The sequence below is a fragment of the Thioprofundum lithotrophicum genome (genome assembly GCF_055387065.1).
Window position 1 is genome coordinate 285424 of the sequence record NZ_AP042379.1, and the last position, 115343, is coordinate 400766.

Here is a 115343-nt window from a genome sequence, read left to right on the forward strand (position 1 = left end):
CCGAGATCGTGATTCCGCCCGGCTCCAAGCTGATCGGCAAGAGCGCCCGGGACGTGTGGATGCGCAAGACCTACGGGATCTCCATGCTGGCCCTGCACCGGGGCGGCAAGACCTACCGGGAGGGCGACGGCATCCGCGACATGCCCCTGCAGGCCGGTGACACGCTCATCGTGCACACCCCGTGGGATGCCCTGGCGCGGCTGGAGAAGGATCGCAACTTCGTGGTGGTGACCACCGACTACCCCCACGAGGAACTGCGCCCGCACAAGGTGGGCTGGGCCGGAATCTTCTTCGGCATCGCCCTGTCGCTGGTGCTGTTCACCGATCTGCGCCTCTCGGTGGCCCTGCTCACCGGCGCCATCGGCATGATTCTGTCCGGCGTGCTCAAGATCGAGGAGGCCTACGAGGCCGTGAGCTGGAAGACCGTGTTCCTGCTCGCCAGCCTGATCCCCCTGGGCATGGCGGTGGAGAACTCGGGCACCGCCAAGTGGATCGCCGAGCAGACCCTGTCGGTGGTGGGCGACATGCCCGTGTGGGTCATCCAGGCGGCGGTGGCGGTGCTGGCCACCTTCTTCACCCTGGTGATGTCCAACGTGGGCGCCACGGTGCTGCTGGTGCCCCTGGCGGTGAACATCGCCATCGGTGCCGGGGCCAACCCGGCGGTGTTCGCCCTGACCGTGGCGATTGCCACCTCCAACTCCTTCCTCATCCCCACCCACCAGGTGAACGCCCTGATCATGGGGCCCGGTGGCTATCGGGTGCCCGACTTCATGCGCGCCGGTGGCATCATGACCGTGCTGTTCATCGTGGTCATGATGATCATGATGAACCTCGTCTTCTGATTCCCCGTCCCGTGTTCACGGCCCGGCGGTGGCCGCCGGGCCCCCAGCTCTGCGGAATACCGAAGTGAAAAGACTGCTCCCCCTGCTCTTCCTCATCCTCGTCCCCGCCGCCGCCTGGGCCGGCGAAGGGGCAACGACCCGGCTGGATCTCACCGCCCATCCGGTGGGCTACGCGGCCCTGGCCATCTTCGTGGTGGCCTATCTGCTGGTCATGTCGGAAGAATTCACCCACCTGCGCAAGTCCAAGCCGGTGATCCTGGCCGCGGGGATCATCTGGGCGATGATCGCGGTGGTCTATGCCCGGCACGGGCTGGATCACGCGGCCGAGCAAGCCGTGCGCCACAACCTGCTGGAATACAGCGAGCTGATGCTCTTCCTGCTGGTGGCCATGACCTACATCAACGCCATGGAGGAACGGCAGGTCTTCGATGCCCTGCGGGCCTGGCTGATCCGCAAGGGCTTCGGCTTCCGCAAGCTGTTCTGGCTGACCGGCATCCTGGCCTTCTGGATCTCGCCGGTGGCCGACAACCTGACCACGGCCCTGCTGATGTGCGCCGTGCTGCTGGCCGTGGGCGGCGACAACCGCCGCTTCATCACCCTCGGCTGCATCAACATCGTGGTGGCCGCCAACGCCGGGGGCGCCTTCAGTCCCTTCGGCGACATCACCACCCTGATGGTCTGGCAGAAAGGCATCGTGGACTTCGGCACCTTCTTCGCCCTGCTGGTGCCGGCGATGGTGAACTTCCTGGTACCGGCCGCCATCATGCATTTCGCCGTGCCCGCGGAACAGCCGCCGGCCAGCGACGAGGTGGTGCCCATGCGCCGCGGCGCGAAGCGGATCATCCTGCTGTTCCTGCTGACCATCGTCACCGCGGTGTCCTTCCACAACTTCCTGCACCTGCCGCCGGTGATTGGCATGCTCACCGGCCTGGCCTACCTGCAGTTCTTCGGCTACTACCTGCGCAAGACCCACAACCGCGATCCCCACGTGCAGGCCGACCAGCTCGGCGACGTGGTGCCCTTCGACGTGTTCAACAAGATCGCCCGGGCCGAATGGGACACCCTGCTGTTCTTCTACGGCGTGGTGCTGTGCGTGGGCGGACTGGGCTTCCTGGGCTACCTGGCCGTGGCCTCGGAGGTGATGTATACCCAGTGGGGCGCCACGGCCGCCAACGTGGCCGTGGGCGTGTTGTCGGCCATCGTGGACAACATTCCGGTGATGTTCGCGGTACTGACCATGAACCCCGACATGCCCACCGGCCAGTGGCTGCTGGTGACCCTCACCGCCGGGGTCGGCGGCAGCCTGCTGTCCATCGGCTCGGCGGCCGGCGTGGCCCTGATGGGCCAGGCCCGCGGCCGCTATACCTTCTTCGGCCACCTCAAGTGGACCCCGGTGATCGCCCTGGGCTATGCGGCGAGCATCTGGGTGCACATGTGGATCAACGCAAGGCTGTTCTGATCGCCCCCTGCGACCTGCAATTATTAAATATCTCAAAATTGTGCTGACACAAACCGGGCCGGTGTGGGGCGGGTGTAGGGCGGGCGGTAAAACCATTTTGAGACGATTAATATTCGCAAAATCGTATTGACACGATCCTTTGGTGGGAGCGGCGCGAGCCGCGATGAGGTGTGTTTTCGCGGCTCGCGCCGCTCCTACAGTGCGCAGGCCGGATCAGAGCCGGCCTACGGTTTCTTCTTCGCCACCAGGCCGCTTCGTTCGAGGCTCGCGAGGAAGCGGCTGGCCAGTTCGTCGAAGACCTTGCGCAGATCCTCCGCGCGGGGATCGTAGAGATCCGAGGCCGCCGACCAGATGAGCCTGTTGCTGCCGGCATCGTAGAGATTGCTCTCCAGCCGGACGGTTTCCACCTTGACCGAATAGCCGGGCGTGGTGGAATAGCTGTCGGACACGCGGGGATAGTAGGCCCACATGTCCCGGTACATGGGCGGCGGGGAATAGGTATAGGTGCTCGTGGGCGGGTAGTAGTAGGACTGCTCGTCCACGGCCACCACCCGGGTGATCAGAACCGCATCGAAGCCGTGCCGGCGAACCGCATCGACGATCATCCTGCGGGTCGGCTCCCTGCTCGGCGGCAGGATCCGGGCGGCCGATGCGGCTGCCACGCCGTCCCGTTCCAGCGCCCGCACCAGGGCATCCTCGAACAGCCGTCGATCCCGTTCGTTCTCGGCCACGCCCAGCACCAGCACCTTGCGCACCGGCGGGTGAGGGTTCTCCCGGTCGTACCAGACATTGGTGATCCTGCTCGTGGCACAGGCACCAAGCAGCGCGGCCAGAAGGAGGCCCGGAATGAAAGCGATGCGCATGGCGATTCCCCGAAGCAGTCCGAGAGGACGTGGGGCTATGGTGGCAGAGCGTCAGGGAGAGATCAAACGGGACACTCAGAGCTGGAACGGTGGCGGCGCTTTTCCCTCGGCCCGCGGCCCTCGCCACTCGTCCCTAAAGTTGGTGGGGCGTGTAGGATTCGAACCTACGACCAATTGGTTAAAAGCCAACTGCTCTACCGACTGAGCTAACGCCCCGCGAGAAAGGCCGGCATTTTACCCGACTTGGCCGGAAAGGCAAAGTGCCGGGGGAGACATTTTCGGGTGGGTGGAAGGGAACACGGCGGGCGTTGCCGTGCCCGCCGTGTTCCCTTGCAGCAGACTGCGAAAAAGACTCAGATCGCCTCGAGCTGGCGCAGGCCGCCGGGAAGCAGACGGAAGTCCACCAGGGCGGTGACGAGGGCCTTGCCGAAGCTGGCCTCGTCTTCGTAGACCAGCTTGTAGTACTGAATCTTCATGGTCAGGGCCGAGCCGAGCACGATGCCGCCAAAGGCCAGGAAGGAGCCGAGCGCCAGGGTGGAGGCGCCGGTGATGCCCTGGCCGATGGTGCAGCCGAGGGCCAGCACCCCGCCCACGCCCATCAGGATCGCGCCGATGACGTGGGTGACGAAATCGCGCACGTTCACGAACCATTCGATGCGGAAGCTCTTCGACACCAGCGCCCAGGCGAAGGAGCCCAGGATCACGCCCAGCACCGCGGCGATGCCGAAGGTCACGAAGGAGAAGTCGAAGTTCTCGAGGAAGAGCCGCAGGGTCTGGCCGATGGGGTTGATAAAGGTGAAGGACTGCACGCCCACGTCCCGGGGCCGGGCGTCGGCATCGTCCTCGAGCATGTCCCAGTTCTCGGCGCTGGCGTAGTCGGCCCAGCTCAGCAGATCGCCGTCGGCGTCGATCTGCACCAGGCTGCCGGTGGCATACCAGGCCGCGAGCACGGCCAGGCCCACGGTCAGACCGCCAAGCACATTGTCGAAGTTGCCCCGGAAATCCCGCGAGCGGAAGACGAAGAACAGCAGTCCGGCGGCCAGCAGCAGGCCGAACACCAGCCGCAGCATGTCCACTTCGCCGCCGGCGAGGCGGGAGACCACGCTGCCCAGATCCTGGGGACCGGCCATGGACACGGTGGTCGGGTTGGTCCAGGGATAGAACAGCAGGGAGTAGATGGTGGCGTCGGTGCCGGGGAAGGGGTTGATCATGAAATAGGCGAACACGGCGATGATGGCGAAGACCACGATGGACTTGAGGTTGCCGCCGCCGATCCGCACCAGGGTCTTGTTGCCGCAGCCGGAGCCGAGGGTCATGCCGATGCCGAAGAGGATGCCGCCGAACACGTACTCCAGCCAGGCGAAGTTGCTGCCCCGGTAGGGCGGCAGGGTCTTCTCGACGCTGAGAACGTCACCCGCCTCGAGCAGGGTCACGCCGAGAATGGCCGTGGCCATGGCCAGGATCCAGGCCCGGAAGCGGCCGGTGTCGCCCATGTTGACCCAGTCGGACACGGCGCCCATGGTGCAGAAATTGGTCTTGTTGACGATGGCGCCCATGACGAAGGCGATGGCGAAGACCGCCAGCAGGACCTCCATGTGGGCAGAAAGGAAAGTCTCGGACATGACAACCTCACCCCAGTGTGATGCGGAAAAAGGGAAATGCGAACCGCGCCGTCCGGTCTCGTGGCAAGCCACCGACGGCGGAAGTCGGGAATTCTAGGGGGTTAGCCGCCCGGGCGCCAAGCTGGAGGGGATTCAGGGGTGGTGGATATTGCGATTTGCAATGTTTTTGGCTGAATCGGCACTGTAGGAGCGGCGCGAGCCGCGAACCCTGCAGGGACGAGTGGCGAGGGACGAGGGCCGAGGAAAAACTGGTTGGTTGGCTTCGACAACCTCGGCCCTCGCCACTCGTCCCTCGGCCCTGTTCATCGCGGCTTGCGCCGCTCCTACAGGTGTTTTCCCGACCACCGCCGCCGTCATTGATAAAGGGTGGGATCGGACACGCCGGCTTCGGCGAAGCCGGCGGCGCGCAGGCGGCAGGCGTCGCAGCGGCCGCAGGCCCGGCATTCCGCGTCGGGGTTGTAGCAGGAGACGGTGAGCGCGTAGTCCACGCCGAGGCGGCTGCCTTCGCGGATGATCTCGGCCTTGCCCATGTGGATGAGTGGGGCCTCGATGCGGATCGGGCGGCCCTCCACGCCCCGTTTGGTGGCCACCGCCGAGAGGCGGTTGAAGGCCTCGATGAAGGCCGGGCGGCAGTCGGGATAGCCGGAATAGTCGACCGCGTTGACGCCGACGAAGATGACCTCGGCATCCAGCACCTCGGCCCAGCCCAGGCCCAGGGACAGGAATACCGTGTTGCGGGCCGGCACGTAGGTGACCGGAATCCCCTCCCCCGGCTGCTCGGGCACGGCAATGGCCGGATCGGTGAGGGCCGAACCGCCGATCTCGTCCAGATTCAGGGTGATCCGCTTGTGCGCCACCACCCCGGCCGCCCGCGCCACCTGCCGCGCCGCCTCCAGCTCGCAGCGGTGGCGCTGGCCGTAATCGAAACTGAGGGCATGACAGGCATACCCCCGCTCCTTCGCAATGGCCAGCACCGTGGCCGAATCGAGCCCGCCGGAAACGAGGACGACGGCCTTGGGTTGTCTTGACTCGTCAGTCATGGAGATCTTTCCTGGCATACTGCAAAAAACGCAGAGGCCGCAGAGGCGCAGAGTTCGCCGAGAGGTGAAATAAGGTAAAGCCGAAAATCATTTTTTCGTCACATTCGGAATGACAACAATACAACAAACAACGTATCTCTGCGTCCTCTGCGCCTCTGCGGCCTCCGCGTTTTTTCCACCAACGTAAATCGAGACTAGCGCCCCGGTTCGTCGCCCCAGAGGAGTTTGTGGAGCTGGATCTGGAAGCGGACCGGCAGGCGGTCGTGGACGATCCAGTCGGCGAGGTCGCGGGCTTGGAGCTGGCCGAAGGCCGGGGAGAAGAGGACTTCGCAGCGTTCGGGGAGGCGGTATTCGTCGAGCCGGGCCACGGCCCAGTCGTAGTCGGCGCGATCGGTGAGCACGAACTTGACCTGGTCCAGGGGCTTGAGATGTTCGAGGTTGTCGGCGCAGAAACGTTCGACCTCGCCGGAGCCGGGGGTCTTGATGTCCATGACGATGACGGTGCGGGGATCCACCGGGGCGATGTCCAGGGCGCCGGAGGTTTCCAGGGAGACTTCGTAGCCGGCCTCGTTGAGGCCGTTGAGCAGCACCAGGACGGCTTTCTGGGCCAGCGGTTCGCCGCCGGTGACGGTGACGTGGCGCACCCCGTAGTCGGCCACACGATCCAGGATCGCCGGGATGGTCTGCCATTCGCCGCCCTGGAAGGCGTAGGCGGTGTCACAGTAGCCGCAGCGCAGGGGGCAGCCGGTGAGGCGCACGAACACCGTGGGCCAGCCGACGCTGCGGCTCTCGCCCTGCAGGGAGAGGAAAATCTCGCTGATCCGCAGACGATCGGATCCGCTCACGTCATGCTCCTTGGATAACCGTTGCGAATCCCCCGACACTCTGAGACACGCACGAAACCCTCAAGGCAGGCAGGTCGTTTCGTGACCTACGGCCGCAGGGACGTAGGGTGGCTCAAGCGCAGCGGAGCCGCCATATCGGGATGATATGCCTTTTGCCGGCTCCGCTGCACTTGAGCCGGCCTACAGCCTGCGCAGAGGATCGGACCCGATCATGCGACGAATCCTACTTGCCGCTCTTGAGCCGGATCTTGCGCAGCAGGTTGCGGGCCTGGCCGGCTTCGGTGGTGCCGGGGTAGTTGGCGATCAGGCGCTCCAGGGCTTCGCGGGCCGCCGCGTAGTTCTTCAGCTCGTACTGGCTGTAACCGATCTTGAGCAGGGCTTCGGCCAGCTTGGGGCTGTCGGGGTACTTGTCGATGAGCGCCTGATAGTCGGCGATGGCCTGCCTGAACTTGCGCTGGGCATAGCCGGTCTCGGCCAGCCAGTACTGGGCGATGTGGGCGTAGCGGCCGTCCGGATAGGTCTTCAGGAACCGGCGGAAGGCTTCGCTGGCCTTGTCGTACTTGAGTTCGCGCAGGAGGTTGAAGGCCTGCTGGTAGGCCTGCTGTTCGGTTTCGCTGGCCGCCGCCACCACCGGGCCCCGAGGCGCGGGCGCCGGGGTGCGGCGGGTGGCGGTGGTGGGCTTGCCTCCGCTGACCACGGCCGGGGGGGCCACGGCGGCCGGCGTTTCGTCCACCACCGGCTCGGCGGGGGTGGCCGCCGGGGTTTCGCTGCCGGCCGCCGGCGCGGCGGCCACGCCGCGGCGCTCGAGCTGCACCAGGCGGCGGTCCAGATCGAGGTACAGATCCCGCTGGCGTTTCTTCATCTCTTCCAGCTTGTGGGCCAGCACCTCGTTCTCGCCACGCAGTTGCTGCACGGTGTTCTGCAGCGTCTCCAGCTTGAGCAGGATGTCCACCAGCCCGCGGTTGTCGAGCTGGCGTTCGAGACGGGCGACCCGCGCCTCGAGCGAGGTGGCAGTGCCGGCCGCCTCGGCGGCCAACCCGGTCAGCGGTGCACAGGCGAGCAGCAGCGGCAGCGCGCGGATGACGGTTCCCGGCATGGATCAGTACCCCGAATAGAGAATCTCGACCCGGCGGTTGAGCCGCCAGGCCGCTTCGTTGTGGTCCAGCGCCACCGGGCGTTCCTCGCCGAAACTGATCACCTGGATCTGCTTCGGATCGACGCCCTGCAGCACCATCAACTGCCGGACCGCCTTGGCCCGGCGCTCGCCGAGGGCGAGGTTGTATTCCCGCGTGCCCCGCTCGTCGGCATGGCCTTCGAGCACGATGGACAGCTCGGGATGGGCGGCCAGGAATCGGGCATGGCGGCCGATGATGTCGCGGCCCTCCTCGTCCACCTGGCTGCTGTCGAGTTCGAAATAGATGACCCGTTTGGCCAGCGGGCTGGCCGGATCGGCGAGCGCGCTGACGTCCAGCGAGGCTTCTTCACCGATCACGTAGCGTTTTTCCTGCGGCGCTTCGGGGGCCGGCTGCTCGGCTACCGGCGGAGGCGGCTCGATGTCCTTGCCGGACTTCTTCACCGGGGCGAACTTGCAACCGCCGGCCAGCGCCAGCAGGCCGGCGACGAGGATAATGCGCGTGAGGGTTCCCATGAAGTGGCTCCTTGGCATTGCGTGCGATGGATTCGAATCAGCGCTTGTACGGTGACCAGCACGGTTCGCGGACGTCGCCCGTCTGCAGGCGGAACCGCTGCCGGGCCCGGCCATCGACCGACACGGCAGCCAGCACGCCCCGGTAATTGTCCTCGGTTGCGTAGATGATCATACTACCATTGGGGGCGAAGCTGGGCGATTCGTCGAGGCGATTGTCGGTGAGGATCCGCAGCCGCCCGGTCTTGCGATCCAGCACGGCGATGCGGAAGCGGCCCTCCTCGCGGTGGACCATGGCGATGTGGCGGCCGTCGGGCGAGACGGCGGCCCGGGCGTTGTAGTTGCCGTCGAAGGTGAGACGCTGCGGCCGGCCGGCAGGCCCGCGGCGGCCCACCGCCACCTGGTAGAGCTGGGGCGAGCCGCCCCGGTCGGAGGTGAAGACCAGGGCCTTGCCGTCGGGCGTCCAGGCCGGCTCGGTGTCGATGGCGAAGTTGCGGGTGATTCGGATCAGGCGCCGGGTCTGCAGCTCCATCACGTAGATTTCGGGATTGCCGTCCTTCGACAGGGTCAGGGCCAGGCGCTGGCCGTCCGGGGCGAAGGCCGGGGCGCTGTTGAGGCCGGGAAAGCCGGCGACCCGCTCCGCCTGGCCGGTGAGCAGGTTCTGGATGTAGATCTCGGAGCGGCCGTTGCGGAACGAGACGTAGGCAAGCCGCTTGCCGTCCGGCGCCCAGTCGGGCGACATCAGCGGCTGGGACGATTCGTAGACGATGCGCTCGTTGTGCCCGTCGGCGTCGGCCACGGCCAGGCGGTAGGTCTTCTGCTGCTTGCGATCGCCGGTGACCGTCACGTAGGCGATGCGGGTATCGAAGGCCCCGGGGCGGCCGGTGATGGCCTTGTAGACGATGTCGCTGATCTGGTGGGCGGTGCGGCGCAGATCGGGCAGGCGGCTGCGGATGCTGTAGCCGGCCAGTTGCGTGCCCTTGAGCACGTCGAGCAGCTGGAACTGCACCTGGAAGGTGCCGTCGGGCAGGGCCGCCATGCGCCCCACCAGCAGGTGATCCACGTTCAGGGCCCGCCAGTTGGCGAAGTTCACCTGACGGGGATCCACCGGCCGGGCGATCAGATCCGCTTCGGGCAGGGGCGCGAAGAAGCCGCTGCGCTGCAGATCGGCGGCGACGATTTCGTGCATGGCTTCCGGCGGCGCGCCCTGCCCCTGCCAACCGAAGGGCACGATGGCGATGGGCGAGGCCCCTTCGACACCCTGGGTGATCTCGATGGTCAACACCGCCCGCGCCGGGCCGGCGAGCAGCAGGCCGAGGGCCAGCAGGGGGATCAGGAATCGGCGTTTCATGTTGCGTCTTTCCACCTCGTGTTCGGTTTTGGGCGTGCCATCATTCGGATTAAATGCGGGGACGAGGGCCAGGGGAAAGCCCTGTCGCTCCGGCTTCGATTCTTCTCGTCACTCGGCTTTGGCTTCCTGCGTCGCTCTGCCGGTTGCATCCATGCAGTCGTCGGTCCTGTTCCTGTCGCGGCTTGCACGGCTCCTGCGGGTTTGTGCTGTCTGCGACCGCGTTTTCGCGGCTTGCGCCGCTCCTACGGGTTTGTGCCGTTTGGTCAGGGTCGTGGATTCCACGGTGTTCCCCGCGACCCGCCACCCGGCCCCCGCTACCGCCTGTCGCGGCGAGGGCGCCGCTCCTGCGGGTTGTGCTGTCTGCGACCGCGTTTTCGCGGCTTGCGCCGCTCCTACGGGTTGTGCCATTTGGTCAGGGTCGTGGATTCCACGTTGTTCCCTGCTACCCGCTACCGCATGTTCAGAGGCGTGAAGGCGAAGATCACTTCGCGGAATTCGTCGAACAGGCCCGAGTCGGGGGAAGGCACCGGGAGGGGCGAGGCCCGGTAGACGGCGGCTTCCACCGATTTGTCGAAGGCCGGGTCGCCGCTGGCGCGCAGGATCTGCACGTCCAGCACCTCGCCGCTGGGCAGCAGGCGCACCCGGATTTCGGTGCGCAGATCCGCCGTGGCCCCGGCGGGAATGTGCCAGCGGTTGGTGACCGCCTGGCGGATCGCGGCGCGGTAGCGGTCGATTTCCTTCTGGCGGGCCGCCTGGCGGGCGGCGGCCTGGCGCTGGGCTTCGAGCCGGCGCTGCAGTTCCGCTTCCTGGCGGGCGATTTCGGCCTGGCGGGCCTTTTCCTCCGCCTGACGCTTGAGTTCGGCCAGGCGCTTTTCCTCTTCGCGGCGCTGGCGTTCGGCTTCCTTGCGCTTCCGTTCTTCGAGCCGGCGCTGGCGGGCAAGTTCCGCCAGACGCTTCTTCTCGGCCGCTTCCTTCGCCTTGCGCTTGCGCTCGGCTTCCTGGCGGCGTTTTTCCTCCAGCCGGCGCTGGCGCTTCAGTTCGGCCAGGCGCCGCTCCTCGCGCTTGCGGGCCTCGGCGGCGCGGCGGGCGGCTTCCTGCTTGCGCCGCTCGGCAGCCCTGATCTTTTCCAGTTCGCGCTCTACCTGGCGCTCGTCGATGGCGGTGACGCTGACCGCCTCGGGCGGCGCCTTGGCAGTCTGCCCGGCCGGTTCCAGGGCGGGCCGGGTGAAACTGACCACCAGGATGGCGAGGATCGCCAGATGCGCGAGCACCGCCAGCACGGCGGCCCAGGGGTGTTGCCGGATGGCCTGCCACATGGGGATTCAGGGCCTTTTCGAGGGCGTTCCGCCTGGCGGCGTTTGGCTGCGCACGGCTTTCGGCCTCACGCCTCGTCCGGCAGGCGGGTCACCAGCCCGACCTTCTCCACCCCGCCCTGCTTGAGCAGGGCCATCACCTTGACCACGTCCCCGTAGGGCACGTGGCGGTCGCCCTTGACGTAGACGGTAGCCTGCCGGCGATGGCGCAGCAGTGCCTTGATCCGGGTCAGGAGCGTGGCATCGTCGAGCGGCCTGTCGGGGGCCTCGCCCAGATTGAGGAAGACCCGGCCGGCGGCATCCACCGAGACCACGATGGGCTCCTGGCCTTCCGTTTCCACCACGTCGCCGCGGGTTTCGGGCAGTTCCACCTTGACGCCCTGGGTGAGCATGGGCGCGGTGACCATGAAGATCACCAGCAGCACCAGCATCACGTCGATGTAGGGCACCACGTTGATCTCGGACATGCGCTTGCGCCTGGGGCGCCCGGAGAAGCCGTGCCCGATCATGCGGCGGCTCCCGCCTGGCGGTCGGTGTGGGCCTGGCGCTGGAGGATGGTGGAGAACTCCTCGGCGAAGATGTCATAACGGCTGATCAGGCGCTCCACGTCGTTGGAATAGCGGTTGTAGGCGATCACCGCGGGAATGGCGGCGAACAGGCCCATGGCGGTGGCGACGAGGGCTTCGGCGATGCCCGGCGCCACCGAGGCGATGGTGGCCTGTTTCACGGCGCCCAGGCCGATGAAGGCGTTCATGATCCCCCACACGGTGCCGAACAGGCCCACGTAGGGGCTGGTGGAGCCGACGGTGGCCAGGAACGACAGGTGCATCTCCAGGTTGTCGATCTCCCGGTTGAGGGCCACGCGCATGGCCCGCTGCACGCCCTGCACCAGGGCCAGGGGCTCCACCGCGCTCTTGCGCAGGTGCAGGAATTCACGGAAGCCGGCCTCGAAGATCGACTCCATGCCGGTGAGCTTGCCGCGCCGCGCCGAGACGCGCTTGTACAGATCGCCCAGATCGGCCCCGGACCAGAAGCGCCGCTCGAAGCGGTCCGCCTCCTGGCGGGCCTGCTTGATCACCGACCACTTGAGGAAGATCACGGTCCAGGAGAGCAAGGAGGCCACGAGCAGCAGGGCCATGACCAGCTGCACCACGAGGCTGGCGTCGAGTACGAGCTGGGTGATGGACAGATCGGCGCTCACCGGCGTGGACTCCCCTCGATGATGGTCTGCATGGCGTCCGGGATGGCCCGGGCGCGGAAGGTTTCGCTGTCGAGGCAGGCCACCTTGACCTCGCCCCGGCACAACAGGCGGCCATCGGCCTCGCGCAGCACGTCCTGGCCGAAGGTGAGACTGGCGCGCCCGGCCTGCAGGATTTCGGTGCGCACCTGCAAAAGGTCGTTGAAGCGGGCCGGGGCGAGATAGTCCACCTGAACCGAACGCACGGCGAAGATCACCTTTTCCCGCGCGCGCAATTCGTCCTGTTCGAACCCGTGATGGCGCAACAGTTCCGTGCGCGCGCGCTCCATGAACTTGAGATAGTTGGCGTAATACACGACGCCGCCGGAGTCGGTATCCTCGTAGTAAACCCGCACCGGCCAAAGGAACCCGGTCACGCTTCGGGCGGTGGATTCGGCCTCAGTCGGTCTGGCCATCGTCGAACAGATCCGGAATCGGGGCCGTGCCGGCCGGGGCCGGCAGGCCGAAATGGCGCCAGGCGTTGGGCGTGGCCATGCGGCCGCGGGGCGTGCGCATCAGAAAGCCCTGCTGGATCAGGAACGGTTCGAGCACGTCTTCGATGGTACCCCGTTCCTCGCCGATGGCGGCGGCCAGGTTGTCCACGCCCACCGGCCCGCCGCCGAACTTTTCCATGATGGCCAGCAGCAGCTTGCGGTCCATCATGTCGAAGCCCTGCTCGTCCACGTCGAGCAGATCCAGCGCCATGCGGGCGATGTCGGCGGTGATGGCGCCATCGGCCTTGACCTCGGCATAGTCGCGCACCCGGCGCAGCAGGCGGTTGGCGATGCGCGGGGTGCCCCGGGAACGGCGGGCGATCTCGCGGGCGCCGTCGGCGTCGATGGCCACCTCGAGGATCCCTGCCGAGCGGGTCACGATGCGGGTGAGATCCTCGGTGCTGTAGAACTCCAGGCGCTGCACGATGCCGAAGCGGTCCCGCAGCGGCGAGGTGAGCAGGCCGGCACGGGTGGTGGCGCCCACCAGGGTGAAGGGCGGCAGATCCAGCTTGATGGAGCGGGCCGCGGGGCCCTCGCCAATCATGATGTCGATCTGGTAGTCCTCCATGGCCGGATAGAGGATCTCCTCCACCACCGGGCTCAGGCGGTGGATCTCGTCCACGAACAGCACGTCGTGGGGCTCGAGGTTGGTGAGCAATGCGGCCAGATCGCCGGCCCGCTCCAGCACCGGGCCGGAGGTGTGGCGCATGTTCACGCCCAGTTCGTTGGCGATGATGTGCGAGAGGGTGGTCTTGCCCAGGCCGGGCGGGCCGAAGATGAGCACGTGGTCGAGCGCCTCGCTCCGCGAGCGGGCCGCCTCGATGAACACCTGCATCTGTTCGCGCACCGCCGGCTGGCCCACGTAGTCGGCCAGGCGCGCCGGACGGATGGCCCGGTCGAGGGCGTCTTCGGCGCCGTGGGCGGTGGTGGCGATCAGGCGGTCGTCTTCGATCATGCGCGGGCGCGGCCCTGTCAGCGGCTGATGGAGGCCTTCAGGGCCTCGCGGATGATATCTTCACTGCCCAGGCCCGTGCTGTCCACCTTTTCCACCATCCGGCTGGCCTCGGCCGGGCGGTAGCCCAGGGCCACCAGGGCGGTGAGCGCCTCCTTGACCGGATCGCCGGCCGCCACCGGCGCCGGTTCGCCGGCGGGCGCCGCCGCCGGCGCGGCCTGCCAGTCGGCCAGGCGGTCGCGCATCTCCACGATCAGGCGCTCGGCGGTCTTCTTGCCCACGCCGGGCAGGCGGGTGAGGCGGGCGGTGTCCTCGTCCTGCACCGCAGCGGCGAACTCGTCGGCGCTCATGCCCGAGAGGATCGCCAGGGCCAGCTTGGCGCCCACGCCGTTGACGCGGATCAGGCTGCGGAACAGCCGCCGCTCGCTCTCACTGGCGAAGCCGCACAGGAGCTGGGCGTCCTCACGCACGATCAGGTGGGTGTAGAGCATCACCTCCTCGCCCTGGGCCGGGAGCTGATAGAAGGTGGACATGGGCGCCTCGACCTCGTAGCCGACGCCCTGCACCTCGAGCAGCAGGAAGGGCGGGGTCTTCTCCAGCAGGATGCCGCGCAGGCGACCGATCATGTCTCCTCCTTCAACGCAGCCGGCCCCGGCGCGAACGCCGGGCGGCATGCAACAGGCCCCGGGCGGGGCGCATGCGGGTCAGGGTCTGGCTCAGGTGGGCGTGGCACAGGGCCACGGCCAGGGCATCGGCCGCATCTTCCTGGGGAGCGCGGTCGAGCCCGAGCATGGCGCAGATCATGTGCTGCACCTGGGCCTTGGCGGCGTTGCCGCGGCCGACGATGGTCTTCTTGATCTGGGCCGGCGTGTACTCGTACACCGGCAGGCCGCGCCGGGCCACCAGCCCCACCGCCGCGCCCCGTGCCTGGCCCAGCTTGAGGGCCGAATCGGCGTTGCGGTGCATGAACACCTGTTCCACCGCCACCACGTCCGGGGCGTGGGTCTCGAGCACCTGTTCCAGCCCTTCCAGCAGGCTGCACAGCCGCTCGGCCAGCGCCGCCCCCTGCAGGCGGATGCAGCCGGAGGCGATCCAGCGGCTGCGCCCCTCGCGCATCTCCACCACGCCGTAACCGGTGGTGCGGGAGCCGGGATCGATGCCGAGGATCAGCACGGGGACGAGGGAGGGCAGGCGCGAAACGGATGTCCGCAAGGCGATTGGATAGCCGAATTGGTCATGATACCGCTCCCTGCAGGTTGTGGTTCGAAATACACCGCTTCGCGTTGTCGGGCTGAAGCCCGACCCACGGGGTTGTGGCGTTCGCCGCCCGGACAGAGCGAAGCGGAATCCGGGAGCGTTTTTTTTCAGCTATTCGTTACTGTCATATCGCGGCTTGCGCCGCTCCTACATCCTCGCCACACGTCCCTCGGCCCTCGTCACTGCAACTGTTCCATGACTTCCTGGGAGAAGTCGGCGTTGGTGTAGACGTTCTGGACGTCGTCCAGATCCTCCAGGGTGTCCACCAGGCGCATGACCTTCTGGGCGTCCTCGAGGCCGAGATCCACGGTGGTGGAGGGCTGCATGGTCACTTCGGCCATCGCCGGCTCCAGGCCGGCGTCGAGCATGGCCTGCTTGACGTCGAGGAAGGCTTCGGGCGTGGTGATCACGTCGATGCTGCCGTCCTCGTTGGTGACCACGTCGTCGGCGCCCGCCTCCAGGGCCACTTCCATGATCCGATCTTCGTCGGACCCGGCCGGGAAGGTCAGGGTGCCGACCTTGGTGAACAGGTAGGCCACGGAGCCGTCGGTGCCCAGGTTGCCGCCGGCCTTGGTGAAGGCGTGGCGCACCTCGGAGACGGTGCGATTGCGGTTGTCGGTGAGGCAGTCGACCATCACCGCCACGCCGGAAGGGCCGTAACCCTCGTAGCGGATCTCCTCGTAGGCATCCCCTTCGGCGGCGCCGGAGCCGCGCTTGACGGCCCGCTCGATGGTGTCCTTGGTCATGTTGGCGCCCAGCGCCTTGTCGATGGCGGCGCGCAGGCGCGGGTTGGCGTCCGGATCCCCGCCGCCCATGCGCGCGGCCACGGTGATCTCGCGGATCAGCTTGGTGAAGAGCTTGCCCCGCTTGGCGTCCTGCGCCTTCTTGCGGTGCTGGATGTTGGCCCATTTGGAATGACCGGCCATGGGATACCTCGTCGAAAACCGGGAAAATTGACAAGGGGGGATTTTATCAGATTGGGGGCCGGGTGGTGGCGGGTAGCGTGGGTTGTCCGGTTTTCCAGCGACCGGCTACTGCCGTATCGCGGCTGGCGCCGCTCCAACCGGCTTCGAGCGGCTGGAGTGTCGGGCTGAAGCCCGACCTACCGAGTCGCGGCGAGGCGCCGCTCCTACCATCAGGGTTGCCGCCCTCCCTCGTCCCTCGGCCCCGCCTGCCGGACGACGTCAGTCGTCCGGCAGGTAGATGGCGGTGGTTTCGTGGTCGACGATCTGGCCGCTGTCGAAGACGAAGCGGTGGGCGCCGATCTGGATGACGTCGTCGTGCTTGAGCAAGGCCTTGCCGATCCGGTTGCCGTTGAGTTTGGTGCCGTTGGTGCTGTCCAGATCCTCGAGATGGTAGTCGTAGTGGCCGTCGAGGTAGGGGTTGGGCACCCGCAAGATGCGGGCATGGCGGCTGCTGACGGCGGCATCGTCGAGCTGGATGTGATTGTCGCCGAGGCGGCCGATGGTGGTCTCGTCCCGGTCGAGGGCATAGCGGTTGAGGGTGATGCCCTCGTGCTTGAGCAACAGGCGCGCCATGCCGGCCCTATTCGGCGGCCACGAACTGGAGCTTGCTGCCGGCGACCTCGATGGTGTCGCCCACTTCGAGCTTGCGGCTGCCGGCCCCCAGCGGTTCGCCGTTGACGGTGGGATGCCCGCTGTCGCCGGCGCCGCCCATGGGCATCAGGTAGTAGTCCTTGCCCCGGCGGGCCACCACGGCCACCTGCACGCCGGGCGAGCCGAGGGTGGTGTAGGGTTTGACCAGATCGATGGCCTCCCCCGCCTTGGGGCCGGAGAGGATGCGGATCTGGTAGCGCTCGGCGGCGGCCTCGTCGCGGGCCGCCGGCTTGTCCGGCGTGAGGATCACGGTGCTTTCGAAGTCCTGCACCTTTTCGTCCATGAACTTCAGTTCGTGACGGCCGATGCGGATGATGTCGCCGTGCTGCAACTGGCGCCGGGTGATCTTCTTGCCGTTGAGGATCACGCCGTTGGTGCTGTCGAGATCCTCGATGTAGACGTTCTGCAACAGCAGGACCGCCGCGTGCTGGCCGCTGACGGTGGGATCGTCGAGCTGGATGTCGTTGTGCGGTTTGCGACCGATGGTGGTGCGTTCCTTGGTCAGGGGATACTCACGCAGCACGGCACCTTCATGTATCAGTGTCAGTCTTGCCATGATGTTCTCGATTCGATCGTTCGTGTTGCCTGAAAACGGTACACCTGTCCGGCGGGAAGTTCCAGAACCGGGATCACGCCCGGCGGGACTATCCGCCGCCGATACTGTTCTCTTCCTCGTCGGCCTCCAGCCCCACCGTGTCGGAATAGGCCTCCTGCAGCTTGACCAGGATGATGGAGACGTTGTCCTTGCCGCCCTTTTCGTTGGCCAGGGCCACCAGCTCCCGGCTCGCCAGATCCAGATCGTCGGCATACAGCAGCAGCAGTTGCAGGATCTCGTCGTCGGAGACGAGATCCGTCAGGCCGTCGGAACACAGCAGATAGACGTCGCCATTCTGGACAGTTTCCTCCAGCACGTCCACCTCCACCGTGTCGGCGATGCCGAGGGCGCGGGTGATGAGGTTGCGGCTGGCCGAGAGCTGGGCCTCTTCTTCGCTGATGTAGCCATTGTCGAGCATCTCCTGCACCAGCGAGTGATCGGTGGTGAGGCGGGTCAGTTCGCGGTCGCGCAGGCGGTAGATCCGCGAGTCGCCCACGCTGGCCATGATCACCCGGTCGCCGTGGTAGAGCTGGACCACGATGGTGGTGCCCATCCCGGCGCATTCCAGGCGGGTATTGGCCATGCGGATGATTTCGTCGTTGGCGTAGACCACCGCCTCGCGCAGGGCATCGGCGAAGTTGATCACGTTGGAGGCCAGCATGTTGGGCGTGAGCACGTCGAGCAGGGCCTCGCGGATGCAGTTGACCGCCAGTTCCGAGGCCACCTCGCCGGCATTGTGGCCGCCCATGCCGTCGGCCAGCAGGATCAGCCCCATCTGGGGATCCCAGGCGATGTAGTCCTCGTTGTGATCGCGGACCATGCCCACGTCGGTGATGCCGTAAACGGCCAGTTTGGTGCCTTCCTGTATCACGCTGACGCCTTGCTCTTCTTGCGGGTGGTTTTCTTCTTGCCGGTCATGCGATCCCGGCAGCGGCGCAGGGCCCTGGCCATCTGCATGCCGCTCTGGAACCGGTCCTCGGCCTGCTTCTGCAGGGCCTTGTTGATGATCTGGCTGAGACAGGCCGGCAGTTCCGGCCGGAACATCCGGATGTCCGGATGTTTCTCGTTGGCGATCTTGTACATGAGGCTGGCCAGCGAATCGGCGATGAAGGGCAGCTCGCCGCTCAGCATCTGGTACAGGGTAATGCCCAGCGAGAACAGATCCGAACGGCCGTCCACCTTGTGCCCGGCCAGTTGCTCCGGCGACATGTAGGACGGGCTGCCGAGAATGGTTCCGGTCCGGGTCTTGCTGGTATCGGTGAGACAGGCCACGCCGAAGTCGGTGACCTTCAGCGTGCCGTTGTCCCGGTCGTAGATTATATTGGCTGGCTTGATGTCCCGATGTACGACTTTCTGACTATGGGCGTAGTCCAGCGCCTCGGCCACCTGGATGATCACGTCCACCACTTCCAGCGGCGGCAGCAGCGATTCGGGCGTGCACCAGGCCATGAGGTTCTCGCCCTTGAGATAGTCCATGGCGATGTAGGACAGATCCTGATCCTCGCCCACGTCGTAGATGGTGACGATGTTGGGATGGTTGAGGCGGCCGGCGGTCTCGGCCTCGCGGAAGAAGCGGGCCTTCACGTCGGCCAGCTTGTCGCCCTCGAATTCCTGGGCCAGGCTCATGGTCTTGATGGCCACGGTGCGGCCGATCTTGGGATCGTGCCCCAGATAGACCATGCCCATGGCGCCGCGGCCCAGCTCCCGATCGATCTGGTAGCGGCCGATCATCGGCTTCTGCAGACCGGTGGTGCTGATCACCAGGGTGCCGTTGGGGGCCTGCCCGCCGCTGCCGCTGCTGCCGAGCACGAGGGCGTCGGAGACCTGCTGGGTGCGGCGGATGCGCTCCTGCACGTCGGCATGGTGGGGATCGTGTTCGGCGATGGTCTTGAACACGGTCACGGCCTTGTTGAACTGGCGCTTGCGCTCGTAGTCGAGCCCCAGGTTGTAGAGCAGATCCAGCAATCCCTTGTCCACCTGGCAGCGGCGGTATTTTTCGAAGGCCTGATCGAGCTGGCCCTGGGCCTGAAAGGACTGGCCCAGGGCCCGGTTGGCCTCGGAGAGTTCGCCATGGATGGCCTGCACCCGATCCTGGATGATGCGCTTGCCACCGAGCAGCACGTGCCCCACCACCAGGGCCGCCAGCGGCCCCATCAGCTTGAGCCAGATGGACTCGGAAATCATGAAGTAGAAGTGCACGTTGAGCAGGCCGATGATCAGCAGCGCGGTGAGCGCCAGGGCGGTGCCGAAGCGCACCCTCGGCAGCAGGAACATCAGGTACAGGGCCACCAGCACGAAGGCCCCGAGGGTGGCCAGGCGGGTCCAGGACGGCACGGCGTAGAGCTCGTCGTTGAGCAGGCTGGAGACCGTGTTGGCCGCCACCAGCACCGGCGGCATCACCTGGCCGATGGGGGTGACCATGGGGTTGAAGTGCTGGCGGGCGGTCAGGCCGATGAGCACCGTCTTGTCGCGGAAGGCGCTGGCCGGCGTGGTGCGGTTGAGCACGTCGACCATGGAATAGACCGGAAACGGGGTTTCCCCCTTCTTGTTGCGGTAGAAATGGGGATAGATCCGCAGCTCGGGATCGCCGGGGATCCGGTAATCCCCCACCTGCACATAACGCCCCAGCCGGACCTTGATGCTGCGGGTGGCCAGGTGGCGGTTGCGGGCCACCATCATCAGCGAGAACGAGGGCAGGTAGGCATCGCCGTAGCGCATCACCAGGGGTTCGGTGCGGGCGTAGCGCTGGCCGCCGTAGCCCAGGTTGAGCAGGCCGGCGCCGCCGGCATGTTTCGCCAGCGGTTCGATGGGCGGATAGACCACCTCGGCCACCGGCACCGGATGGCCGAGGAAGCGGGCCAGCAGCGGGGACGGCAGGGTTTCGGGCTCCACGTCCCGCAGGGTGTATTTGTTCAGGTACTCGGGCAGCATCGCTTCGCTGCCCGGATGGTGCTCCCGGCCCGCCAGGTAGGGCATGGCCAGCACGACCCGGCCGGCACCGGCCAGGCTGCGGGCGAAGATCCGGTCGGTGTCCATGCGCGACTCGGCACTGCGCAGCAGGCGCTGGATGGTCTTGCTGCGCAGTTTCGGCGTGGATTCGATCACGGCCTTCAGTTCCTGGATGTACTCCAGGCCGTAGGGCGTCTGGGCCGAGTCGAGGGGAAAGGCGAAGCCGATCACCGCCGGCCGCTGGCGACTGAGGATCCGCGTGGCCTCGGCCAGGATGTCGCGCGGCCACGGCCAGGCGCCAAGGGCCTCGACCGCCTCATCGTCGATGGTCACCACCACCACGTCGCTGTTGGCCGGATCGGTGGAGGAGAAGCGCACGCCCAGATCGTAGGCGAGCCATTCCAGATCGTGCAGCGGCCCCTTGCCGGCGGCCAGCAACACGGCCAGCACCACGGCCAGGCCGATGAACCAGTCTGTTTTCCAGTACCGTTTGCTCACTCCAACTCCAGCAACCCTTCCTGGGCATGGCGCGGTGCGCGCGCCGGGGCGCGTCGCATTCCCGGATCCCTCTTGCGCCGGGCTCCGACCCGGCTATTGCAGCAAGGCGGCCGACCTGAATGGGCGACATGGCAATCCTTGCTGCAACAGCCGGGCTGGCCCGGTCAATTCTTCTTGCAATTCACTGAGTTATCGGCAGTCCGCCGGAAATCCTGAGTATTCAGGAAATCCCCGCCCGGTGCAAATCGGCAGGCCGGGCCTCTCGGGCCCGGCAGGAAGAAAATTCAGGATTTTCCGGCACTTGGCTTCTTGCGGACGGCGATGTGCAGCTCCCTGAGCTGGGCATCGGAGACCGGCGCGGGGGCCTGGGTGAGCAGACAGTTGCCGGACTGGGTCTTGGGGAAGGCCATCACTTCGCGGATCGAGCGCTCGCCGGCCATCAGCATCACCAGCCGGTCGAGGCCGAAGGCGATGCCGCCGTGGGGCGGGCAGCCGTACTTCAGGGCATCGAGCAGGAAGCCGAACTTCTCGCTGGCCTCCTCGTCGGCGATGCCGAGCAGGCGGAACACGGCGGCCTGGATGTCGGCGCGGTGGATACGGATGGAGCCGCCGCCCACTTCGGTGCCGTTGATGACCATGTCATAGGCCCGCGACAGGACGTGGTGGGGATCGGCCTCCAGGGCGGCCACGTCGTCCACCTGGGGCGCGGTGAAGGGGTGATGCAGGGCCGCAAAGCCACCGCCCTCCTCGTCCGGCTCGAACATGGGGAAGTCCACCACCCACAGGGGCTTCCACTCGCCCTCGAGCAGGCCCCGGTCGTGGCCGAGCCTGACCCGCAGGGCGCCGAGGGATTCGTTGACCACGGCCTTCTTGTCGGCACCGAAGAAGATCAGATCCCCGTCCTCGGCGCCGGTGCGCTCGAGAATGGCGCTGATGGCTTCGTCCGGCAGGAACTTGAGGATCGGCGACTGCAGGCCCTCGCGGCCCTCGGCCACCGCGTTGACCTTGATGTAGGCCAGGCCCTTGGCGCCGTAGATGCCGACGAAGTCGGTGTACTCGTCGATCTCCTTGCGGGTCAGGGCACCGCCGCCCGGCAGGCGCAGGGCCGCCACCCGGCCGTGGGGATCGTTGGCCGGGCCGCTGAAGACCTTGAACTCCACGCCGGCCATCACGTCGCCCACGTCGACGAGCTCCAGCGGCACGCGCAGATCGGGCCGATCGGAGCCGTAGCGGTGCATGGCCTCGGCGTGGGTCATGCGCGGGAAGGGATCGGGCAGTTCCACGTCCAGCACGGCCCTGAACAGGCGCCGGATCATTTCCTCCATCATGGTCATGATGGCCTCCTCGTCCATGAAGGAGGTCTCGATGTCGAGCTGGGTAAACTCGGGCTGGCGATCGGCGCGCAGATCCTCGTCACGGAAGCAGCGGACCAGTTGATAGTAGCGATCCATGCCCGAGACCATCAGCAACTGCTTGAACAGTTGCGGCGACTGGGGCAGGGCATAGAAGGCGCCCGGGTGCAGGCGGCTCGGCACCAGGAAGTCGCGCGCCCCCTCCGGGGTGGCCCGGGTGAGCATGGGGGTCTCCATGTCGAGGAAACCGTTGTCGTCCAGATAGCGGCGCAGCTCGCTGGTCACCCGGGAGCGCAGTTTCATGTTCTCGAGCATGCGCGGCCGGCGCAGGTCGATGTAGCGGTAGCGCAGGCGGTGCTCTTCGGAGACCTGTTCGTCGTCGAGCTGGAACGGTGGCGTCTCCGAGGCGTTGAGGATCTCGAGCTCGAGGCCGAGCACCTCGATCTGGCCGGTGGCCATCTTCGGGTTCTCGGTGCCCTCGGGACGGCGGCGCACCCGGCCGGTGACCCGCAGCACGTATTCGCTGCGCACCTTCTCGGCGGTGGCGAACACGTCGGGGCGATCCGGATCGTAGACCACCTGCAGCAGGCCTTCGCGATCGCGCAGATCGATGAAGATCACGCCGCCGTGATCCCGGCGCCGGTGGACCCAGCCACAGACCGTGACTTGCTGATCGATGTGGTCTTCGTTGAGTTCGCCGCAGTAATGGGTACGCATGCCGTGGAGTATCCTGATGGTTTGAGGGGTCTTGAGGGCGCCAAAAGCGGGAATGATACGGACTGGGGGGCGCAAGCTCAACCGGGCAAAAACCCGTACCGGTCGAATCTCCGGCTGAGGAATCGAGCGTTTTGCGCCGAATCCGATTCCGCCCGAAGGGACGGAGAGCCGTTTCGTGACACGCCGTGAATACATCCCTGTAGGCTCGACGGCCACGAAACGGCTCTCCGTCCCTTCGGGCTCCGTGCCTGTCTCAAGCAACCGGTACCGTAAACCGCGCCAGACGACAGAACGGTCCGGGAGTCGGAATGGCTATTTGAAAATCAAGGCCTTGTCACCCGGAGCCGGTCTTCTTCTCCGCTTTCTTCTGGCTGCCCGAGTCGGCCTTGCCCTTGTCCCCGGCCAGGTTCTTCTTGTTGCCGGTCTTGAAATCGGTCTCGTACCAGCCGCCGCCCTTGAGGCGGAATCCGGCCGCGGAGATCAGCTTCTTCAGGGCCGGCTTGCCACATTCCGGGCACTCCTTGAGGGGATCGTCGGAAATCTTCTGCAGGGCCTCGAGCTTGTGGCCACAGGCTTCGCATTCGTACTCGTAGATGGGCATCGTCGGTTCCTGAACTGCAAGGGTTGGGACACAGGGCCGCGGATTATACCGGTTTACAGGCCCAGCGGTGGCGGTTCCTGACGGGCGGCGCGCCGTTCGGCCGCGCGCACCCGCTCCACGGCCTTCTCCAGGCGGGCATGCTCCCGCTCGGCCATGCCGCTGCGCAGATAGGCCTCGGCGGCGGTCAGCACCTCCTCGAGCAGGCCGTTCAGATAGTGGCAATGCAACAGGGCCTTGCCGAGGAACAAGGGATCCTGGCCGGTTTCGCGCATGCGCGCGGCCGCCTTCAGGGCAGTCTGCAATTCGGCTTCGGTGGGTTGCGGCATCGGCAAGGCTCCAGACGACTGGCAGGAAATGTTTCTGCCGGGGGTTTTTGCCCCCGGCGGGTCTTGTGTCAGAATGGGTCCAGCTCTCCATGGATTCAAGCCTGCATGCCCCGACACCGCAAACCGGCCCAACGCTCCCCGGCAAACGGCCATCCGGATCAACTGCGCCTGCGGCGGGTGGCCATCGACACCTATCACGAGAACGTCGCCTTCCTGCACCGTGACTGCGCCCTGTACCGGGCCGAAGGCTTCCAGGCCCTGAGCAAGGTGGAGATCCAGGCCAACGGCACGCGGATCTACGCGGTGCTCAACATCGTCGACGACGCCAGCATCGTCACTCCGGACGAGCTGGGCCTTTCCGAACAGGCCTTCGAGCAGCTCGGCCAGCAGGCCGGCCACAAGGTGCGCATCGCCCATACCGAGCCGCCCCACTCCATGGAAGCGGTACGCCGCAAGATCGGCGGCGAGCGGCTGGATCTGAAGGACTTCCGCGCCATCACCCGCGACATCGTCGCCAACCGCTATTCCAAGATGGAAATGGCCGCCTTTCTGGTGGCCGCCGCCCAGGGCGGGCTGGACCGCGAGGAGATTCTCTCCCTCACCCGGGCCATGACCGAAACCGGCGAACGCCTGCGCTGGGACGAGACCCTGGTGGCCGACAAGCACTGCATCGGCGGCATCCCCGGCAACCGCACCACCATGCTGGTGGTGCCCATCGTCGCCGCCCACGGCCTGCTGATTCCCAAGACCTCGAGCCGCGCCATCACCTCCCCCGCCGGCACCGCCGACACCATGAGCGTGCTGGCCCGGGTGGATCTCACCCCCGAGGAAATGCACGAGGTGGTGAAGAAGACCCACGCCTGCCTGGCCTGGGGCGGCAACGCGCGCCTGGCGCCGGCCGACGACATCCTGATCTCGGTGGAGCGGCCCCTGGGCATCGATTCCGAAGGCCAGATGATCGCCTCCATCCTCTCCAAAAAACTGGCCGCCGGCTCCACCCATCTGCTGCTGGACATTCCCGTGGGCCCCACCGCCAAGGTGCGGCACATGAACCACGCCCTGCGCCTGCGCAAGCTGTTCGAATTCACCGGCGACCGGCTCGGCATCCATCTGGAGGTGGTGATCTCCGACGGCAGCCAGCCCATCGGCCGCGGCATCGGCCCGGCCCTGGAGGCCCGCGACGTGATGCAGGTGCTGGAAAACGACCGCAACGCGCCGGACGATCTGCGCCAGAAGGCCCTGTATCTCGCCGGGCGCGTTCTCGAGTTCGACCCGGACGTGCGCGGCGGCCAGGGCTATCACCTGGCCCGCGACATCCTCGAAAGCGGCCGCGCCCTGCGCAAGATGCAGCAGATCATCGAAGCCCAGGGCCCGGCCCGGCCGATCCCGGCCGAGGCCCCATTGAACATGGAAATCACGGCCGACGCCGACGGTTACGTGACCGCCATCGACAACTACCAGATGGCCCGCATCGCCCGCCTGGCCGGCGCGCCCATGGATCTCAACGCCGGCGTGGATCTCTACAAAAAGCTCGGCGACCGGGTGGAAAAGGGCGAACCCCTGTACCGCATTCAGGCCGAGTTCCCGGCCGACTTCCGCTTCGCCCGCAACCTGGCCGAGCGGGACAAGGGCTTTCGCATCGGCCCCGAAGGTGAAATCACCCGGAGCTACCTGGAGATATGAGCGTCCTCGTCACCGCCCTGCCCGCCTACCGGGCTGCGGCCGAACGGCTCGCGGCGGCCCTCGGCCTGCCCTTCCAGGCCTGCGACGTGCACCGCTTTCCCGACGGCGAGAGCAAGGTCACCGTGCCCGCCTCGCCGCCGCAGACCGTGATCCTCTGCCAGAGCCTCGACCGGCCCAACGACAAGCTGGTGGAGCTGATGCTGGCCAGCGCCACCCTGCGCGAGCTCGGCGCCCGCCGCCTGCTGCTGGTGGCCCCCTACCTGTGCTACATGCGCCAGGACACCGCCTTCCATCCGGGCGAGGCGGTCAGCCAGCGCATCGTCGGACGCCATCTGGCAAGCCTGGTCGATGGCCTCGTGACCGTGGACGCCCACCTGCACCGCGTTCATGATCTGCACGAGGCCGTGCCGCTGGACATCGCCATCAACCTCAGCGCCGCGCAGCAGCTGGGCGAGTTCCTCGCCGGACAGGATCTCGAGCCCCTGCTGCTCGGGCCCGACGCCGAATCGGCCCAGTGGGTGGCGCAGGTGGCCCGGGCCGGCGACTTCGAATACGCCGTGGCGACCAAGGACCGCCTCGGCGACCGCGAGGTCCGGATCCACCTGCCCGAGGTGGACTTTCGCGGACGCTGCGTGGTGCTGGTGGACGACGTGCTCAGCTCCGGCCTGACCATCGCCATGGCCGCCCGCGCGGCGCAGGCCGCCGGCGCTGCCGCCGTGCATGCCCTGGTCACCCATGCCCTGTTCGCAGAGGGCGCCGAGGCCGCCCTGCGCGAGGCCGGCGTGGAGCACATCTGGAGCACGGACGCCATTCCCCACCCCAGCAACGCCGTGCCGCTGGCGGGGCTGCTGGCCGACGCCGTGCGCCCGCTGCTGTGAGGAAACCGCCATGCCCGTGAAACCCCTGCACTTCGTCGTTCTGGCCTTCCTGCTGGTGTTCCTGTTCGTACTCCTGCAGTTGCAGGTGCTGGGCCTGGTGCTGGACAAGCTGGGCCTCTCGCCGGAAGGCGCCGCCAGCCTGCTGCTGGCCACCCTGATCGGCAGCCTGATCAACCTGCCGCTGTTCCGCATCCACGGCGATCCCCGGGAGGCGGAGCCGCCGCCGGAACTGCCCCCCTGGATCCTCGCCCACGTGCGCCCCTACACCGGCGAGACGGTGATCGCCGTCAACGTGGGCGGCGCCGTGGTGCCGGTGGCCTTCAGCCTCTACCTGCTGGCGACCCAGTCGCTGCCGCTGGGCGACGTGCTCCTGGCCATCGCCGTGGTCGCGGCCGTCAGCTATGCCTTCAGCCAGCCCATCAAGGGCATGGGGATCGGCATGCCCCTGCTGCTGGCGCCCCTGGTGACCGCCTTCACCGCCCTGCTGCTGACGCCGGACAATCCGGCGCCCCTGGCCTACGTGAGCGGCACCCTGGGCGTGCTGATCGGCGCCGATCTGCTGCACCTGAAGGACATTCCCCGCCTGGCCACCCCCATCGCCTCCATCGGCGGCGCCGGCACCTTCGACGGCATCTTCTTCACCGGCATTCTCGCGGTGCTGCTCACATGAACGAACGCCCGGCGCGCAGCGTGCTCATCACCGGCTGTTCCAGCGGAATCGGCCGCTGCGCGGCCGACGGGCTGCGCCAGCGCGGTTACCGGGTCTTCGCCACCGCGCGCCGGGCCGAAGACGTGGCCGCGCTCGCCGCGGACGGCTTCGAGGCCCTGCGCCTGGATCTGGACGACAGCGATTCGATTCGCGAAGCGGTGGACGAGATCCTGCTGCGCACCACCGGCACCCTCTACGGCCTGTTCAACAATGCCGGCTGGGGCCAGCCCGGCGCGGTGGAGGATCTGAAACGCCATGTGCTGCGCGCCCAGTTCGAGACCAACCTGTTCGGCACCCTGGAGCTGACCAACCGCATCATTCCGGTGATGCGCCGCCAGAGATTCGGCCGGATCATCATGAACAGCTCGGTGCTGGGCTTCGCCGCCATGCCCATGCGCGGGGCCTACAATGCCAGCAAGTTCGCCCTGGAAGGGATCACCGACACCCTGCGCCAGGAACTGCACGGCACCGGCATCCACGTCTGCCTGGTGGAACCGGGACCCATCGAAAGCCGCTTTCGCGCCAACAGCCTGCAGAAGTTCATCGAAAACATCGACATCGACGCCAGCGTCTACCGCGAAGCGTACCTGCGCACCCTCAAGCGCCTGAAGACCGAAGGCCCCGCCGTGCCCTTCACCCTGGGACCGGAAGCGGTGCTCAAGAAGGTGCTCCACGCGCTCGAGAGCCGGCGCCCGAACCCCCGCTATTACGTCACCGTGCCCACGTATCTTTTCGGCACCCTGAAGCGCATCCTCTCCACCCGCGCCCTGGATGCCATCCTGCGGCGGGTGTGAGCTTTCGCCCCGACACCGGCTGTGCTAAAAACGGAAAAGCCCCCGATGCCAATGCCATGACTGCCGAAACCACGCAGGAACTCGAACAGAAAGGCCTGTTCGCCGGCGAACGCCGGTTCGTGCTGAAGAACGATCGCTATCTCTTCATCGACGAGACAGCCGTCGGTCGTCAGCGATCCTACGAACTCGACGTGCTCGCCCTCGACTGCAAGCCCCGTTTCCGGCTGATCGTGGCCTGGCGCTGGCTGCTGGCCGCAGTCATCACCCTGGCCATCGAGTACCCGGTTCTCCGCTACCTGCTGCCGCGGCTCGACCCCGCGGGCAACTATGCCCTGCCCGTCATCATCGTCTTCGCCCTCACCGCCTTCATCTTCATCCTGCTGGCCTTCGCCTCCTCCTACCGGGAGACGGTATTCCGCAGCCGGCACGGCCACTGGCCGCTGGTCCGCCTGCTCCACAACCGACCCGACGCCACCCGCTTCCGGGCCTTCGTGCAGGCCGTCGCCGACGCCTGCCAGGCAGCGGCCGACCGGGCCGGCCTGTCACGCCAGCAACTGCTCGCCGGCGAGATCAAGACCCTGCGCCGCCTGAGCCGCAAGGGCGTGCTCTCGAACGACGACTATGAACGCCTGCGCGGGCGGCTGATGAAGATGACCGATGAGGGTTGAGGTCTGCTGACGACAATACAACCTGACGGTTGCATATTAATCGTCTCAAAACAGTTTTACCTCCCTTCGGTAGGGCGATGAGATGGTCTCCTCCCCCCCTTAAAAACGGCGTCACGATGCGCCAAGATGGAAGCACTTCACCATCCATCGAAGAAGGAGGAGGAGACCATGAGCAAGATTACGACGGTTGGACTGGATTTGGCAAAGCACGTGTTTCACGTGGTGTGCTGCGACGAGCGGGGCAAGGTGGTGCGCAAGCGGATGCTGAGGCGAGGGCAGGTGCTGGCGTATTTTGCGAACCTGGAGCCGGTCCTGGTGGGGATGGAAGCCTGCGCGAGCGCCCACTACTGGGCGCGGGAGCTGCAGGCACTGGGCCACGAGGTGAAGCTGATTCCGCCGCAGTACGTGAAGCCGTTTGTGCGGGGGAACAAGCACGATTACAACGACGCGCTGGCGATAGCCGAAGCGGTGGTGCGGCCGGAAATGCGGTTTGTGTCGGTGAAGACACCGGAGCAGCAGGACATCCAGGCGCTGCACCGTCTGCGCGAGCGCTGTCTTGCGGACCGCACGGCGCTGGTCAACCAGATACGGGGTCTGCTGGGGGAATACGGGATTGTTCTGCCCAAGGGGGTGAATACGCTGCGGCGTCGCCTGCCGGAGGTGCTGTCGGAGGCGGAGAATGGCCTGAGCGAGTGGTTTCGGCAGCTGTTGTGGGAGAGTTACCGGCGGTTTCAGGAGCTGGACGCGCACATTGCGTTTTACACCCGGGAACTGGAAGGCTACAGCCGCCGGAACGAGGCGGTGAAGCGGCTGCGGGCGATCCCGGGTTACGGGCCGGTGGTGGCGCCGGTTTTCTACAGCCAGATCGGCGACGGCCGGGCCTGGCGGCGGGGACGGGATGTGTCCGCATCCCTGGGTCTGGTGCCCCGCCAACACAGTAGCGGAGGGAAGGAACGGCTGCAGGGGATCAGCAAGCGGGGAGACGGCTATCTGCGCAGTCTGCTGGTGCATGGAGCGCGGTCGGTGGTGAAGGCGGCGGCGGGGAAGGATGACCGGCTCAGCCGCTGGATCAACCGGATCCGGGCGGAGCGCGGCTACAACAAGGCGGTGGTGGCGCTGGCCAACAAGATGGCCCGGATGGGGTGGGCGGTATTGAGGAACAAGACGGAATACCGGGCGGATTACCGCCCGGTCTGAAGGCGGGCAGGGCCCGCGAGGAACGATTTGGAGAGTTAGCCTGCCGACGATTGCGAAGACGCTGTGGCGAGCGATGACAAACAGGTCAGACCGGCGTATCGAAAACCTGCTTGAGCCGTAGGCTGGGACAAGCCGCTAGGGCGATTAGGACGATACGCGCAGATCTCATCGAGGCCAGAGGCGCAAAAAGCCTCACAAACAGGCCGGATATACGAGCGCAATCCTGTCCCTGTCGAAGTTTGGTACAACGTCTTGCAAAACGGGAGGAGACCATATACGGCTCAAGCGTAGCGGAGCCGCCATGTCGGGATGACACGATTTTTGCCGGCTCCGCTGCGCTTGAGCCGGCCTACACCTGCCCCACACCGGTGCCGTTTGTGTCAGCACAATTTCGAGACGTTTAATAACGTTGAAGCACGGAATCGCGTTTTTTCCGGCAATGATCTTGTGGCTGGAACATTCCTGACTGTCTTCTGGAACGCCCCAAAAGTGAAATCCAGTCGCGCCCTTGCAGGTCGGCCTTCAGGCCGACATGTCGGGCCAACACGGATATTCCGCCATGGACGCCAGAAGATCTCACGTCGTAGGTCGGCCTTCAGGCCGACAAGGGTTTTGCCCGATCGCATGTCGGGCTGAAGCCCGACCTACCTGATGCGCCCCGACTTGGTGCAATATTCGGGCTAAGGCGACGGTTTCGAGTAGCGCCTGGGCCCGTGGCGTCGTGCGGGCTTGTGGCGCCGTTGTGGCGTGGCGCGGGTCTTGCCCGGCTGCCAGCGGGGCACGAGGTGGCGTTTGCCGTTGCCAATGAGGTCGGCGCGGCCCATGCGCTTGAGGGCGTCACGCAGGAGGGGCCAGTTTTCCGGATCGTGGTAGCGCAGGAAGGCCTTGTGCAGGCGGCGCTGGCGGGCGCCGCGCACCACGGCGACCTTCTCTGAGCGCCGGCTGACCTTGCGCAGCGGATTGCGGCCGGTGTGGTACATGGCCGAGGCGATGGCCAGGGGGGTGGGCAAAAAGGCCTGGACCTGGTCGGGCCGGAAGCCGTTGCGCTTGAGCCACAGGGCGAGGTTGAGCATGTCCTCGTCGGTGGTGCCGGGGTGGGCGGAGATGAAATAGGGGATCAGGTACTGCTCCTTGCCGGCTTCCTTCGAGAAGCGGTCGAACATTTCCCTGAAGGTGTCGTAGGTGCCGATGCCGGGCTTCATCATCTTCGACAACGGGCCCGCTTCGGTGTGCTCGGGCGCGATTTTGAGATAGCCGCCCACGTGGTGGGTGACCAGTTCCTTGACGTATTCGGGCGAGCGCACGGCCAGGTCGTAGCGCAGGCCGGAGGCGATGCTGATCTTCTTGATCCCCGGCAGGGCGCGGGCCCGTCGGTAGAGACGGATCAGCGGCGCGTGATCGGTGTTCAGGTTCTTGCAGATCCCGGGATAGACACAGGACAGGCGCCGGCAGGCGCTTTCGATCTCGCGGCTCTTGCAGGCCAGGCGGTACATGTTGGCGGTGGGGCCGCCGAGATCGGAGATCTGGCCGGTGAAGTCGGGCTGGGTGTCGCGGATGGTTTCGATCTCGCGGATCACCGAGTCCTCGGAGCGGCTCTGGATGATCCGGCCTTCGTGCTCGGTGATGGAGCAGAAGGTGCAGCCGCCGAAACAGCCGCGCATGATGTTGATGGAGAAGCGGATCATCTCCCAGGCCGGGATGCGGGCGTCGCCGTAGGCCGGATGGGGCCGGCGGGTATAGGGCAGCTCGTAGAGCCGATCCAGTTCCTTGGTGCGCAGGGGTAGCGGCGGCGGGTTGAGCCACACCAGCCGATCGCCGTGGGCCTGCACCAGGGCGCGGGCGTTGCCGGGATTGGTCTCCAGGTGGAAGACGCGGGAGGCGTGGGCGTAGAGCACCGGGTCGGCCTTCACCTGCTCGTAGGAGGGCAGGCGCAGCACGGTTTTCTCCCGCGGCGGGCGGCGTTTCGGTTCGAAGCGCACCACGGTCTCTCCCCCCTCCGACGATCCTTTCGCGCAGGGTTCGGCGGCATAGGGATCGAGCTTCGGCTCCAGGCGGCCGGGGGTGTCCACGTCGCTGGAATCGATCACGTGCCAATCCCCGGGGATGGCGCGGGTCATGAAGGCGGTACCGCGCACGTCGCGGATCGTGTCGATGGCCTCGCCCCGGCCGAGGCGGTGGGCGATCTCGACGATGGCCCGCTCGGCGTTGCCGTAAACCAGCAGATCGGCCTTGCTGTCGGGGAGGATGGCGCGGCGCACCTTGTCGGACCAGTAGTCGTAATGGGCGATGCGCCGCAGGCTGGCCTCGATGCCCCCGATCACGATGGGCACGCCCTTGAAGGCCTCGCGCACCCGCTGGCTGTAGACCACGACCGAGCGATCGGGCCGCCGCCCGCCCTCGCCGTTCGGGGTGTAGGCATCGTCCCGCCGGATGCGCCGGTCGGAAGTGTAGCGGTTGACCATGGAATCCATGTTCCCGGCCGTGATGCCGAAGAACAGGTTGGGCCGGCCCAGCGCCTCGAAGTCGGCCGTCGAGCGCCAGTCGGGCTGGGCGATGATCCCCACCCGGAAGCCCTGCGCCTCCAGCAGCCGCCCGATCAGGGCCATGCCGAAGCTGGGGTGATCCACGTAGGCGTCGCCCGTGACCAGGATGATGTCGCAACTGTCCCAGCCCAGCTCGTCCATCTCCGCCCGCGACATGGGCAACACCGGCGCCGTGCCGAAACGGTGGGCCCAGTAGGGGCGGTAGGAGAAGAGATCGGGGACGTTGCGAGACATGACAGATTACCGGGCGGGGTCGACGGATATTCTACCGCAGGCGGCTTCGATCAGGTGGCTGCAAAGAACACGGAGGACACGGAGGCACGGAGGCCACAGAGATAGCATGGCTATAGTTTGGGGTTCTCGATGAGACAGTGGTTTTGTCGCGCCATTGGTTCGGTCTGCCGCAACACAACACCCTCCGTGCGCTCCGTGCCTCCGTGTCCTCCGTGTTCCCTTCCACCGAACCCAATCGAAACCTCAGTGACGCAGCCCCACCCCCTTGCGCAGCAGGTGGAGGCTGAAGGCGGAGAGGACGATGACGAAGCCGATGATGATGGCGAAGGCCAGGCGCACGTCGATGTCGGAGACGCCGAGCATGGCGTAGCGCATGGCGTTGATCATGTAGAGGATGGGGTTGGCCAGGGAGACCTTCTGCCAGAACTCGGGCAGCATGTCGATGGAGTAGAAGATCCCGCCCAGGTAGATGAGCGGGGTGAGGACGAAGGTGGGGATGATCGAGATGTCGTCGAAGGTCTTGGCGTAGATGGCGTTGATGAAGCCGCCCAGGGAGAAGAGCATGGCGGTGAGGAACACCACCAGGAACAGGGCCACGGGGTGATGCACATGGAAGGGGGCGAAGAACATGGCCACCAGGCTGACCACGATGCCCACCACCAGCCCGCGGGCGATGCCGCCGGCCACGTAGCCGGCCAGGATCAGGATGTTGGGCATGGGCGAAACCAGCAATTCCTCGATGAAATGGGCGAACTTGGACATGAAGAACGACGACACCACGTTGGCGTAGGCGTTATTGATGATGGCCATGAGAATGATCCCCGGCACGATGTAGTCCATGTAGCTCACGCCGTGGATGTCGGAGAGCTGGGCGCCGATCAAGCGCCCGAAGATGATGAAGTACAGGCCCATGGTGACCGCCGCGGGCACCACGGTCTGCACCCAGATGCGCATGAAGCGCAGAATCTCGCGGATCAGGATGGTGCGGAAGGCCACCCATTGCTGTTTCGGCGTCATGCGGCGTCGTCCTCCCGCACCAGGCGCATGAACAGCTCCTCGAGCCGGTTGGTCTTGTTGCGCAGGCTCATCACTTCGATGCCGTGGCGGGACAGTTCGGCGAACAGGTCGTTGAGATTGCGATCGCGATGGATGTCCACGCACAGGGTCACCGGGTCGATCCGGCAAATGTGGTAACCCTCGATGGCCGGCAGGCTTTCCAGTGGCTTGCGCAGGTTGAGAATGAAGCTCTCCACGTGCAGCTTGGTGAGCAGTTCCTGCATGTTGGTGTGCTCGATGAGCAGCCCCTCGTTGATGATGGCAATGTGCCGGCAGAGGTTCTCGGCTTCCTCAAGGTAATGGGTGGTGAGGATGATGGTGGTGCCCGCGTCGTTGATCCGCTCGAGGAATTCCCACATGGAACGGCGGATTTCGATGTCCACGCCGGCGGTGGGCTCGTCGAGAATCAGCAGCTTCGGTTCGTGCACCAGGGCCCGGGCGATCATCAGCCGCCGCTTCATGCCGCCCGAGAGGTTGCGGGCCATGCCCCGGCGCTTGTCCCACAGGCCGAGCTGCTGCACGTAGTGCTCGGCCCGCTCCACCGCCTCGCGCCGGGGAATGCCATAGAACCCGGCCTGGTTGATGACGATTTCGATCACCGGCTCGAACTGGTTGAAGTTGAACTCCTGGGGCACCAGCCCGATGCAGCTCTTGGCGGCGTTCTTGTCGGTGTCGATGTCGTGGCCGAACACCTTCACCGTGCCGGCGGTCTTGTTGATCAGCGAACTGATGATGCCGATGGCCGTGGACTTGCCCGCGCCGTTGGGGCCCAGCAGGGCGAAAAAGTCCCCCGCCGCCACGTGCAGATCGATCCCCTTGAGCGCCTCGGCGCCATTGGGATAGGTCTTGCGCAGGTTACGGATTTCCAGGGCGTGGGTCACGGCAGACGATCCGGCGGAAAAGAGCCGTATCTTAGCAAATTCCGGGATCCGGCATCGCGGAGTTCAGGCAGTCGCGGGGTACAACCACAGAAACAGCGCACCCAGTACCAGCATCAGCAATACCCCCAGCATGATACCCAACTGATAGAGAAACAGTTGGACAGCCACCAGTCCGGTGCCCATCGAACGGCCATCGCCACGGCTGTCAGCCGTGGCGGCCAGCAGTCCGAGCACCAGAACCAGCGCCGCGCCCGCCAGGACCAGCAGCGATGCCCAGATCCCGTCGAAGGCCAGTGCAGCCAGGGCGGCCAACCACAGCCCAAGGTAGGGGCTCAGCAACAACAATCGTGTACGGGTATCCAGCCTTTCGAAGAAGGCCGATTGCAGTGCGGCGAAGACCGGCACGAGAAAAAGGACAAGAGGACGGATGAGTTCCATGTGCACCTCCCTGTGTTCAAATGATCGATGTCTGCCCTCGCCACGCGGCCCTCGTCACCCGTCCCTGTCGCTGCGCGCTGGCGCAGCGACTATCCCACCCACACCCGGGCGTTGCGGAACAGGCGAATCCAGGGGGCGTCCTCGCCCCAGTCGTCGGGGTGCCAGGAATGCTGGACGGTGCGGAAGACCCGTTCGGGGTGGGGCATCATGATGGTCACGCGGCCGTCTTCGGTGGTCAGGCCGGTGATGCCGCCGGGGGAACCGTTGGGATTGAAGGGATAGGTTTCGGTGGGCCGGCCGTGGTGGTCCACGTAGCGCAGGGCCACCTGCGCCCCGTTCTGGGGTCCGTCGAAGTGGACGCGGCCCTCGCCGTGGGCCACGGCGATGGGCAGGCGCGAGCCGGCCATGCCGGCGAGCAGGATGGAGGGCGATTCGGCAATCTCCACCAGCGAGAAGCGGGCCTCGAACTGTTCCGAGCGGTTGCGCAGGAAGCGCGGCCAGGCCGCGGCGCCGGGGATGAGATCGCGCAACTGGGAGAGCATCTGGCAGCCGTTGCACACGCCCAGGCCGAAGGTGTCGGGGCGGTGGAAGAAGGCCTCGAACTGATCCCGGGCCCGCTGGTGGAAGCGGATCGACTTGGCCCAGCCGCCGCCGGCGCCGAGCACGTCGCCGTAGGAGAAGCCGCCGCAGGCCACCAGGCCCTTGAAATCGTCGAGCACCACGCGCCCGGCGATGATGTCGCTCATGTGCACGTCCACGCTGGCGAAGCCGGCACGATCGAAGGCGGCAGCCATCTCGATCTGGCCGTTGACGCCCTGCTCGCGCAGGATCGCCACCTTCGGCCGTACGCCGGCGGCGATGAACGGCGCGGCCACGTCCTCGGCCGGGTCGAAGGCAAGCTGCACGTTGAGTCCCGGATCGGCGGCGTCGAGCAGGCTGTCGAACTCCTCGCGGGCGCAGTCGGGATGGTCGCGCAGGGCCTGGATGCGGTAGGTGGTCTCGGTCCAGGTGCGCTGCCAGGCGATGCGTTCGCCGGCGAGGTATTCGCGCCCGGCGTGCGTGAAGACCAGCCGGTCGTCCTCAGCCAGGGCCCCGATCACGTGCGTGTGGTGGCCGAGGCCGGCCTCGCGGAAGGCATCGAGCACCGTTTCGGTATCGGCACGGCGCACCTGGATCACGGCGCCCAGCTCCTCGGTGAACAGGGCGCGCAGGGGATCGCCGCCAAGGGGGTCGAGATCGATGCGCAAGCCGCAATGGCCGGCGAAGGCCATCTCGCAGAGGGTGGCGAACAGGCCGCCGTCGGACCGGTCGTGATAGGCCAGCAGGCGGCCTTCGGCATTGAGCCGCTGAACGGTATCGAAGAAGGCGCGGAAGGCGCGCGGATCGTCGAGATCCGCCGGATGGTGGCCGAGCTGGCCGAACACCTGGGCCAGGGCGCTGCCACCCATGCGCTGGCGGCCCTTGCCCAGATCGATCAGGATCAGGTCGGTTTCCCCCCGGTCGGTGCGCAGTTGCGGCGTGAGGGTGCGGCGCACGTCCGGCACCGGGGCGAAGGCGGAGATGATGAGCGACAGGGGCGCGGTGACCGATTTGGTCTCGCCCTCTTCCTCCCAGACCGTCTTCATGGACATGGAGTCCTTGCCCACGGGGATGGCGATGCCGAGCGCCGGGCACAGCTCCATGCCCACGGCCTTCACCGCGTCGTAGAGCCCCGCGTCCTCGCCGGGATGGCCGGCGGCAGCCATCCAGTTGGCGGACAGGACCACGTCTTCCAGCTTGTCGATGCGGGCCGCGGCCAGGTTGGTGAGGGCCTCGCCCACCGCCATCCGGGCCGAGGCCGCATGGTGCAGCAGGGCGGCGGGCGTGCGCTCGCCCATGGCCATGGCCTCGCCGGTGTAACCCTCGAAGGCAGTAGTGGTCACTGCCACGTCGGCCACCGGCACCTGCCAGGGGCCGACCATCTGGTCACGCGCCACCAGGCCGGTGACGGTGCGATCACCGATGGTGATCAGGAAATGCTTGGCCGCGACCGTGGGCAGGCTCAGCACCCGCTCGGCGGCCTCGGCCGGATCGATGGCACTGCCGTCGAAATCGGTCTTGTGGAAAGGATGATGGTGCGCCTCGCGCAGCATCTTCGGCGGCTTGCCCAGCAGCACCTCCAGCGGCATGTCGATGGGGGTGTTGTCGAAATGGCCGTCGCCCAGCACCAGGCGCTGGTCGGCGGTGGCCTCGCCGATCACCGCGAAGGGGCAACGCTCGCGCTCGCAGATGGCCGCGAAGCGCTCCAGATCTTCCGGCGCCACGGCCAGCACGTAGCGTTCCTGGGCCTCGTTGCACCAGATCTCCATGGGCGACATGCCCGGCTCGTCGTTGGGCACGGTGCGCAGCTCGAAGCGCCCGCCCCGGCCGCTGTCGTTGACCAGCTCGGGCACGGCGTTGGACAGGCCGCCGGCCCCCACGTCGTGGATGCTGATGATGGGGTTGTCGGCGCCGAGCTGCCAGCAGCGGTCGATGACCTCCTGGGCGCGGCGCTCGATCTCGGGATTGCCGCGCTGGACCGAGGCGAAGTCCAGATCCTCGTGGCTCTCGCCGGTGGCCATGCTGGAGGCGGCACCACCGCCGAGGCCGATGAGCATGGCCGGACCGCCGAGCACGATGATCTGGGCGCCAGGCGGAATCTCGCCCTTGGCCACGTGTTCGGCGCGGATGTTGCCCAAGCCCCCGGCGAGCATGATGGGCTTGTGATAGCCGCGCACCTCCTCGCCGGCAGGGCCGTTGACCTTCGCCTCGTAGGTGCGGAAATAGCCGCACAGGTTGGGCCGGCCGAACTCGTTGTTGAAGGCCGCCGCGCCGATGGGGCCCTCGAGCATGATCTCCAGGGCCGAGACGATCCGCGCCGGCTTGCCGTAGTCCACTTCCCAGGGCTGGGCGAAACCCGGGATGTTCAGGTTGGAGACCGAGAAGCCGCACAGGCCGGCCTTGGGCCTGGAGCCGCGGCCGGTGGCGCCTTCGTCGCGGATCTCGCCGCCGGCGCCGGTGGCCGCGCCGGGGAAGGGGGCGATGGCCGTGGGGTGGTTGTGGGTCTCCACCTTCATGAGGATGTGCACCGGCTCTTCGTGGCGGGCGTACTCGCCGCTGCCCGGTTCGGGGAAGAAGCGGGGCGCGTCGAAGCCCGCGATCACCGCCGAGTTGTCGCTGTAGGCCGACAGCACCCGGCCCGGATGCTGCTGGTGGGTGTTGCGGATCATGGCGAACAGGGAACGGTCCTGGCGCTGGCCGTCGATGATCCAGTCGGCGTTGAAGATCTTGTGCCGGCAGTGCTCCGAGTTGGCCTGGGCGAACATCATCAGCTCCACGTCGGTGGGGTTGCGCCCCAGGGCGCGGAAGTTCTCCACCAGGTAGTCGATCTCGTCCTCGGCCAGGGCCAGCCCCCATTCGCGGTTGGCCTGCACCAGCGCCTCGCGGCCGCCGCCGAGGATGTCCACGCTCTGCAGGGGCCGGGGCTCGTGGTGCACGAACAGGGCCGCGGCCTCGTCGAGGCTGGCGAAGGCCGCCTCGGTCATGCGGTCGTGCAGGCGGGCGGCCACGGCCCGGAACTGCTCGGGCGTGAATTCGGCCTCGCAGGCGATCTCGTAGAGCACGCCCCGTTCGATGCGCTCCACCATCGGCAGATCGCAGTTGTGGGCGATGTCGGTGGCCTTGCTCGACCAGGGCGAGATGGTGCCGGGCCGGGGCACCACCAGCACCGTCTCCCGCGCGTCGGGCAGCTCGCGGGCCGGCTCGCCGTAGTCCAGCAGCACCCGCAGGCGTTCCAGGGCCGCCTCGTCGGGCTGCCGGAGCACCTCGACGAAGTGATAGTGGACGGCATTCAGTTCCCGGATGCCGGGAACGGCGGTCTGGAGGGTTTCGAGCAGCTTGCGCAGGCGAAAATCGGACAGGGCGCGTCCGCCACGGAGTTGCAACATGCGGGTGGTCTCGGAGTCGGGAAAAAACAGGCGCACATGATACAACAGCCGCCGTGGCCCGGGCGGATTTCCCGACCGGCTTCGTGGCCGCGGCGCTCAGTAGCGGGCGATTTCCTGCAGTTCGGCCATCAGCGCGTTGAGACGGGTGCCCGCGGCCTCGGCCACGCAGACCAGATTGCCGATGCTGCACACGGCATACCCCCCGCTGCGCACCAGCCAGCCGGTGGGCGGGGTCCAGCCGCGCTGGCCGGTGAACATGGAGAGCTGGTCCAGGTTGCCCTGCACGATGCGCTTGGTGTCGTAGGCGAAGCGGGCCAGGGTGGCCAGGCGCTCGGCACTGTCGAGCCCGTAGCCCTCCACCAGGGCGCCATCGTCGCGGAACAGGGCCACGGCACGCACCTCCTCGCGCAACATCAGCCGCCGGATCATGCACCGCCCTCCAGGCGGGCGCAGGCGCCGTCCAGATCCGCCGTGCCGGTGGGCAACACCACGCCCCGCTCGCCATCCACGACCACCGTCCAGTCCAGCCCCAGCAGGCCGAACTGCTGCACCGGATGGAAGCCGGCCATGCCGGTCAGGGTTTCCCAGCCCCGGGCCTGCAGGGTGGCGATGGCCAGGTTGGCCACACACATGTGGGCCACCAGGTCCAGCACCCGGGCGTCGAAATCCGCCCCCTCGCGCACGCGCTGTTCGAGCACCTCTCCGCTGCTCGAATAGCGAAAGGCCGCCAGCGCCCCGTCCAGGGCCATCAGTTCATCCAGATCCGCCATCGTTTCCCCCCTTTTGTCGCCAAGCGTCAGATCATGGCCTCGGGCCGCACCTCGCCCAGCCGCTCGGCCATGGCGGCGAATACCGCGGCGGGCGTTGTCCGGGCGTTGTCGATGAAACAGAAGACGTTGGCCAGCACACACACGCTGTGGGTGGCGCCGCGCACGAACCAGCCCCGGGGCGGGTCGAGCCCCTCGCCCCCGGGCAGGGAGGCGAGCATACGGGCCTGCATGTGGGTGGCCATGGTAGTGGCCCGGCACATGATGGAAGCCATGCGGGCGTGTTCGGGATCCAGCCGGCCCTCGAAGGTATAGCGATCGCCGCGCCAGGTGTACTGGCCCGCGGCGACCACGCCGGGCCTGGCCGCCAGTTCGGAGAGGATGCTCATGACCGCGTTCCCCCGGGTGGGAATGACTCGGGATTTCCGGCCCGGTGGCACGAGGCCCCGGGGCTCTGTTATCGTTGGTACTGGTATCCAAGTAAAACAGACTTCCGGGATAGTGCAAGTCGATCGGCACGCCCCTCCCGGCCGGAGTCCGCAGTCCATGACCGTTTCCCGTCCCGCTTCCCCCTGGCGGCAGCTGCTCGCCATGCTCTACGACAGCCTGCTGCTGGTGGCCGTGCTGTTCCTGGCCATGGCCCTGCTGCTGATCGTCAGCCGGGGGCAGCCGCCGGCCGAACACCAGCCTCTCCTCTCCCTGTACCTGCTGACGGTGAGTTACCTCTTCTTCGGCTGGTTCTGGACCCACGGCGGCCAGACCCTGGGCATGCGCGCCTGGCGGCTGCAGATGCGTGCCCGCGACGGGGGCGCGGTGAGCTGGGGACAGGCCCTGCGGCGTTTCGTCACGGCCATCCCGGCCTGGCTGGTGGTGATTGTCGGCATCGCGCGGCTGGCCGGGGTCCCCTTCCATTCCCACCCCTGGCTGGAACCCTTGAACCGCGTCCCCGGCGTGGCGATTCTGGCGATTGGGCTGGTGTGGCTGGTGCTCGATCACCGCCCCGGCAACTGGCGCACCCGCCTGAGCGGCACGGAAGTCTACGACCTGCGCACGCCAGGGCCGGCGAATTGACGCCCGGCGCGAAGCCCGGCGGCGGGGCTCATCCCAGCCGGCGATAGAGCACGACGCTCGCCGCCAGAATGAGGAATGTGGGCGTGCTGGCCGCCAGCCAGGGCGGCAGCCGGTAGACCAGCCCCACCTGCCCCATCAGCCGGTCCACGATGTAGAAGAGAATCCCGATCAGGAACCCGAACAGCACCTGCCGGCCCATGCCGCCATGCCGGGCGGAGACGAAGACGAAGGGCACGGCGAGCAGCACCATGGCCAGAATGGTCAAGGGCATGACCAGCTTGTTCCACATGGCCAGTTCATAGAGCCGGGCATCGAGGCCGTTGCGCTTCAGATAGTCCACGTAGACATACTGATCCCACAGCGAGAGCGAATCGGGATTGTAGGAAACGGTATCCACCAGCTCCTGGTCGAGCATGGTCTGCCAGGGCAATGTCCGGCGCTTGATGGTCACCGGCCCGTCTGCGAGGAAATCGGTCACGATGACGCCCTGCAGCTCCCAGGCGCCCGCCTTGCGCACTGCCGTGCGCGCCTCGATGCGCCGCAGCAGCCGCCGGTCCTCCGCGAACCGGTACAGAGTGACCCCGGCCAGGCGATCCTTGCCCTGCAGCGTTCGCACATTGATCACGGTCTCGCCGTCACGGAGCCAGAGGCCGAAAGCCGTGTTGAAGCTGATCTTCGAGCCCAGCGCTTCCAGCTTCATCTGCTCGGCATGCTGTTCCGCCGGGGGCGCCACCACTTCGCCGATGAAAAAGACGATCAGGATCATGGCCAGCAGGGCCTTGATGGCCGCCAGGGCGATGCGCAACTTGGAGACCCCGGCCGCCCGAATCACCACCAGCTCGCTGTGATTGGCCAGCATCCCCAGCCCCAGCATGGTGCCCAGCAGGGCGGCCATGGGAAAGAACTGGTAGACCAGTTTCGGCAACCACAGCAAGACGTATTCGATGGCCTTGAGGGTCGTATAGTCGGCCCGGCCGACCTTCTCGGCTTCGGTAAAATAGTTGACGATCACGAACAGCATCATGACCACGGCCAGCACGGCCAGCACCGCAATCTGGACGGACTGCCCGATATGCCGATCCAGCAAGCGCATTGCCGCTATCCCCTCGACCACCGGAAACGGGTGAGCTGCCAGCCCAGCAGCAACAGGCCCAGCAGCACCACGCCGGCGTGCACCCACCACAGGCCGATGACCGCAGGCAGCTTGCCGGCTTCCAGCCAGGCCCGCGCCACGTTCATCAGATTGTTGATCACCAGGTAGAGGACGAAGGCCAGGGCGAGGCGCCCATAACGGCCGCTGCGGGGCGAGGTCCGGCTGAGGGGGATCGCCAGGATGGCCAGGGCCAGACAGAGCAGCGCAGAGGCCAGACGCCACTGGAGTTCGGGCAAGTAGCCCCGCTGCCCCCGTTCCCGCCACAGCGTCGCCGTGTCCACGGCCCGCAGGTGGTAGTGGATGTCCCGCTCGGTGGGGGGACGCATGCGCAGGCCATGGCGCCGGAAACGGACGATCGCCAGATCCTCGCCCCGCCCCGGCCGGCCCTCGTAGCGCCAGCCGTTGTCGAGCACGAGATAGCGGCCGTGGTCCGCCATCTCCTCCAGATGGGCGCTTTCGGCCACCAGCAGGGTTTCCTGCCCGCCCTGCCGGATCCGGGCGAAGACATTGAACACGCGGGTGCGATCGGCATTGATGCGCTCCACGTAGATGACCCCCGCCCCGCCCGGCAGGGTGATGAACCGCCCGGGCCGGATGCCCTCGATGCTCAGGGACTTGGCCGACAGCTTCTCCAGGCGCTCGCCCTGGAAGGAGGCCCATGGCGACAGCCACAGGGTGAAGACGCCCTGGATCGCCATCATCAGCGCCGCCACGAGCAGCACGGGGCCGAACAGACGCCAGGGGCCATAGCCGCAGGCTTCCAGCACGGTCAGTTCACTGGTGGTGTAGAGGCGGCTGAGTGCCAGCAGAATCCCCAGATACAGCGCCAGCGGCACGATGAAGGGCACGGTGGTCAGACTGTAGATGCCGAACAGCGTCATGACCGTGTCGGCCTTGATGGTGCCGTCCGCCACCTTGGAGAACTGCTCCACGAGCTGACCGGTGGAGGCGATCAGCATCAGCACCAGCAGGACCCCGAACTGGGTCGAGAGCATTTCCCTGACGAGATAGCGGCGAATGATCACGGAAGACGGCAGCCCGGATGGAAGACAGAGCGATTGTGGCTGAATCCGGGCATTTTTTCGAGTAAGCTTGCGGCGGAACCGACTCGACCAGGACTGCCCATGGAACTGACCGTCAAGACCACCCTCCCCCCCGCCACCCGCAGCGACTGCCTCGTGGTGGGCGTATTCGAACGGCGCAAGCTGTCGGCCGCCGCCCAGGAACTCGATGCCGCCCTCGACGGCCGGCTCGCGGCCCTGCTCAAGCGCGGCGACCTGGACGGCAAGGAAGGCACCCACCTGCTGCTGCCGGAGGCCGGGGATCTGCCGGCCCGCCGCCTCCTGCTGGTGGGCTGCGGCAAGGAGAAGGACTTCGACACCCGGCGCTATCGCAAGGCCCTGCGCACCGCCGTCTCGGCCCTGAAGAAGATCCACGTCCGGGAGGCCGTGAACTACCTGCCCGACCTGCCCGTGCGGGATCGCAGCCTGCCCTGGCGGATCCGCATCGCCGCCGAGACGATCCAACAGGCCGACTACCGCTTCGACACCCTCAAGTCGGAAAAGGACCGGCCCCCGGCCCTGAAGAAGATGACCCTCAACGTCATCGACAAGGCCCACCTGAACAAGGCCCGCCAGGCCCTGGCCATCGGCAACGCCATCGCCGGCGGCGCCAATTTCGCCCGCGAGCTGGGCAACCTGCCCGGCAACGTGTGCACTCCGGCCTACCTGGCCGGCACCGCGCGCAAGACCCTGAAAGCCTTCCCCAACATGAACGTGCGGGTGCTCAGGCAGAAGGACATCGAAGCCCTGAAGATGGGCGCCTTCCTCTCCGTGGCCAAGGGCAGCCGCCAACCGCCGCACCTCATCGTGGTGGAATACCGGGGCACCGATCGGGATTCCCGGCCCGTGGCCCTGGTGGGCAAGGGCATCACCTTCGACTCGGGCGGCATCTCCATCAAGCCCTCGGCCGCCATGGACGAGATGAAATTCGACATGTGCGGCGCCGCCGGCGTGCTGGGCACCATGCACATGCTCGGCGAGCTGCAGCCCCCCATCAACGTGGTGGCGGTGGTGCCCACCTGCGAGAACATGCCCGACGGCAACGCCAACAAGCCCGGCGACATCGTCACCAGCCTGTCGGGCCAGACCATCGAAGTGCTCAACACCGACGCCGAAGGCCGGCTGATCCTCTGCGACGCCCTCACCTACACGGAGCGCTTCAAGCCGAAAGCGGTGATCGACGTGGCCACCCTCACCGGCGCCTGCGTGATCGCCCTGGGCAAGCATCCGGCGGGCCTGCTGGGCAACGACGACACCCTGATCCGGCAGATCCTGGACGCCGGCGAGAAGGCCGACGACCGGGCCTGGCAACTGCCCCTGTGGGAGGAATACCAGGATCAGCTCAAGAGCAACTTCGCCGACATGGCCAACATCGGCGGCCGCGAGGCCGGCGCCATCACCGCGGCCTGCTTCCTGGCCCGCTTCACGAAGAAGCTCAAGTGGGCCCACCTCGACATCGCCGGGGTCGCCTGGGAGAGCGGCAGCAAGAAAGGCGCCACCGGCCGGCCGGTGGCCCTGCTCAGCCAGTACCTGCTCGAGCAGTGCGGCAAGCGCTACCGGCTCGAATGACCCGCATCGACTTCTACATCGTGGACAGCCCCGCCGCCGACGCCCGGGAACGGGTGGCCTGCCGGCTGGCGGAAAAGGCCTGGCAGCTGGATCACCGGATTTACATCCACGGCCAGGATCCGCGGCACTGCGAACGGCTCGATCAGTTGCTGTGGACCTTTCGCGACGGCAGCTTCGTGCCCCACGAGCCGCTGGCCGATCCGGTGCCCGACTGCCCGATCCTGATCGGCCTGGCCGAGCCGCCCGAGACCCACACGGGCGTGCTCATCAACCTGCACGAGACGGTGCCGCCCTTCTTCAGCCGTTTCGAGCGGGTGGTGGAGATCGTCAACCAGGAAGAGCCGGTGCGCCGGGCCGGGCGGGAACGCTTCAAATTCTACCGGGATCGCGGCTATGATTTGCACACCCACACCCTGAGCGGGTAAGCCCATGGCGAAGAAATCCGAACCGACGGCCAACGACGAGCTGCTCGAAGCCCTCGAATCCATCAAGGGGCTGCTCGAGAAGAGCGAGGGCAAGCTGTCGGCCGCCCGGGAGAGCCTGGCCAAGGCCCGCTCCAGCAACCGCCCCGACGCGGACAAGCCCAGGATCCCCATCTCCACCGAACCGGTGGTGCCGGTGCTCGACGAAGTGGTGGCCACCCTCGCGGAAGAAGAGGAAGAGGTTCCGGTACTGGAAGAAGCCCTGCCGGTGCTGGATCAGCCCGTGACCGAACCGTCCTCCCCCGCAGCGGCCGGCCCGGCCGCCCACTCCACCGGCCAGGTCATCGACTACCTCGATGAACTGCAGGGCAGCCTGGAGAAGGCCGTCCACGAGGGCCTGATCAACGCCCTCGTGCAGATCGAGGCGGACATCCAGGCCATCATCGCCGAGCACATCACCCGCCTGAAGGACGACCTGCGCGGGGGGGAATGACCCCCCGCGGGAGAGGGACGCCTTCGTTCCCCACCCACGGCACAGGCATCACGCCGGACAAGACCCACCCTGCCACTCGTCCATAAAAAAGCGGACCGGGACAGGCGATGTCGCGGTCCGCAAGCCCCGTGGGAGATGCCGAGGTAAATGCCTCTCATCCGGGGGGAGATGCCCGATGCGCGGCGTCAATCCATGTGGGCTTTCGCTTCCTCGCCCGGATTGGGCAGACCGGCGATGCGCCACAGGTTCAGGCAACCGCCGAACAGCCCCTTCACCGCGTCGCGCTCGGTGCCGAGCTGGCGGCAGAGGATCCGCATCGGCGGAATGGAACCCAGGCGCAGGCAACGGTCCCGCACGAAATAGATGATTTGCCAGTGGGCCTCGGTCAGACGAATGCCGTCGATCAGATTGGCCAGATGTTCGGCCAGATCCTCCGACCAGTAGGCGGGATCGATCAGGAAGCCGTCTTCATCGAATATGGCCTCCGGCTCCACCAGAACGGCTTCCGGTTGTGCTGCACTCATGCCTTTCCTCCAGTGTGGTCAGAATGTCGTCACAGAGACGCCTTCTGCGGGCATCTGCTGCGAATGTCGCGGAATCTGCGTTCCGCCCGAATCACAATTCGGTGTTATGCGAGTATTCATATTTCTTATCATGATGTAAAATGATTAAATATCATTCAGTATCATGATTTGAGATATGGAACTGCGTCAGCTCCGCTCCCTGGTGACGCTGGTCGAATCCGGCTGTAACGTCAGCCGCGCGGCCGCACGGCTGTTCATGGTGCAGTCGGCGGTCTCCCAGCACATCCTGCGCCTCGAGGAGGAACTGGGCGTGCACCTGTTCATGCGCCAGGGCAAGCGGATCCTGGGGCTGACCGAAGCCGGCGAGCAGGTGCTGCAACACGCCCGGCGGGTGCTCGCCGAGACCGGCAACATCCTCGAAGTGGGGCGGGAACACGTGGAGGATTCCACGGGCGTGCTGCGCATCGGCACCACCCACACCCAGGCCCGCTACGTGCTGCCGCCGGTGGTCACCCGTTTCAACCGGGCCTGGCCCCGGGTGGAACTGCAAATCCATCAGGACACGCCCCGCCACCTGGTGCGCATGCTGCTGGAAGAGAAGGTGGACTTTGCCATCTGCACCGAGGATCTGGCCGCCGAGCCCCACGTCACCACGGTGCCCGGCTACCAGTGGAACCGCTCGGTGATCGCCCCGCCGGGCCATCCGCTGCTGCTGGAAGAGGAGCTGACCCTCGAAGCCCTGTGCGCGCATCCCCTGATCACCTACGTCCACGGCTTCACGGGGCGCGGCCATTTCGATCGCAGCCTGCAGAAGGCCGGGCTGCACCCGCACATCGTCCTCACCGCCGCCGACACCGACGTGATCAAGACCTACGTGCGCCAGCGCATGGGCATCGGGGTCATCGCCAGCATGGCCTACGACCCGGCGCAGGATGCCGATCTGGCGATCCGGGATCTCGCCCGGCTCTTCCCCTGGGAAACCACCCACATCGCCTATCCGGAGAACAAGTATCTGCGCCGCTACCAGCAGCACTTCATCGAACTGTTCCGCGAACACGTGACGGAGATGAGCAGCGAGGAAACCGCCGGCCTGCAACCAGCGTGAGTGTCAACCGTAGAGATTGGATGGCTGTTCCGAAATATGCGTCATTTTGGTTGCTGGCCAGCAATGCCGGACGGCCGCCCTCATGGCCGGAAAAAGGTGGCGTGACACGCCGTGAATACATCCATGTAAGCTCTGCGGCCGAAGGTCACACAACCTCCTTCCGGCCATGAGGGCTTCGTGCCTATAGCGTAGATTGTTCGATATTTCGGAACAGCTATCCAAGGTCAGAAACAGGCGGTCAGGAGCGGGGCAGACCGTAGCGCTCGGTCATGTAGCACTGCCCCACCGGCAGCCAGTCGGGCATGCGGTAGAAGCGCCGCAGGATGTCTTCGATCACCTCTGCCCGGTAACGGGCGTAGTCGAAGCCCCGCCCCAGCAGGATCCAGTAGGTGGTGCCGGCCATGGGCAGCGGCCGCAGATCGGCGCTGGCGAAATAGCGGGCATACTGCCGCACCCCGGGGAAGTAGCTCACGATGGCGATGTCCTGCCCGTCGAGGGTCCGGAAGTCGGTGAGCATGTCGTCCTGCCGGGCATGGTAGGAACCGCTGCCGAAGACGATCACGTGCGTGCGGCCGGCGTAGGACAACAGCGCCGACTCGGTATAGCTGTCGGTGGCCAGCACGAAGTCCGGTGCAATGCGCCGCGCCGCCGCGAAGATGTCCCGGGCATGGAGGCCGTAGATCACGTCCTTGGTGCGGTTCTCGTCCTGACGGATGAAATCCCAGTCCGGCGCCTTCGCCAGCAGCACGAAAAAGGCCAGAAGGTGCGCCAGCGCGAAGGGCACCATGAAGGCCAGACTGCGACGCAGGGCGCGCGCGGGCGCCACCAGCCCGAGCCCCAGGAACACGAAGGGATAGAAGCTCAGCAGCCAGTGCAGGCCGATGGACACCCGGAAGGACAGCAACAGGAACAGGCCATAGGGGATCAGGAACAACGCCAGGTACAGGCCGTCCGGCTCGCCGCGCAGCCGTGCGCCCACCGCCCGGCCATGGCGGGCCAGATACCAGAGGATCGGCGGCGTCAGCAGATACAGTTGCAGCAGCAGATACTTGCCCACGGTGACCAGCGAGACGCCGCCGCCCGCGGTGCGGTTCTGCAGGTTGAACAGGTAGTTGTCCCAGCAGTGGGTGTAGTTCCACCACAGGTTCAGGCCGATGAAGGGTAGGGTGCCGGCGATCACCCACACCAGCCCCAGCCACGGCCGCCAGCCCCGGCGCACGAACAGCAGCAGATACAGGAAATAGGCCACGCCCAGCAGGCCGGCGAAGAACTTGGAGAAGAAGGCCGCCCCCAGCAGCAGGCCGCTCAGCAGGTACCAGAACGGCGCGTCCGCCGCCTGGGCCCGGCGGAAGGCCAGGGCCGAGAGGAAGGAGAACAGCAAAAGCGGCGTATCGGTGGTGATCAGCACGCCCAGCAGGTTCATGGGCGCCAGCAGATACAGGGCCGCCACCAGCAGGGCCAGCCCCTCGCCCCGCCTCCGCAGCAGGCGGTACAGCGCCCAGCCAATGAAGGTGGTGGTCCCGATCTGGGGCAGGCGCAACCAGACGGGATGATCGCTGACCGCGGACATCACGCTCAGGATCCAGCCGGCCATGGGCGGATGATCGTAGAAACCGAAATCGGGATGCCGGCCCCAGATGAGGAAATAGGCCTCGTCACCGGTCATGGGCAACGCGGCCGCCACGGCCAGCTTGATGAGGAAGGTGGCCAGCAGCAGAAGCGCCAGCCGGGATTCGGTGCGGGTCATGGAAGCGAACGGCAGCCAGGAAGACAGGCGCCATGGTACCACCCCGGGCTGACGGTTCCGAGGCGCAACGGATGCCGGGGCTCGGGTATAATCGCCCGCTGGCCCATCCTGCCCTCTGTGGAAACCCTGAACGTGGACAAGACCTACGATCCCAAGCGCATCGAGCAACGCTGGTACGAAACCTGGGAAAGCCGGGGCTATTTCGCCCCGCGCGGCGGCAAGCGCCCCTACTGCATCATGATCCCGCCGCCCAACGTCACCGGCAGCCTGCACATGGGCCACGCCTTCCAGGACACCATCATGGATGCCCTGATCCGCTACCACCGCATGCGTGGCGACAACACCCTCTGGCAGGTGGGCACCGATCACGCCGGCATCGCCACCCAGATGGTGGTGGAGCGCCAGCTCGAGGCGGAGGGCCTCACCCGGCACGATCTGGGCCGCGAGAAGTTCATCGAGCGGATCTGGCAGTGGAAGGCCGAGTCGGGCGGCACCATCACCCGCCAGCTGCGGCGCATGGGCGCCTCGGTGGACTGGTCCACGGAACGCTTCACCATGGACGAGGGCCTGTCGGCGGCGGTGAAGGAAGTCTTCGTCCGCCTCTACGAGGAGGGCCTGATCTATCGCGGCAAGCGGCTGGTGAACTGGGATCCGGTGCTGCACACCGCGGTCTCGGATCTGGAAGTGCTGTCGGAGGAGGAGCAGGGTCACCTGTGGCACATGCGCTATCCGCTCTCCAACGGCACCGGACACATCGTGGTGGCCACCACCCGCCCCGAAACCCTGCTCGGCGACGCCGCCGTGGCCGTGCACCCGGGCGACGAGCGCTACAAGCACCTGCTCGGCGAGTTCGTGGAACTGCCCCTGACCGGCCGGCGCATCCCCGTGATCGCCGACGAGTACGTGGATCCCGAGTTCGGCACCGGCTGCGTGAAGATCACCCCGGCCCACGACTTCAACGACTACGCGGTCTGGCTGCGCCACCGTGACGAGGTGGCCATCTCCGCCCTGCCCCACGGCGGGCTCATCAACATCTTCACCCCCGATGCGGCAATCCGCGCCAACGAGGAAGACGAAGGCGCGCTCATCCCCGAAAAATACGTGGGCCTGGATCGCTTCGACGCCCGCAAGCAAATCGTCGCCGATCTGGAGGCCGCCGGCCTGCTGGAGAAGGTGGACGATCACAAGCTGATGGTGCCCCGCGGCGACCGCTCCGGCACCGTCATCGAGCCCTTTCTCACCGATCAGTGGTACGTGAAGGTGGGGCCGCTGGCCAAGCCGGCCATCGAGGCGGTGGAATCGGGCCGCATCCGCTTCGTGCCCGACAACTGGAAGAACACCTATTTCGAATGGATGCGCAACATCGAGGACTGGTGCATCAGCCGCCAGATCTGGTGGGGCCACCGCATCCCGGCCTGGTACGACGCGCAGGGCAACGTCTACGTGGGCCGCGACGAGGCCGAGGTCCGCGAACGCCACGGCCTGCCCGCCGACTTCCCCCTGCGCCAGGACGAGGACGTGCTCGACACCTGGTTCTCCTCGGCCCTGTGGCCCTTCTCCACCCTGGGCTGGCCGGAGGACACCGAACGCCTGCGCACCTTCTATCCCACCAACGTGCTGGTGACCGGCTTCGACATCATCTTCTTCTGGGTGGCGCGGATGATCATGATGGGCCTGAAGTTCATGGGCGACGTGCCCTTCGAGGAGGTCTACATCCACGGCCTGGTGCGCGACGCCGAAGGGCAGAAGATGTCCAAGTCCAAGGGCAACGTGCTCGACCCCATCGACGTGATCGACGGCATCGATCTGGAATCGCTGGTGAAAAAGCGCACCTCGGGCCTGATGCAGCCACACCTGGCGAAGAGGATCGAGAAGCAGACCCGCAAGAACTTCCCCAACGGCATCCCCGCCTTCGGCACCGATGCGCTGCGCTTCACCTTCGCCGCCCTGGCCACCACCGGGCGCGACATCGTGCTCTCGCTGGAGCGCATCGAGGGCTATCGCAACTTCTGCAACAAGATCTGGAACGCCGCCCGCTACGTGCTCATGAACACCGAGGGGCAGGACTGCGGGCAGCACGGCGGCGCGGTGGAACTGACCGCCGCCGATCGCTGGATCCGCAGCCGTCTGCAGGAGACCACCCGCCAGGCGATCCGCAGCATCGAGAGCTACCGTTTCGATCACCTGGCCCAGGCCCTGTACGAATTCACCTGGAACGAATACTGCGACTGGTACCTGGAGCTGTCCAAGCCGGTGCTGCACGACGAGACGGCCTCCGCGGAACGCCTGCGCGGCACCCGCCAGACCCTGGTGCAGGTGCTGGAGACCCTGCTGCGCCTGCTGCATCCCGTGATGCCCTTCCTCACCGAGGAGATCTGGCAAAAGGTCGCGCCCCTGGCCGGGGTGACCGCCGAAACCCGGCCCGACACCGAGACCATCATGCTCCAGCCCTTCCCCGAACCCGACGACGGGGCCATCGACGCCGAGGCGGTGGCCGAAATCGAATGGCTGCGCCAGTTCATCCTCGGCGTGCGCAAGATCCGCAGTTCCATGGACATCAAGCCCGGCAAGCTTCTGCCGGTACTGGTGCAGGGCGGCGACGCAACCGACCGGGCGCGCATCGAGGCCAACCTGCCCTGGCTCAGGAGCCTGGGGCGCATCGAATCGATCACCTGGCTGGCGCCCGACGAGACGGCGCCCGAGTCGGCCACCGCCCTGGTGGGCGAGATGAAGATCCTCATTCCCATGGCCGGCCTCATCGACGTGCAGGCCGAACTGGCCCGCCTGGCGAAGGAGATCGCCAGGCTCGAGAAGGACATCGCCCGCCTCCAGGGCAAACTGGGCAATGCCGGCTTCGTCGAGAAGGCCCCGGCCGCGGTGGTGGACAAGGAACGCCGCAAACTGGCCGATCAGGAGAAGGCCCTGGCCCAGCTGCGCGAGCAGCAGGCGAAGATCGAACGGCTGTGATCGGGATCAGGCCTTTTCCCGCCCCGGCAAAACCGGTATCGTGAAGCGCACCGAACCCCTGCCTGCCGCCGTGAGACCACCCGCCGCCATGTCCCTGCCTCTGCAACTCGGCCGCTACGGCCTGGTGGGCGCGGTGGGCACCGCCGCCCACTACGCCCTCATGGGCCTGCTCATGGCCGTCTTCGGCATCGCGGCGGTGGCCGCCTCCACCGCCGGGGCCATCGCCGGCGCCCTGGTCAACTACGTGCTCAACTACTACTACACCTTCCGCAGCGACAAGCATCACGGCGAGGCCATCGTGAAGTTCTGGGCGGTGGCGGGCCTGGGCTGGGGCGTCAACGCCGCGGTGCTGGCCGGGGGGCTGGACGGCCTGGGCCTGGCGGTGATCCCCGCGCAACTCCTCGCCACCGGCGTGGTCTTCCTGCTGACCTTCGTGCTCAACCGGCTCTGGACCTTCGCGTGAATACCGAGACGACCGCCGATCGCACCCTCGACAGCCAGCACGTGCTGTCGGTGGTGGTGCCCGTGTACAACGAAGAGGACGTGCTGCGTGAGTTCCACGCCCGGCTGGCCAGGGTGCTCGATCCCCTGCCCATGACCGCCGAGATCGTCTACGTGAACGACGGCAGCAGCGATGGCAGCCTGGCGCTCCTGCAGGCACTGCGCGAAGCGGATCCGCGCATCGCCATCCTCGACCTGAGCCGCAACTTCGGCAAGGAACTGGCCCTCACCGCCGGCCTCGACTACGCCTGCGGCGACGCCGTGGTGGTGATCGACGCCGATCTGCAGGATCCCCCCGAGCTGATCCCCGACATGCTCAGCGAATGGCAGAAGGGGTACGACGTGGTCTACATGCAGCGCCGTTCGCGGCGCGGCGAAACCTGGCTCAAGCGCTTCACCGCCTTCGCCTTCTACAAGGTCATGAGCCGCCTCGGCCAGATCCCGATTCCCGAAAACGTGGGCGACTTCCGCCTGCTGGACCGGCGCGCGGTGCTGGCCCTGCGCCGCCTGCGCGAGGAAAACCGCTTCATGAAGGGGCTGTTCGCCTGGATCGGCTATGCCCAGAAGGCCCTGCCCTACGACCGCGACGAGCGCTTCGCCGGCAGCACCAAGTGGAACTATCTGCGCCTGTGGCGGCTGTCCCTGGAGGGCATCACCTCCTTCTCCACCACCCCCCTCAAGCTGGCCAGTTACCTGGGCATGCTCACCGCCGGCGGCGCCTTCCTGTTCGGGGTGTGGATCGTGGTCAAGACCCTGCTGTTCGGCGAGCCGGTGCGCGGTTATCCCACCATGATGGTGGTGATCCTGTTCCTGGGCGGCGTGCAGCTCATCGCCATCGGCATTCTCGGCGAATACATCGGCCGCATGTTCATGGAAACCAAGCGCCGGCCCCTGTATCTGCTCAAGGCCGAAATCCCCGCCGACACCACCCGCGACCGCCGGCATGCCGACTGACCGCCTGCGCCGCCTGGCGCGCAATCCGTGGTTCTGGCTGGTGGCGGTGGCGCTGGGCCTGCGCCTCGCCACCCTGGGCCTGTATCCGCTCATCGACACCACCGAGGCCCGCTATGCCGAGCTGGCGCGCAAGATGGTGGAAACCGGCAACTGGCTCACGCCCCAGTTCGACTACGGCGTGCCCTTCTGGGGCAAGCCGCCCCTCTCCACCTGGCTGCGGGCGATCAGCTTCGAGATCCTCGGCATCAACGAGTTCGCCGCCCGCCTGCCTTCCTGGTTCATCGCCCTGGGCATCCTGACACTGACCTTCCGCCTCGGCCGGCGCGAGCGCGGCGAGACGGTGGCCTGGCTGGCCACCGCGCTGCTCACCGGCAGCGTGCTGTTCTACATCCTGAGCGGCGCGGTGCTGATGGACCCGCTCATGACCCTCGGCACCACCCTCTCCATGCTGGCCTTCTGGCGGGCCCTGCGCGGCGACGGCCGGCACTGGGGCTATCTGGTGTTCGTGGGTCTGGCCATCGGCCTGATGGCCAAGGGCCCGGTGGCCGTCGTACTCACCGGCCTGCCCCTGTTCCTGTGGCTGCTCGCCACCGGCCGCTGGCGGGATCTCTGGCACCACATCCCCCTCGTCTCCGGCACCCTCCTGATGCTGGCCTTGGCCGTGCCCTGGTACGTGCTGGCCGAGCGGGCCACCCCGGGGTTCCTCGACTACTTCCTCGTTGGCGAGCACTGGAAACGCTTCACCGAACCGGGCTGGCAGGGCGATCTCTACGGCAACGCCCACACCAGTCCCAAGGGCAAGATCTGGATCGAATGGCTGGTGGCGGCCTTCCCTCTTTCACTGGCACTCGTCGCGGGCCTGGGCGCCCTGCTCTGGCGGCAGCGGAGCGGCGCCGTGCGGGCGCTGCGCGAGGACTGGACGCTCTATCTGCTGTGCTGGGCCCTGTCGCCCATGCTGTTCTTCACCTTTTCGGGAAACATCCTGGCCACCTACGTCCTGCCGGGGCTGCCGGCCACCGCCCTCCTGGTGGCGTCCTGGTGCCGCCCCGCCGCGCCCGACGGCCCCTGCCGCCGCCGCAGCCTCACCTGGCTGGGCCGGGCCAGCCTTGGGGTCCCCCTGCTGATCCTGGCCCTGCTGGTGCTGAAACTGAAGTACGCGATCCCCGACGACTTCGCCCACAACAGCGAGGCATACCTGATCCGCGCCGTCGAGCAGCGTGACCCGGGCGGCAGCGCACGGCTCTACTATCTCTACACGCGCCCCTTCTCCGCCGAATTCTATTCGGCCGGCAAGGCCCGGGAAGTCGAGAACCCGCAACGGCTCCGCGACCTGCTGGGCAGCCCGCAACCCATCTGGGTGGCCATGGAATCGGCCTACGAGAAAACCCTGCCCGCCGACCTGCGCGCCTGCCTGGAACGGATTGGCCGCTTCGGCTACCGGGTGCTCCTGCGCAGCCGCCCCGGGTGTCGGGCGCGGACAGGATTCGGAAAATAGCGAATCGGACACATCGCCATTTTCAATGACACCCGGTCATTGAAAATGTGAAGGCACGGGAAACCGCGTATTCCGTTTCCGAGTCGAAAAAGCCCATGTCTGGGCTTTTTCGACCGCCTGTTGGCGCAATCGCCGGGTCAGACCACCGCCATCGTCTGTCTTGCCGCCGGCGCCGCCTCCCCGAGCCGGTTCTGGGCGCCCACCAGCTTGCCCATCAGGCGCAGATCCCGCGAGGTCAGGTTGAGTGCCGCATCCACCCAGATTTCGGCGATGTCGATCAGCTCCTCGTAGGTGAGGGGGTTGAGATATTCCCGCACCCGCTCCACCGCCCGCCGGCCGTTGGCGGCGCGGCGGTGCAGGCGGATGTACTCGGCCACCGCCTGCTCGCCCTCGCCCGGTTCGGCCAGCACGTCCACCACGCCCATCTCGAACAGCTCCTCGGCACGGTACAGGCGGCCGGCCGTGATCAGCGCCTCGGCCCGCCGCGCGTCGAGCTTGCGCGACAGCAGGCTGTAGGCGCCCATGCCCGGAAACAGGTTGAAGAGGATCTCCGGCAGGCCCATCTCGCACCCCTTCTCGGCAATCAGCACCGAGCTGGACAGGGCCGCCTCGAACCCGCCGCCGAGGGCGCTGCCCTGCACCAGGGAGATGGTGGTGACGGGCAGGTGCAGATGAATGGCGTTGGCGTAGAGCACGTCGATGCAGGCCTTGGCATAGGCCGCCAGCCCCGCGCGGTCGCCTTCGGCGATGTGTCGGCGAAAAAGATCCAGATCGCCGCCGAGATTGAACACCCCCGGCACCCGGGAGTGCAGCACCAGATACGAGACCGGCAGCGCGCCGGTGCGAATCAGCGACTCCACCCGATTCTGGAACGCCGCGATGTCCGCCAGCAGGGCGGGGGTGAAACACGGCCGGGGGCGGGCATGCATGGCATACCACACGGTCTCCTCCGCTGGCCGGTATTCGAGGGTCAGATTGGCAAACTGTCCGATCTGGGGAAGGTCCTGTTTCGCTGCCGCTGTCATTGCCGGAATCTCCTTCTGCAGTCCGTTTCCATGAATGGTCAAATCACCGTTCCGAAATCCAAGACACGGCTTCGTCACAAGTACAGAGCCCTTGAGGCTGGGGGAGAGGTTTCGTGACCGTCGGCCGCAGGGACGAAGTCCAGGATGGACAAGTGTCGCGAGAGGGCAGGACGCCCGGAGCGACCGCGGCCGTCGAGCCTACAGGGATGTATCCACGGCGTGTCACGAAACGTCTCCCCCAGCCTCAAGGGCGTGTCAGATACCGGATGAAAAGCCGAAAATGTGCATGAACCCGGAACGGTGATTTATGCCGTTGGCATTACCTCTTTCAGTCTAGTCCCTTGGCACGAAATGACCATGACAGGGATCATGCCCGCGCGTGAACGCCATCACGTTTCACGCAATCGGCATGAAAGAAAGGCCGGAAACGGCAGTCAGTCGCGTTCCATTTCGCGGGCCATGGCCTGGCCGCGAGCCACGTCCACCCGGATCAGCAGCAGGGCGCCGCCGACGAAGAGAATGCCCACCGCCAGAATCGACAGGCGGGTGCTGTCGGTGAGCAGGCCCACGATGCCCATGATCAGGGGCCCGAGAATGGCGGCGAACTTGCCGAGCATGTTGTAGAAGCCGAAGAACTCGGCCGATTGGCCGGCCGGAATCAGGCGCGCATAGAGCGAGCGGCTCAGCGACTGCACCCCGCCCTGCACCAGACCGATCACCACCGCCAGACCGTAGAACTCCCACACAGCCTGCATGAAGAAGGCCCAGACGATGACGCCGATGTAGACGCCGATGGCGATCAGGATCGCCGGCTTGGGCCCGATGCGCTCGCCGAGCAGGCCAAACCCGATGGCCGCGGGAAAGCCCACGAACTGGGTGATGAGCAGCGCCGTGATCAGGCTGTCGGAAGCAAAACCGAGCGACATGCCGTAATCCACGGCCATGCGCACCACCGTGTCCACGCCGTCGATGTACAGCCAGTAGGCCAGCAGGAAGAGCCCCACCACGCGCAGGCGCCGCACCTTGCGAAAGGTCCGGGCCAGTTGCCGGAAACCGCCGAGCACCGCCGCACCGGGCCGCACGCCCCCCTGGCCGGGCGGCTCCGGCACCCACAGCATCAGCGGCAGGGAGAAGAGCAGCCACCAGGCGGCCACCGCCAGAAAGGCAAGCCGTACCGCCTCGACCTGGCTGGCCAGGCCGAAGGCCTCCGGCCACAGGGTCATGACCACGGTGCCGGCGAACAGCAGCCCGCCGCCCAGGTAACCCAGCGCATAGCCCCAGGCCGAGGCGATGTCGTAATGCCGCTCGTCGGTCACCGAGACGATCAGCGCATCATAGAACACCACGCTGCCCGAGAAGCCGATGCTGGCCAGCACGAAACAGCCGAGCGCCCAGAGGCGCTCGCCCTGGCCCACGAAATAGAGGCCGGCGGTCATCACGATGCCCAGGGCCGCGAACAGCAGCAGCAGCCGCTTGCGCAGCCCCCCCACGTCGGCGATCGCCCCCAGCACCGGCGCCAGGAGCACGATCACGGTGCTGGCCAGCGAATTGGCCAGGCCGAGCTGGAAGGTGCTCTCGGTGGCCGGCAGATCCGTACTCCACCAGCTCTTGAAGAAGATGGGAAAGAAGCCGGCCAGCACGGCCGTGGCGAAGGCGGAGTTGGCCCAGTCGTACAGGGCCCAGGAAAGGACCGTGCGGTTGTGGAGATGGTGCATGGCGGGGTCCGTTTCGGCGGATTATACCGGATACCCGCCGCGCCGGCGCGAACCCGGCGCTTGATTCGGCTCGCCCGCGCCCCATTATCCGGATAGGATGCAGAAAAACCGGCCCGCGGACGCAAAACCATGACGAAACCGGAACCCCTCCGCTTGCAGGACGGGGACGCCCTGATCCTCGTCGACGTGCAGAACGACTTCCTGCCCGGCGGACGCCTGGCCGTGCCGGAGGGCGACGCCGTCATCGCCCCCCTCAATGCCTGGATCGAACGCTTCGCGCAACGGCGCCTGCCCATCGTCGCCACCCGTGACTGGCATCCCGCCGATCACTGTTCCTTCCAGGCCCGGGGCGGGCCGTGGCCGGCCCACTGCGTGGCCGGCACGCCGGGCGCCGAATTCGCCCCGGCCCTGCGCCTGCCCGAGAATGTCTGGATCGTCTCCAAGGCCACCCGACCCGACGAGGAGGCCTACTCCGGATTCCAGGGCACCGATCTGGCGCAACGCCTGCGCGAAGCGGGCGTGCGGCGCCTGTTCATCGGCGGGCTCGCCACCGATTACTGTGTCCTGAACACGGTGCTGGACGCCCTGGATGAAGGCTTTTCGGTCTTTTTGCTCGAAGACGCCATCCGGGCCGTGAACGTCAAACCCGGTGACGGCGAGCGAGCCATCGCGAAGATGACCGCCGCCGGCGCCGTGCCCGTCACCCTGGCCGATCTGGAGTCGCCATGAAACCTGCGCCGGATCCCCTCACCAGCCCCCTGCTCACCGATCTCTACCAGCTCACCATGCTCCAGGGCTATGTGGATCAGGGCATGACGGACACGGCCGTGTTCGAGCTGTTCGTGCGCCGGCTGCCCGAGGGGCGCAACTTCCTGGTGGCGGCGGGGCTGGAACAGGCCCTGGACTTTCTCGAAAACCTGCGCTTCACGGCCGAGGAGATCGACTGGCTGCGCGGCACCGGCCGCTTCAACGAGCGCCTGCTCGCCTATCTGGCCGACCTGCGCTTCACCGGCGACGTGCAGGCCCTGCCCGAGGGCAGCGTGTTCTTCGCCAACGAACCGGTGCTGCGGGTGATCGCGCCCCTGCCCCAGGCGCAACTGGTGGAGAGCCGCCTGATCAACCTCCTGCACCTGCAGATCCTGCTGGCCAGCAAGGCGGTGCGCTCGCGCCTGGCCGCCCCCGGCAAGCTGCTGGTGGACTTCGGCATGCGCCGCGCCCACGGCGCCGAAGCCGGCCTGTTCGCGGCCCGCGCCGCGTATCTCGCGGGCTTCGCCGGCTCTTCCACGGTGCTCGCCGAAACCCTCTACGGGGTGCCGGCCTTCGGCACCATGGCCCACTCCTTCGTCCAGGCCCACGACAGCGAGCAGACCGCCTTCGAACACTTCGCCGCCTCCCAGCCGGACAACGTGGTCCTGCTCATCGACACCTACGACACCCTCGCTGCCGCCCGCAAGGTGGCCGCCCTGGCCGACCGGCTGAAGGCCGAGGGCCGCCCGGTCAAGGCCGTGCGCATCGACTCGGGGGATCTGGTGGATCTGTCGAAACGGGTGCGGCAGATCCTCGATGCGGCCGGCCATCCGGAGATCGGCATCTTCTGCTCCGGCAACCTCGACGAATACCGGGTGCGTGATCTGCTCGCCGCCGGCGCCCCCATCGACGGCTTCGGGATCGGCACCCGTCTCGACACCTCGAGCGACGCCCCCTCTCTGGATTGCGCCTACAAGCTGCAGGAGTACGCCGGCCTGCCCCGCCGCAAGCGCTCCACCGGCAAGGCCACTTGGCCGGGCCGCAAGCAGGTGTTCCGCCAGTACGACGACGCGGGCCGGCTGCACCGGGACATCCTGAGCGTGATCGACGACCCGCAGCCCGGCAAGCCCCTGCTGGTGCCGGTGATGGAGGGCGGCCGGCGCCTCGCGTCGGCAGAAAACCTGCAGACGATCCGGGCACGCCTCGATGCCGAACTGGCCACCCTGCCCGAACCCCTGCGGGGCCTGGACCCGGCCCCGGCCCCGGAAGTGGCCATCGCCCCCGCCCTGCAACGGCTCGCCGAGGAAGTGGACCGGCGGCAGGCTGAAAGGGGCGAGTGATGAGAAGCCCGGGATGAATACCGTGTTCCGGCCCGGAATCGCCATGGCGAAAACGGCAACGCTTTCCCCCGCCACCTGCCACCCGCCACCCGCCACCTGCTATAGTGCGGGGATGAACCCAGCGAGGACCTTCCCATGACCGATTCCCCGAACATGGCCGATCTGGCCATGGATGCCGACAACCTCTATCTGCAGGAGACCTTCACCGATCAGAAGGTGGGCACCCTCACCCGTCTGACCCCGATCACCGCCGAGGGCGAAGCCGACGACAGCCGCGCCGTGCAGTACATCGGGCAGGCCCAGATCATGACCCCCATGGGCGCCATTCCCCTGAGCTTCGAGATCCCGGCCACCTCCCTGGCCGAGGCCGTGGCCGGCTTCGCCACCGAGGCGGAAAAGGCCATCGAACGCACCATCGAGGAAGCCCGCCAGATGCAGCGCGAAGCCGCCAGCTCCATCGTGGTGCCGGGGCAGGACACCGGCGGCAAGATCCAGCTCCCCTGACGACAGAGGCACCCTGCAGGAAAGGTACCCTGCAGGAGCGGCGCAAGCCGCGATAAAGTGGTAGCGGGTGACTGGAAAAAGCGTCGGCAGATGCCGGCAACCGGCTTCCCGGCCCCGGTTACGGGCCTGACAAATCAGGAAGACGCCAGGATCGCCTCTAGCCCGGATATTGCACCAAGGCGCCGGATGATTGCGGTCTTTGCAGCCGCGCTCGCACCGCGCTGGAGCGAAAGGCGTAGCCATGGCTACGGCTTTCGTGAAGCGCAAGTGAGCGCGAGCGACCGTTTCGTCTGGAACGAAACGGGTCGCGCAAAGCGCGCCCGCAGGGGGGCAGACCAGGGAAGGTCTGCCACCAAAGCCGCAAGGGCCGGCGCAGAGGACGGGCGGGAAGAATGACCTTGGAGAAATCGTCTCAAGGCATCAACAAATCTTTATCACTCAAAGACTTGTTCGTCCGCCCGTCCTCGACTTGGTGCAATATCCGGGCTAATTGCGCAAGGCCATCGCGGGGATCGTCGAGATGAACGCGCAGAACCCGCCGGCCCCGCGCTTCCAGCACCCGCAGATCGCCCAGTGCCTGGGCCGACTCGATGACGCCGAAGCTGTAGCGGTGGCCTGGCACTGGCCGATCCTGCAGCGGATCGGCGGTGATTTGCAGGAACACGCCGGTGTTCGGCCCGCCCTTGTAGGCCTGGCCGGTGGAATGGAGGAAACGGGGGCCGAAGCCGAGACAGGTGGCCACGCGGTGACGCGCCCGCACCGCGTGGCGAATGGCCTGCAGGGAGGCCTCGATGGCGGGATCGAGGCGATTCAGGTAGGCCAGCAGGGCGAAATAGTCGCCGGGCCCCAGCCGGTCGAGATGCGCCCTCAGCAGGGCGGCCACATCGTCCGGATCGGTTGCCGTCTCGCGCAGCGCCCCGGCATTGGCGGGATCGGCATACAGGCGAATCGCACCCGTGCCGGCCAGGGGCGCCGTCGCCGGCAGGACCCCTTCCCGCTCGTAGGTCTCGGCCAGCTCCCGCGTGGCGATCTTGCTGGCCTCCACGTCGGGCTGATCGAAGGGATGGATCCCCATCACCGCCCCGGCCACCGCCGTGGCGAATTCCCAGCGGAAGAACTCCTGGCCCAGGGCGTCGCGATCGGGCACGGTCAGGCGCACCACCGGATGGCCGGCGGCCGCCAGGCGGTCGAGGGCGGCCTGCTGCCCGTCGTCGGGCTCGTCGCGCAGGCCCAGGTGCACGAACAGCCGGTCCTCGCCATAGACCTCGGGCTCGCCGAGGCGCTCCGCATAGAGGGGGATGATGGCCTTGCCCTGCTTGCCGGTGGACTCGGCAATGAGCTGTTCGATCCAGGCCCCGATCCCGGCCAGGGTCGGCGAGGCGGTGAGGGTCAGCTTGTCGTGCCCCAGGGCATGGGCCGTGCCGAGGATCAGCCCCAGCCACAGCCCCGGATTCTCGGCAGCCGGCACGTCGGGCCGGCAGGCATCCACCATCAGCGCGGTCCGCTCCAGGAAGCGGCCCACCTCCACCCCCAGGCCGGCCGCCGGAATCATGCCGAAATGGGACAGCACCGAGTAACGTCCGCCGATCTGCGGGCGGCCGAAATAGACGGCGCGAAAGCCTTCGCGCTCGGCGCTTAGCTCCAGCTGCGAGCCGGGATCGGTGATGGCCACGAAGTGTTGACCGGCCCGGTCCTCGCCCACGGTCTCCACCATGCGGGCATGGAAGTAATCCTTGAGCAGGTTGGGCTCCAGGGTGCTGCCCGACTTGCTGGCCACGATGAACAGGGTGCGGGCCAGATCCAGTGCCGCCTCGGTCTGGCCAATCTGATCGGGATCGGTGGAATCGACCACCCGCAGGGGCGGCAGGCCTTCCCGGCTGCCGAACACGCCATGCAGCACTTCCGGCCCCATGCTCGAGCCGCCCATGCCCAGCAGCACCACATCCCGGTAGCCCCCCGTCTTCACCAGGGCCGTGAAACCCTGCAGCTCGTCCACGCTGGCCAGCTCGTCGGCGACGATGTCGAGCCAGTCCAGCCAGCGGTCCTCGTCCTGGCCGGTCCACAGCGTCGCCTCCTTGCGCCACAGCCGCGCCACCCGCTGTTCCCGGACCCAGCGTTGCCGCTCCGTCTCCAGGGCGCGTTCCAGGGGTGGGGGCAGGTGGGCCTGCTGCAGGGCAACGAAGCGGACTTCCGGTTCAGACATGAGACATTCTCCCTGGCGGTTGGGCGGTTCCGCCACATGCTACCATTTGTCCCGTCAGACAGGGGCGCCTCGGGGGGCGTGCTATAATCCGGTTCCTGCCGAACGGGAGCCGCTTGCCGGCACATGCCATGGATATCCTGACCGTCGCCACCACGCCCTTCGCGGATCAGCGTCCCGGCACTTCCGGGCTGCGCAAGAAGGTGCGTCGCTTCCAGACCCCGCACTATCTGGAGAACTTCGTCCAGGCCCTGTTCGACTGCCTGCCGCAGCGCGAAGGCGCCACCCTGGTTCTGGGCGGCGATGGCCGCCATTACAACCGCGAAGCCATCGGCGTGATCCTGCGCATGGCGGCGGCCAACGGCATCGGGCGGATCCTGCTCGGCGCCGGGGGGCTGCTCTCCACGCCGGCCGTCTCCAACCTGATTCGCCGCCACCGCACCCAGGGCGGGATCATTCTCTCGGCCAGCCACAATCCGGGCGGCCCCGACGGGGACTTCGGCATCAAGTTCAACATCGACAACGGCGGGCCGGCACCGGAAGCCTTCACCGAGGCCGTCTATGCCCGCACCCGCGAAATCACCGCCTACCGCATTCTCGAAAGCGGCGAGGTGCCCCTGGATCACCCGGGCGAACACACGCTCGGCGAGATGACCGTGACCATCATCGATCCGGTGGCCGACTACGCGGCACTGATGGAAACCCTGCTCGATTTTCCCCGCATCCGCTCCCTGTTCGACACCGGCGCCTTTCGCATGGTCTATGACGCCATGCATGCAGTCACCGGGCCCTATGCCATCGAGATCCTCGAACACCGGCTGGGCGCCCCGGCCGACACGGTGATCCACGGCACGCCGCTGCCCGACTTCGGCGGCGGGCATCCCGATCCCAATCTGGTGCACGCCCGGGTGCTGGTGGAGAAACTGTTCCAGCCGGCGCCCCGCTGTCCCGACTTCGGCGCCGCCTCCGACGGCGACGGGGATCGCAACATGATCCTCGGCTGCGGTTTCTTCGTTACCCCCAGCGACAGTCTGGCGGTGCTGGCCGCCAACCTCCATCGCCTGCCCGGCTACCGCACGGGCCTCAAGGGCGTGGCCCGCTCGCTGCCCACCAGCCGCGCGGTGGACCGGGTGGCCGCGGCCCTGGGCGTGGACTGTTACGAAACCCCCACCGGCTGGAAGTTCTTCGGCAACCTGCTCGATGCCGGCCGGATCAACCTCTGCGGCGAGGAGAGTTTCGGCACCGGCTCCGATCACGTGCGCGAGAAGGACGGCCTGTGGGCCGTGCTCTGCTGGCTGAACCTGGTGGCCGAACGCCAGCAGTCGGTGGAAGAGATCGTGCGCGAACACTGGACCCGCTTCGGCCGCGACTTCTACACCCGCCACGATTACGAGGCGCTCGATCCGGACGTGGCCCGGCAGCTGGTGGACCGGCTGCGCGACCGTCTCGGCACCCTGCCCGGCCGGCGCTTCGGCGACTTCACGGTGGCAAGCGCCAACGAATTCGCCTATACCGATCCCGTGGATGGCAGCGTCAGCGAACACCAGGGCCTGCGCATCCTGTTCCACCAGGAGGCACGCCTGGTGGTGCGCCTGTCGGGCACCGGCACCGAAGGCGCCACCCTGCGCCTCTACCTGGAACAATACGAACCGGACATCGCCCGCCACGACGCCGACGCCAACGACTACCTGGCGCCGCTGATCCACGCGGCCGGCGAGATCCTGCAGGTGGAAGCCCTGACCGGCCGCAGCGCGCCGGACGTGATCACCTGATCGTGCACATATTAAACGTCTCAAAATTGTGCTGACACAAACGGCACCGGTGTGGGATGGGTGCAGGCCGGCTCGAGCGTAGCGGAGCCGGCAAAAATCGTGTCATCCCGAGATGGCGGCTCCGCTGCGCTTGAGCCGCCCTACAGACGGGAGGTAAAACCAGTGTGAGACGATTAACAGGCTGTTGAAAAATGTCGTTTTTCGACAGCCTGCCAAGCGATCCGGTACTTGGAACTTCCATCTAGCCAACCCCTGGAAACCAACAAGCCATGAGCGAGAACAGCTATCAACTCGAAGTCCGTCCCGTGATTCCGGAGGCGCTCCGCGAACTGGAGACCCTGGCCAACGATCTCTACTACAGCTGGGATCGCCACGTGCGCGGCCTGTTCCACAGCCTCGACCGGGATCTGTGGCGCGAATGCGGCCACAGCCCCAAGGTGTTCCTGCGCCGGATCCGCCAGGCGCGCCTGGACGCCGCCGCCGAAAACAACCTGTTCCTGCAGGAATACTCGCGCATCGTCTCGGCCTATCACGCCTACCTCAAGCAGTCGTCCCATCCCCGGGTCGAGGAACACTTCGACCGCGAAACGGATCTGGTGGCCTACTTCTGCGCCGAATACGGCCTGCACGAGAGCTTCCCCATCTATTCGGGCGGCCTCGGCATCCTCGCCGGCGATCACTGCAAGGCCGCCTCGGATCTGGGGCTGCCCTTCGTCGGCGTGGGCCTGCTCTACCGCCAGGGCTACTTCACCCAGACCATCGACGGCAACGGCCAGCAGCATGCCCACTACACGCCGACCGACTTCGACGCCCTGCCGCTGGCGCCGGCGCGCGACGCCCAGGGCGAGGAACTTCGGGTGCACGTGGATCTGCCGGGCCGGCGGGTGCTGTTGCGGGTGTGGGAAGCCAAGGCCGGCCACATCCGCCTCTATCTGCTGGACAGCGATCTGCCCGAGAACTCGGAAGCCGACCGGGCCATCACCTTCCAGCTCTACGGCGGCGACAAGACCACCCGCATCCAGCAGGAGATCGTGCTGGGGATCGGCGGCATGCGCGCCCTGCGCGCCCTGGGCCTCGCGCCCACCGTGTATCACATTAACGAGGGCCATGCCGCCTTCCTGGTGCTGGAACGCTGCCGCGAGTTCGTGGCACAGGGCCACGACTTCGCCACCGCCCTGGAGCTGGTGGCCGCCGGGACCGTGTTCACCACCCACACCCCGGTGGCCGCCGGGCACGACATCTTCCACCTGGATCTGATGACCGAATACTTCAGCGACTTCGTCGCCGGACTCGGCATCCCCTTCGAGGAGTTCCTGCAGCTCGGTGCCACGCCCGAAAATCATGGCGGCTTCAACATGACCACCCTGGCGCTGCGCGGCTCGCGCTTCCACAACGGCGTGAGCCGGATCCACGGCGGCGTGGCCTCGCGCATGGAAGGCTACGTGTGGCCCCAGATCCCGCCGGAAGAAAACCCCATCTCCCACGTCACCAACGGCGTACACGTGCCCACCTTCCTGGCCCGGGAGTGGATCAACCTGTTCGACATGCGCTTTCCCGAATGGCGCAACCACATGCTCGACCCCGACTTCTGGCAGCGCCTGGACGAGATCCCCGATCACCGCTTCTGGTCGCTGCGCCAGGAACTCAAGACCCAGATGCTCGAGGACGTGACCCGGCGCACCCGCGAACGCCTGCAGCGGGAAGGAGCCAGTGAAGCCACCATCCGCCGCGCCACCCGCTTCATCGGCGAGACCGAATCGGATCTGCTGGTGATGGGCTTCGCCCGCCGCTTCGCCACCTACAAGCGCGCCACCCTGATCTTCGCCGATCCCGACCGCCTCCGGCGCCTGCTGGGCGATCCGGACCGGCCGGTGGTGATCATCTTCGCCGGCAAGGCCCACCCCAACGACCATCCGGGCCAGGAGCTGATCCGCACCATTCACCACTACTCCATGCAGCCCGAGTTCATCGGCAAGATCATCCTGCTGGAAGGCTACGACATGGCCCTGGCCCGCAAGCTGGTCACCGGCGTGGACGTGTGGCTCAACACCCCCGAATACCCCATGGAAGCCAGCGGCACCTCGGGCGAGAAGGCCGCCATCAACGGCGTGCTCAACCTGAGCGTGCTGGACGGCTGGTGGGGCGAGGGCTACAACGGCAAGAACGGCTGGGCCATCGCGCCCCACAGCCCCGACTTCGACCCGGCCTTCCGCGACGCCCAGGAAGCCACCGACATGCTCGACCTCATCGAGCACGAGGTGATCCCCACCTTCTACCACCGGGATCAGCACGGCTATTCACGCCAGTGGGTGCGCATGTCGCGGGAAGCGATGAAGTCCTGCATCCCCCAGTTCAATTCCATGCGCATGGTCAGCGACTACGTGCAGAAGTTCTACGCCGCGGCCCGCAACCACTGCGTGCGCCTGCAGGCCCGCGAGCGGCAGGAAGCCGCTGAACTGGCCCGCTGGAAGGAGAAGATCCGCCAGCACTGGGACAAGGTCCATGCCGAACGGCTCGACGAAGCCCGTCCCTGGCTGCAGTACGGCACCGCCCTGCCGGTCCGGGTGCGCGCCTATCTGGACGGCCTGGCCCCCGACGACGTCACCGTGGAATGCGTGCTCGGCCATACCGACGCCCACGGCACCTTCCACCCCGAGGCCGTCTATCCCCTGCAGCACGCGGAGCAGGACGGCAAGAGCCACATCTTCACCCTCGACCTGCAACCGGACGAATGCGGCCTCAAGACCTACCGCCTGCGCCTCTACCCCCACCACCGCCTGCTGGCGCACCCGTTCGAGATGGGTTACCTGATCTGGATCTGAGCCGAAGTCCGTCGGCAGCGAGAAGGGATTCGCCCAGGGGCAGGCCGGCTCAAGCGCAGCGGAGCCGGCATTCAACAAGCAGAAAACCCAATCCCGGTCACGACTCGGCAGAGCTTCGGGATGCAGCCGTCGTACGCACGAAATTCCAATGCAGGCGTAGACGCAACAAGGGAATCAACAACACCGACCAAGGCGCGAGCGCCAGAAAACCGGGCAAGAACATCACCATTGCCGATCTCGCCCGTGTGAGCGAAAGTTCATCGAAACGCCCTGCCGTTGTCACCAGAAGCAATCCGCCCAACATCGTCAGAATCAGAAAAACCGCAGTGGCATTGGCGAGAGTCTCGTTGCGATACTCGATGGCCGGATAGAGGTAAACCACGAACACGGCGACCAGAGACAACGCAAAAATCACCGCAATCAGCAACAATGAATCCGGACCTTCATCATCTCCGCCCCCTGCCTTCAACCCGTGTCGCTCAACAAGAGCGAGTACGTCGCCCAGCTTTTCGGTGGGCAGTTTTTCGAGATCGATGAATCCGCCCTTCGCGCCAATCTGTATGACCGGTTTCCCGCCGGACAAACACCGAAGAGTGGCTGACTTTTCCGCCTGCGAGACATCCCGGAACCCATCCCGCCAGGAAACTTCAAGCTCATGCTCCGGGAAAAGGGCACAGAGGGCTTCAGCCAGCGCCTCTCGTTGCGATTTCTTGAGGTTGGCATACCCTGTGACGGCGAAGGTTGCACGTGAAAGTAACCCCATCGTTCCATATCTCCTGTCTTTTTGCAAAAAATCGTTTTGAGTTGTCTTCGTGTACTGGTCAAGTAATCCTGGACATTCACATAGTACAGCTACGCCACCATTCATAATGCCTAAGCTACTGCTGGGGCATAGTGGTGTTGAAGCTGTGGGTCCAACCGGGGTCACGGCCACCAAAGGCGTATTCGCAGCGCAGCGGGGTGGATTCGAGCGGCTCGGGATCGCTGAGGGTGTGGTCGAGCAAACGCTTTCGCCACCGGCGGCAGGTCCCGGGGGCGGGTGCTGTCCCAGGCCATGGGGGCGTAGGTGACGGTCTTCATGCGGGTCTCACCTGCTGTTCGGCCGGCTCCGGCCGGTGAGAGCGGGCCGTTCATGCTACATCGACATCGGGCGTCGTCCGGTCGGACTGCGTTTCCTGACGTTTCCCCCTGGCCCAGATGGCCTCGCCCTCGCCGTATCCCGAGGGCCTCCAGCCCACCGCCAGCGCTTCCTCCCGGGTCAGGCCCCAGGGATATTTGCTCAGCGCTTCGCGGGAGGCGGACGACCAGGACCGCACCTCTTCCGGGTCCTGATGCTTCCAGAACCGCGCCGGCCGGCCCATGCGCCGGTCGTATTCCACGGTGGTCGGGTCGATATCCCTCGCCAGCTCCCAGATGGGAATGTCCGGCAAGGGCTTCGAGACATCCATGGACTGCTGCAAGGTTTCCCAGTAGCCCTCTACCTCCCACGGCTCGTCCATGGCATACGGATTGGTCACCTGCACCGGCGAATAGCGGTGCACCAGGCGCAGGTAATAGTGAGCATAGCCGCTGCGGCTCACCCCTTCCGAGATGTACGGGTCGAACTCGTCGAAAGGCAGGCGCTGCCGCCGGCCCTTGACGGTGAACTCCACCATGCCCGTGATGCGCTCGAACACCGTGTTGTGCTTGTGCTTCACCCAGCCGCGGGCGACCGCGGTTTTGCACAGATAGTAAATAATTAAAAATGGTATTACCCAAAACTGAATAAGCCATAATAAAAAATCAGTTGTATCACGACTTAGAAGTGCCAAGATGATTCCGCTGAATCCACCACCAACACCGAAGAAAATCGCCACCTTTCCTATCGCATTGAGAACGAGGACGGGATTGCGCAGGGAGCCCCACTCGATTGTCAATGCATCACCTTTTTCAAGGTTCTCTTCCAGTATCTGCGTAATTTCTTCCTCATCCATCTCGCGCAGTTGATCGACGCCGTCATGGGCGAAGGTACCAGGCAGGAACTCCCGGCACTGCACGCCCTTGCCCTGCAGGGGCCAGCGGCGGATGGCCCGCTCGGTGGCGCTCAGGCGCGTCTCGTCCAGCGGCGGCAGGTCCCGGGGACGGGTGCTGTCCCAGGCCGTGGGGGCATAGGTGACGGTCTTCATGCGGGCTTCACCTGCTGTTCGGCGTAGACCCAGCCGGGGACAGCCGGGTCGACCCGGTCGGGCTCGGCCGGCCGGGCCGCTTCCTCGCCCGGCAGGGTGGGGATGATGAGCTGATCGGCGGTGACGTGCCGGCCCCGGGCGCGAACGGTGATGCGGTACTCGCCCTGACCGCCCAGCGGCGGCAGGGCGTAACGGTAGCGGATCCCGATCTGGCTGACGCCGTCCTCCCCCGGCAGGGGCTGCCATTCCCGCAGTTGCAGCGGCTGTTGCACGCCGCTGGAGGTGAACCGCTCCATGGCGGCGATGTTGGCATGGCCATTGCGAAGGGCCATGGCCCGCTCCTGCGGGCTCATCCGGTAGGCCGTCTCACCCGTGGCCAGCACGTTGAGGCTGCTGCGCCCCGGCTCGAAGCCGGGGGCGATCACGTCCACCAGGATCGTCGCCAGCACGGTAGAGCGGTCGAGCCGAATCGTGATCCCCGGGCGCATGAGGAGGCTCATCAGGGCCTCGTACATCTTTTCCGGCGGCAGGGGCTCGCGCACGAGGCGGCGGTTGCGACCCGTGCCTTCGTGCACGTGGTCACCGTTTTCGTCCCGCACGGGGCGGCTGTATTCATAGGTGCCACGCGCGGCCGGATCCCTGGCGAAAGGCCCATGCTTGCCCCATTTTTCCACCGGCGTGTCCTTCAGCAGGTTGGCCACGAGGCCGGCGGCGAGGAACACTGCCAGCGCCGCCCAGCCCCAGGGGCCGAAGCCGGCGAGCAATCCACTCGTGGCCGTGGAGGCCGCGCCCAGATCGCACAGCGCCAGGGCCAGCCCTGCCAGGGTCTGAACGCCGTAGGCGGCCGCAGCATCCCCATCGCCCGCGGCCAGACTGTCGAAGGCATCCCAGCCGGCCATCACCGCGCCGGCGAGGCTCACGCCAGCGCCGATGGTGCCGACCGTGCGGAATTCCAACCGTCCTCTTTCCGTTTCTATTGCAATTTTTGAGGTGAGGAATTTTTCCGTTGGCTTGCGCCACCGTTCCCGCGGCATGATTTCCGCCCAGAATTTCGCGCCTTGCTCAAGACCGGCGACTTTCAGTGGTGTATCCACGACAACGTACAGCAGTGCAATACTAGCGAGCGCAAGTGACAGAGTACTTTTTGCATCCTTTTTTCTTCTATACCAATCATGCATCTCATGCACATTGAACATCTCCACCACCGCCACCAGGGGCGGCAATACCTTTCCTGCGGCCTTCATCCCTTCCACCACCGTGCCCACTTCCTTCGCCGTCGCGGCAGAGGGGCGATGGTACTTGAGCGCATAGGGCGAGATGTCGTCCACCACCACGAAGCGGCCGCGGGCACGGGCCACGCCGTCGGCGTCCACTTCCCGAAACAGGCCGGACCAGGTTTCCCCGTCCACCGGCAACGGCATGCCCCTGAGGTCGACGACGTCGGTGATGGCCTGGCTGAACACGGCCTTGCCGGTGCGGGGGTCGACGACGTTGACGCGATCCTTGCCCGGTTCCCTGACCGCCGCCCTGAAGTGCTCGCGGATCTGTGACTGTTCGAGCCTGGCCCGGATCCGCAGCTCGCCGTCGATGATCACCTTGCCCTTCAGATCCGCGCCCGGCGTGATCAGGTGCATCCCCCGCAGTTCGGGATGATTGGTGGCTTTCGCCAGGCGCACGAACCCTTCCTGCATGACGGTTTTCGCCTCACCCCTGGCCGCCTGCCACTGCCGCTGGAACTGCAGGAGGAAGCTGGCCACGATCTTGTCGGCTTCCTTCGCCAGCGCCATGGCCAGGTCGGTCTTGCGCAGGGCATCGGCAGCCAGGGCGCCGGCGAAGGCGGCGGGGCGGAAGCGGCCATCGGACGACGGCGGCTCGTCCGCCATGTGCGCGTTGAAAGCCGGCGGTTCGGGGCTCGTCTCGTCCACCTGGTCGCGGCCGGGGAAGAGCATGGCATGCAATGGGTGGCCGGGCTGGCAGAGGCGTTCCAGATATCGCCGGCCCGGATCGCTGTCCGCTGCCGTTTTTTCGCGGTCGCGATCCAGATCGAGGCCCGCATCCAGGGCCGCCGGGTCGTGGTTGGCGTACAGGAGGGCGAGGTTCATGGTGGCCCAGAGCTGGATGTAGCCGTCCCGGGGCAGGCTGGCGTAGTCCAGCAGCGCGGCTTCGAAGGTGACGTGATCGGGCGCGAGGTCGGCTACCGATCGTTCCTGCGTGTCCCCGGCATTTTGCCCTTCCTGCGTGACACGGCCTTCCAGCCAGTCGAAATGCCGTTGCTTCAGCTTCCGCAGGGCACGGCGCAATTGCCGGCGCGGTTCGACGCGCAGGATGTCCTTCAGGAGTTCCCTGTCCATCTCGCGGGCGGCCTTGCGCAGAGCGTCGGCCTCGTCGCTGTTGTCCACATAATGCGTCGGCCCCCGCTGGCGCTTGCGGCGTTTGGCCTTTTCCCACAGCTCTTCGTTGAAGAAGGTCTGCCAGGTGAGCACCGCACTGCGGTAGTGCTCGTGGGCCCTGGCCTTTTCGACTTCCGCGAGCAGCTCGGCTTCCTTGCGGCGATAGGCCTCGAGATTGTGCAACATGATCCCGAGCGGGTCGTGCAGATAGACCACGGGGATGTTGGCCTTGCGGTGCAGGCGGATGTGGATCAGTTCGTCGTTGGCGTGTTCGACGTTCTCGACACGGGCCTTGCGGCCTTCCGGGGGCTGGACGGGAAAGCCGGCGTCGAAGCCGGAGAGGTCGATCTGCTGGAGGCGGGCTTCCCGCTGTTCGGCGATCTGCGCCTGCGTGTAGCCCTGATCTTCCGGCATGGGCGGCAGGTGGTCGGGATGGAGGCGGAAGTCGTCCGGGTCCATGCCGCCGAGCATGTTGATCCGGGCCCAGGACCATTGCACGTCGGCATAGGCCATGCGAATGTCCTGGTCTTCGTCGTCGAGGCGGTAGGGGAGGAGGATCCGGTCGTCCTTCTCGACGGTAGCGGGGCGCACGTCCTTGCCGGCGTATTCGTGCAGGTTGACGTCACGGAACCAGCCCTGAGGCAGCACTTCGAGTTCGCGCCAAAGGTAGCCGCCCTTGAAGATGTAGAGCCAGCCGGGGGCGCGGGGCACGGCGCAGCAGGCCGGGTCGAGATCGGGGGTGGTATAGACCCGCGGCAGGACGGGCACGAGGACGTTCTTCTCGGGCGTGGGGGTTTCGTCCCGGCCTCGCGTGGCGGCCTTGCCCAGCGGGAGGTTGTACCAGGTGAAACGGGTGTCCTTGTACTTGAGGAAGACCTTGCCGGTGCCGCTGGAGGGCATGACCAGCTCCCGGTTGCGGCCTTTCTGCGTGCCGGCGCCGAGGGGGACTTCCCGGCACTGTCCCCGGTGGATGCGTTCGTAGGCCGGATTGACGGCGGTTTCAGTCATCGTGGTCTTCCTCCATGAAATTCCGGCCACGGGTATCCGCGGGTTTCGCCGGTCCCTGGCCTTGACCTGGATTTTACTTCAACTCCCTGGTACGGGAACCTTGAAAAGGCTATCAGGGTATCAGCGCGCAGCTTGTGATGCGGTTCACAATTCACCAGCCTGCAATAAAGCGGACCCCTTCACGCCGGCAGGCGGCCGAAGAGCCGCACCAGGTGGCGCAGGCGGCCGGCGGCGTCCTCCGGCACCCGATCCCAAGTGAAGCGCCAGCGCCAGTTGCCTTCGGTGGTGCCAGGGGTGTTCATGCGGTGTTCGCTGCCGAGGGCCAGCACGTCCTGCAGGGGCAGGACGGCCAGGCGGGAGACGCTGGCCAGGGCCAGGCGGATGAGCGGCCAGGGCATGTCGGCCGGTTCGCAGCCCAGGTAGTCGGCGAGCAGGGGGCGCAGGCGCGCCTCGTCGTGCCGGTACCAGCCCAGGGTGGTGTCGTTGTCGTGGGTGCCGGTGTAGATCACGCTGTTGGGGACGCCGTTGTGGGGCAGGTAGGGATTCTCGGGCCCGCCGTCGAAGGCGAACTGCAGGATCTTCATGCCCGGCAGGCCGAAGCGGTCGCGCAGGGCCTCCACCTCAGGGGTGATGATGCCGAGATCCTCGGCCACCAGCGGCAGCTGGCCGAAGACGGCGAACAGGCGGGAGAGCAGGGCCTCGCCCGGGGCCTTCGCCCACCAGCCGTGCTCGGCGGTCTCATCCGTGGCCGGGATCTCCCAGCAGGCCTCGAAGCCGCGGAAGTGATCGATGCGCACCAGATCGAACAGCTCGAGCTGGGTGCCCATGCGCTCGATCCACCAGCGAAAGCCGTCTTCTTCCATGCGCTCCCAATGGTAATGGGGATTGCCCCAGCGCTGGCCGGTGGGCGAGAAATAGTCGGGCGGCACGCCGGCCACCACTTCCGGCCGCCCTTCGGCATCGAGCTTGAACAGATCCCGGTGCGCCCAGACGTCGGCGCTGTCCCAGGCCACGAAGATGGGCATGTCGCCGAACAGGCGGATGCCCCGTTCGCGGGCGAAGTCGCGCAGGGCCTGCCACTGGGCGAAGAACAGGTACTGGATGAACACCTGCAGTTCGATGGCCTCGGCGTTTTCCTCGCGGGCCCGTTGCAGGGCCGCGGCCTGGCGATCCCGCAAGGGGCGCGGCCAGTCCGCCCAGCCGCCGTGCGGATGGCGATGGCGCAGCACCATGAACAGGGCGAAGTCTTCCAGCCAGTGGCGGTGGCGATGGCGGAAGGCCTTGAAGTCGTCCCAGTCTTCGGCCCGGGCCTGTTGCTGGAAGCCTTCCCAGGCACGGGCTAGGCAGGCCGCGTGCCGGGATGGATCGGCCTCCGGCGGCAACCAGCCCCGCGCCCGCAAGTCGTCCACATCGATGAGTGCCGGGTTGCCGGCATGGGCCGAGAGGCACTGGTAGGGCGACCCGTCGGCATGGGGGGGCCCCAGCGGCAGCACCTGCCACACGCTGACGCCGGCAGCGGCCAGGAACTCGATGAAACGCCGGGCCTCGGCCCCCAGTCCGCCGTGTTCCCGGGGCCCTGGCAGGGAGGTGGGATGCAGGAGGATCCCGGCCCGGCGGCGATCCAGAACGGCGGGCTGGGACGGCGCGGCGCTCATGAATCGGGTTGCTTGCCGCTGCGCATCACGCCGCCCATGGCCGGCGCGCCGGTGCCGTGGGTGAAGACCTCGGAGAGGTAACCCGGCGGTTCCTCGCCCAGGATCTGGTAGAGATTGGACAGGTGCAGGCGGAACAGGTGCTCGAAGTCGCTCACCGACTCGGCGGGATTGTAGTCACCGAACCACCAGAACCAGTCGGAGCCCTCGCAGATGGCCAGTTGCCGCTCGGCCCGCTGCCGGTGCTCGCCATCAAGCCGGTCGATCACCGCATCGTAGCGGTGTTTGGCATCCCCCAGCATGTCCCAGCCGCGGTTCTTGTCGGGCTCGCCGATCCAGGTGGAGAAGGTGCCGTAGACCCAGCTGCCGGCCACGATGTGCGGCAGGGTGGTGATGGCGCAGTGCTGGCGCAGGCATTCGGCGTAGGTGGTCAGCTCCAGATCGGGATGGCTGGCGAGGCGCCGGTAGAGCGCCTGCAGGAAATGGTAACCGTTCTCGGGATAGTACTCCCAGGCATTCTCCCCGTCGAGGATGATGGAGACCATGCGGTTGGGCTCGTTGCGGCAGGCGGCGGCGATGTTCTCCAGGTGGCCAATCAGATTGGCCACCGCGTCGTCGGCATGCCAGCCCGAATAGGTGAAGCCGATGAGATCGGAAAGGCCATCGTCGCGGAAGAAGATCACCGGCTGGGCGCCCTCCAGGCGATAGGGCTTGTGGATGCACTGTTCGCCCTCGCCCGCCGCATCCATGTCGGCCGCCTTGAGCGAGTTGCGCAGCACGCTCTCGCCGCTGGCGGTCCAGTGAAAGCCGTATTCGCCCAGCAGCCGCAGGGTGGCATCGCTGACGCTGCCCTCGGAGGGCCAGCAGCCACGGGGCCGCATGCCGAAGCAGCGCTCGAAGGTGCGGATGCCGTGCTCCAGATGCCAGCGCACCCGCTCCTCGCCGCCGGGATACTCGGCCAGATGCGGCAGCGGCGCCTCGGGCATGGCTTCGCGGGCGCTGTGGATGTCGAGCAGCAGCGGCATGATGGGATGGGCATAGGGCGTGACCGACAGCTCCACCTGGCCGCGCTCGGCGAGCCGGCGATAGCGGGGCAGGATGTCGCGCAACAGCTCGCCGATGATGCCGAGCAGCTCGCGCCGGTCGTGCAGGGAGAAGACCTGCCCCTTGTCGAGCAGCATCCGGACCCGGGCATCCTCCCGGCGCACCGTCTCGCCCAGCCAGGCCAGGTGATACCACACGAGCAGATCGGCCAGGAACTGATCCGAGACATAGACCAGCGAATCGGGGTGCTCCAGCAGCCAGTGGGAATAGGTGGCCAGACGCGCGTAGGGCGGGAACCGCTTGATGAGGTGCTGTTCGTTGGCCCGCAGGCAGGCGCGGATCAGGCTGATCCGCTGCTCGGGATTTCCCGGCAGGGCCGGCTCGCCCAGCGCCGCCAGCAGCGGATCGGTGATGGCCTGGCTGTTGTGCAGGAAGGCGTCCACCTGCCGGGCGTAGTCCTCGATCTGCTCGATCAGCACCGGCGCGAAATTGACCACCGCCCGCGCCTCGGGCACCGACTCGAGGTGCGCGGCCATGTCCACGTAGTCCTTGATGGCGTGCAGGTAGGTCCAGGGCAGGTGATAGGCGCCGCTGCGCAGGTCCCGGTACTCGGGCTGGTGCATGTGCCAGTAGAGAACGACCTTCAGCCTACCGGACATGGTGCAGCTCCTGCCCCAGCATCTCCGGCACCACCAGCACCACCCCGCCGGGCGTGACGTGGAAGCGCCTGGCGTCCTCTTCCGGATCCTCGCCGATCACCGTGCCGTCGGGAATGTGGCAGCCCTTGTCGATCACGGCGCGCCGGATCCGGCAATGCCGGCCGATGGTCACCTCGGGCAGGATCACCGCATCCTGCAGGGTGGAATAGGAGTTGACCACCACCGAGGAGAAGAGCAGCGAATGGCGCACCACCGCGCCGGAGATGATGCAGCCGCCGGAGACCATGGAATCCACCGCCATGCCGCGCCGGTCGTCGTCGTCGAACACGAACTTGGCCGGCGGGAGCTGTTCCTGGTAGGTCCAGATGGGCCAGTGGGTGTCATACAGGTTCAGCTCGGGGGTCACGCCGATGAGCTCCAGATTGGCCTCCCAGAAGGCGTCCACGGTACCCACGTCCCGCCAGTAGGCCTGGGTGCCGGTCTCCTTGTCGAGGAAGTCGTAGGCGAAGGCCCGGTAGTTGCGGATCACCGAGGGGATGATGTCCTTGCCGAAGTCGTGACTGGAATTGCGGGTATCGGCATCCTTGATCAGCTGCTCGAAGAGGAAGGCCCGGTTGAAGACGTAGATTCCCATGGAGCACAGGGCCACGTCTTCCTTGCCTGGCACGGGTTTCGGATTGGCCGGCTTTTCCTCGAAATCGACGATGCGCCCTTCGTCGTCCACCGTCATCACCCCGAAGGCATGGGCCTTTTCGATGGGCACCTCGATGCAGCCCACGGTCACGTCGGCGGCATTCTCCACGTGTTCGGCCAGCATGGCGCCGTAGTCCATCTTGTAGATGTGATCGCCGGCCAGGATCAGCACCAGATCCGGATCATGACTGCGGATGATGTCCAGGTTCTGGTAGATGGCATCGGCGGTGCCGGTGTACCAGGAGGTGGCGATCCGCTGCTGGGCCGGCAACAGCTCCACGAACTCGCCGAACTCGCCGCGCAGATGCCCCCAGCCGCGCTGGATGTGGGTGATGAGCGAATGGGCCTTGTACTGGGTGAGCACGCCGATGCGGCGGATCCCCGAATTGATGCAGTTGGACAGCGGAAAGTCGATGATCCGGAACTTGCCGCCGAAGGGCACCGCCGGCTTGGCCCGCCAGTTGGTCAGGTGCTTGAGCCGGGAACCGCGGCCACCGGCCATGATCAGGGCGAGGGTGCTGCGGGTGAGCCGACTGACGAAACGGGGCGATTCCTGAATGACCATGAGCTCCTGCCTTGCGCCGGAATGAGGGGCCGCCGGACCGGATTTCCTGCTCGCAACGCCTGCCTGCAGCATTCGCGACGGCACGAAGGTGCCGGGTTGTCGTACCTCTGCACAATAAGAGCAGCGAGGACGATTTGCAAGCCGCCCGGATCATCGTCCTGTCATTCTCGTATGCAGGCAATTTCCCGGCCATCACGGTACACTGGATACCAACAACACCCGCTTGGCGGAAATGGCAGGACGGCTTGTCCCGCCGCCGTCCGGCCCCCATGTTCCGTCTCGCCGGAACCCTGAAGCGAAACCGACACCATGAGCCACATCCAGGACGATCTGCAACGCCTGCTCGAGGCCCGGCATCACGACCCCTTCGCGGTGCTCGGCCCCCATGTGGAGGGCGATCGCGCCGTGGTGCGCGTGCTGCGTCCCGGCGTGCGGGAAATCCGTCTGGGCGAGAACGGCCCGCGCCTGGAACGGCTGGGCGAAACCGATCTCTTCCAGTGGCAGGGCCCGGCCGCCGAACTCCCGGCCCGCTACAAGCTGGTCTGGCTCGACGGCGACGGCCAGCGCCACGAGGGCCACGATCCTTACGCCTTCGGCCCGCAGATCCCCGACTACGATCTCTATCTGTTCGGCGAGGGCCGTCACTGGCACGCCCAACGCTTCCTCGGCGCCAACCCCTGGGAGGCCGACGGCGTGCCCGGCATCCTGTTCGCGGTGTGGGCGCCCAATGCCGAGCGGGTCTCGGTGGTGGGCGACTTCAACCACTGGGACGGCCGGGTGCATCCCATGCGGGTGCGCGGCGCCTCCGGCGTGTGGGAGCTGTTCCTGCCGGAACTGCCCCCCGGCAGCCTCTACAAGTTCGAGATCCGCAACCGCGACAGCGGCGCGGTGCTGGTGAAGACCGATCCTTACGGCAAGCAGTTCGAGCTGCGGCCCGCCACCGCCGCCATCGTGCGCGGCCGCGAGACCTGGCAGTGGCAGGACGGGGAATGGATGGCCGCACGAGCCGGTCGCGACTGGCTGCATACCCCTTGCAGCATCTACGAAGTGCACCTGGGGTCCTGGCAGCGCGCCGAAGACGGCAGCTTCCTCAACTACCGCGAACTGGCCCACCGCCTGGTGGACTACGTGCTGGAGACCGGCTTCACCCACATCGAGCTGATGCCCGTCACCGAGCATCCCCTGGACGCCTCCTGGGGCTACCAGACCACCGGCTACTACGCCCCCACCAGCCGCTTCGGCAGCCCCGACGACTTCCGCTACTTCGTCGACTACTGCCACCGCCACGGCATCGGCGTGCTGCTCGACTGGGTGCCGGCCCACTTCCCGAAGGATGCCTTCGCCCTCGCCCGCTTCGACGGCACCGCCCTCTACGAGCACGAGGATCCACGCCGCGGCGAGCACCGCGACTGGGGCACGCTGATCTACAACTACGGGCGCAACGAGGTGCGCAACTTCCTCCTGGCCTCGGCCCTCTACTGGCTGGAGGAATACCACATCGACGGCCTCCGGGTGGACGCCGTGGCCTCCATGCTCTACCTCGACTATTCCCGCGATCCCCACGACTGGGTGCCCAACATCCACGGCGGCAACGAAAACCTGGAAGCCATCGCCTTCCTGCGCGAACTGAACACCGTGACCCACGCCGAGCAGCCCGGCACCATCGTGGTGGCCGAGGAGTCCACCGCCTGGCCGCAGGTCACCCGGCCGGTGAACATCGGCGGCCTGGGCTTCTCCATGAAGTGGAACATGGGCTGGATGCACGACACGCTGGACTACCTGCGCCACGATCCCATCCACCGCCGCTATCACCACGACCAGCTCACCTTCGGCCTTTTGTACCTGTTCACCGAGAACTTCGTGCTGCCCTTCTCCCACGACGAAGTGGTGCACGGCAAGGGCGCCCTGCTGGGCAAGATGCCCGGCGACGAATGGCAGCGCTTCGCCAACCTGCGCCTGCTCTACACCTACCAGTTCACCTATCCGGGCAAGAAGCTGCTGTTCATGGGCTGCGAGTTCGGCCAGGGCACCGAATGGAACGCCGACGCCACCCTCGACTGGTACGTGCTCCAGTATCCCTTCCACCAGGGCGTGAAGAACCTGGTAAGCGATCTGAACCGGATCTACCGCGACACCCCCGCCCTGTTCGAGCACGAATTCGAGCCCGAGGGCTTCGCCTGGATCGACTGCCACGATTCGGACCAGTCCGTGCTCAGCTACCTGCGCCGGGCCGGCAGCGAGGTGCGCGCCGTGGTGCTCAACTTCACCCCGGTGCCCCGCGAGGGCTACCGCATCGGCGTGCCCTACCCCGGCCCCTGGCGGGAAGTGTTCAACTCCGACTCGGAATACTACGGCGGCAGCAACATCGGCAACGGCGCCGGCCTCGTGGCCGAAGACATCCCCTGGATGGGCTACCCCCATTCGCTGGTGCTCACCGTGCCGCCGCTGGCCGGGGTGATCCTGGAACCGGCAAGTCAAGCCTGATAGAACTATCGGTATCCGCTTCCGGTCCGCCCTTGGGTTCGGCGTGTCGTTGCGTGACACGCCGAACCCAAGGGCTCCGTGCCTGTTTCGCATACCATCCTGTAACCCGGATGCAGGCCCGCAAGGCCGAAACCCGGAACAGGGAAACCGCAACAGGTCTCGATTCAATCCGCGATACACGACGACACACGCCATGCCCAATCATCCTCCCCTGCGCATCCTCTTCGCCGCCAGCGAAGCCCATCCCCTGATCAAGACCGGCGGCCTGGCCGACGTGGCCAGCAGCCTGCCCCGGGCCCTCACCGGCCTGAAGCAGCAGGTGCGCCTGGTGCTGCCCGCCTACGGCTCGCTGCTGGCGCGGATCGACAAGCCGCGCGAGGTGGCCGCCTTCACGGTCGGGGATCATGCCGTGCGGATCCTGGCCACCGTGCTGCCCGGCAGCCGGGTCACCACCTGGCTGGTGGACTGCCCGGCCCTGTTCGACCGCCCCGGCAACCCCTACCTGGGTCCCGACGGCCAGCCCTGGACCGACAACGCCCTGCGTTTCTTCCGCTTCGCCGAGGCGGTGGTGCGGATCGCCAGCGACAATGCCGGCCTGAACTGGCAACCCGACATCGTGCACAGCCACGACTGGCAGACCGGCCTGGTCAGCGCCCTGCTGTCGCGCCTGCCCGCGAGGCCGGCCACCGTCTTCACCATCCACAACCTCGCCTACCAGGGGCTGTTTCCCTGGCAGACCTTCGACGCCCTGGGGCTGCCGGGCGAATGGTGGAGTCATCACGCCCTGGAGTTCCACGGCCAGCTCTCCTTCATCAAGGGGGGCCTGGTGTTCGCCGACCGGCTCACCACCGTCAGCCCCACCTATGCCAGGGAGATCCAGACGCCGGAATACGGCTACGGACTCGACGGCCTGCTGCGCCACCGCGCGGCCGTGCTCAGCGGCATCCTCAACGGCATCGACGTGCAGGAATGGAACCCCGGCACCGATCCCCGCCTGGCGCAGAACTACAACCGGCGCACGCTGGGGAAGAAGGCCGCGAACAAGGCGGCGCTGCAGGCACAACTGGGCCTGGAAAAACGCGAAGACGTGCTGCTGATCGGCATGGTCAGCCGGCTGGTGGAACAGAAGGGGGTGGACATCCTGCTCGAGGCGCTGGACGCCCTGCTCCTGCGCCCGGTGCAGCTGGCCATCCTCGGCAGCGGCGAGGCCCGCTTCGAACAGGCGCTCCAGGCGGCCCGCGCCCGCCATCCGGGCCGCCTCGGCCTGCAGATCGGCTACGACGAAACCCTGGCCCACCGCATCGAGGCCGGCGCCGATCTGTTCCTGATGCCCTCGCGCTTCGAGCCCTGCGGCCTCAACCAGATGTACAGCATGCGCTACGGCACGCCGCCGCTGGTGCGGCCCGTGGGCGGACTGGCCGACACGGTGATCGACGCCACGGACGAAAACCTGGCTGCCGGCACGGCCACCGGCTTCCACATGACCGGCGAAAGCGGTGCCGAACTGGTTGCCACCGTGGAGCGCGCACTGGCCCTCTGGCGCCAGCCCGAACGTTGGCGCCGACTGCAGGACACCGGCATGGCCCGCGACTTCTCCTGGCGCCACAGCGCCGGAGAATACCTGGCCCTCTATCGCGGGATCACGGCGCCCTGAGCGCGACTCAGGCCGCGTGCGCCTTACGCTGGCTCGCCAGGCAATCCTCCCGCCACAGGCAGCCATCCTGGCCACACTCGAGCACCGTGGCCGTGGCGAAACAGGGCGTGTTGCCCTCGGCTTCCTGGATGAGATGGATCAGTTCGGCCTTGCTCTTCTTGCCGGGCTTGAGCCCCCGATCGCGGGCGATCTCGCGAATTTGCTGCATCAGCATGACGAACACTCCCTCGTGAAGAATTCCGTTTGTGACAAGCATGTGAAAGGGCGGTTTGGGTGCCATGAGAAACCGACACCCGGACGCGAACAGTATGGACTTCCCGGCGATTTTTTCAAGCAGATTCGACAACCCCCTGAAGAGACAGGGCAGGAGCAGCGCCTCGCCGCGACCATGCGGGGACGAGGTCATCGAAGCCAGACAGCCAACGTCTTTCCTCGGCCCTCGTCCCTCGCCACTCGTCCCTGCATGGTCGCGGCGAGGGCGCCACTCCCACCGGATTTGCCTCTGCCAAAACCGTCCTCCATGGCATACCGCCACCAATCGGCGTACCATGAATCGGTCTCGTCACAGGGAGGATTGCGCCATGCAGATCGCCATCATCGGCCTCGGCCGCATGGGCGGCAACATCGCGCGGCGGCTGCGCCGCGCGGGAATCGAGGTCACCGGTTTCAACCGCAACCCCGAAGTCACCCGCAAGCTGGCAGAGGAGACCGGCCTGCACGCCGCGGCCACCCTGGCCGAAGCCGTGGAGACGCTCAAGGTCCCACGGCTGGTATGGCTGATGCTCCCGGCCGGCGAGGTCACCGAGTCCCACATCGAAAAAACCGCCGCCCTGCTGCAACCGGGCGACATTCTGATCGACGGCGGCAACGCCTTCTACAAGGACAGCCTGCGCCGGGCCGCCGCCCTGGCGCGGCAGGATCTGCGTTTCGTGGACGTGGGCGTCTCCGGCGGGATCTGGGGGCTGGAAGAAGGCTACTGCCTGATGGCCGGCTGCGACGACGCCGGCGCCATCGAACACCTGCGTCCCGTGTTCGAGGCCCTGGCGCCCGCGCCCGACCGGGGCTGGGCCCACGTGGGCCCGGCCGGGGCCGGCCATTACACCAAGATGATCCACAACGGCATCGAGTACGGCATGATGCAGGCCATCGCCGAAGGCTTCAGCCTGCTCGAGGGCAAGACCGAGTTCAACCTCGACACCGCCCAGCTCGCCGAGCTGTGGCGTCATGGCACGGTGATCCGCAGCTGGCTGCTGGATCTCACCGCCGGCGTCCTGCAGCGGGATCGGGAACTGGCCGACATCGCGCCGGTGGTGGCCGACTCGGGCGAGGGCCGCTGGACGGTGATGGAGAGCATCGAACAGGGCGTGGCCGCGCCGGTGCTGTCGCTGGCCCTGCAGATGCGCTTCGCCAGCCAGGACCGGGAACAGTACGGCAACCGGCTGCTGGCCATGCTGCGCAACGCCTTCGGCGGCCACGCGGTGCAGAAGGAAGAAGACGATGCCTGACGCCTTCACCTTTGTGGTCTTCGGCGCCACCGGCAACCTGGCGCGCACCAAGCTGCTGCCGGCCATGTATCACCTGGAGGAAGGCGGGCACATCCCCGAGGGCTCGGCCATCATCGGCGTCAGCCGCCATCCCTGGCCGGAGCGGGAGCCGAAGGAACTGGTGGCCGAACTGCTGGCCGATCGGGTGCGCGGCCAGATCGACGACACGGTGCTCGAACGCCTGGCCGGCCGCCTCCGCTTCTTCTGCGGCGAGATGACCCGCGGCGAGGATCTGCGCCGCCTGGGCGAGCTGATCCACAAGGAAGGTCTCTCGCCCAACATCATCTTCTACATGGCCATCCCGCCCGATCTCTACGTGCCCACCTGCAATGCCATCGCCGAGGCCGGCCTCAACCGCGAGGAAGGCGGCTGGCGGCGAATCGTGATCGAAAAACCCTTCGGCTACGATCTGGAGAGCGCCATCCAGCTCGACGAGAGCCTGCATCACCACTTCCGCGAAGAACAGATCTTCCGCATCGATCACTACCTCGGCAAGGCGATGGTGCAGAACGTGCTGGTGTTCCGCTTCGCCAACCTCATGCTCGAGCCGCTGTGGAACCGCAACTACATCGATCACGTGCAGATCACCCATTCGGAGACCCAGGGGATCGCCGGGCGCGCCGCCTTCTACGACGGCGTGGGCGCCCTGCGCGACATGATCCAGAGCCATCTTTTGCAGATGCTCACCCTGGTGGCCATGGAGCCGCCGGCCAGCCTCGACGCCGAATCGCTGCGCGACGAGAAGGTCAAGGTGCTCAAGTCCATCCGCCCAATCACCCGCCGCGCGGTCAACGCCCATGCCTTCCGTGCCCAGTACGCCCGCGGCCAGGGCGAACAGGCCGATCTGCGCGGCTACCTGGAGGAGGACGGCGTGGCGCCCAACAGCACCACTGAAACCTACGCCGCCCTCAAGCTCTACGTGGACAACTGGCGCTGGCGCGGCGTGCCCTTCTACCTGCGCACGGGCAAGCGCCTGGCCGCCAACAGCTCCATGATCAGCATCCGCTTCAAGCACCCGCCCCAGCAGCTGTTTCGCACCACCGCCATCGAACAGGTGGAGCCCAACTGGATCCTGCTCGGCATCCAGCCTCAGGAATGTCTGCGCATGGAGCTGCAGACCAAGGAACCGGGCCTGGAATTCCGCAGCCACACCACCCGCCTCGACGCCGGCTACTGCGGCGCCGACTTCTACCGGCTCGACGCCTACGAGGCCCTGCTGCTGGACGTGATCGAGAACGACTCCTCCCTGTTCCTGCGTTCCGACGAAATCCAGTGGGCCTGGCGGGTGGTCGATCCGATCCTCAAGGTCTGGGATACGGAGCGGGAATACATTCCCACCTACCCCGCCGGCACCTGGGGGCCGTCACAGTCGCTGCGGCTGTTCGACAAGGAGGATCAGCGCTGGCGCAATTCGCTGGATGAAGGGGGGTGAGGAACGTCCAACGCAACGGTTATTCACCATCTCGTAATTGTTTTGACCGAAATGAGTAGGAGCGGCGCAAGCCGCGAAGGAAGACGTTTTCGCGGCTTGCGCCGCTCCTACATTAAACGATTCTCGTCAGGACAATTTTGAGACAACGAATAATTGGTTTGCCGGGAAGATCGCGGCGAGGGCGCCGCGCCTACTGATCAATCCGGCAAATGTTTCTGAACCACCATGATCCTCTCTGCGCCTTGGCGTTGAAAACTCCTCCCCTCAATCGACATACTCGAACCGCACCCGCGGCGTGATCTTGCACAGCAGTTCGTAGCCGATGGTGCCGGCGTGGCGGGCGACCGTTTCGATGGGCAGGCCTTCGCCCCAGAGGGTGACGGGGTCGCCGGGAACAGCGTCGGGGACGTTGCGCAGGTCGAGGGTGAGCATGTCCATGGACACGGTGCCGGCGAGGGCGCCGGGCCGGCCGTTGACAAGCACGGGGGTGCCGTCGGGGGCGTGGCGGGGGTAGCCGTCGCCGTAGCCGATGGCGGCCACGCCCACCGGCATGTCCTCGGGGCAGACGAAGCGGCCGCCGTAGCCGATGGCATCGCCCCGGCGCAGGCGCTTGACGGCGATCAGGGTGCTGTGCAGGGTCATGGCCGGCGCCAAGCCGGGCCAGGGCTCGCCGCCGAAGGGCGAGACGCCGTAGAGCAGGATGCCGGGGCGGTTCCACTCGGCATGGGTCTGGGGCCAACCGAGAATGCCGGCAGAATTGGCCACCGAGCGTTCGCCATCGAGCCCGGCGATGGCCTCGTCGAAGATCCGCAGTTGCCGTTTGGTGGCCGGATCGGTGCGGTCGTCGGCATTGGCCAGGTGGGTCATCAGGCGCGGCGCGCCCCGCACCGCCGGGCATTCGGCCAGCCGCCGGTAGAGGGCGCCGGCCGCCTCCGGCGCCACGCCCAGGCGGTGCATGCCCGTGTCGATCTTGAGCCACACGGGAACGGGCCGCCCGGCGGGCGCCTGCTCGAGCATTGCCACCTGGGCGGCATGGTGAACCACCGTCTCCAGCCGCCACTGGCGCAGGGCCTCGATTTCCGCGGCGCTGAGGATCCCTTCCAGGAGGACGACGGGCTTGTCGATGCCGGCCTCGCGCAAGACCAGCGCCTCGTCCAGGCAGGCCACGCCGAAGGCGTCGGCCGCCTCCAGCGCCCGCGCCGCTTCCACGATGCCGTGACCGTAGGCATTGGCCTTGATCACCGCCAGCAGGCGGCTGCCGGGAGCGGCCTGGCGGGCCAGGGCCAGATTGTCGCGCAACGCCGAGCGCCGGATGACCGCCCGCGTGTCACGGGTCATGCATAGTCCCCGTCGTCGGCCTGGATGAAGTTCTCGAAGCGGGTGTACTGGCCAAGGAAGGTCAGCCGGGTCATGCCGATGGGGCCGTTGCGCTGCTTGCCGATGATGACCTCGGCGGTGCCCTTGTCGGGGCTGTCCTCGTTGTAGACCTCGTCGCGGTAGATGAAGACGATGAGGTCGGCGTCCTGCTCGATGGCACCCGACTCGCGCAGGTCCGACATGATGGGCCGCTTGTTGGGCCGCTGCTCGAGGCTGCGGTTGAGCTGGGAGAGGGCGATGACCGGCACGTTGAGTTCCTTGGCCAGGCCCTTGAGGGCGCGGGAGATTTCCGAGATCTCGGTGGCCCGGTTCTCGTTGCTGCCGGAGGTGCCCTGCATGAGCTGCAGGTAGTCGATGACGATCAGCCCCAGCCCGTGCTCGCGGGCGATGCGCCGCGCCCGGGCGCGCACTTCCATGGGCGTGAGGCCGGGCGTGTCGTCGATGAAGATGGGCGCCTCGTTGAGGATCCCCACCGCCGAGGTCAGGCGCGGCCAGTCGGCCTCGTCCAGCTTGCCGGTGCGGATCTTGTGCTGATCGATCCGCCCCAGCGAGGACATCATGCGCATCACCAGCTGTTCGCCCGGCATCTCCATGGAGAACACGGCCACCGGGGTCTTGTTCTTGATGGCGGCGTTCTCCACCAGGTTCATGGCAAAGGAGGTCTTGCCCATGGAGGGCCGGCCCGCGACGATGATGAGATCCGAGTTCTGCAGCCCGGAAGTCATGTTGTCGAAGTCGGTGAAGCCGGTGGGAATGCCGGTGTAGGCCGACGGATTCTGGTAGAGGGCGTCGATCCGCTCCACCGCCTTGACCAGCAGATCCTTGACTGCCTGGTAACCGGCCCGGCTGCGGTTACCCCGCTCGGCGATGTCGAAGACCCGCTTCTCGGCCTCGTCGAGGATCTCGGCGCTGCTGCGGCCTTCCGGGTTGTAGGCCGACTCGGCGATGCCGGTGGCCACCTGGATGAGTTCCCGCAGCACCGCCCGCTCGCGCACGATGCCGGCATAGGCCTTGATGTTGACGGCGGTGGGCGTGTTGCGGGCCAGGGTGCCCAGGTAGGCCAGGCCGCCGGCGTTGTCCAGCTCGTTGTGGCTGGCCAGCCATTCGGAGATGGTCACCGCATCGAAGGGCTGGGCCTCCTCGGCGAGCATGGCGATGGCGCGGAAGATGAGGCGGTGATCGCGCCGGTAGAAGTCCTCCTCCGAGACCAGATCGGCCACCTGATCCCAGGTGTCGTTGTCGATCATCAGGCCGCCGAGCACCGCCTGTTCCGCCTCGAGGGAATGGGGCGGCATCTTCAGCGCGGCGGTGGCGCTGTCTCGAACCGGGGTCGGCTGGGCCACGTCTTGCAAGGCGATCTCCGTCGCTTCGGATCGGAAAGAAACCGGCACCGGTGGCAGTCCGGGCGGCGATCGGGGGAGGTTCAGAATAGCACAATGCCCGCCGGGGAAAAGGCTTGACAGGCGGCTTCGAGGCGCCCGACGGCACGCCGCCGGCTGGTCATTTCATGACCAGCCGGCGCATGCGAGGGGTGGCGGGGCTTACTCGGCGACGACGATGATCTTCACCGGACGGGTGACGTCCGTGTGCAGATGAATGTCGATCTCGTATTCGCCGGTGTGGCGGATGGGGCCTTCGGGCATGCTCACTTCGCGCTTGGCCACTTCCACGCCGGCGGCGGTGATGGCCTCGGCGATGTCGGCCACGCCCACGGAGCCGAACAGCTTGCCTTCCTCGCCCGCCTGGCTGGCGATGGTGATCTCGCCCAGGGATTCGAGCTTGCCGGCGCGCTCTTCGGCGGCGGCCCGGGCCTCGGCGGCCTTCTTCTCCAGTTCGGCACGGCGTTCCTCGAAGATCTTGATGTTCTCGGGGGTGGCCGGAACCGCCTTCTTCTGGGGCACCAGGTAGTTGCGGCCGTAGCCGGGCTTGACCTCGACCTTGTCGCCCAGATCGCCGAGGTTGGCAACCTTCTCCAGCAGAATGACTTCCATCGTTGTGACTCCTACAGTCGGATAGTTCGCTTGATCGAATACGCCGGCATTTCACTCGCCTGCCGGCAGGCGCGCCCGGAAATCCAGGCCATTGTCCAGCCAGCCCAGCCCCGCCAGAAACAGCAGCGACCAGGGCATGAACAGCACCAGCACCACGTAGACCCCGAACAGCCAGCCCCGGTCCTGCGGCCGCCGTCCCAGCAGCGCGTGGCTGAGCGCCAGCCCCTGGAAGAGAAACAGCAGGCCCAGCACCGGCACCAGGTTGGCCAGGAACGTCCCCGCCGCGCCCGGCAGCAACAGGGCGCCGAGGATCAGCACCGCCATCAGCAGGCTGGCGCTCCGCCCCAGGCGCAGGCGGCGGAACTCCTCGCCAAAAGCGCCGGGACGCAAGGCCACCGCCTGCCACCAGCGGCCGATCAAAAGGCCCAGCGACAGGCCGAAGACGCTCGAGGCGGCCAGCACGCCGGTCATGATCCGCGCGGTTGCAAGCAGTTGCGGCTCGAAGTCGGCCGGCAGCTCGGCCAGCATGCCCGCCTGCTCCAGCACCGGCAGCAGTTGTTCACGAATGTACTGCTGCCACCAGCCGACCGGATCGTCCACGGCCAGCCAGAAGCCCGTCACGGCAAGCATGCCCAGCAGGCTGCAGACCATCAGGCCCAGGGCCAGCGAGCGGCTGGCGCCGAAGGCCGCGGCGGCGATCCACACCGGCAGCCACAGGGTCAGGGCCAGCCCCAGGGCCAGGTTCATCAAGCCGAAGGGGCTGCCGACGAGGGCCACCAGGGCGCTGGCGCCGGCCACGTTGAGCAGCCCCTCCCGGGCGCCCTGCTGGAGCGTCACCAGCGCCACGCCGCCGGCGCTGAACCAGGCCAGCGGCCAGCTCAGCGGGGGCAGGGCCAGCGACAGCACCGCCAGCGCCGCCACCACCAGGATGGCCGGCACCCGGCCACGCAGGATATGGGAGGCCAGGCCCCGCATGGCCGGTTCGCCGTTCGGTTTACTTGTGCGAGTCGGTGTAGGGCAGCAGGGCCAGGTAACGGGCGCGCTTGATGGCGGTGGCCAGCTGGCGCTGATACTTGGCCTTGGTGCCGGTGATCCGGCTCGGGACGATCTTGCCGCTCTCGGAAATGTTGGCCTTGAGCAGGTTCAGATCCTTGTAATCGATCTCTTCGATGCCTTCGGCGGTGAAGCGGCAGTACTTTCTGCGACGAAAATAACGGGACATGTCAGGTTTCCTTCACATGCATGGCGCCGCCGGTGCGGCGCGAATGAACGGATGCGGAGGCTCAGGCCTCGGCGGCAGCCGGCTTGGCTTCGCTTTCGGCTTCCGGCTTCTTCTCGCCCTCTTCCTTCTTGGCCAGCGGCGAAGGCTCGGTGATGGCCTTGTCGCGCTTGATGACCAGGTTGCGGATCACGGCGTCGTTGAAGCGGAAGGCGGCGGTCAGCTCGTCCAGGGTCTCCTTGTCGCACTCGATGTTCATGAGCACGTAGTGCGCCTTGTGGACCTTCTGGATGGTGTAGGCGAGCTGGCGGCGGCCCCAGTCCTCGAGGCGGTGGATCTTGCCACCCTTGCTCTCGATGGTGTTCCGGTAGCGTTCGAGCATGGCGGGAACCTGCTCGCTCTGGTCAGGATGGACCAGAAACACGATTTCGTAGTGTCTCATGATGCTCCCTTCGGCTATCAAGCCTCCCGTCGCGCGGTGAGGCAGAGAGTGTGTCGGATTGTGGCTTCCGGGGCCACGCGGCCCGCGAAAGACCGGCGATTTTACGCCATGGCGGTGTCTGACGCAATCCTTCGTTCTTTTCCGAATTGGTGGAAAAAACGCAGAGGACGCAGAGACGCAGAGGGCGCGGAGAAAAACTGTTCAAATACAAAAATCACTTACGAATCAATTTCCTACGTTATAAAGGCAGGGGTTGTGGATGTGTTTTCATCCATTCCCACCGGATTGGGAAAGAAGGAACCGGGATTCATGCGCGGTCAACCATGGCTGTCCCGGAACCTCTCAAAACAAATTAACTCTCCGCGCTCTCTGCGTCTCTGCGCCCTCTGCGTTATTTGCAGATCCTTCGACCGGAGGCCCGCTGCCGCAGGGCCTCGTAGAGACAGATCCCGGTCGCCACGGAGACGTTGAGGCTCTGCACGTGGCCGCGCATGGGCAGGGCGATCAGGGTGTCGCAGGCTTCGCGGGTGAGGCGGCGCAGGCCGCGGCCCTCGGCGCCGAGGACCAGGGCCAGGGGGCCGGTGAGATCGGCGGCGAACAGGTCGGTTTTGGCGTCCACGTCGGTGCCCACCAGCCAGATCCCGGCCTCCTTCAGGGCGCGCAGGGTGCGGGCCAGGTTGGTCACCGCGAAGAAGGGCACCGTCTCCACGGCCCCCGCGGCCACCTTGCGCACGGTGCCGGTGAGGCCGCAGGCCCGATCCTTTGGCGCGATCACCGCGTGCACGCCGGCGGCATCGGCGGTGCGCAGGCAGGCCCCCAGGTTGTGGGGATCCTGCACGCCGTCGAGAATCAGCAGAAACGGGGGCTCGGCCAGGCCGGCCAGCAGGGCGGGCAGCTCGGTCTCGTCTCGCGCCGGGGCGTCGCGCACTTCGGCCACCACGCCCTGGTGCCTGGCCCCGGCAGCGCGCCGATCCAGCACCTCGCGGGGCACCCGCTCGAGGCGCGCCCCGGCAATCCGTGCCGCCTCCTCGATGGCCCGGGCGCGGCGATCCTGACGCCCCTGCTCCAGCCACACCACGCGCACCCGTTCCGGCTCGTGGTCCAGGGCCGCCTGCACCGCGTGCAGGCCGTAAACGGTATGGGTGCCGGCCATCGCGCCGCCTCAGCCGCTCCGGCTCTGGCTGCGCTTGGTCTTCTTGCGGTTGTGGGTCTTGCGGGCGGTCTTCTTCGCGGCCTTCTTCTTCGCCGCTTTCCGGCGTCCAGCGGATTTCTTCTTCGCCGTCTTCTTGCCGGCGGGGGCCGCGGCCATCACGCTGGGCTGGCTCTGGGCCGGCCCCACGTAGGCGAAGTCGATCTTGCGCTCGTCGAGATCCACCCGCGCCACCTTCACCCGCAGGCGATCGCCGAGCCGGTAGACCTGGTGGTTGTGCTCGCCAACCAGCTGGTGCTTGACCGGGTCGAAGCTGTAGTAGTCGTTCTCCAGGCTGGTGACGTGGATCAGGCCCTCCACGTAGATGTCGTCCAGCTCCACGAACAGGCCGAAGCCGGTCACCGAGGTAATGGTGCCGTCGAACTCCTCGCCCACCTCGTCGAGCATGTATTCGCACTTGAGCCAGTCCACCACGTCGCGGGTGGCCTCGTCGGCGCGGCGCTCGGTCTGGGAGCAGTGGTCGCCCAGGGCCACCATCTTTTCGTGGTCGTAGCGGAACACTTCCGGCGGCTGGCCGGAGAGCACGTGGCGGATGGCCCGGTGCACCAGCAGATCCGGATAGCGGCGGATGGGCGAGGTGAAGTGGGCATAGGCATCGTAGGCCAGACCGAAGTGGCCCACGTTGTCGGGGCTGTAGACCGCCTGCTTGAGGCTGCGCAGCAGCACCGTCTGGATCAGGTGGGCATCGGGCCGGCCCTGCACCTCCCGCAGCAGCTCGGCATAGTCCTTGGCGCTGGGCTTGTCGCCGCCGCCGAGCCTGAGGCCGAATTCACCAAGGAAGGCGCGCAGGTCCTCCAGTTTCTCGGCCGCCGGCCCCTCGTGCACCCGGTACAGGGCCGGGATCTTCGCCTCCAGCAGGAAGCGGGCCGTGGCCACGTTGGCGGTGATCATGAACTCCTCGATCATCTTGTGGGCGTCGTTGCGGATCACCGGCACGATGCGATCGATCTTGCGCTCCTCGCCGAACACGATACGGGTCTCCACCGTCTCGAAGTCGATGGCCCCGCGTTGCTCCCGGCGTTTGCGCAGCACCTTGTAGAGCCTGTGCAGATCCTCCAGATGGGGCAACACTTCCCGGTAGGTCTCGCGCAGTTCCGCGTCGCCCTCCACCAGCATGGCCGCCACCTTGGTATAGGTGAGCCGGGCGTGGGAGAACATCACCGCGGGGTAGAAGCGCCATGCCTTGAGCACGCCGCGGGGGCTGAGCTGCATGTCGCAGACCATGCACAGGCGATCCACCTGGGGATTGAGCGAGCACAGGCCGTTGGAAAGCACCTCCGGCAGCATGGGGATCACCCGTTCGGGAAAGTACACCGAATTGCCCCGCTCCTGGGCGTCGGCGTCGAGGGCCGAATCGGGCTGCACGTAATGGGAGACGTCGGCGATGGCCACCAGCAGGCGCCAGCCCTGGTCGTTGCGCTCGCAGTAGACCGCGTCGTCGAAGTCGCGGGCGTCCTCGCCATCGATGGTCACCAGCGGCAGATGGCGGATGTCCTCGCGGCCACGCTTGTCGGCCTCCGCCACCTCCTCGCGCAGGTGGGCGATCTCCTGCTCGGTCTCCGGCGACCAGACCATGGGCAGGCCGTGGGCGCGGATGGCCACGTCGATCTCCATGCCGGGCGCCATGTGATCGCCCAGCACCTCGGTCACCTTGCCGATGGGCTGGCGATAGCGGGTCGGCTGCTCAAGGATCTCCACCACCACGAACTGGCCGTTCTCGGCCACCCCCCGGTGCTCGGGCGGGATCAGGATGTCCTGGTGAATGCGCTTGTTGTCGGGCACCACGAAGGCCATGTTGCTCTCGACGAACAGGCGCCCCACCAGGGTGTGGTTGGCCCGCTCCAGCACCTCGATCAGGGTGCCCTCGCGGCGGCCCCGGCGATCCACGCCGGTGATGCTCACCAGGGCACGGTCGCCGTGCAGCAGGCTGCGCATCTCGCGGGCGGAGAGGAATACGTCGTCCCCGGTCTCGTCGGGCACCAGGAAACCGAAGCCGTCGGGATGGCCGATGACCCGCCCTCGCACCAGGTTCATGTGACTGACCAGGCCGTACTCGGAACGGCGGTTGAAAACCAGCTGGCCGTCACGCTCCATGGCCCGCAGGCGCCGGCGCAGGGCTTCGCGCTGCTCCTCGCTCTCCAGGCCCAGGGCCTCGGCGATGGCCTCGCGGGTCATGGGCTGGCCGGCTTCCTCGAGGAGCTGGATGATGAATTCGCGGCTGGGGATGGGGTTTTCGTATTTCTGGGCTTCGCGCGCCGCATAGGGATCGGCGGCGGATTTGGCTGTTTTTTTCATGTCGGGGATGGAAGGGACTTCCGGTTTCTCTCTTTATATAATGGTCGGTAACCGCATAGTGTAACGCAGCGCGGCCATCGGCGGGGGATTTTCCGTGCCGGATTTGACAACCCGCGCGCTGCCCGGTAAAGTGCGCGCCCTATGCCGAGGTGGCGGAATTGGTAGACGCGCTAGCTTCAGGTGCTAGTGGGGGAAACCCCGTGGAGGTTCAAGTCCTCTCCTCGGCACCAATCAAATCACAAGCCGCCGGAAAGCAAAAAGCGCTGATTTTTCAGCGCTTTTTCGTTCATGCTCGATGCGCTCGCCGCTCAAAACCGGAATAGACGTGCATTCAGCGTTGATATCTCCTCAATAGCGTACCGCCAGCCCGATACCGATGAAATCGTCGCTGCGCCTATCCAGGGAAAAGCCGAAATTCAGGTCGAGCTGGAGATCTTCCTTGGGCAGCCAGGCCAGTCCCGCATCGACGACGGTCGCGGTCTTGCTGCCGGCTGCCAAACGCCGCTCGGCATAAATCTCGATGAAACTGCCGAGCTGCTCGCCATGCGCGAAAGACAACCCCACTGCCGGTTGGAAATAGGTTTCCAGCCGGCCCTGTTCGACACCCGTCGCCACCTGCAGGGTACCGAACAGGCCGACATCGGCTGTCAGGGCACGGTCCCAGAGCAAGCCAAGAAAAGGCGCCAGCCGGTCATCCTGCCAAGACAGGTACCCCAGCAGGGAAATGTTATATCGGTCCTGCGTCACAAGGCGGTGCTTGGCACCGAACATGGGATCGGCGGTGACCTCATCACCGCCTTCCATCACCTGCACGCCATCCCACAAGAGATTGAACTCGGTGGCCGGTCCCAGGCCACGGCGCAAGTTCAGTAGAGGCGCCGTGTAGCTGTCGGGATCTCCGGCGCGGTTGCCGTAACTGGATTGAATCCCCATTTCCACCTGCCATGCGCCCGGTGACAAAGTGGCAGTGCCGGTGCTGAAACCGGGCCGGTCGGGGACCACCGGTGCCGCCAAGGCCAGAACCGGGATCAGCCCGGTGACGAGATGCCATGGCCGCCACATCAGCTTTCGGGCGCCGTGATGCCGTGCCGGGCCAGCACCTGCCGCAGCGTGGCGGCCAGCTCCCTCGGCTCGAACTTGGCCACGTAGTCATCACTGCCGACACTGGCGCCAAGCGCCTGGTTGGATTCAGTGGTGAGCGACGAGTGCATGACCACGGGAATGCCCTCGAAACGGGCATCCTCCTTGATCTTGCGGGTCAACACATAACCATCCATCTCCGGCATCTCGATGTCGGTGAGGACCAGTTGCACCCGGTCCCGGACCCGCTGGCCGGCCAGCTCCGCCTCCTCGGCGAGCTTCTGCAACCGTGACCATGCCTCCTGGCCGTTGACCGCCATGATCGACTGGTAGCCCAGAGCCTTGAGCGTGCGCTCGATCTGCTTGCGCGCGATGGCCGAATCGTCCACGAACAGGACGGTGACATCAGACTGCTTGTCCTCCGTGATTTCGTCGAAGAGGTGTTCGTCGTCATAGAGGCCAGCCGTTTCGGCCAAGACCTTTTCCACATCCAGAATCATCACCAGACCGTGATCTCCGGTATCGGACACGGCCGTCACCAGGCCCCCATGGCGGTGCGCCATCATGGGCGGCGGCACCTTGACATCGTGCCAGGCCATCCGCTTGATGCTGTCCACCGAATGGACCAGGAAGCCCTGAAGGTGGCGGTTGTACTCGGTGACGATCAGAATGCCAGGCCTGTCTTCGGTGCGGATATTGCAGAATTTCTGCAGGTTGATGACCGGAAGCGTTTCTCCACGCAGGCTGACCATACCCTCCACGCCATCCGGCATGTCTGGCGCACGGGTAATTTCCGGCACGTGCATGACTTCCTTGACCTTGAACACGTTGATGCCGAAGACCTCCTCCCGGCCATCCTCCGCATCCCGGCCCAGGCTGAAGAGCAACACCTCCAGCCGGTTGGTGCCAGCCAGGCTGGTGCGTTCGTCCACCGATTGCATGAGTTCGGACATGACGCCCCCCTATACCTTGAACTGCATGACCAGGCCCTGCAGTTCACTGGCCATCCTTGCCAGTTCCTGACTGGTCGAGGATGTCTCCTCGGCACCTGCAGCCGTTTGTTCCGCCATGTCGTTGATGGCGATGATGTTGCGGTTGATTTCTTCCGAAACCGCCCTCTGCTCCTCGGCCGCCGAAGCAATATGCGTGCTCATTTCGTTGATGCTGCGAACTGCTTCCGATATCGTCGCCAATGCCTGTCCGGATCTGGCTGCATATTCGACTGCCGATTGCGACTGTTCACGACTCGTCTCCATGACTTCCACGGCACGCCGGGAACCGGACTGAAGTTTCTCGATCATCTCGTTGATCTCCTCGGTCGATTCCTGGGTTCGTCCGGCAAGGGTACGGACCTCATCGGCCACCACGGCGAAGCCGCGGCCCTGTTCGCCGGCCCTGGCGGCCTCGATAGCCGCATTGAGTGCCAGGAGGTTGGTCTGTTCGGCGATCCCGCGAATCACCTCAAGCACACCGCCAATGGCATCGCTGTGCTGTTCCATTTCGGCGATGGTCTGTGCCGATTCCTCGATCTGGTGAGCAAGGGTGTTGATTTGATCCACCGCCCGTTGCACCACCTGCGCCCCTTCCTGCGTCTGGTTGTCGGCTTCGCGCGCCGCTTCGGCCGTCTGCGCGATGTTGTTCGCCACTTCCTGCACCGTGGCGGTCATCTCGTTCATCGCGGTAGCCACCTGCTCCGTCTGGCTGCGCTGCTCGTTGACCGTGCGGGTGGTCTGATCGGTCACCGAGGCCATCTCCTCGCCGGCGGTCGCAAGCTGTTCCACCGTACTCAGAACATGGCTAATCATCTGCCGTTGCGTGGAGACGGCGTTGTTGAGATCATTGGCCATTTCGCCAAACTCGTCACCGGACTGGTAGTGCACCTGGCATGTCAAGTCGCCGGAATCCATCTGGCGCAGTACGTCGCGAACCTCCAGGAGGGGTGTGCGGATGCTTTGCACCAGCCGCCAGCCGAGAAAACCGGCAACGAACATGCCGATGACGATCAACCCGATGGTAAAATTGCGCATCTCGAAGTACGCGGCCTGGGCATTGTCATAGCGCCGTTTGGCACGTTCGACCTGGTAATCGGTCAATTCGTTGATGGCCGCCCGGGCCTGGCGAAAGGCATGCAGGGCCGGACCATAGAGCACGTCCTCAGCGGCCTCCGTACGCCCGTCTCGGGACAGGGGCAAGACCTTGTCGTTGAGCAGGTCGAGATATGTGGCCCATGCCGACTTGTAGGCCTCCAGCAGGCGCGTCTCTTCCGCACCCAGGTGGCTCTCGCGATACCTGGCCTCATTGCGCGCCAGGCGTTCGAGCTGCTCCTTGATTTTCTTTTCGTGCACGGCCTGACGTTCGGGCTCGGCGAGGTGCCGACCCACCCGGTCCCGGATACGGTACAGGGACGATTTCATGTCTTCGATGGTTTCCGTCGGCACCAACTCCTGGGCATAGAGATTGATGACACGCTGATTGATGGCACCGGCCTGGTGCAGACCGAACAGACCCAGACCCAGAAGTGCGGCCAGCAGCACACCGATGACCGAGTAGAGTTTCGTGGCAATACGCCAGTCCTTGAAGCGTTTGAGTTTCATGTCAACCTCCTTGATTCGAGCGACATTGGGTCGGATTGCAAACCATGATCATCACTGTGTTTCCGGACCAGTCTATGGAGCCCGGGAAGCGTCGCTTGTGAAAATGATTCGGATTCAGAGACACCCGTATGAGCGAACAAACGGCTCAGGAACATCCGGAGAAAAACAGAGGGAAATGCAATGCATTCAGACGTGGGAACGATTCTGGTAAAATTGTGAGCCCTGAGCCCTGAGCCCTGAGCCCTGAGCCCTGAGCCCTGAGCCCTGAGCCCTGAGCCCTGAGCCCTGAGCCCTGAGCCCTGAGCCCTGAGCCCTGAGCCCTAAAGCTGGCTTTGTGATGGATTCCCGGATTTTTCATCACCATTGGCTCCGTTGCCTCTCCAGCCCGTTTCCCCGGTTGCACTAATCGGGATGAACACCCCTTGCCCCGGCTCGAAGCAGACTGCCTTCATTTCATTGAAACAGTCGGCATTCAAGCACACTAGCGGACAAAAACCGTGAAAGTTTAGTGCTGCAATGAAATTTTCATGGCTAACGTCAGCCATATGAAAAATGTCCACACTTTGATTGCCGATGCATTAAACGTCTCAAAATTGTACTGACACAAACGGGGTAGATGTGGGACGGGGCTAGGCCGGCTCAAGCGCGGCAGAGGCGGCAAAAATCGTGTCGTCCCGACATGGCGGCTCCGCTACGCTTGAGCCGCTCTGCGGACGGGAGGTAAAACCATTTGACGATTAGCAAGCAACGCCAGGATGAACAGCGCTGTTTACCGGCGCAGCAAAGGTGGGGAGATCGCTATGGAACGGCGGCTCAGGATTGCGTAGCCGGCCGCATGCGCAGACGATTGCGGTGGGCGAAGTCCAGGATCATGCGGTACAGCTCGGCGTCGTTCTGCGCCAGGCAACTGCTGATCCGCAGGGCCCGCTGGCCATCGACGAAGACCGACTGCAGATCGCGTCCGTACCGCAGGCGCCGATCCGGCCCGAAGCGGGCGCCCAGGCCGGCGAGCCGGTCCACCCAGTCACCGGGGCGAAAACGCTCGCCCTCCTCGCGCTCGCCAAAAATGATCCATTGCCGGCAATCCGGCGAATTTTCGTGATTTTCACGGCGGTTCGATGGCTTTTCGTGTTCGTTTTTCATGTCATCATGATACATGAATAATTTTATGGTGTCATTATTATTTTATATAGGCATTACTGGCAAGGCGGAATTGCCGTGATACACTGCCCCGGTCGCTCTGTCTTGTCCGCCCCCTTTTGCGTCCCATGAAACTTGCCTCCATCCATGTCTACCCCATCAAGTCCACCCAGGGCATCGATCTGCCTGCCAGCGAAGTGTTGCCCCGGGGCCTGCCCGGCGACCGGCGCTGGATGCTGGTGGACACAAACGGCCGCTTCCTCACCGCCCGCCAGCATCCCCGCCTGGCCATGGTGGAGACCGCCTTCGACGGCGACGTGCTGCGGGTGCGGGCCCCGGACATGCCGGAGCTGACCCTGCCCCTGCAGCCCTCCTCGCCCCGCTTGCGCCGCGTGCAGGTCTGGAACGACACGCTGGACGCGGTGCTGGCCGGCGCCGCGGCGGATGACTGGTTCAGCCAGTGGCTGGGCAAACCCGTGCAACTGGTGCAGATGACCGACGACATCCACCGCGGGGTGGATCCCGACTACGGCCAGCCCGGCGACGAGGTGAGTTTTGCCGATGGCTTTCCCCTGCTGCTCATCGGCGAGGGTTCGCTGGCCGATCTCAATGCCCGCCTGGCCTCGCCGGTGCCCATGCACCGTTTCCGTCCCAACGTGGTGATCGCGGGCAGCGAGCCCTACGCGGAGGACACCTGGGCGCGGCTGCGGATCGGCGAGGTGGAATTCGACGGGGTGAAGAACTGTTCGCGCTGCGTGTTCACCACCATCGATCCCGGCACCGGCACCAAGTCGCCCGACGGCGAACCGTTGCGGACCCTGCAGACCTACCGTCTTGGGGATGGCGGGATCTACTTCGGCCAGAATCTCATTCCCCGCTGCGGGGGAACCATCCGGGTGGGGGACGAGGTGGAGATCCTCGAGGTTCGGCCGGAGCGGGCGAAGGTGCGCTGAGTGACCCTCTCCCCGAAGGGGAGAGGGGGTGAGCTATGAAGACTGGCAGGGTGCCGCGCGGGTCTTGTCGGCGACGGGCCAGGCGCAGAGGACGGCGTTGACGAGGGTGGCCAGGGGAATGGCGAAGAACACGCCCCAGAAGCCCCACAGCCCGCCGAAGAACAGCACGCTGACGATGATGGCCACCGGGTGCAGGTTGACCACTTCCGAGAATAGCAGGGGCACCAGCACGTTGCCATCCAGGGCCTGGATGATGCCGTAGACGATCATCACCACCGCGAAATCGCTGCCCCAGCCGAACTGGAAATAGGCCACGAAGGCCACCGGGATGGTCACCACCGCGGCGCCGATATAGGGCACCAGCACCGAGACGCCCACCAGCACCGCCAGCAGGATGGCGTACTTGAGGCCGAGGATGGCAAAGGCCACCCAGGTCACGGTGCCGACGATGAAGATCTCCCAGAACTTGCCGCGCACGTAATTGCCGAGCTGCTGATCCATCTCCTGCCATACGCTGCTGGCGAGGCTGCGTTCCTCGGGCAGAAAGGCGGTGAGCCAGGCCAGGATGCGCGCCTTGTCTTTGAGGAAGAAGAACACCAGCAGGGGCACCAGGATCAGGTAGATCAGCAGGGTGATGAGGCCGGGGATGGATGCCAGGGAGAGGGTCAGGATCCGCTGGCCGGCCGCGGCGATCTCCTTCTGCAACAGATCCATGATCTCCTGCACCTGCTGCTCGCTGATGAAGCTGTAGGTCTGGTGCAGTTTCATCAGCGCCTCCTGGGCCACGGCCAGGTGATGGGGCACCTCGCGCAGGAACTGGGTGATCTGCACGGACAGCAACGGAATCACGCCGAAGAGCAGGAAGATCATGAAGGCGCTGAACAGGCCGAACACCAGGATCACCGCCCGCAGGCGCCGCACCCCGTGGCGCTCGAAGTAGCGCACCACCCCTTCCAGCAGATAGGCGATGACCATTGCCGCCAGCACCGGCGCCAGCATGTGGCCGAAGGTGAGCACGATGCCGAAGCCGATCACCAGGATCAGCAGCAGCATCACCGCCTGGGGATCGGAGAAATAGCGCCGGTACCAGGCCTTGAGGATCTCAAGCATCGGCGGCGTCCTCCCGGCATTGCAGGCGGTACTGTTCGGCGAACAGGGCCTCCAGCTCGTCGATCACTTCGCGGGCGTCACGCCCCTGCATGAGGTGCTGCGCCACCAGGCCGGAGGTGGCATTGAGCATGCGATCCTTGTCGAGCATGGGATAGGTCCTGCCGAGCCGGCGCACGGCGGCGATCACCGACTCCTCGGCCGGGCGGGGGATGTCGAGGGGCGTGGCGGGAACCTCGGCCTGCCGGGCATGGCGTCCGGCCAGGAACTCGGCGAATTCCAGCAGCATCTCGGCCTGCGCGGGCGGCAGGCGCCGGAAGCGCTCGAGCAGTTGCCGTTCCCGTTTCTTCAAGCCACCGGCCCCCGTTCAGCCAAGGGGACCGTCCTGGTGGGACTGGCAATAGCTGCGGGCGAAGTTGAGCAGCTCGTCCATGGCCCGCACCCGGAACTTCTGTTTCTGGTGGACGAAGGAGAAGGGCCGGTCGATGGGCGGATCGAGCTGCACCGCCACCAGGGTACCCAGTTTGAGTTCCTTCTGAATGGTGGCGCTGGAGAGCACCGAAACGCCCATGCCCGCTTCCACGGCGCCCTTGATGGCCTCCAGACTGCCCAGCTCCATGGCCAGGTTCATGCCCGTGGCCGGCACGCCGACGCGCTGCAGGCTCTCGAGGATCACCTCGCGGGTGCCCGAGCCTTCCTCACGGCAGATGAAGGGAAAGTCGCAGATCCGGCTGATGGGCACCGTGTTCTCGCCGGCCAGCTCGTGACCGGGCGGCACGATCAGCACCAGGTGATCCATGCGGCACTGTTCCACCACCAGGTTCTTGTTGTTCACCGGCGCCTCGACCACGCCCAGATCGATGGTGTTGTTCTCCACCATGGAAACGATGCCGTCGGTATTGGCCACCTTCAATCGGATGACGATCTCCGGATACTTCTGCTTGAAGTCGCCGAGCAGGGCCGGGAGCATGTATTCGGCGATGGTGGTGCTGGCCCCCAGCATCAGCACACCGCTGACGTCGCCGGTCAGCTCGCGCACCGCATTGTCCATCTGGGCGTAGAGATCGAAGATCTGATTGGCGTATTCGTAGACCCGTTCACCGGCCTCGGTGAGGCTGATCCGGTTGTGGGTGCGATCGAACAGGCGGGTGTTGAACTGCTCCTCGAGCTGGCGGACCTGGAAGGTCACCGCCGGCTGGGTCATGTGCAGCTCTTCGGCGGCCTTGGTGAAACTGAGCAGGCGGGCCACCGTCTGGAAGACCTGCAGGCGTCGATCGGACATCTTTCCCCTCTCCGGCCGCGCGGGCGACCATGCTCGGTAGGTTCATGGGTTGACTGGAGAAACCGGGGAATCATACCAATTTCAATCGGAAACATAAACGGATTTTATGACCCGGCGCCGTCGGCGCCGGGTCATAAAACCGATCAGGACGCCTGACCACGCCGATCCATGCGCTTGTACATGAAGGCGTAGTACATCACCGGGATCACCACCAGCGTCAGCAGGGTGGAGACGAAGATCCCGAAGATCAGCGACAGGGCCAGGCCGCTGAAGATGGGGTCGTCGAGGATGAACAGGGCCCCGAGCATGGCCGCCAGGCCGGTGAGGGCGATGGGCTTGGCCCGCACCGCGCCGGAGCGGATCACCGCCTCGTCGAAGGGCACGCCCTCCTCCACCTGCTGGTTGATGAAGTCCACCAGCAGGATGGAATTGCGCACGATGATCCCGGCCAGGGCGATCATGCCGATCATGGAGGTGGCGGTGAACTGCGCCCCCCACAGGGCATGGCCCGGCATGACCCCGATGATGGTCAGGGGGATCGGCGCCATGATGATCAGGGGCACCAGATAGGAGCGGAACTGCCCCACCACCAGCAGGTAGATGAGCAGCAGCCCCACCGAGTAGGCGATGCCCATGTCGCGGAAGGTCTCGTAGGTGACCGTCCATTCGCCATCCCACTTGAGGCTGTAACGGTAGGGATTGGCCGGCGGGTTGATCAGCGACTGGTCGATGATGGTGCCTTCCTCCAGCGGGGTCTCGCGCAGCCTGAACAGGATCTCGAACATGCCGTACAGCGGGCTGTCCAGCTCCCCGGCCATGTCGCCGGTGACGAAGGTCATGGGCAGGAGATCCTTGTGGTAGATGGCGTTCTCACGGCGCGTCTCCACCAGCCGTACCACGTCGGCGATGGGCACCAGCCTGCCGCTGGTGCTGCGCACCTTGAGGGTCAGCAGGGTGTCCACGCTGGCCTTGTCGCCGGGGCGCATCTCCAGGCGGATGGGCAGCGGATACTTCATGTTGGGATCGTGCAGATAGCTCAGATCCTCGCCCGACAGGGCCGCCGACAGGGCGCCGACGATGGCCTGCTGGCTGACGCCCAGCAGCGCCGCCCGCTGCTGATCCACGGCCACGATGATCTTGGGCTCGGGCGCCTCGATGCTGTCGTCCACGTCGACGATGTCGGGGGTGGACTCGAACACCTTGCGCACCTGGCGGGCCACGGCGATCTGGCCCTGGTAGTCCAGGCCGTAGATCTCGGCCACCAGGGGCGCCATCACCGGCGGACCCGGCGGCACTTCGACGATCTTGACGTTGGCGTTGTAGCGCCGGCCGATCTTCTGCAGCGGCTCGCGCACCGACAGGGCGATCTCGTGGCTCTGGCGATCCCGGTCGTGCTTGTCGATCAGGTTCACCTGGATGTCGCCGTAGTGGGAACCCTTGCGCAGGTAGTACTGGCGCACCAGGCCGTTGAAGTTGATGGGCGAGGCGCCGCCGGCGTAGGCCTGATAGTCGCTGACCTCGGGCACCGTGGCCAGGTAATGGCCCAGCTCGGAGAGCACCCGGGCGGTCTGCTCCACCGGCGTGCCTTCGGGCATGTCCACCACCACCTGGAACTCCGACTTGTTGTCGAAGGGCAGCATCTTCAGCACCACCAGCTTGACCCCGGCCAGCCCCACCGAGAAGGCGATCAGCACCAGCACCACCACGGCCAGGGTGCGCCGCTTGCGGGCGCCCTGCTCGCGATGCAGGAAGGGGCCCACGTAGCGTTTGAACAGGCCGTAGAGCCTGCTCTCCTGGGCCAGATCGTCCACCGAGTGGCCGTGCTTGTTGGCCAGCAGCTTGTGGGCCAGCCAGGGCGTGACGATGAAGGCCACGGCCAGGGAGATGAGCATGCCGATGCTGGCGTTGATGGGAATCGGGCTCATGTAGGGCCCCATCAGCCCGGTGACGAAGGCCATGGGCAACAGCGCGGCGATCACCGTGAAGGTGGCCAGGATGGTCGGTCCGCCCACCTCGTCCACGGCGCCGGGCACGATCTCCCGCAGCTTGCGGTCGGGATAGAGCTGCATGTGCCGGTGGATGTTCTCCACCACCACGATGGCGTCGTCCACCAGGATGCCGATGGAGAAGATCAGGGCGAACAGGGACACCCGATTGAGGGTGAAGCCCCAGGCCCAGGAGGCGAACAGGGTGATGGCCAGGGTGATGATCACGGCCAGGCCCACGATCACCGCCTCGCGGCGGCCCAGCGCGAACAGCACCAGCAGCACCACGAAGGTGGTGGCGAAGATCAGCTTGCCGATCAGCTTCTGGGCCTTGGCGTTGGCGGTCTCGCCGTAGTTGCGGGTCACGGTGACGTTGACGCCCTCGGGAATGAAGATCCCCTTGAGCTGGCCCACCCGTTCGATGACCTGTTCGGCGATCTCCACCGCGTTGGTGCCCGGCTGCTTGGCGATGGCGATGGTCACGGCCGGAAACTCGCCCTGCACGCGGATGCCCTTGGTGCCGGCGGCCGGGCCGGTACCGAACCAGGCATACTGTTCAGGCTGATCGGGGCCGCGGCGAATGGTGGCCACGTCACGCAGGTAGACCGGCTTGCCGGCATGCACGCCCACGATCAGATCCCGCACCTCGTCCACGGTGCTGAGGAAGGTACCGGTCTGCACCGGGATTTCCGTGTTGCCGGCCACCAGGTTGCCGGCCGGGCGGGTGGCGTTGCTCTGGGTGAGGGCGAAGCGCAGCTCGTCGATGGAGAGGTTGTAGGCCGCCAGGCGGCTGGGCTCGAACAGCACGTGCACCACCTGTTCGGGGCCGCCCAGCGTATAGATGTCCCGGGTGCCCTGAACCCGCTTCAGCTCGGCTTCGAGGGCATGGGCCACCTTCACCAGCTCGTAGCCGCCACGCTGCGGATCCTCGGTCCACAGGGTGAGGGTGACGATGGGCACGTCGTCGATGCCCTTGGGCTTGATGATGGGCTGGGCCACGCCCAGGCCCTTCGGCAGCCAGTCCTGCTTGGAATACAGGGCATTGTAGAGGCGCACGATGGCCTGGGTGCGATCCTCGCCCACCTTGAACTGCACGGTGAGAATGGCCATGCCGGGGCGGGACACCGAATAGACGTGCTTGAGCCCTTCCAGCTCCGAGAGGATCTGCTCGGCCGGCGTGCTCACCAGCGCCTCCACCTCCTTCGCCGAGGCGCCGGGGAAGGCGATGAAGACGTTGGCGAAGGTGACGTTGATCTGCGGCTCTTCCTCGCGCGGGGTGATCATCACCGCGAAGACCCCGAGCAGGAAGCCCACCAGCGCCAGCAGGGGGGTGATCTCGGTGGTCAGGAAGGCCCGGGCGATGCGCCCGGAAATCCCCAGCGGCTTACTCATGGCCTTCGGCCTCGGCCAGGGCGGCGTGCTGTTCCTTGTAGGCGGCGGCGCCCTTCACCGGATCCAGCACCACCTGTTCGCCCTCGTCCAGCCCCGCGAGCACCACCACCCGATCCCCGGCCTGCCGGCCGATCCGGATCTGGCGGAAGGCGATGCGGCCCTGGGCGTCCCGCACATACACCGCGGTCACTTCGCTGCGGTGGGCCACGGCGCGGCGCGGGATCACCAGTTCACGGCTCTTGCCCAGCAGGAAGGCCACCTTGGCGAACATGCCCGGATAGATGTGGTAATCGCCCCGTGGCAGGTTCACCCGCACGTTGAAGGTGTGGGTGGCCGGATCGGCGTAGGGGCTGATGGTGAGCGACTCGGCCGTCACGCTCTGGCCGTTGGTGCGATCGAGGATCACCCGGGCCTGCTTGTTCGCCCGCACCACGTTGATGATGTCTTCCGGCACACTGGCGGTGGCCCGCAGTTCCTCCAGGGAGATGCCGGTGAACAGGGGCTGACCGACCCGGGCCAGTTCCCCCACCTCCACATGGCGCTTGACCACGATGCCGCTGTAGGGGGCCCGCACCTGGGTGTTGGCCAGATTCTCGCGGGCCTCGTCGAGCCGCGCCTTGGCCGCCTTGAGGCGGGCCTCGGCCTTGTCCATCTGCGAACTGGAGACCAGCTTCTTGGCGAACAGCTCCTTGACCCGTTTCCAGGCGGTGCGCGCCTCGTCGTAATTGGCCTTGGCCGCCTCGAAGCGGGCCCGCACCTCGGTATCGCGGAACTTCAGCAGCACCGCGCCCTTCTCCACGTAGTCGTCCACGTCGTAGTAGATCTTCACGATCCGGCCGTTGATCTGGGCCGACACCGTGGCCTCGCGCACGGCTTCCACCAGGGCATCGAGCACCCGTTCGCGGGGCAGTTCCCGCATCACGGCCGGGGCGGTTTCGAGTTCCGCGGCCGGCAGGCTCGCGGGCAACAGGCCAAGCAGCAGGCACAGCAGGGCCGCCGGTCTCGGCAGGCGGAATGACAAACCGGGACGCACGGAAAGGCTGTTCATGAGGCGTTTCCTCTGGGGCTGACGGGTTCGGGCGCGTATATTAGCGTTTTCTTATATTGTTGTCGAAACCAACGCTGCCAGCATGCGGCCGGGGGAGGCGGAATTCAAGGCCGGCGGAGGCGATCCGCCGGCCGGGAAGGAAGGAAAATCCCGCTCAGGCCGTGCGGAAACGGGCGATGAGGGTCTGCATTTCGTCGGCCAGGCGTGCCAGCTCGCGGGCCGTGCCGTCGATCCGGCCCATGCTCTCGGTGGTCTGATCACACAGGCCGGAGATGGTGTTCACGCTCTGGTTGACGTCGTCCACCACCGTGGTCTGTTCCCGGGAGGCCTGGGCGATCTGCTCGCTCATCTCGTTGATGGCGGTGATGGCCCCGGCGATGATCGCCAGTGCCTCGGCCGCCTGCTCGGTCAGCGCCACGCCGCTGGCCGCCTGCTCGCTGCCCGATTCCATGGCCGCGACCGCCTCGCGGGAGCCGCTCTGCAGGCGCTCGATCATGGCGCTGATCTCCTCCGTGGACTGCTGGGTGCGGGTGGCCAGGGTGCGCACCTCGTCGGCCACCACGGCGAAGCCGCGGCCCTGTTCGCCGGCCCGGGCCGCCTCGATGGCTGCGTTCAGGGCCAGCAGGTTGGTCTGCTCGGCGATGTCGTTGATCACCGCCAGCACCTTGCCGATGTTCTCGCTCTCCTGCTCCAGCCGGCCGATGACCTCGGCGGCCCCCGTGACCATGTCGGCCAGCACGTCCACCGCGCTCATGGCCTCCACCACCACCACCTTGGCCTTGTTGCCGTGCTCGTCGGCCTCCTGGGTGGCGTTGGCGGTCTCGGCCGCATGGCGGGCCACCTCGCCGGCCGAGGCCGACAGCTCGTTCATGGCCGTGGCCACCTGACCCACCTGCTGCTGTTGTTCGGCCGTCAGGGCCAGGGCCGTGTCGGTGGCCGACACCATGCTGGCGGAGGCTTCCTGCAGGGCGTCCGATTCGCTGCGCAGGCGGCCGATGATCTCACGCAGGTTTTCGGTCATCTGGTTGAAGCTGTCGATGATCTCGCCGATCACGTCGCGGCTGCGGATCACGCAGTGCTGGGTGATGTCGCCGTCGCTGATCGCCCGGGTGACCACGGCGATCCGCTGCAGCTTCTTCACCAGCAGTTGCCGCAGCAGCAGATAGTTGACCACGCCGATGGCCGCCCCCGCCAGCAGGCAGCCGGCCACGAACCAGCCGTACATGCCCGGTTTCCACTCGACGAAGAAACGGGCATAGAACGGAAAGACGGCCCCGACGCCGATGCCGAAGGCCAGAAAGGAAAACAGGATGTTGCGCAGGATGCTCGGTTGAAATCGTGTGCTCATGGGTCACTCTTGGCTGAATGGTGGTTGGGGAGGTCCTCACGTTCATCGCTTGCCGGGCGATCCTGCCCACATTTTATTTGTGTAATCCTTTAGCGGCCGAATGCCGGGATTCTTGAGTCCGGCGAAAATCTCCCGGCTTTTCAAATGGCTGGAAATCCTCCCCTGTCGGAAGCGGGAGCCGATCCGGTACAATGCCGGCCCGCTTTTCCACCGTGACAGGTATTTCCATGGCGCAGTACATCTACACCATGAACCGGGTGACCAAGGTCGTCCCCCCCAAGCGCACCATTCTCGAGGACATCTCCCTCTCCTTCTTCCCCGGCGCCAAGATCGGCGTGCTCGGCCTCAACGGCTCGGGCAAGTCCAGCCTGCTGCGGATCATGGCCGGGGTGGACACCGAATTCGACGGCGAGGCCCGCCCCCAGCCCGGCATCCACATCGGTTACCTGCCCCAGGAACCGGAACTGGACCCGGACAAGGACGTGCGCGGCAACGTGGAGGAGGCCCTGGCCCACATCAAGGCGGCCCAGGCGCGGCTGGAGGAGATCTACGCCGCCTATGCTGAGCCGGACGCCGACTTCGACGCCTTGGCCGCCGAGCAGGCGAAGCTCGAAAACCTGCTGCAGGCCACCGACGGCCACAATCTCGACCGCAAGCTGGAGATCGCCGCCGAGGCCCTGCGCCTGCCGCCCTGGGACGCCGACGTGACCAAACTGTCGGGCGGCGAACGCCGTCGGGTGGCCCTGTGCAAGCTGCTGCTCTCGGGCCCCGACATGCTCCTGCTGGACGAGCCCACCAACCACCTGGACGCCGAGTCGGTGGCCTGGCTGGAGCGCTTCCTGCACGACTATCCCGGCACCGTGGTGGCGGTGACCCATGACCGCTACTTCCTCGACAACGTGGCCGGCTGGATCCTGGAGCTCGACCGTGGCCGTGGCATCCCCTGGGAAGGCAACTATTCCTCCTGGCTGGAACAGAAGGAAAAGCGCCTGGAGATGGAAGAGAAGGCCGAGAACGCCCGCATCAAGGCCATGAAGGCCGAGCTGGAGTGGGTGCGCAGCAATCCCAAGGGCCGCCACGCCAAGAGCAAGGCCCGCCTGGCCCGCTACGAGGAGCTGGCCAGCCAGTCGAGCCAGAAGCGCAACGAGACCCAGGAACTGTTCATCCCGCCGGGGCCCCGCCTGGGGGATCTGGTGATCGAGGCCAGCCACGTGCGCAAGGGCTTCGGCGAGCGGCTGCTGATGGAAGACATGAACTTCAACCTGCCGCGCGGCGGCATCGTGGGCGTGATCGGCCCCAACGGGGCAGGCAAGTCCACCCTGTTCAAGATGATCGTCGGCCAGGAGCAGCCGGACGCCGGCGAACTGCGCATCGGCCCCACGGTGCAGCTGGCCTACGTGGACCAGAGCCGCGACAGCCTGGATCCGAAGAAGACCGTGTGGGAGGAGATCGCCGACGGCCAGGACATCATCGTGGTGGGCAACACCGAGATCCCCTCACGCGCCTACGTGGGCAGGTTCAACTTCCGGGGCTCGGATCAGCAGAAGTACGTGGGCGACCTGTCCGGCGGCGAGCGCAATCGCGTGCACCTGGCCAAGCTGCTGCGCTCGGGCGGCAACGTGCTGCTGCTCGACGAGCCCACCAACGATCTGGACGTGGAAACCCTGCGCGCCCTGGAAGAAGCCCTGCTCGAGTTCGCCGGCTGCGCCATCGTCATCTCCCACGATCGCTGGTTCCTGGATCGCATCGCCACCCATATCCTCGCCTTCGAGGGCGACAGCCAGGTGGTCTGGTTCGAGGGCAACTTCGCCGACTACGAGGAAGACAAGAAACGCCGCCTCGGCGAAGAGGCCGTGCAGCCGCACCGGATCAAATACAAGAAGCTGGATGGCTGAGAATCAGGAATGCAGGAGCGGCGCCCTCGCCGCGATGCGGCGGCTACCTTCTGCAGGAGCGGCGCAAGCCGCGAAAACACGGTAGCGGCTGGCGGATAGCTGGTCGCTGGCAACATCACCAGGTTTTCCCGGCTACCCGTCCCCCGCCACCCGCCACCGCCGCATCGCGGCTTGCGCCGCTCCTACAGGGGAGAAGCCTCCCTTTCCCTGATTTCATTCATCCAGCAGTCGCTGCCAGTCCTCGTCGTCGGGCAGGCTGTCGGTTTCGAAGCCCAGCTCGCCCATGTCCAGATCGTCGTAGGGGCCGGTGGCGTCGCCGGGCTCGGCGACGGGAGTGACGCCCATCAGGTTCCAGGTTTCCCCGTCCAGCTCGGCCACGTCGCCGTCGAAATACTGGATCTCGATGCTGTCCTCGTCGAGCGCCACGACTTCGAAACGCCGTTGCTCGGCATCCTGGTACCACTGCCCGATGACAGGTTCGACGATGGCGGCCATGACCGGCTCCTGACTGCGGTTGCGGAAGGAAAGGGACTCTTTCCTAACGTTAGCAGGCCGGCGGGAAATGTCATCCCCGGCACGACGGGCGGCAGCGTCCGGGCGGCGAGGCGCCCGGACGGCGGGCTCAGGGCGCGGGCTGGGTGACGGTGCCGGTGGTGTCGAGATCGGCCGCCTCCGGTGGCGTGATGTTGACCACCTCCTCGGAAATCACCTCGCCGTTGCCGTTGATAACCGAGACCTTCCATTCGCCGGTGGCGTCCGGCGGCAGGTTCTTGCTCGACCAGACCCGCCAGCGCGGCCCCTTCACATCGAACTTCACCTCGGCCTGGACCTGGCCGTTGTGCTCCCAGCGATGGGTGGCGGTCTGGCCCGCCATGCCGCGCAGCTCGGTGAAGAAATAGATCTTCTGGCGGTCGGCGGGCAGCCTGTCCACCGTGTCGACCGGCTCCCGATCCACCACGGCGGTGGCGAAGGCGGCGCGGGCCACCTCGCCCCGGGACATGCCCATGCCATGGGCCTCGCCGTCGGCGGCCTGCTCGGCGTGCTGCATGCCCGGCTCGTCCATGGCCTCATGCTGCCGGGCACGCTCTTCCAGCCGTTCGCCCGACTCGCTCATGGCCTCGCTGCGTTCTTCCATCGCTTCGGCCCGTTCCTGGGTCATTTCACCGCGCATCTCCATCGTCTCGGCGCGTTCGGCCATGCCGTCTTCGGGGGGCGCCGCCAGTGCCAGCGGCGTGGCGGTGACCAGGGCGGTCAGGATGAGTATGGAGGGTGTTTTCATGGTGCTCTCCCTGTTGGATGTTGGGTTTGGGACCGGAGCGGACATTCCGGCTGTTCGCCCCGCCTGGGTGTCAGACGGCCCGATCAGACTGGATTTTCCGCCCGCCGGCCGTGATGCCGGTCACATTGCCTCCATTCGGCCGGCGGGCGCGCGGCTTCAGGTTTGCGCCCGGCTCGGCCATAATGCCGCCCCATGCCCGCCTATACCGCCCACTCCACCCCGGCCGGCGCCCGCGCCGGCGTGCTGCTGACCAATCTCGGGACGCCGGACTCGCCCTCGACGGCCGACGTGCGCCGCTACCTGGCCGAGTTTCTCGCCGATCCGCGCATCGTCGAGCGACCGCGCTGGCTGTGGTGGCCGATCCTGCACGGCATCATCCTGCGCCTGCGGCCGCGCCGGGCGGCCCATGCCTACCGCCGAATCTGGACTCCGGAAGGCTCGCCCCTGCTGGCCATCGGCCAGGCCCAGGCCGAAGCCCTGCAGGCGCGGCTGGGCGAGTCGGTTCCGGTGGCGCTGGCCATGCGCTATGGCCGCCCTTCCCTGGCCGCCGGGCTCGAGGCCCTGCGCCGCCAGGGCGTCGGCCGCCTGATCGTGCTGCCGCTCTATCCCCAGTATTCGGCCACCACCACCGGCTCCACCTTCGACGCGGTGAGCGCCGTGCTGGCCACTTGGCGGGAAGTGCCGGAACTGCGCTTCATCAGCCGCTACCACCACCATCCGGCCTATCTCGACGCCCTGGCCGCCAGCCTCCGCGAGGCCTGGGCGGAGCGGCCGCGGGGGCAGAAGCTGCTGTTTTCCTTCCATGGCCTGCCGCAGCGCTATGCCGCGGCCGGTGATCCCTATCCGCGGGAGTGCGAAGCCACGGCCCGGGCGGTGGCCGAACGGCTGGGGCTGGGGGAAGACGAGTGGCTCTTGACCTACCAGTCCCGCTTCGGGCCCGAGGCATGGCTGCAGCCCTATACGGACGAGACCCTGCGCCGCCTGGCCGGCGAGGGCGTGCGTTCGGTAGACGTCGTGGCGCCGGGCTTTGCCGCCGACTGCCTGGAGACGCTGGAGGAGATCGCCATGGAAAACCGCGATCTGTTCCTCGAGGCCGGGGGAAAGGATTACCGCTACATTCCCGCGCTCAACGCCCGGGAAGAACACATCGATCTGCTGGAGCAGCTGGTGCGGGCGCACCTCTAGCTGGCGGCCGGCGCAAATGCAGGGCCGCAGGCGCGGCGCCCTTGCCGCGACCATGCAGGGACGAGTGGCGAGGGACGAGGTTCGAGTAACGGCATGGATTTTCCGGCTTCGAACACCCTCGTCACTCGGCCCTCGTTCCTCGGCCCTGTTCATCGCGGCGAGGGCGCCGCGCCTACGGTGGGGAGCAAGCCGTCGACCGGGACCGCTCAGGCGATGCCGGGGTTGCCCTCCACGCCCACGATCTTCGGCGTGTTGAGCTTCTTGACCTTGGCCACCTTCTCCTCGCGCAGGTACTCGGCCACGATTTCCCAGATGGGCTTGCCCGGCGCCTTGGAGCCGACGGTGGCCCAGCCGGCCACGGTGTAGGTCTTGTCGGCCTCCAGCGGCGTGCCGTCGTCGAGGCGCAGTTCGGTGATCCGGCTGCCCATGTCCTTGTTGGGATCGATGGTGTAGTCCAGGCCGCCCACGCGCACCATGTCGCCGCCCTGCTGGTAGTAGGGGTCCTTGTTGAACAGGTTGTCGGCCACGTCTTCGAGGATCAGCTTGATGTCGGCCCCGCTCATCTCCCGCACGTAGGTCTCGGGATAGGTGATGCAGGTCTGATCCAGCACGTTCTCCATGGTGATGGCCTGGCCCGGCAGCACGGTGGTGCCCCAGCGGAAGCCGGGCGACAGGGAGATCTGGGCGCCGCCCACCTCGCGCAGGGCGTCGCAGATGATCTGGTCGAAGGTGCCATTGAAGTTGCCGCGGCGGTAGAGCAGCGTGTCGGCCACCGCCAGTTCCTCGCGCAGCTTGTCGAGGTAGGGCTTGCGCACCTGCTCGATGAAGGCGGACATCTCCGGATCCGGCTCCAGCAGGTTGGAGAACACGGGCAGCAGCTTGTAGTCGTAACCCTGCACCTTGCCGTTGCGGATGTCGAGCTGCATCACGCCCAGGAACTTGCCGTTGGAACCGGCATTGGTCACCAGGGTCACGCCGCCGGCGTTCTTCACCTCCACCGGGCGCGGCACGCCGTCGTGGGTGTGGCCGCCGAAGATCACGTCGATGCCGCTGACCCGCGAGGCCATCTTGAGATCCACGTCCATGCCGTTGTGGGAGATGACCACCACCGCATCCGGCTTCTCGTTGGCACGCACCTCGTCGACGATGGACTGCATCTCGCTGTCGCGGATGCCGAAGGTCCAGTCGGGAATGAAGCGTCGCGGGTTGGCGATGGGGGTGTAGGGGAAGGCCTGGCCGATGACCGCGATGCGGGCGCCGCCGACGTTCTTGATCACGTAGGGCTTGAAGGCCCGCTGGCTGTCCTCGTCGAAGCCGGGGAAGTCGGCGAACTTGTAGTCGAAGGCCGCATCGTCACTGACGAAGATGTTCTGGGCCACGAAGTCGCCCTTGAAGTCATTGATGTTGGAGATCACCTCCTCATCGGTGTAGGTGAACTCCCAGTGGCCGGTCATCACGTCCACGCCCAGCAGGTTGCAGGCGCCGACCATGTCCTTGCCGCGGGTCCAGTAGGCGGTGCCGGAACCCTGCCAGGTGTCGCCCCCGTCCATCAGCAGGGTGCGATCCGGGCCGTGCTCGGCGCGCAGGCGCTTGACCAGCGTGCGCAGGTGGGCGAAGCCCCCCACCTTGCCGTAGGTCTTGGCGGCCTCGACGAAATTCAGATAGGTGAAGGCATAGGCTTCGGGCGAATTGGGCTTGATGCCGTAATACTTGAGAAACGCCTCGCCCACGATGTGCGGCGGCCGCCCCTCGGCCTGGCCCAGGCCGAGGTTCACGCTCGGCTCGCGGAAGTAGATGGGCATGAGCTGGGCATGGCAGTCGGTCATGTGCATCAGGGTGACGTTGCCGAACTGCGGGATGGCGTAGGCGTCCTTCTTGTCGGCCTTGGCGGTGGTGGTGACGCCACCCGGCCCGCTGGTCTTGGTATCGCAACCGGGCAGCATGCCGGCAGCGGCGGCCATGCCCATGATCTGGATGAATTCACGGCGGCTGATAGACATTCACTCCTCCTCACCTGGGGTATTGTGCGTTCGGGCGGTGCGTCCAACCGGCCCGGTCGGGTTGGTTCATTTTGCCCGCATGATAGTACAAACCGCCGGTCGGCCATATCACCGGGGCCGGCGAAGGGACGAGCGGCCCGCAGGCGTTGCGTTTTGCAGCCTTTGTGACCGGGACCGCCGCCTCAGGATCGGGACACCGCCGTTGCCGCCAGCAGGCGGCCCGGGCGCCGGATCCGGCGCCAGAGACGGTGGCCGAGCAGGATGCCGGCCAGCAGCGCATAGAAGCCGGGCCACAGCAGGTCGGCCTTGACCAGCCAGAAATGATGCAGCACCGCCAGCAGCAGCGCCACGTAGACCGCGCGGTGCAGCGGTTTCCAGCGTCGGCCGAGACGGCGCATCATGCCGCGGGTGGAGGTGGCCGCCAGGACCAGCAGGATGAGCATGGCGCCCATTCCGGCGGTGATGAACGGCCGCCTGACGATTTCCTCGCCGATGGCGGGCCAGTCGAAGAACTGGTCGAACCACAGCCAGGTGAGCAGGTGGAGGGTGCCGTAGAAGAAGGCATACAGCCCCAGCATCCGCCGCAGCCGCAGCGGCCAGCGCCAACCGGTCCAGTCGCGCAGGGGGGTCATCAGCAGGGTGAGCAGGAGGAAGCGCAGGGTCCATTCGCCGGAACGGCGGGTCAGGGCCTCGAAGGGATTGGCGCCCAGGCGATCGGCGAACAGGGCCCAGCCCAGCCACAGGGCCGGCGCCAGGGCAGCAAGGAACACGACCAGGCGCAGGCTGCTCAAGCGATCAGAACGCATGATTCGACTCCGGCACGGCATCCCTCATCCGGTGCGAGGCGACGAGCAGGATGCGCCCTCCACGGCCTTCGGCCAAAGGGAGGCGGCAAACGAAGCGACTGTCGGGTATCCACAACAGTCCGCCGTGAAAGGCGCATGCTGCTCGCCACGGGCGGGAAGGCGGATCATACGGCAAAACCGTTCAGAAAAACCGCCGCAGATCCATGCCGGCGTACAGGTGCGCCACCTGTTCGGCATAGCCGTTGAAGGGCAGGGTCCTGCGCTTGCGGAATTCGCCGATCCGGCGTTCCCGCTTCTGGCTCCAGCGGGGATGATCCACTTCCGGGTTGACGTTGGCATAGAAACCGTATTCGTGCGGCGCCGCCTTGTGCCAGGTGGTCATCGGCTGCCGTTCGCTGAAATGGATGCGCACGATGGACTTGATGCTCTTGAAGCCGTATTTCCAGGGCACCACCAGCCGCAGGGGCGCGCCGTTCTGGTTGGGCAGGACTTCGCCATACAGGCCCACGGCGAGGATCGTCAGCGGATGCATGGCCTCGTCCATGCGCAGGCCTTCCACGTAGGGCCAGTCGAGCACCCGGCGGCGCTGGCCCGGCATCTCCCCGGGCCGGTAGAGGGTGGTGAAGGCCACGTATTTCGCCCGCGAGGTGGGCTCGACGCGCTTGATCAGATCCGCCAGCGGAAAACCGATCCAGGGAATCACCATGGACCAGCGCTCCACGCAGCGCAGCCGGTAGATCCGCTCCTCCAGGGGATGGGCCTTGAGGAGATCTTCGAGGGCGTAGGTGCCGGGCCGGGCCACTTCGCCGTCGATGGTGACCGACCAGGGATCGGTGGTGAGCCGTCCCGCCAGTTCCGCGGGGGTGGCCTTGTCGGTGCCGAATTCGTAGAAATTGTTGTAGGTGGTCACGTCGGTGTAGTCGGTCAGCGCATCCGGCGCCGCCAGATCGGGGCGCGGGCGGAAGTCCAGTCGCCGGCCACCGTGGCCGGCCCGGGCCGGGCGCAGCCCGCCTGCGGCCAGCAGCAGGGCGGCCGTGCCCTGCAGGAATTCCCGCCGCCGGGCATACCAGGCCGGATCGGTGACATCGGCTTCGGTGAGATCGGGTTTGCGGCGAATCAGCATGATGCACTCTCCTGGCGCAACGGAAGGCGGGCCCACAGGCAGGCAGACTTGCCGCGGCGGCCGAAGTTCCCCCGCCGCGGACAGACGCCCGCCGCCAGCGGATGAGCGGGGGTGTTCAGGGGCATGTTCCGGGTTATGATGCGGGCCTCGTTTACCGGTTCGACAGGGACTACAGACTGGCCGTGAGCGGCAAGCGCGTCAATCGGGTGCTCCTGCAGGAATCCCCTTTCAAGGGGGAAGTGCGGCGCTTCGAAATCTACAACGACAAGTTCGTCAAGGTGGAGATCCGCAACGTCTTCGGCGAGACGGGCTATCACATCAACATGGGCCTGCTCGAACCCTGGCCCGTGTTCCACCGCCAGATCGCCTGGCCCTGGCTGCTGGCCGTGATCTATTTCGGCACCGCCACCCTCGTCTATGCCCTGTGGCTGTGGCGGCACCCCGACGGCCAGACCCTGGCCCGGCTGCTGCCGTTCATGGTGGTGTTCATCCTCCTGACGCTGGGCGCCCTGCTGATGTTCCTGTACCACTCGCCCAACGTCCTCGAATTTCGCAGCCGTTATGGCGGCTGTCCGCTCATCGGCCTGCTCAACAACAAGCCCGACAAGGCCGAATTCCGCCACTTTCGCGACGAACTCAAGACCCGGGTGCTCGCCGCCAGCCAGGCCATCACCTTCGACAAGCGCCAGATGCGCAGCATCGAACTCCAGGAACTGCGCCGCCTCTGC

General features: G+C 66.4%; 96 protein-coding genes, 2 tRNA genes and 1 pseudogene (2 of these 99 only partly in view). 31 read left to right on the forward strand and 68 right to left on the reverse strand.

What is annotated here, in order from left to right:
• Positions 1–842 carry the 3' portion of an SLC13 family permease gene (locus ACZ5BH_RS01325; RefSeq protein ID WP_464891237.1) on the forward strand. It extends 1132 nt beyond the left edge of the window, so 842 of the gene's 1974 nt are visible here — the last part of the coding sequence; the start codon falls outside the window, past its left edge; its stop codon occupies positions 840–842.
• Between the two features lie 64 nt (positions 843–906).
• On the forward strand, positions 907–2301 hold the full coding sequence (nhaD, locus tag ACZ5BH_RS01330) for a sodium:proton antiporter NhaD (RefSeq protein WP_464890127.1): 1395 nt from the start codon (positions 907–909) through the stop codon (positions 2299–2301).
• Between the two features lie 224 nt (positions 2302–2525).
• Here nhaD and ACZ5BH_RS01335 read toward each other — a convergent pair whose 3' ends face one another.
• From ACZ5BH_RS01335 to ACZ5BH_RS01445, 23 genes are all read right to left on the reverse strand, one after another.
• Positions 2526–3164 carry a hypothetical protein gene (locus ACZ5BH_RS01335; RefSeq protein ID WP_464890128.1) on the reverse strand — a complete coding sequence of 213 codons (639 nt, stop codon included), beginning with the start codon at positions 3162–3164 and terminating at the stop codon, positions 2526–2528.
• A 140-nt stretch (positions 3165–3304) separates the two neighbouring features.
• Positions 3305–3380 (reverse strand) — tRNA-Lys (locus tag ACZ5BH_RS01340).
• A 137-nt stretch (positions 3381–3517) separates the two neighbouring features.
• A complete protein-coding gene (locus ACZ5BH_RS01345) occupies positions 3518–4759 on the reverse strand; it encodes a YeeE/YedE family protein (protein WP_464891238.1) in 1242 nt (413 codons plus the stop codon).
• A 380-nt stretch (positions 4760–5139) separates the two neighbouring features.
• On the reverse strand, positions 5140–5826 hold the full coding sequence (gene queC, locus ACZ5BH_RS01350; RefSeq protein WP_464890129.1) for a 7-cyano-7-deazaguanine synthase QueC: 687 nt from the start codon (positions 5824–5826) through the stop codon (positions 5140–5142).
• A gap of 194 nt (positions 5827–6020) precedes the next feature.
• A complete protein-coding gene (queE, locus tag ACZ5BH_RS01355; protein WP_464890130.1) occupies positions 6021–6671 on the reverse strand; it encodes a 7-carboxy-7-deazaguanine synthase QueE in 651 nt (216 codons plus the stop codon).
• A gap of 223 nt (positions 6672–6894) precedes the next feature.
• Positions 6895–7767: a tol-pal system protein YbgF gene (ybgF, locus tag ACZ5BH_RS01360; protein ID WP_464890131.1), complete on the reverse strand. Its 873-nt coding sequence runs from the start codon at positions 7765–7767 to the stop codon at positions 6895–6897.
• A 3-nt stretch (positions 7768–7770) separates the two neighbouring features.
• Complete coding sequence (gene pal / locus ACZ5BH_RS01365) at positions 7771–8319, reverse strand: peptidoglycan-associated lipoprotein Pal (protein ID WP_464890132.1); 549 nt, start codon at positions 8317–8319, stop codon at positions 7771–7773.
• 37 nt (positions 8320–8356) lie between these two features.
• On the reverse strand, positions 8357–9667 hold the full coding sequence (gene tolB, locus ACZ5BH_RS01370) for a Tol-Pal system beta propeller repeat protein TolB (RefSeq protein ID WP_464890133.1): 1311 nt from the start codon (positions 9665–9667) through the stop codon (positions 8357–8359).
• A gap of 449 nt (positions 9668–10116) precedes the next feature.
• Positions 10117–10983: a cell envelope integrity protein TolA gene (gene tolA / locus ACZ5BH_RS01375; RefSeq protein WP_464890134.1), complete on the reverse strand. Its 867-nt coding sequence runs from the start codon at positions 10981–10983 to the stop codon at positions 10117–10119.
• Positions 10984–11048: 65 nt separating this feature from the next.
• Positions 11049–11447 (reverse strand): protein TolR, encoded by a 399-nt coding sequence (tolR, locus tag ACZ5BH_RS01380; protein ID WP_464890135.1) that lies wholly within the window; start codon positions 11445–11447, stop codon positions 11049–11051.
• Positions 11448–11485: 38 nt separating this feature from the next.
• On the reverse strand, positions 11486–12181 hold the full coding sequence (tolQ, locus tag ACZ5BH_RS01385; protein ID WP_464890136.1) for a protein TolQ: 696 nt from the start codon (positions 12179–12181) through the stop codon (positions 11486–11488).
• A complete protein-coding gene (ybgC, locus tag ACZ5BH_RS01390; protein WP_464890137.1) occupies positions 12178–12633 on the reverse strand; it encodes a tol-pal system-associated acyl-CoA thioesterase in 456 nt (151 codons plus the stop codon). The genes tolQ and ybgC overlap by 4 nt, the downstream gene beginning before the upstream one ends.
• Complete coding sequence (gene ruvB / locus ACZ5BH_RS01395) at positions 12617–13666, reverse strand: Holliday junction branch migration DNA helicase RuvB (protein WP_464890138.1); 1050 nt, start codon at positions 13664–13666, stop codon at positions 12617–12619. The genes ybgC and ruvB overlap by 17 nt, the downstream gene beginning before the upstream one ends.
• 17 nt (positions 13667–13683) lie before the next feature.
• Complete coding sequence (gene ruvA, locus ACZ5BH_RS01400) at positions 13684–14289, reverse strand: Holliday junction branch migration protein RuvA (protein ID WP_464890139.1); 606 nt, start codon at positions 14287–14289, stop codon at positions 13684–13686.
• A gap of 10 nt (positions 14290–14299) precedes the next feature.
• The gene (gene ruvC, locus ACZ5BH_RS01405) at positions 14300–14779 is read right to left on the reverse strand and encodes a crossover junction endodeoxyribonuclease RuvC (RefSeq protein WP_464891239.1); all 480 of its coding nucleotides are present in this window, start codon (positions 14777–14779) and stop codon (positions 14300–14302) included.
• Between the two features lie 320 nt (positions 14780–15099).
• Positions 15100–15846 carry a YebC/PmpR family DNA-binding transcriptional regulator gene (locus ACZ5BH_RS01410; RefSeq protein WP_464890140.1) on the reverse strand — a complete coding sequence of 249 codons (747 nt, stop codon included), beginning with the start codon at positions 15844–15846 and terminating at the stop codon, positions 15100–15102.
• Positions 15847–16104: 258 nt separating this feature from the next.
• Complete coding sequence (locus ACZ5BH_RS01415) at positions 16105–16458, reverse strand: FHA domain-containing protein (protein ID WP_464890141.1); 354 nt, start codon at positions 16456–16458, stop codon at positions 16105–16107.
• 7 nt (positions 16459–16465) lie between these two features.
• Positions 16466–17092, reverse strand: coding sequence for an FHA domain-containing protein (locus ACZ5BH_RS01420; protein WP_464890142.1), 627 nt, complete (start codon positions 17090–17092; stop codon positions 16466–16468).
• 88 nt (positions 17093–17180) lie between these two features.
• Positions 17181–18002 (reverse strand): Stp1/IreP family PP2C-type Ser/Thr phosphatase, encoded by an 822-nt coding sequence (locus ACZ5BH_RS01425; RefSeq protein ID WP_464890143.1) that lies wholly within the window; start codon positions 18000–18002, stop codon positions 17181–17183.
• On the reverse strand, positions 17999–20578 hold the full coding sequence (locus ACZ5BH_RS01430) for a CHASE2 domain-containing serine/threonine-protein kinase (RefSeq protein WP_464890144.1): 2580 nt from the start codon (positions 20576–20578) through the stop codon (positions 17999–18001). Before ACZ5BH_RS01430 ends, ACZ5BH_RS01425 begins: the two co-directional genes overlap by 4 nt.
• A 284-nt stretch (positions 20579–20862) precedes the next feature.
• Complete coding sequence (gene aspS, locus ACZ5BH_RS01435; protein ID WP_464890145.1) at positions 20863–22647, reverse strand: aspartate--tRNA ligase; 1785 nt, start codon at positions 22645–22647, stop codon at positions 20863–20865.
• A gap of 334 nt (positions 22648–22981) precedes the next feature.
• Positions 22982–23248, reverse strand: a complete 267-nt coding sequence (locus tag ACZ5BH_RS01440) for an FmdB family zinc ribbon protein (protein WP_464890146.1) — start codon at positions 23246–23248, stop codon at positions 22982–22984.
• Between the two features lie 53 nt (positions 23249–23301).
• Positions 23302–23574, reverse strand: coding sequence for a hypothetical protein (locus ACZ5BH_RS01445; protein WP_464890147.1), 273 nt, complete (start codon positions 23572–23574; stop codon positions 23302–23304).
• Between the two features lie 105 nt (positions 23575–23679).
• On the opposite strand from ACZ5BH_RS01445, the gene ACZ5BH_RS01450 reads away from it, so the two are divergent.
• From ACZ5BH_RS01450 to ACZ5BH_RS01475, 6 genes are all read left to right on the forward strand, one after another.
• Entirely contained in the window at positions 23680–25257 is a 1578-nt protein-coding gene (locus tag ACZ5BH_RS01450) for a thymidine phosphorylase family protein (protein WP_464890148.1), read from the forward strand.
• Positions 25254–26135, forward strand: a complete 882-nt coding sequence (locus ACZ5BH_RS01455; RefSeq protein ID WP_464890149.1) for a ribose-phosphate diphosphokinase — start codon at positions 25254–25256, stop codon at positions 26133–26135. The genes ACZ5BH_RS01450 and ACZ5BH_RS01455 overlap by 4 nt, the downstream gene beginning before the upstream one ends.
• A gap of 10 nt (positions 26136–26145) precedes the next feature.
• Entirely contained in the window at positions 26146–26805 is a 660-nt protein-coding gene (locus tag ACZ5BH_RS01460) for a DUF1614 domain-containing protein (protein WP_464890150.1), read from the forward strand.
• Positions 26802–27638: an SDR family NAD(P)-dependent oxidoreductase gene (locus ACZ5BH_RS01465; RefSeq protein WP_464890151.1), complete on the forward strand. Its 837-nt coding sequence runs from the start codon at positions 26802–26804 to the stop codon at positions 27636–27638. Before ACZ5BH_RS01460 ends, ACZ5BH_RS01465 begins: the two co-directional genes overlap by 4 nt.
• 56 nt (positions 27639–27694) lie before the next feature.
• On the forward strand, positions 27695–28306 hold the full coding sequence (locus ACZ5BH_RS01470; protein ID WP_464890152.1) for a hypothetical protein: 612 nt from the start codon (positions 27695–27697) through the stop codon (positions 28304–28306).
• Positions 28307–28474: 168 nt separating this feature from the next.
• On the forward strand, positions 28475–29503 hold the full coding sequence (locus ACZ5BH_RS01475) for an IS110 family RNA-guided transposase (protein ID WP_464891200.1): 1029 nt from the start codon (positions 28475–28477) through the stop codon (positions 29501–29503).
• Positions 29504–30183: 680 nt separating this feature from the next.
• Here the strand turns inward: ACZ5BH_RS01475 and ACZ5BH_RS01480 are convergent.
• The 8 genes from ACZ5BH_RS01480 to ACZ5BH_RS01515 all read right to left on the reverse strand — a co-directional run bounded on the left by ACZ5BH_RS01480 (position 30184) and on the right by ACZ5BH_RS01515 (position 39776).
• Entirely contained in the window at positions 30184–32280 is a 2097-nt protein-coding gene (locus tag ACZ5BH_RS01480; RefSeq protein WP_464890153.1) for a YgiQ family radical SAM protein, read from the reverse strand.
• Between the two features lie 243 nt (positions 32281–32523).
• Positions 32524–33297: an ABC transporter permease gene (locus ACZ5BH_RS01485; RefSeq protein ID WP_464890154.1), complete on the reverse strand. Its 774-nt coding sequence runs from the start codon at positions 33295–33297 to the stop codon at positions 32524–32526.
• Positions 33294–34217, reverse strand: a complete 924-nt coding sequence (locus ACZ5BH_RS01490) for an ABC transporter ATP-binding protein (protein WP_464890155.1) — start codon at positions 34215–34217, stop codon at positions 33294–33296. Before ACZ5BH_RS01490 ends, ACZ5BH_RS01485 begins: the two co-directional genes overlap by 4 nt.
• A 63-nt stretch (positions 34218–34280) precedes the next feature.
• The gene (locus ACZ5BH_RS01495) at positions 34281–34655 is read right to left on the reverse strand and encodes a hypothetical protein (RefSeq protein ID WP_464890156.1); all 375 of its coding nucleotides are present in this window, start codon (positions 34653–34655) and stop codon (positions 34281–34283) included.
• Positions 34656–34744: 89 nt separating this feature from the next.
• Positions 34745–38620 (reverse strand): phosphoribosylformylglycinamidine synthase, encoded by a 3876-nt coding sequence (gene purL, locus ACZ5BH_RS01500; protein WP_464890157.1) that lies wholly within the window; start codon positions 38618–38620, stop codon positions 34745–34747.
• 96 nt (positions 38621–38716) lie between these two features.
• The gene (locus ACZ5BH_RS01505; protein WP_464890158.1) at positions 38717–39049 is read right to left on the reverse strand and encodes a DUF2173 family protein; all 333 of its coding nucleotides are present in this window, start codon (positions 39047–39049) and stop codon (positions 38717–38719) included.
• Positions 39046–39390 (reverse strand): DUF2173 family protein, encoded by a 345-nt coding sequence (locus tag ACZ5BH_RS01510; RefSeq protein WP_464890159.1) that lies wholly within the window; start codon positions 39388–39390, stop codon positions 39046–39048. Before ACZ5BH_RS01510 ends, ACZ5BH_RS01505 begins: the two co-directional genes overlap by 4 nt.
• Positions 39391–39416: 26 nt before the next feature.
• Positions 39417–39776 carry a DUF2173 family protein gene (locus ACZ5BH_RS01515; RefSeq protein ID WP_464890160.1) on the reverse strand — a complete coding sequence of 120 codons (360 nt, stop codon included), beginning with the start codon at positions 39774–39776 and terminating at the stop codon, positions 39417–39419.
• Positions 39777–39933: 157 nt separating this feature from the next.
• Between ACZ5BH_RS01515 and ACZ5BH_RS01520 the strand changes: the two genes are divergently transcribed.
• Positions 39934–40458 carry an RDD family protein gene (locus ACZ5BH_RS01520; protein WP_464890161.1) on the forward strand — a complete coding sequence of 175 codons (525 nt, stop codon included), beginning with the start codon at positions 39934–39936 and terminating at the stop codon, positions 40456–40458.
• A 28-nt stretch (positions 40459–40486) separates the two neighbouring features.
• Here ACZ5BH_RS01520 and lptG read toward each other — a convergent pair whose 3' ends face one another.
• Together lptG and lptF are read right to left on the reverse strand one after the other, a co-directional pair.
• Complete coding sequence (lptG, locus tag ACZ5BH_RS01525; RefSeq protein WP_464890162.1) at positions 40487–41551, reverse strand: LPS export ABC transporter permease LptG; 1065 nt, start codon at positions 41549–41551, stop codon at positions 40487–40489.
• Between the two features lie 5 nt (positions 41552–41556).
• On the reverse strand, positions 41557–42636 hold the full coding sequence (gene lptF, locus ACZ5BH_RS01530; RefSeq protein ID WP_464890163.1) for an LPS export ABC transporter permease LptF: 1080 nt from the start codon (positions 42634–42636) through the stop codon (positions 41557–41559).
• A 99-nt stretch (positions 42637–42735) separates the two neighbouring features.
• Here lptF and ACZ5BH_RS01535 point away from each other — a divergent pair, with 99 nt between their 5' ends.
• Genes ACZ5BH_RS01535 through ACZ5BH_RS01545 form a run of 3 tightly spaced genes read left to right on the forward strand, consistent with a single transcriptional unit; the run spans position 42736 to position 45156 of the window.
• Positions 42736–44241 carry a leucyl aminopeptidase gene (locus ACZ5BH_RS01535; RefSeq protein WP_464890164.1) on the forward strand — a complete coding sequence of 502 codons (1506 nt, stop codon included), beginning with the start codon at positions 42736–42738 and terminating at the stop codon, positions 44239–44241.
• Complete coding sequence (locus ACZ5BH_RS01540; RefSeq protein WP_464890165.1) at positions 44238–44666, forward strand: DNA polymerase III subunit chi; 429 nt, start codon at positions 44238–44240, stop codon at positions 44664–44666. The genes ACZ5BH_RS01535 and ACZ5BH_RS01540 overlap by 4 nt, the downstream gene beginning before the upstream one ends.
• Positions 44667–44670: 4 nt before the next feature.
• The gene (locus ACZ5BH_RS01545; RefSeq protein WP_464890166.1) at positions 44671–45156 is read left to right on the forward strand and encodes a hypothetical protein; all 486 of its coding nucleotides are present in this window, start codon (positions 44671–44673) and stop codon (positions 45154–45156) included.
• Between the two features lie 185 nt (positions 45157–45341).
• Here ACZ5BH_RS01545 and ACZ5BH_RS01550 read toward each other — a convergent pair whose 3' ends face one another.
• On the reverse strand, positions 45342–45680 hold the full coding sequence (locus ACZ5BH_RS01550; protein WP_464890167.1) for a TusE/DsrC/DsvC family sulfur relay protein: 339 nt from the start codon (positions 45678–45680) through the stop codon (positions 45342–45344).
• Positions 45681–45855: 175 nt separating this feature from the next.
• Here ACZ5BH_RS01550 and ACZ5BH_RS01555 point away from each other — a divergent pair, with 175 nt between their 5' ends.
• On the forward strand, positions 45856–46785 hold the full coding sequence (locus ACZ5BH_RS01555; RefSeq protein WP_464890168.1) for a LysR substrate-binding domain-containing protein: 930 nt from the start codon (positions 45856–45858) through the stop codon (positions 46783–46785).
• Positions 46786–47023: 238 nt separating this feature from the next.
• Here ACZ5BH_RS01555 and ACZ5BH_RS01560 read toward each other — a convergent pair whose 3' ends face one another.
• Positions 47024–48532 carry a glycosyltransferase family 39 protein gene (locus ACZ5BH_RS01560; protein ID WP_464890169.1) on the reverse strand — a complete coding sequence of 503 codons (1509 nt, stop codon included), beginning with the start codon at positions 48530–48532 and terminating at the stop codon, positions 47024–47026.
• Positions 48533–48664: 132 nt separating this feature from the next.
• Between ACZ5BH_RS01560 and ACZ5BH_RS01565 the strand changes: the two genes are divergently transcribed.
• The 4 genes from ACZ5BH_RS01565 to ACZ5BH_RS01580 are packed head-to-tail and all read left to right on the forward strand — an operon-like array spanning position 48665 to position 54449.
• On the forward strand, positions 48665–51499 hold the full coding sequence (locus ACZ5BH_RS01565; protein WP_464890170.1) for a valine--tRNA ligase: 2835 nt from the start codon (positions 48665–48667) through the stop codon (positions 51497–51499).
• A gap of 40 nt (positions 51500–51539) precedes the next feature.
• Positions 51540–51962, forward strand: a complete 423-nt coding sequence (locus ACZ5BH_RS01570; protein ID WP_464890171.1) for a GtrA family protein — start codon at positions 51540–51542, stop codon at positions 51960–51962.
• Positions 51959–52954, forward strand: a complete 996-nt coding sequence (locus ACZ5BH_RS01575; protein ID WP_464890172.1) for a glycosyltransferase family 2 protein — start codon at positions 51959–51961, stop codon at positions 52952–52954. Before ACZ5BH_RS01570 ends, ACZ5BH_RS01575 begins: the two co-directional genes overlap by 4 nt.
• Positions 52944–54449: an ArnT family glycosyltransferase gene (locus ACZ5BH_RS01580; RefSeq protein ID WP_464890173.1), complete on the forward strand. Its 1506-nt coding sequence runs from the start codon at positions 52944–52946 to the stop codon at positions 54447–54449. Before ACZ5BH_RS01575 ends, ACZ5BH_RS01580 begins: the two co-directional genes overlap by 11 nt.
• A gap of 137 nt (positions 54450–54586) precedes the next feature.
• On the opposite strand, the gene ACZ5BH_RS01585 is transcribed toward ACZ5BH_RS01580, so the two are convergent.
• On the reverse strand, positions 54587–55474 hold the full coding sequence (locus ACZ5BH_RS01585; RefSeq protein ID WP_464890174.1) for a crotonase/enoyl-CoA hydratase family protein: 888 nt from the start codon (positions 55472–55474) through the stop codon (positions 54587–54589).
• 434 nt (positions 55475–55908) lie between these two features.
• Positions 55909–57189: an MFS transporter gene (locus ACZ5BH_RS01590; protein WP_464890175.1), complete on the reverse strand. Its 1281-nt coding sequence runs from the start codon at positions 57187–57189 to the stop codon at positions 55909–55911.
• A gap of 129 nt (positions 57190–57318) precedes the next feature.
• Here ACZ5BH_RS01590 and ACZ5BH_RS01595 point away from each other — a divergent pair, with 129 nt between their 5' ends.
• The 3 genes from ACZ5BH_RS01595 (at position 57319) to ACZ5BH_RS01605 (ending at position 59780) form a co-directional block, all read left to right on the forward strand.
• Positions 57319–57918, forward strand: coding sequence for a nicotinamidase (locus ACZ5BH_RS01595; RefSeq protein WP_464890176.1), 600 nt, complete (start codon positions 57319–57321; stop codon positions 57916–57918).
• On the forward strand, positions 57915–59276 hold the full coding sequence (locus tag ACZ5BH_RS01600) for a nicotinate phosphoribosyltransferase (RefSeq protein ID WP_464890177.1): 1362 nt from the start codon (positions 57915–57917) through the stop codon (positions 59274–59276). The genes ACZ5BH_RS01595 and ACZ5BH_RS01600 overlap by 4 nt, the downstream gene beginning before the upstream one ends.
• 135 nt (positions 59277–59411) lie before the next feature.
• A complete protein-coding gene (locus ACZ5BH_RS01605) occupies positions 59412–59780 on the forward strand; it encodes a hypothetical protein (RefSeq protein ID WP_464890178.1) in 369 nt (122 codons plus the stop codon).
• Between the two features lie 412 nt (positions 59781–60192).
• On the opposite strand, the gene ACZ5BH_RS01610 is transcribed toward ACZ5BH_RS01605, so the two are convergent.
• The gene (locus ACZ5BH_RS01610; RefSeq protein WP_464890179.1) at positions 60193–61983 is read right to left on the reverse strand and encodes a bifunctional transaldolase/phosoglucose isomerase; all 1791 of its coding nucleotides are present in this window, start codon (positions 61981–61983) and stop codon (positions 60193–60195) included.
• A 128-nt stretch (positions 61984–62111) separates the two neighbouring features.
• Between ACZ5BH_RS01610 and ACZ5BH_RS01615 the strand changes: the two genes are divergently transcribed.
• Both ACZ5BH_RS01615 and glgP read left to right on the forward strand, forming a co-directional pair.
• Positions 62112–63752, forward strand: a complete 1641-nt coding sequence (locus ACZ5BH_RS01615; protein ID WP_464890180.1) for an alpha-D-glucose phosphate-specific phosphoglucomutase — start codon at positions 62112–62114, stop codon at positions 63750–63752.
• Positions 63753–64021: 269 nt separating this feature from the next.
• Positions 64022–66574 carry an alpha-glucan family phosphorylase gene (gene glgP / locus ACZ5BH_RS01620; RefSeq protein ID WP_464890181.1) on the forward strand — a complete coding sequence of 851 codons (2553 nt, stop codon included), beginning with the start codon at positions 64022–64024 and terminating at the stop codon, positions 66572–66574.
• A gap of 97 nt (positions 66575–66671) precedes the next feature.
• Here glgP and ACZ5BH_RS01625 read toward each other — a convergent pair whose 3' ends face one another.
• The 6 genes from ACZ5BH_RS01625 to glgC form a co-directional block, all read right to left on the reverse strand.
• Positions 66672–67337: a hypothetical protein gene (locus ACZ5BH_RS01625; protein ID WP_464890182.1), complete on the reverse strand. Its 666-nt coding sequence runs from the start codon at positions 67335–67337 to the stop codon at positions 66672–66674.
• Positions 67338–67704: 367 nt separating this feature from the next.
• Entirely contained in the window at positions 67705–68739 is a 1035-nt protein-coding gene (locus tag ACZ5BH_RS01630; RefSeq protein ID WP_464890183.1) for a hypothetical protein, read from the reverse strand.
• Entirely contained in the window at positions 68736–72137 is a 3402-nt protein-coding gene (locus ACZ5BH_RS01635; RefSeq protein WP_464890184.1) for a hypothetical protein, read from the reverse strand. The genes ACZ5BH_RS01630 and ACZ5BH_RS01635 overlap by 4 nt, the downstream gene beginning before the upstream one ends.
• Positions 72138–72316: 179 nt before the next feature.
• Positions 72317–73792: a 4-alpha-glucanotransferase gene (gene malQ, locus ACZ5BH_RS01640; protein ID WP_464890185.1), complete on the reverse strand. Its 1476-nt coding sequence runs from the start codon at positions 73790–73792 to the stop codon at positions 72317–72319.
• Positions 73789–75492 (reverse strand): glycoside hydrolase family 57 protein, encoded by a 1704-nt coding sequence (locus ACZ5BH_RS01645; protein ID WP_464890186.1) that lies wholly within the window; start codon positions 75490–75492, stop codon positions 73789–73791. Before ACZ5BH_RS01645 ends, malQ begins: the two co-directional genes overlap by 4 nt.
• Positions 75482–76750 carry a glucose-1-phosphate adenylyltransferase gene (gene glgC / locus ACZ5BH_RS01650; RefSeq protein ID WP_464890187.1) on the reverse strand — a complete coding sequence of 423 codons (1269 nt, stop codon included), beginning with the start codon at positions 76748–76750 and terminating at the stop codon, positions 75482–75484. The genes ACZ5BH_RS01645 and glgC overlap by 11 nt, the downstream gene beginning before the upstream one ends.
• 309 nt (positions 76751–77059) lie before the next feature.
• Here glgC and glgB point away from each other — a divergent pair, with 309 nt between their 5' ends.
• Both glgB and glgA read left to right on the forward strand, forming a co-directional pair.
• Positions 77060–79234 (forward strand): 1,4-alpha-glucan branching protein GlgB, encoded by a 2175-nt coding sequence (gene glgB, locus ACZ5BH_RS01655; RefSeq protein WP_464890188.1) that lies wholly within the window; start codon positions 77060–77062, stop codon positions 79232–79234.
• 211 nt (positions 79235–79445) lie between these two features.
• Complete coding sequence (gene glgA, locus ACZ5BH_RS01660) at positions 79446–80888, forward strand: glycogen synthase GlgA (RefSeq protein WP_464891240.1); 1443 nt, start codon at positions 79446–79448, stop codon at positions 80886–80888.
• Positions 80889–80895: 7 nt separating this feature from the next.
• On the opposite strand, the gene ACZ5BH_RS01665 is transcribed toward glgA, so the two are convergent.
• Positions 80896–81102: an SAP domain-containing protein gene (locus ACZ5BH_RS01665; RefSeq protein WP_464890189.1), complete on the reverse strand. Its 207-nt coding sequence runs from the start codon at positions 81100–81102 to the stop codon at positions 80896–80898.
• Between the two features lie 367 nt (positions 81103–81469).
• Between ACZ5BH_RS01665 and gnd the strand changes: the two genes are divergently transcribed.
• On the forward strand, positions 81470–82393 hold the full coding sequence (gnd, locus tag ACZ5BH_RS01670; RefSeq protein WP_464890190.1) for a phosphogluconate dehydrogenase (NAD(+)-dependent, decarboxylating): 924 nt from the start codon (positions 81470–81472) through the stop codon (positions 82391–82393).
• On the forward strand, positions 82386–83864 hold the full coding sequence (gene zwf / locus ACZ5BH_RS01675) for a glucose-6-phosphate dehydrogenase (RefSeq protein ID WP_464890191.1): 1479 nt from the start codon (positions 82386–82388) through the stop codon (positions 83862–83864). Before gnd ends, zwf begins: the two co-directional genes overlap by 8 nt.
• A 264-nt stretch (positions 83865–84128) precedes the next feature.
• Here zwf and alr read toward each other — a convergent pair whose 3' ends face one another.
• The 8 genes from alr to rnr all read right to left on the reverse strand — a co-directional run bounded on the left by alr (position 84129) and on the right by rnr (position 92398).
• Positions 84129–85202: an alanine racemase gene (gene alr, locus ACZ5BH_RS01680; protein WP_464890192.1), complete on the reverse strand. Its 1074-nt coding sequence runs from the start codon at positions 85200–85202 to the stop codon at positions 84129–84131.
• Positions 85199–86536: a replicative DNA helicase gene (gene dnaB, locus ACZ5BH_RS01685; protein WP_464891241.1), complete on the reverse strand. Its 1338-nt coding sequence runs from the start codon at positions 86534–86536 to the stop codon at positions 85199–85201. Before dnaB ends, alr begins: the two co-directional genes overlap by 4 nt.
• Positions 86537–86782: 246 nt before the next feature.
• Positions 86783–87232 (reverse strand): 50S ribosomal protein L9, encoded by a 450-nt coding sequence (gene rplI, locus ACZ5BH_RS01690; protein ID WP_464890193.1) that lies wholly within the window; start codon positions 87230–87232, stop codon positions 86783–86785.
• A gap of 51 nt (positions 87233–87283) precedes the next feature.
• Positions 87284–88207 carry a DUF2232 domain-containing protein gene (locus ACZ5BH_RS01695; RefSeq protein WP_464890194.1) on the reverse strand — a complete coding sequence of 308 codons (924 nt, stop codon included), beginning with the start codon at positions 88205–88207 and terminating at the stop codon, positions 87284–87286.
• A 19-nt stretch (positions 88208–88226) separates the two neighbouring features.
• Positions 88227–88454, reverse strand: a complete 228-nt coding sequence (rpsR, locus tag ACZ5BH_RS01700; protein ID WP_464890195.1) for a 30S ribosomal protein S18 — start codon at positions 88452–88454, stop codon at positions 88227–88229.
• A gap of 61 nt (positions 88455–88515) precedes the next feature.
• Positions 88516–88893, reverse strand: coding sequence for a 30S ribosomal protein S6 (gene rpsF, locus ACZ5BH_RS01705; protein WP_464890196.1), 378 nt, complete (start codon positions 88891–88893; stop codon positions 88516–88518).
• A gap of 391 nt (positions 88894–89284) precedes the next feature.
• The gene (rlmB, locus tag ACZ5BH_RS01710; RefSeq protein WP_464890197.1) at positions 89285–90046 is read right to left on the reverse strand and encodes a 23S rRNA (guanosine(2251)-2'-O)-methyltransferase RlmB; all 762 of its coding nucleotides are present in this window, start codon (positions 90044–90046) and stop codon (positions 89285–89287) included.
• Between the two features lie 9 nt (positions 90047–90055).
• A complete protein-coding gene (gene rnr, locus ACZ5BH_RS01715) occupies positions 90056–92398 on the reverse strand; it encodes a ribonuclease R (RefSeq protein WP_464890198.1) in 2343 nt (780 codons plus the stop codon).
• 143 nt (positions 92399–92541) lie between these two features.
• On the opposite strand from rnr, the gene ACZ5BH_RS01720 reads away from it, so the two are divergent.
• A tRNA-Leu gene (locus ACZ5BH_RS01720) sits at positions 92542–92628 on the forward strand.
• A gap of 118 nt (positions 92629–92746) precedes the next feature.
• On the opposite strand, the gene ACZ5BH_RS01725 is transcribed toward ACZ5BH_RS01720, so the two are convergent.
• From ACZ5BH_RS01725 to ACZ5BH_RS01740, 4 genes are all read right to left on the reverse strand, one after another.
• Positions 92747–93460: a hypothetical protein gene (locus ACZ5BH_RS01725; RefSeq protein WP_464890199.1), complete on the reverse strand. Its 714-nt coding sequence runs from the start codon at positions 93458–93460 to the stop codon at positions 92747–92749.
• Positions 93460–94431 (reverse strand): chemotaxis protein, encoded by a 972-nt coding sequence (locus ACZ5BH_RS01730; protein WP_464890200.1) that lies wholly within the window; start codon positions 94429–94431, stop codon positions 93460–93462. Before ACZ5BH_RS01730 ends, ACZ5BH_RS01725 begins: the two co-directional genes overlap by 1 nt.
• A gap of 9 nt (positions 94432–94440) precedes the next feature.
• Positions 94441–96072, reverse strand: coding sequence for a methyl-accepting chemotaxis protein (locus tag ACZ5BH_RS01735; RefSeq protein ID WP_464890201.1), 1632 nt, complete (start codon positions 96070–96072; stop codon positions 94441–94443).
• Between the two features lie 813 nt (positions 96073–96885).
• Positions 96886–97215: a DUF3579 domain-containing protein gene (locus ACZ5BH_RS01740; RefSeq protein WP_464890202.1), complete on the reverse strand. Its 330-nt coding sequence runs from the start codon at positions 97213–97215 to the stop codon at positions 96886–96888.
• 125 nt (positions 97216–97340) lie between these two features.
• Between ACZ5BH_RS01740 and ACZ5BH_RS01745 the strand changes: the two genes are divergently transcribed.
• A complete protein-coding gene (locus tag ACZ5BH_RS01745; RefSeq protein ID WP_464890203.1) occupies positions 97341–98165 on the forward strand; it encodes an MOSC domain-containing protein in 825 nt (274 codons plus the stop codon).
• A gap of 33 nt (positions 98166–98198) precedes the next feature.
• Here the strand turns inward: ACZ5BH_RS01745 and ACZ5BH_RS01750 are convergent, their stop codons facing one another.
• The 6 genes from ACZ5BH_RS01750 to ACZ5BH_RS01775 all read right to left on the reverse strand — a co-directional run bounded on the left by ACZ5BH_RS01750 (position 98199) and on the right by ACZ5BH_RS01775 (position 106327).
• Positions 98199–99275, reverse strand: coding sequence for an AI-2E family transporter (locus tag ACZ5BH_RS01750; RefSeq protein WP_464890204.1), 1077 nt, complete (start codon positions 99273–99275; stop codon positions 98199–98201).
• Complete coding sequence (locus tag ACZ5BH_RS01755; protein WP_464890205.1) at positions 99268–99624, reverse strand: hypothetical protein; 357 nt, start codon at positions 99622–99624, stop codon at positions 99268–99270. The genes ACZ5BH_RS01750 and ACZ5BH_RS01755 overlap by 8 nt, the downstream gene beginning before the upstream one ends.
• 15 nt (positions 99625–99639) lie before the next feature.
• Entirely contained in the window at positions 99640–100554 is a 915-nt protein-coding gene (locus tag ACZ5BH_RS01760; RefSeq protein ID WP_464890206.1) for a selenium metabolism-associated LysR family transcriptional regulator, read from the reverse strand.
• 143 nt (positions 100555–100697) lie between these two features.
• Positions 100698–103931, reverse strand: a complete 3234-nt coding sequence (locus tag ACZ5BH_RS01765) for an efflux RND transporter permease subunit (RefSeq protein WP_464890207.1) — start codon at positions 103929–103931, stop codon at positions 100698–100700.
• Positions 103924–104979: an efflux RND transporter periplasmic adaptor subunit gene (locus ACZ5BH_RS01770; protein ID WP_464890208.1), complete on the reverse strand. Its 1056-nt coding sequence runs from the start codon at positions 104977–104979 to the stop codon at positions 103924–103926. The genes ACZ5BH_RS01765 and ACZ5BH_RS01770 overlap by 8 nt, the downstream gene beginning before the upstream one ends.
• Positions 104980–105133: 154 nt before the next feature.
• Positions 105134–106327 carry a methyl-accepting chemotaxis protein gene (locus tag ACZ5BH_RS01775; protein ID WP_464890209.1) on the reverse strand — a complete coding sequence of 398 codons (1194 nt, stop codon included), beginning with the start codon at positions 106325–106327 and terminating at the stop codon, positions 105134–105136.
• 227 nt (positions 106328–106554) lie between these two features.
• On the opposite strand from ACZ5BH_RS01775, the gene ettA reads away from it, so the two are divergent.
• Positions 106555–108222, forward strand: coding sequence for an energy-dependent translational throttle protein EttA (gene ettA, locus ACZ5BH_RS01780; RefSeq protein WP_464890210.1), 1668 nt, complete (start codon positions 106555–106557; stop codon positions 108220–108222).
• A 213-nt stretch (positions 108223–108435) separates the two neighbouring features.
• On the opposite strand, the gene ACZ5BH_RS01785 is transcribed toward ettA, so the two are convergent.
• On the reverse strand, positions 108436–108717 hold the full coding sequence (locus ACZ5BH_RS01785; RefSeq protein ID WP_464890211.1) for a DUF6763 family protein: 282 nt from the start codon (positions 108715–108717) through the stop codon (positions 108436–108438).
• 127 nt (positions 108718–108844) lie between these two features.
• Positions 108845–109501, reverse strand: coding sequence for a DUF2914 domain-containing protein (locus ACZ5BH_RS01790; protein ID WP_464890212.1), 657 nt, complete (start codon positions 109499–109501; stop codon positions 108845–108847).
• Between the two features lie 192 nt (positions 109502–109693).
• Here ACZ5BH_RS01790 and hemH point away from each other — a divergent pair.
• A pseudogene (gene hemH, locus ACZ5BH_RS01795) lies at positions 109694–110683 on the forward strand (ferrochelatase); the annotation flags it as partial.
• Positions 110684–110892: 209 nt separating this feature from the next.
• On the opposite strand, the gene soxB reads toward hemH, so the two are convergent.
• The 3 genes from soxB to msrP all read right to left on the reverse strand — a co-directional run bounded on the left by soxB (position 110893) and on the right by msrP (position 114615).
• On the reverse strand, positions 110893–112686 hold the full coding sequence (gene soxB, locus ACZ5BH_RS01800) for a thiosulfohydrolase SoxB (RefSeq protein ID WP_464890213.1): 1794 nt from the start codon (positions 112684–112686) through the stop codon (positions 110893–110895).
• A 182-nt stretch (positions 112687–112868) separates the two neighbouring features.
• A complete protein-coding gene (locus ACZ5BH_RS01805) occupies positions 112869–113492 on the reverse strand; it encodes a protein-methionine-sulfoxide reductase heme-binding subunit MsrQ (RefSeq protein ID WP_464890214.1) in 624 nt (207 codons plus the stop codon).
• A gap of 181 nt (positions 113493–113673) precedes the next feature.
• Positions 113674–114615, reverse strand: coding sequence for a protein-methionine-sulfoxide reductase catalytic subunit MsrP (gene msrP, locus ACZ5BH_RS01810; RefSeq protein ID WP_464890215.1), 942 nt, complete (start codon positions 114613–114615; stop codon positions 113674–113676).
• A 182-nt stretch (positions 114616–114797) separates the two neighbouring features.
• On the opposite strand from msrP, the gene ACZ5BH_RS01815 reads away from it, so the two are divergent.
• On the forward strand, positions 114798–115343 hold the 5' portion of the coding sequence (locus ACZ5BH_RS01815; RefSeq protein ID WP_464890216.1) for a hypothetical protein. Its footprint extends 69 nt past the window's final position; 546 of the gene's 615 nt are visible here — the first part of the coding sequence; its start codon is at positions 114798–114800; the stop codon falls past the right edge of the window.

Coding starts and splice junctions, on each gene's coding strand:
- alr (WP_464890192.1), bottom strand. CDS start 85,202: ATGACCCGTGACACGCGGGCGGTCATCCGGCGCTCGGCGTTGCGCGAC.
- rnr (WP_464890198.1), bottom strand. CDS start 92,398: ATGAAAAAAACAGCCAAATCCGCCGCCGATCCCTATGCGGCGCGCGAA.
- tolA (WP_464890134.1), bottom strand. CDS start 10,983: ATGTGGCAGGCCATCCGGCAACACCCCTGGGCCGCCGTGCTGGCGGTG.
- malQ (WP_464890185.1), bottom strand. CDS start 73,792: ATGAGCGCCGCGCCGTCCCAGCCCGCCGTTCTGGATCGCCGCCGGGCC.
- ACZ5BH_RS01635 (WP_464890184.1), bottom strand. CDS start 72,137: ATGACTGAAACCGCCGTCAATCCGGCCTACGAACGCATCCACCGGGGA.
- ACZ5BH_RS01765 (WP_464890207.1), bottom strand. CDS start 103,931: ATGAGTAAGCCGCTGGGGATTTCCGGGCGCATCGCCCGGGCCTTCCTG.
- ACZ5BH_RS01520 (WP_464890161.1), top strand. CDS start 39,934: ATGACCGTTTCCCGTCCCGCTTCCCCCTGGCGGCAGCTGCTCGCCATG.
- glgP (WP_464890181.1), top strand. CDS start 64,022: ATGAGCGAGAACAGCTATCAACTCGAAGTCCGTCCCGTGATTCCGGAG.
- ACZ5BH_RS01595 (WP_464890176.1), top strand. CDS start 57,319: ATGACGAAACCGGAACCCCTCCGCTTGCAGGACGGGGACGCCCTGATC.
- purL (WP_464890157.1), bottom strand. CDS start 38,620: ATGTTGCAACTCCGTGGCGGACGCGCCCTGTCCGATTTTCGCCTGCGC.
- ACZ5BH_RS01775 (WP_464890209.1), bottom strand. CDS start 106,327: ATGAGCACACGATTTCAACCGAGCATCCTGCGCAACATCCTGTTTTCC.
- ACZ5BH_RS01495 (WP_464890156.1), bottom strand. CDS start 34,655: ATGGAACTCATCCGTCCTCTTGTCCTTTTTCTCGTGCCGGTCTTCGCC.
- ACZ5BH_RS01475 (WP_464891200.1), top strand. CDS start 28,475: ATGAGCAAGATTACGACGGTTGGACTGGATTTGGCAAAGCACGTGTTT.
- ACZ5BH_RS01750 (WP_464890204.1), bottom strand. CDS start 99,275: ATGCTTGAGATCCTCAAGGCCTGGTACCGGCGCTATTTCTCCGATCCC.
- ACZ5BH_RS01480 (WP_464890153.1), bottom strand. CDS start 32,280: ATGTCTCGCAACGTCCCCGATCTCTTCTCCTACCGCCCCTACTGGGCC.
- ACZ5BH_RS01450 (WP_464890148.1), top strand. CDS start 23,680: ATGCCCCGACACCGCAAACCGGCCCAACGCTCCCCGGCAAACGGCCAT.
- ACZ5BH_RS01760 (WP_464890206.1), bottom strand. CDS start 100,554: ATGTCCGATCGACGCCTGCAGGTCTTCCAGACGGTGGCCCGCCTGCTC.
- ACZ5BH_RS01695 (WP_464890194.1), bottom strand. CDS start 88,207: ATGCGGGGCCTGGCCTCCCATATCCTGCGTGGCCGGGTGCCGGCCATC.
- zwf (WP_464890191.1), top strand. CDS start 82,386: ATGCCTGACGCCTTCACCTTTGTGGTCTTCGGCGCCACCGGCAACCTG.
- ybgF (WP_464890131.1), bottom strand. CDS start 7,767: ATGCCGGGAACCGTCATCCGCGCGCTGCCGCTGCTGCTCGCCTGTGCA.
- ybgC (WP_464890137.1), bottom strand. CDS start 12,633: ATGGCCAGACCGACTGAGGCCGAATCCACCGCCCGAAGCGTGACCGGG.
- queC (WP_464890129.1), bottom strand. CDS start 5,826: ATGACTGACGAGTCAAGACAACCCAAGGCCGTCGTCCTCGTTTCCGGC.
- ACZ5BH_RS01665 (WP_464890189.1), bottom strand. CDS start 81,102: ATGCTGATGCAGCAAATTCGCGAGATCGCCCGCGATCGGGGGCTCAAG.
- gnd (WP_464890190.1), top strand. CDS start 81,470: ATGCAGATCGCCATCATCGGCCTCGGCCGCATGGGCGGCAACATCGCG.
- soxB (WP_464890213.1), bottom strand. CDS start 112,686: ATGTCTATCAGCCGCCGTGAATTCATCCAGATCATGGGCATGGCCGCC.
- ACZ5BH_RS01580 (WP_464890173.1), top strand. CDS start 52,944: ATGCCGACTGACCGCCTGCGCCGCCTGGCGCGCAATCCGTGGTTCTGG.
- dnaB (WP_464891241.1), bottom strand. CDS start 86,536: ATGCCGCCCCATTCCCTCGAGGCGGAACAGGCGGTGCTCGGCGGCCTG.
- ACZ5BH_RS01515 (WP_464890160.1), bottom strand. CDS start 39,776: ATGAGCATCCTCTCCGAACTGGCGGCCAGGCCCGGCGTGGTCGCCGCG.
- ruvC (WP_464891239.1), bottom strand. CDS start 14,779: ATGCGCGAGGGGCGCAGCCGCTGGATCGCCTCCGGCTGCATCCGCCTG.
- ACZ5BH_RS01645 (WP_464890186.1), bottom strand. CDS start 75,492: ATGTCCGGTAGGCTGAAGGTCGTTCTCTACTGGCACATGCACCAGCCC.
- rpsF (WP_464890196.1), bottom strand. CDS start 88,893: ATGAGACACTACGAAATCGTGTTTCTGGTCCATCCTGACCAGAGCGAG.
- ACZ5BH_RS01445 (WP_464890147.1), bottom strand. CDS start 23,574: ATGCCGCAACCCACCGAAGCCGAATTGCAGACTGCCCTGAAGGCGGCC.
- ACZ5BH_RS01730 (WP_464890200.1), bottom strand. CDS start 94,431: ATGTCCGAACTCATGCAATCGGTGGACGAACGCACCAGCCTGGCTGGC.
- tolR (WP_464890135.1), bottom strand. CDS start 11,447: ATGTCCGAGATCAACGTGGTGCCCTACATCGACGTGATGCTGGTGCTG.
- ACZ5BH_RS01505 (WP_464890158.1), bottom strand. CDS start 39,049: ATGATCCGGCGGCTGATGTTGCGCGAGGAGGTGCGTGCCGTGGCCCTG.
- ACZ5BH_RS01485 (WP_464890154.1), bottom strand. CDS start 33,297: ATGACGCCGAAACAGCAATGGGTGGCCTTCCGCACCATCCTGATCCGC.
- ACZ5BH_RS01440 (WP_464890146.1), bottom strand. CDS start 23,248: ATGCCCATCTACGAGTACGAATGCGAAGCCTGTGGCCACAAGCTCGAG.
- ACZ5BH_RS01415 (WP_464890141.1), bottom strand. CDS start 16,458: ATGGCGCGCCTGTTGCTCAAGCACGAGGGCATCACCCTCAACCGCTAT.
- lptG (WP_464890162.1), bottom strand. CDS start 41,551: ATGCGCTTGCTGGATCGGCATATCGGGCAGTCCGTCCAGATTGCGGTG.
- ACZ5BH_RS01605 (WP_464890178.1), top strand. CDS start 59,412: ATGACCGATTCCCCGAACATGGCCGATCTGGCCATGGATGCCGACAAC.
- ruvB (WP_464890138.1), bottom strand. CDS start 13,666: ATGATCGAAGACGACCGCCTGATCGCCACCACCGCCCACGGCGCCGAA.
- ACZ5BH_RS01345 (WP_464891238.1), bottom strand. CDS start 4,759: ATGGAGGTCCTGCTGGCGGTCTTCGCCATCGCCTTCGTCATGGGCGCC.
- ACZ5BH_RS01740 (WP_464890202.1), bottom strand. CDS start 97,215: ATGAAAAACGAACACGAAAAGCCATCGAACCGCCGTGAAAATCACGAA.
- ruvA (WP_464890139.1), bottom strand. CDS start 14,289: ATGATCGGTCGCCTGCGCGGCATCCTGCTGGAGAAGACCCCGCCCTTC.
- ACZ5BH_RS01600 (WP_464890177.1), top strand. CDS start 57,915: ATGAAACCTGCGCCGGATCCCCTCACCAGCCCCCTGCTCACCGATCTC.
- ACZ5BH_RS01510 (WP_464890159.1), bottom strand. CDS start 39,390: ATGGCGGATCTGGATGAACTGATGGCCCTGGACGGGGCGCTGGCGGCC.
- msrP (WP_464890215.1), bottom strand. CDS start 114,615: ATGCTGATTCGCCGCAAACCCGATCTCACCGAAGCCGATGTCACCGAT.
- ACZ5BH_RS01555 (WP_464890168.1), top strand. CDS start 45,856: ATGGAACTGCGTCAGCTCCGCTCCCTGGTGACGCTGGTCGAATCCGGC.
- rlmB (WP_464890197.1), bottom strand. CDS start 90,046: ATGGCCGGCACCCATACCGTTTACGGCCTGCACGCGGTGCAGGCGGCC.
- ettA (WP_464890210.1), top strand. CDS start 106,555: ATGGCGCAGTACATCTACACCATGAACCGGGTGACCAAGGTCGTCCCC.
- rplI (WP_464890193.1), bottom strand. CDS start 87,232: ATGGAAGTCATTCTGCTGGAGAAGGTTGCCAACCTCGGCGATCTGGGC.
- tolB (WP_464890133.1), bottom strand. CDS start 9,667: ATGAAACGCCGATTCCTGATCCCCCTGCTGGCCCTCGGCCTGCTGCTC.
- ACZ5BH_RS01735 (WP_464890201.1), bottom strand. CDS start 96,072: ATGAAACTCAAACGCTTCAAGGACTGGCGTATTGCCACGAAACTCTAC.
- ACZ5BH_RS01560 (WP_464890169.1), bottom strand. CDS start 48,532: ATGACCCGCACCGAATCCCGGCTGGCGCTTCTGCTGCTGGCCACCTTC.
- aspS (WP_464890145.1), bottom strand. CDS start 22,647: ATGCGTACCCATTACTGCGGCGAACTCAACGAAGACCACATCGATCAG.
- ACZ5BH_RS01615 (WP_464890180.1), top strand. CDS start 62,112: ATGGATATCCTGACCGTCGCCACCACGCCCTTCGCGGATCAGCGTCCC.
- ACZ5BH_RS01625 (WP_464890182.1), bottom strand. CDS start 67,337: ATGGGGTTACTTTCACGTGCAACCTTCGCCGTCACAGGGTATGCCAAC.
- ACZ5BH_RS01725 (WP_464890199.1), bottom strand. CDS start 93,460: ATGTGGCGGCCATGGCATCTCGTCACCGGGCTGATCCCGGTTCTGGCC.
- ACZ5BH_RS01545 (WP_464890166.1), top strand. CDS start 44,671: ATGGCGAAGAAATCCGAACCGACGGCCAACGACGAGCTGCTCGAAGCC.
- ACZ5BH_RS01630 (WP_464890183.1), bottom strand. CDS start 68,739: ATGAAGACCGTCACCTATGCCCCCACGGCCTGGGACAGCACCCGTCCC.
- rpsR (WP_464890195.1), bottom strand. CDS start 88,454: ATGTCCCGTTATTTTCGTCGCAGAAAGTACTGCCGCTTCACCGCCGAA.
- ACZ5BH_RS01805 (WP_464890214.1), bottom strand. CDS start 113,492: ATGCGTTCTGATCGCTTGAGCAGCCTGCGCCTGGTCGTGTTCCTTGCT.
- ACZ5BH_RS01470 (WP_464890152.1), top strand. CDS start 27,695: ATGACTGCCGAAACCACGCAGGAACTCGAACAGAAAGGCCTGTTCGCC.
- ACZ5BH_RS01535 (WP_464890164.1), top strand. CDS start 42,736: ATGGAACTGACCGTCAAGACCACCCTCCCCCCCGCCACCCGCAGCGAC.
- ACZ5BH_RS01465 (WP_464890151.1), top strand. CDS start 26,802: ATGAACGAACGCCCGGCGCGCAGCGTGCTCATCACCGGCTGTTCCAGC.
- ACZ5BH_RS01585 (WP_464890174.1), bottom strand. CDS start 55,474: ATGACAGCGGCAGCGAAACAGGACCTTCCCCAGATCGGACAGTTTGCC.
- ACZ5BH_RS01550 (WP_464890167.1), bottom strand. CDS start 45,680: ATGAGTGCAGCACAACCGGAAGCCGTTCTGGTGGAGCCGGAGGCCATA.
- glgB (WP_464890188.1), top strand. CDS start 77,060: ATGAGCCACATCCAGGACGATCTGCAACGCCTGCTCGAGGCCCGGCAT.
- ACZ5BH_RS01460 (WP_464890150.1), top strand. CDS start 26,146: ATGCCCGTGAAACCCCTGCACTTCGTCGTTCTGGCCTTCCTGCTGGTG.
- ACZ5BH_RS01770 (WP_464890208.1), bottom strand. CDS start 104,979: ATGAACAGCCTTTCCGTGCGTCCCGGTTTGTCATTCCGCCTGCCGAGA.
- ACZ5BH_RS01745 (WP_464890203.1), top strand. CDS start 97,341: ATGAAACTTGCCTCCATCCATGTCTACCCCATCAAGTCCACCCAGGGC.
- glgC (WP_464890187.1), bottom strand. CDS start 76,750: ATGGTCATTCAGGAATCGCCCCGTTTCGTCAGTCGGCTCACCCGCAGC.
- pal (WP_464890132.1), bottom strand. CDS start 8,319: ATGGGAACCCTCACGCGCATTATCCTCGTCGCCGGCCTGCTGGCGCTG.
- ACZ5BH_RS01785 (WP_464890211.1), bottom strand. CDS start 108,717: ATGGCCGCCATCGTCGAACCTGTCATCGGGCAGTGGTACCAGGATGCC.
- ACZ5BH_RS01790 (WP_464890212.1), bottom strand. CDS start 109,501: ATGAAAACACCCTCCATACTCATCCTGACCGCCCTGGTCACCGCCACG.
- ACZ5BH_RS01610 (WP_464890179.1), bottom strand. CDS start 61,983: ATGTCTGAACCGGAAGTCCGCTTCGTTGCCCTGCAGCAGGCCCACCTG.
- ACZ5BH_RS01455 (WP_464890149.1), top strand. CDS start 25,254: ATGAGCGTCCTCGTCACCGCCCTGCCCGCCTACCGGGCTGCGGCCGAA.
- ACZ5BH_RS01335 (WP_464890128.1), bottom strand. CDS start 3,164: ATGCGCATCGCTTTCATTCCGGGCCTCCTTCTGGCCGCGCTGCTTGGT.
- ACZ5BH_RS01410 (WP_464890140.1), bottom strand. CDS start 15,846: ATGGCCGGTCATTCCAAATGGGCCAACATCCAGCACCGCAAGAAGGCG.
- ACZ5BH_RS01420 (WP_464890142.1), bottom strand. CDS start 17,092: ATGGCAAGACTGACACTGATACATGAAGGTGCCGTGCTGCGTGAGTAT.
- ACZ5BH_RS01540 (WP_464890165.1), top strand. CDS start 44,238: ATGACCCGCATCGACTTCTACATCGTGGACAGCCCCGCCGCCGACGCC.
- ACZ5BH_RS01590 (WP_464890175.1), bottom strand. CDS start 57,189: ATGCACCATCTCCACAACCGCACGGTCCTTTCCTGGGCCCTGTACGAC.